At 64.3% G+C, this 113,537-nt stretch carries 100 protein-coding genes (2 of these 100 cut by a window edge); 51 read left to right on the top strand and 49 right to left on the bottom strand.

Annotation, left to right across the window (positions count from 1 at the left end; genetic code table 11):
* From C5L14_RS20145 to C5L14_RS20115, 7 genes are all read left to right on the top strand, one after another.
* On the top strand, positions 1–357 hold the end of the coding sequence (locus tag C5L14_RS20145) for a carbohydrate ABC transporter permease (protein ID WP_105863854.1). 564 nt of this gene lie to the left of the window's left edge; the window shows 357 of its 921 coding nt (coding positions 565–921); its start codon lies off the left edge, out of view; it ends in the stop codon at positions 355–357.
* Positions 358–575: 218 nt separating this feature from the next.
* A complete protein-coding gene (locus C5L14_RS20140) occupies positions 576–1,742 on the top strand; it encodes a phosphoserine transaminase (RefSeq protein WP_105863853.1) in 1,167 nt (388 codons plus the stop codon).
* 157 nt (positions 1,743–1,899) lie between these two features.
* A complete protein-coding gene (gene serA / locus C5L14_RS20135) occupies positions 1,900–3,489 on the top strand; it encodes a phosphoglycerate dehydrogenase (RefSeq protein ID WP_105863852.1) in 1,590 nt (529 codons plus the stop codon).
* Between the two features lie 68 nt (positions 3,490–3,557).
* A complete protein-coding gene (locus C5L14_RS20130; protein WP_105863851.1) occupies positions 3,558–3,899 on the top strand; it encodes an ADP-ribosylation/crystallin J1 in 342 nt (113 codons plus the stop codon).
* 146 nt (positions 3,900–4,045) lie between these two features.
* Positions 4,046–4,735, top strand: a complete 690-nt coding sequence (locus C5L14_RS20125) for a hypothetical protein (RefSeq protein WP_105863850.1) — start codon at positions 4,046–4,048, stop codon at positions 4,733–4,735.
* Positions 4,736–4,898: 163 nt separating this feature from the next.
* Positions 4,899–5,756, top strand: coding sequence for a type 1 glutamine amidotransferase (locus C5L14_RS20120; RefSeq protein ID WP_105863849.1), 858 nt, complete (start codon positions 4,899–4,901; stop codon positions 5,754–5,756).
* Between the two features lie 252 nt (positions 5,757–6,008).
* Positions 6,009–7,640 (top strand): mucoidy inhibitor MuiA family protein, encoded by a 1,632-nt coding sequence (locus C5L14_RS20115; RefSeq protein WP_181161258.1) that lies wholly within the window; start codon positions 6,009–6,011, stop codon positions 7,638–7,640.
* A gap of 61 nt (positions 7,641–7,701) precedes the next feature.
* Here C5L14_RS20115 and C5L14_RS20110 read toward each other — a convergent pair whose 3' ends face one another.
* Positions 7,702–9,186 carry a mannitol dehydrogenase family protein gene (locus C5L14_RS20110; RefSeq protein WP_209432332.1) on the bottom strand — a complete coding sequence of 495 codons (1,485 nt, stop codon included), beginning with the start codon at positions 9,184–9,186 and terminating at the stop codon, positions 7,702–7,704.
* Between the two features lie 631 nt (positions 9,187–9,817).
* Between C5L14_RS20110 and C5L14_RS20105 the strand changes: the two genes are divergently transcribed.
* From C5L14_RS20105 to C5L14_RS20070, 8 genes are all read left to right on the top strand, one after another.
* Positions 9,818–10,591: a ferredoxin--NADP reductase gene (locus C5L14_RS20105; RefSeq protein WP_105863847.1), complete on the top strand. Its 774-nt coding sequence runs from the start codon at positions 9,818–9,820 to the stop codon at positions 10,589–10,591.
* A 154-nt stretch (positions 10,592–10,745) separates the two neighbouring features.
* Positions 10,746–11,159 (top strand): MarR family winged helix-turn-helix transcriptional regulator, encoded by a 414-nt coding sequence (locus C5L14_RS20100; RefSeq protein WP_105863846.1) that lies wholly within the window; start codon positions 10,746–10,748, stop codon positions 11,157–11,159.
* 176 nt (positions 11,160–11,335) lie between these two features.
* Positions 11,336–12,292, top strand: a complete 957-nt coding sequence (locus tag C5L14_RS20095; protein ID WP_105863845.1) for a sugar-binding transcriptional regulator — start codon at positions 11,336–11,338, stop codon at positions 12,290–12,292.
* A 272-nt stretch (positions 12,293–12,564) separates the two neighbouring features.
* Entirely contained in the window at positions 12,565–13,821 is a 1,257-nt protein-coding gene (locus C5L14_RS20090) for an ABC transporter substrate-binding protein (protein ID WP_105863951.1), read from the top strand.
* Between the two features lie 252 nt (positions 13,822–14,073).
* On the top strand, positions 14,074–14,940 hold the full coding sequence (locus C5L14_RS20085) for a carbohydrate ABC transporter permease (RefSeq protein ID WP_105863844.1): 867 nt from the start codon (positions 14,074–14,076) through the stop codon (positions 14,938–14,940).
* 3 nt (positions 14,941–14,943) lie between these two features.
* Positions 14,944–15,774 carry a carbohydrate ABC transporter permease gene (locus C5L14_RS20080; RefSeq protein WP_105863843.1) on the top strand — a complete coding sequence of 277 codons (831 nt, stop codon included), beginning with the start codon at positions 14,944–14,946 and terminating at the stop codon, positions 15,772–15,774.
* A gap of 35 nt (positions 15,775–15,809) precedes the next feature.
* Positions 15,810–16,811, top strand: coding sequence for an ABC transporter ATP-binding protein (locus C5L14_RS20075; protein WP_105863842.1), 1,002 nt, complete (start codon positions 15,810–15,812; stop codon positions 16,809–16,811).
* 336 nt (positions 16,812–17,147) lie between these two features.
* Positions 17,148–17,930 carry an SDR family NAD(P)-dependent oxidoreductase gene (locus C5L14_RS20070; protein ID WP_105863841.1) on the top strand — a complete coding sequence of 261 codons (783 nt, stop codon included), beginning with the start codon at positions 17,148–17,150 and terminating at the stop codon, positions 17,928–17,930.
* Positions 17,931–18,139: 209 nt separating this feature from the next.
* On the opposite strand, the gene C5L14_RS20065 is transcribed toward C5L14_RS20070, so the two are convergent.
* Positions 18,140–19,561: a mannose-1-phosphate guanylyltransferase/mannose-6-phosphate isomerase gene (locus tag C5L14_RS20065; RefSeq protein ID WP_105863840.1), complete on the bottom strand. Its 1,422-nt coding sequence runs from the start codon at positions 19,559–19,561 to the stop codon at positions 18,140–18,142.
* A 186-nt stretch (positions 19,562–19,747) separates the two neighbouring features.
* A complete protein-coding gene (locus tag C5L14_RS20060) occupies positions 19,748–21,265 on the bottom strand; it encodes a helicase HerA domain-containing protein (RefSeq protein ID WP_105863839.1) in 1,518 nt (505 codons plus the stop codon).
* 231 nt (positions 21,266–21,496) lie between these two features.
* Here C5L14_RS20060 and C5L14_RS30410 point away from each other — a divergent pair, with 231 nt between their 5' ends.
* A complete protein-coding gene (locus tag C5L14_RS30410) occupies positions 21,497–21,979 on the top strand; it encodes a hypothetical protein (protein ID WP_181161257.1) in 483 nt (160 codons plus the stop codon).
* 15 nt (positions 21,980–21,994) lie between these two features.
* Here the strand turns inward: C5L14_RS30410 and C5L14_RS20055 are convergent, their stop codons facing one another.
* The 5 genes from C5L14_RS20055 to C5L14_RS20035 are packed head-to-tail and all read right to left on the bottom strand — an operon-like array spanning position 21,995 to position 26,364.
* A complete protein-coding gene (locus C5L14_RS20055) occupies positions 21,995–22,888 on the bottom strand; it encodes an SIS domain-containing protein (RefSeq protein ID WP_105863838.1) in 894 nt (297 codons plus the stop codon).
* Between the two features lie 41 nt (positions 22,889–22,929).
* Complete coding sequence (locus C5L14_RS20050) at positions 22,930–23,802, bottom strand: MBL fold metallo-hydrolase (RefSeq protein ID WP_105863837.1); 873 nt, start codon at positions 23,800–23,802, stop codon at positions 22,930–22,932.
* A gap of 4 nt (positions 23,803–23,806) precedes the next feature.
* Positions 23,807–24,739, bottom strand: a complete 933-nt coding sequence (locus C5L14_RS20045; protein WP_105863836.1) for an NAD(P)-dependent oxidoreductase — start codon at positions 24,737–24,739, stop codon at positions 23,807–23,809.
* Between the two features lie 18 nt (positions 24,740–24,757).
* Entirely contained in the window at positions 24,758–25,711 is a 954-nt protein-coding gene (locus C5L14_RS20040) for a shikimate dehydrogenase family protein (RefSeq protein WP_105863835.1), read from the bottom strand.
* Positions 25,708–26,364, bottom strand: coding sequence for a bifunctional 4-hydroxy-2-oxoglutarate aldolase/2-dehydro-3-deoxy-phosphogluconate aldolase (locus tag C5L14_RS20035; protein ID WP_105863834.1), 657 nt, complete (start codon positions 26,362–26,364; stop codon positions 25,708–25,710). Before C5L14_RS20035 ends, C5L14_RS20040 begins: the two co-directional genes overlap by 4 nt.
* A gap of 243 nt (positions 26,365–26,607) precedes the next feature.
* On the opposite strand from C5L14_RS20035, the gene C5L14_RS20030 reads away from it, so the two are divergent.
* Positions 26,608–28,116 (top strand): xylulokinase, encoded by a 1,509-nt coding sequence (locus C5L14_RS20030; RefSeq protein WP_105863833.1) that lies wholly within the window; start codon positions 26,608–26,610, stop codon positions 28,114–28,116.
* Positions 28,117–28,156: 40 nt separating this feature from the next.
* Positions 28,157–28,915 carry an SDR family NAD(P)-dependent oxidoreductase gene (locus C5L14_RS20025; protein WP_105863832.1) on the top strand — a complete coding sequence of 253 codons (759 nt, stop codon included), beginning with the start codon at positions 28,157–28,159 and terminating at the stop codon, positions 28,913–28,915.
* Positions 28,916–28,984: 69 nt separating this feature from the next.
* On the opposite strand, the gene C5L14_RS20020 is transcribed toward C5L14_RS20025, so the two are convergent.
* Together C5L14_RS20020 and C5L14_RS20015 are read right to left on the bottom strand one after the other, a co-directional pair.
* The gene (locus C5L14_RS20020) at positions 28,985–31,765 is read right to left on the bottom strand and encodes a caspase family protein (RefSeq protein WP_105863831.1); all 2,781 of its coding nucleotides are present in this window, start codon (positions 31,763–31,765) and stop codon (positions 28,985–28,987) included.
* 177 nt (positions 31,766–31,942) lie between these two features.
* A complete protein-coding gene (locus C5L14_RS20015) occupies positions 31,943–32,305 on the bottom strand; it encodes a hypothetical protein (protein WP_105863830.1) in 363 nt (120 codons plus the stop codon).
* Positions 32,306–32,406: 101 nt separating this feature from the next.
* Here C5L14_RS20015 and C5L14_RS20010 point away from each other — a divergent pair, with 101 nt between their 5' ends.
* From C5L14_RS20010 to C5L14_RS20000, 3 genes are all read left to right on the top strand, one after another.
* Positions 32,407–32,871 (top strand): MarR family winged helix-turn-helix transcriptional regulator, encoded by a 465-nt coding sequence (locus tag C5L14_RS20010; protein WP_105863829.1) that lies wholly within the window; start codon positions 32,407–32,409, stop codon positions 32,869–32,871.
* Positions 32,864–34,048 (top strand): HlyD family secretion protein, encoded by a 1,185-nt coding sequence (locus C5L14_RS20005; protein WP_105863828.1) that lies wholly within the window; start codon positions 32,864–32,866, stop codon positions 34,046–34,048. The genes C5L14_RS20010 and C5L14_RS20005 overlap by 8 nt, the downstream gene beginning before the upstream one ends.
* 98 nt (positions 34,049–34,146) lie before the next feature.
* Positions 34,147–35,721 (top strand): DHA2 family efflux MFS transporter permease subunit, encoded by a 1,575-nt coding sequence (locus tag C5L14_RS20000; protein ID WP_105863827.1) that lies wholly within the window; start codon positions 34,147–34,149, stop codon positions 35,719–35,721.
* Between the two features lie 3 nt (positions 35,722–35,724).
* Here C5L14_RS20000 and C5L14_RS19995 read toward each other — a convergent pair whose 3' ends face one another.
* On the bottom strand, positions 35,725–37,050 hold the full coding sequence (locus C5L14_RS19995; RefSeq protein WP_105863826.1) for a glycoside hydrolase family 15 protein: 1,326 nt from the start codon (positions 37,048–37,050) through the stop codon (positions 35,725–35,727).
* 242 nt (positions 37,051–37,292) lie between these two features.
* Here C5L14_RS19995 and C5L14_RS19990 point away from each other — a divergent pair, with 242 nt between their 5' ends.
* On the top strand, positions 37,293–39,422 hold the full coding sequence (locus tag C5L14_RS19990; RefSeq protein ID WP_105863825.1) for a glycoside hydrolase family 3 N-terminal domain-containing protein: 2,130 nt from the start codon (positions 37,293–37,295) through the stop codon (positions 39,420–39,422).
* A gap of 364 nt (positions 39,423–39,786) precedes the next feature.
* The gene (locus C5L14_RS19985; protein ID WP_105863950.1) at positions 39,787–40,188 is read left to right on the top strand and encodes a DoxX family protein; all 402 of its coding nucleotides are present in this window, start codon (positions 39,787–39,789) and stop codon (positions 40,186–40,188) included.
* 11 nt (positions 40,189–40,199) lie between these two features.
* Here C5L14_RS19985 and opgC read toward each other — a convergent pair whose 3' ends face one another.
* Entirely contained in the window at positions 40,200–41,696 is a 1,497-nt protein-coding gene (opgC, locus tag C5L14_RS19980) for an OpgC domain-containing protein (protein WP_105863824.1), read from the bottom strand.
* 413 nt (positions 41,697–42,109) lie between these two features.
* Here opgC and C5L14_RS19975 point away from each other — a divergent pair, with 413 nt between their 5' ends.
* Positions 42,110–43,189: an alpha/beta hydrolase gene (locus tag C5L14_RS19975; RefSeq protein ID WP_245443444.1), complete on the top strand. Its 1,080-nt coding sequence runs from the start codon at positions 42,110–42,112 to the stop codon at positions 43,187–43,189.
* A 76-nt stretch (positions 43,190–43,265) separates the two neighbouring features.
* Here C5L14_RS19975 and C5L14_RS19970 read toward each other — a convergent pair whose 3' ends face one another.
* Positions 43,266–44,051, bottom strand: a complete 786-nt coding sequence (locus C5L14_RS19970; protein WP_105863823.1) for an SDR family NAD(P)-dependent oxidoreductase — start codon at positions 44,049–44,051, stop codon at positions 43,266–43,268.
* A gap of 452 nt (positions 44,052–44,503) precedes the next feature.
* Between C5L14_RS19970 and C5L14_RS19965 the strand changes: the two genes are divergently transcribed.
* The 5 genes from C5L14_RS19965 (at position 44,504) to C5L14_RS19945 (ending at position 52,121) form a co-directional block, all read left to right on the top strand.
* Positions 44,504–45,628, top strand: coding sequence for an efflux RND transporter periplasmic adaptor subunit (locus C5L14_RS19965; protein ID WP_245443443.1), 1,125 nt, complete (start codon positions 44,504–44,506; stop codon positions 45,626–45,628).
* A 1-nt stretch (position 45,629) separates the two neighbouring features.
* Positions 45,630–48,821 (top strand): efflux RND transporter permease subunit, encoded by a 3,192-nt coding sequence (locus C5L14_RS19960; protein ID WP_105863821.1) that lies wholly within the window; start codon positions 45,630–45,632, stop codon positions 48,819–48,821.
* 297 nt (positions 48,822–49,118) lie between these two features.
* Positions 49,119–50,072: a GNAT family N-acetyltransferase gene (locus tag C5L14_RS19955; protein ID WP_245443442.1), complete on the top strand. Its 954-nt coding sequence runs from the start codon at positions 49,119–49,121 to the stop codon at positions 50,070–50,072.
* A 687-nt stretch (positions 50,073–50,759) separates the two neighbouring features.
* Entirely contained in the window at positions 50,760–51,809 is a 1,050-nt protein-coding gene (locus C5L14_RS19950) for a sulfotransferase family 2 domain-containing protein (RefSeq protein ID WP_181161256.1), read from the top strand.
* Between the two features lie 102 nt (positions 51,810–51,911).
* On the top strand, positions 51,912–52,121 hold the full coding sequence (locus tag C5L14_RS19945) for a hypothetical protein (protein ID WP_105863819.1): 210 nt from the start codon (positions 51,912–51,914) through the stop codon (positions 52,119–52,121).
* A 107-nt stretch (positions 52,122–52,228) separates the two neighbouring features.
* Here C5L14_RS19945 and C5L14_RS19940 read toward each other — a convergent pair whose 3' ends face one another.
* A complete protein-coding gene (locus C5L14_RS19940; RefSeq protein ID WP_105863818.1) occupies positions 52,229–53,056 on the bottom strand; it encodes an AraC family transcriptional regulator in 828 nt (275 codons plus the stop codon).
* Between the two features lie 196 nt (positions 53,057–53,252).
* Between C5L14_RS19940 and C5L14_RS19935 the strand changes: the two genes are divergently transcribed.
* Both C5L14_RS19935 and C5L14_RS19930 read left to right on the top strand, forming a co-directional pair.
* Entirely contained in the window at positions 53,253–54,446 is a 1,194-nt protein-coding gene (locus C5L14_RS19935) for an FAD-dependent oxidoreductase (protein ID WP_105863947.1), read from the top strand.
* Between the two features lie 20 nt (positions 54,447–54,466).
* Positions 54,467–54,901: a hypothetical protein gene (locus C5L14_RS19930; RefSeq protein ID WP_105863817.1), complete on the top strand. Its 435-nt coding sequence runs from the start codon at positions 54,467–54,469 to the stop codon at positions 54,899–54,901.
* Positions 54,902–54,983: 82 nt separating this feature from the next.
* Here the strand turns inward: C5L14_RS19930 and C5L14_RS19925 are convergent, their stop codons facing one another.
* The gene (locus C5L14_RS19925; protein WP_210203266.1) at positions 54,984–55,532 is read right to left on the bottom strand and encodes a chorismate mutase; all 549 of its coding nucleotides are present in this window, start codon (positions 55,530–55,532) and stop codon (positions 54,984–54,986) included.
* Between the two features lie 202 nt (positions 55,533–55,734).
* On the opposite strand from C5L14_RS19925, the gene C5L14_RS19920 reads away from it, so the two are divergent.
* Positions 55,735–57,138, top strand: coding sequence for an amidase family protein (locus tag C5L14_RS19920; protein WP_105863816.1), 1,404 nt, complete (start codon positions 55,735–55,737; stop codon positions 57,136–57,138).
* A gap of 171 nt (positions 57,139–57,309) precedes the next feature.
* Here the strand turns inward: C5L14_RS19920 and C5L14_RS30840 are convergent, their stop codons facing one another.
* The 7 genes from C5L14_RS30840 to C5L14_RS19890 form a co-directional block, all read right to left on the bottom strand.
* Positions 57,310–57,444, bottom strand: a complete 135-nt coding sequence (locus tag C5L14_RS30840) for a hypothetical protein (protein ID WP_280870591.1) — start codon at positions 57,442–57,444, stop codon at positions 57,310–57,312.
* A gap of 111 nt (positions 57,445–57,555) precedes the next feature.
* Positions 57,556–58,200, bottom strand: coding sequence for a LuxR C-terminal-related transcriptional regulator (locus C5L14_RS19915; RefSeq protein ID WP_105863945.1), 645 nt, complete (start codon positions 58,198–58,200; stop codon positions 57,556–57,558).
* Between the two features lie 560 nt (positions 58,201–58,760).
* Positions 58,761–59,729, bottom strand: coding sequence for a 2-hydroxyacid dehydrogenase (locus tag C5L14_RS19910; protein WP_105863815.1), 969 nt, complete (start codon positions 59,727–59,729; stop codon positions 58,761–58,763).
* Positions 59,730–59,922: 193 nt separating this feature from the next.
* Positions 59,923–60,819, bottom strand: a complete 897-nt coding sequence (sucD, locus tag C5L14_RS19905) for a succinate--CoA ligase subunit alpha (RefSeq protein ID WP_105863814.1) — start codon at positions 60,817–60,819, stop codon at positions 59,923–59,925.
* Positions 60,820–60,831: 12 nt separating this feature from the next.
* Positions 60,832–62,016 carry a malate--CoA ligase subunit beta gene (locus C5L14_RS19900; RefSeq protein WP_105863813.1) on the bottom strand — a complete coding sequence of 395 codons (1,185 nt, stop codon included), beginning with the start codon at positions 62,014–62,016 and terminating at the stop codon, positions 60,832–60,834.
* Between the two features lie 13 nt (positions 62,017–62,029).
* Complete coding sequence (locus C5L14_RS19895; RefSeq protein ID WP_105863812.1) at positions 62,030–62,995, bottom strand: HpcH/HpaI aldolase/citrate lyase family protein; 966 nt, start codon at positions 62,993–62,995, stop codon at positions 62,030–62,032.
* Positions 62,996–63,142: 147 nt separating this feature from the next.
* A complete protein-coding gene (locus C5L14_RS19890) occupies positions 63,143–64,333 on the bottom strand; it encodes an aminotransferase class V-fold PLP-dependent enzyme (RefSeq protein ID WP_105863811.1) in 1,191 nt (396 codons plus the stop codon).
* A gap of 733 nt (positions 64,334–65,066) precedes the next feature.
* Here C5L14_RS19890 and C5L14_RS19885 point away from each other — a divergent pair.
* From C5L14_RS19885 to C5L14_RS19875, 3 genes are all read left to right on the top strand, one after another.
* A complete protein-coding gene (locus C5L14_RS19885; protein WP_105863810.1) occupies positions 65,067–65,900 on the top strand; it encodes a response regulator transcription factor in 834 nt (277 codons plus the stop codon).
* Between the two features lie 133 nt (positions 65,901–66,033).
* The gene (locus C5L14_RS19880; protein ID WP_105863809.1) at positions 66,034–66,297 is read left to right on the top strand and encodes a hypothetical protein; all 264 of its coding nucleotides are present in this window, start codon (positions 66,034–66,036) and stop codon (positions 66,295–66,297) included.
* Between the two features lie 607 nt (positions 66,298–66,904).
* On the top strand, positions 66,905–68,263 hold the full coding sequence (locus tag C5L14_RS19875) for a porin (protein WP_105863808.1): 1,359 nt from the start codon (positions 66,905–66,907) through the stop codon (positions 68,261–68,263).
* Positions 68,264–68,436: 173 nt separating this feature from the next.
* Here C5L14_RS19875 and C5L14_RS19870 read toward each other — a convergent pair whose 3' ends face one another.
* The gene (locus C5L14_RS19870) at positions 68,437–69,045 is read right to left on the bottom strand and encodes a CGNR zinc finger domain-containing protein (protein WP_105863807.1); all 609 of its coding nucleotides are present in this window, start codon (positions 69,043–69,045) and stop codon (positions 68,437–68,439) included.
* Between the two features lie 82 nt (positions 69,046–69,127).
* Between C5L14_RS19870 and C5L14_RS19865 the strand changes: the two genes are divergently transcribed.
* From C5L14_RS19865 to C5L14_RS19845, 5 genes are all read left to right on the top strand, one after another.
* The gene (locus tag C5L14_RS19865; RefSeq protein ID WP_105863806.1) at positions 69,128–69,937 is read left to right on the top strand and encodes an alpha/beta fold hydrolase; all 810 of its coding nucleotides are present in this window, start codon (positions 69,128–69,130) and stop codon (positions 69,935–69,937) included.
* A gap of 879 nt (positions 69,938–70,816) precedes the next feature.
* Positions 70,817–72,028 (top strand): plasmid partitioning protein RepA, encoded by a 1,212-nt coding sequence (gene repA, locus C5L14_RS19860; protein ID WP_105863805.1) that lies wholly within the window; start codon positions 70,817–70,819, stop codon positions 72,026–72,028.
* Between the two features lie 79 nt (positions 72,029–72,107).
* Complete coding sequence (gene repB / locus C5L14_RS19855) at positions 72,108–73,100, top strand: plasmid partitioning protein RepB (RefSeq protein ID WP_105863804.1); 993 nt, start codon at positions 72,108–72,110, stop codon at positions 73,098–73,100.
* A 154-nt stretch (positions 73,101–73,254) separates the two neighbouring features.
* A complete protein-coding gene (gene repC / locus C5L14_RS19850) occupies positions 73,255–74,466 on the top strand; it encodes a plasmid replication protein RepC (protein WP_105863803.1) in 1,212 nt (403 codons plus the stop codon).
* Positions 74,467–74,831: 365 nt separating this feature from the next.
* Entirely contained in the window at positions 74,832–75,941 is a 1,110-nt protein-coding gene (locus C5L14_RS19845; protein WP_342588421.1) for an RHE_PE00001 family protein, read from the top strand.
* A 24-nt stretch (positions 75,942–75,965) separates the two neighbouring features.
* On the opposite strand, the gene C5L14_RS19840 is transcribed toward C5L14_RS19845, so the two are convergent.
* The 8 genes from C5L14_RS19840 to C5L14_RS19805 form a co-directional block, all read right to left on the bottom strand.
* Positions 75,966–76,403: an acyl-CoA thioesterase gene (locus tag C5L14_RS19840; RefSeq protein WP_105863802.1), complete on the bottom strand. Its 438-nt coding sequence runs from the start codon at positions 76,401–76,403 to the stop codon at positions 75,966–75,968.
* Positions 76,396–77,121 (bottom strand): glutathione S-transferase family protein, encoded by a 726-nt coding sequence (locus C5L14_RS19835; protein WP_105863801.1) that lies wholly within the window; start codon positions 77,119–77,121, stop codon positions 76,396–76,398. Before C5L14_RS19835 ends, C5L14_RS19840 begins: the two co-directional genes overlap by 8 nt.
* 47 nt (positions 77,122–77,168) lie before the next feature.
* Positions 77,169–78,128, bottom strand: coding sequence for a LysR family transcriptional regulator (locus C5L14_RS19830; protein WP_105863800.1), 960 nt, complete (start codon positions 78,126–78,128; stop codon positions 77,169–77,171).
* Between the two features lie 136 nt (positions 78,129–78,264).
* Complete coding sequence (gene argE, locus C5L14_RS19825; RefSeq protein WP_105863799.1) at positions 78,265–79,434, bottom strand: acetylornithine deacetylase; 1,170 nt, start codon at positions 79,432–79,434, stop codon at positions 78,265–78,267.
* A gap of 61 nt (positions 79,435–79,495) precedes the next feature.
* Positions 79,496–80,173: a DUF1028 domain-containing protein gene (locus C5L14_RS19820; RefSeq protein WP_105863798.1), complete on the bottom strand. Its 678-nt coding sequence runs from the start codon at positions 80,171–80,173 to the stop codon at positions 79,496–79,498.
* 11 nt (positions 80,174–80,184) lie between these two features.
* Positions 80,185–80,604, bottom strand: a complete 420-nt coding sequence (locus C5L14_RS19815) for a RidA family protein (protein ID WP_210203265.1) — start codon at positions 80,602–80,604, stop codon at positions 80,185–80,187.
* A gap of 22 nt (positions 80,605–80,626) precedes the next feature.
* Complete coding sequence (locus C5L14_RS19810) at positions 80,627–82,081, bottom strand: 4-hydroxyphenylacetate 3-hydroxylase family protein (protein ID WP_105863797.1); 1,455 nt, start codon at positions 82,079–82,081, stop codon at positions 80,627–80,629.
* Positions 82,082–82,396: 315 nt separating this feature from the next.
* A complete protein-coding gene (locus tag C5L14_RS19805) occupies positions 82,397–83,530 on the bottom strand; it encodes a branched-chain amino acid ABC transporter substrate-binding protein (protein WP_105863796.1) in 1,134 nt (377 codons plus the stop codon).
* 253 nt (positions 83,531–83,783) lie between these two features.
* On the opposite strand from C5L14_RS19805, the gene C5L14_RS19800 reads away from it, so the two are divergent.
* The 5 genes from C5L14_RS19800 to C5L14_RS19780 all read left to right on the top strand — a co-directional run bounded on the left by C5L14_RS19800 (position 83,784) and on the right by C5L14_RS19780 (position 88,866).
* The gene (locus C5L14_RS19800) at positions 83,784–84,701 is read left to right on the top strand and encodes a branched-chain amino acid ABC transporter permease (RefSeq protein WP_105863795.1); all 918 of its coding nucleotides are present in this window, start codon (positions 83,784–83,786) and stop codon (positions 84,699–84,701) included.
* Between the two features lie 3 nt (positions 84,702–84,704).
* Entirely contained in the window at positions 84,705–85,892 is a 1,188-nt protein-coding gene (locus tag C5L14_RS19795; RefSeq protein ID WP_105863794.1) for a branched-chain amino acid ABC transporter permease, read from the top strand.
* A gap of 11 nt (positions 85,893–85,903) precedes the next feature.
* Entirely contained in the window at positions 85,904–86,692 is a 789-nt protein-coding gene (locus C5L14_RS19790) for an ABC transporter ATP-binding protein (RefSeq protein WP_105863793.1), read from the top strand.
* Positions 86,685–87,383 carry an ABC transporter ATP-binding protein gene (locus C5L14_RS19785; RefSeq protein ID WP_105863792.1) on the top strand — a complete coding sequence of 233 codons (699 nt, stop codon included), beginning with the start codon at positions 86,685–86,687 and terminating at the stop codon, positions 87,381–87,383. Before C5L14_RS19790 ends, C5L14_RS19785 begins: the two co-directional genes overlap by 8 nt.
* A gap of 322 nt (positions 87,384–87,705) precedes the next feature.
* Positions 87,706–88,866 carry a LysR substrate-binding domain-containing protein gene (locus C5L14_RS19780; protein ID WP_105863791.1) on the top strand — a complete coding sequence of 387 codons (1,161 nt, stop codon included), beginning with the start codon at positions 87,706–87,708 and terminating at the stop codon, positions 88,864–88,866.
* A 157-nt stretch (positions 88,867–89,023) separates the two neighbouring features.
* Here the strand turns inward: C5L14_RS19780 and C5L14_RS19775 are convergent, their stop codons facing one another.
* Positions 89,024–90,004 (bottom strand): quinone oxidoreductase family protein, encoded by a 981-nt coding sequence (locus tag C5L14_RS19775; protein WP_105863790.1) that lies wholly within the window; start codon positions 90,002–90,004, stop codon positions 89,024–89,026.
* Between the two features lie 133 nt (positions 90,005–90,137).
* Here C5L14_RS19775 and C5L14_RS19770 point away from each other — a divergent pair, with 133 nt between their 5' ends.
* On the top strand, positions 90,138–91,001 hold the full coding sequence (locus tag C5L14_RS19770) for a LysR family transcriptional regulator (RefSeq protein WP_342588420.1): 864 nt from the start codon (positions 90,138–90,140) through the stop codon (positions 90,999–91,001).
* Between the two features lie 257 nt (positions 91,002–91,258).
* Here C5L14_RS19770 and C5L14_RS19765 read toward each other — a convergent pair whose 3' ends face one another.
* The 7 genes from C5L14_RS19765 to C5L14_RS19735 are packed head-to-tail and all read right to left on the bottom strand — an operon-like array spanning position 91,259 to position 99,325.
* On the bottom strand, positions 91,259–92,248 hold the full coding sequence (locus C5L14_RS19765; protein WP_105863788.1) for an ABC transporter ATP-binding protein: 990 nt from the start codon (positions 92,246–92,248) through the stop codon (positions 91,259–91,261).
* An 8-nt stretch (positions 92,249–92,256) separates the two neighbouring features.
* A complete protein-coding gene (locus tag C5L14_RS19760) occupies positions 92,257–93,216 on the bottom strand; it encodes an ABC transporter ATP-binding protein (RefSeq protein WP_105863787.1) in 960 nt (319 codons plus the stop codon).
* The gene (locus tag C5L14_RS19755) at positions 93,213–94,184 is read right to left on the bottom strand and encodes an ABC transporter permease (protein WP_105863786.1); all 972 of its coding nucleotides are present in this window, start codon (positions 94,182–94,184) and stop codon (positions 93,213–93,215) included. Before C5L14_RS19755 ends, C5L14_RS19760 begins: the two co-directional genes overlap by 4 nt.
* Entirely contained in the window at positions 94,184–95,200 is a 1,017-nt protein-coding gene (locus tag C5L14_RS19750; RefSeq protein ID WP_105863785.1) for an ABC transporter permease, read from the bottom strand. The genes C5L14_RS19755 and C5L14_RS19750 overlap by 1 nt, the downstream gene beginning before the upstream one ends.
* Positions 95,201–95,220: 20 nt before the next feature.
* A complete protein-coding gene (locus C5L14_RS19745) occupies positions 95,221–96,882 on the bottom strand; it encodes an ABC transporter substrate-binding protein (RefSeq protein WP_105863784.1) in 1,662 nt (553 codons plus the stop codon).
* A gap of 24 nt (positions 96,883–96,906) precedes the next feature.
* Positions 96,907–97,812 carry a proline iminopeptidase-family hydrolase gene (locus C5L14_RS19740; protein WP_105863783.1) on the bottom strand — a complete coding sequence of 302 codons (906 nt, stop codon included), beginning with the start codon at positions 97,810–97,812 and terminating at the stop codon, positions 96,907–96,909.
* Positions 97,802–99,325 (bottom strand): leucyl aminopeptidase, encoded by a 1,524-nt coding sequence (locus C5L14_RS19735; protein ID WP_105863782.1) that lies wholly within the window; start codon positions 99,323–99,325, stop codon positions 97,802–97,804. Before C5L14_RS19735 ends, C5L14_RS19740 begins: the two co-directional genes overlap by 11 nt.
* Positions 99,326–99,600: 275 nt before the next feature.
* On the opposite strand from C5L14_RS19735, the gene C5L14_RS19730 reads away from it, so the two are divergent.
* Positions 99,601–100,503 carry a LysR substrate-binding domain-containing protein gene (locus tag C5L14_RS19730; protein ID WP_105863781.1) on the top strand — a complete coding sequence of 301 codons (903 nt, stop codon included), beginning with the start codon at positions 99,601–99,603 and terminating at the stop codon, positions 100,501–100,503.
* Between the two features lie 132 nt (positions 100,504–100,635).
* Here C5L14_RS19730 and C5L14_RS19725 read toward each other — a convergent pair whose 3' ends face one another.
* Both C5L14_RS19725 and C5L14_RS19720 read right to left on the bottom strand, forming a co-directional pair.
* Complete coding sequence (locus C5L14_RS19725; RefSeq protein ID WP_105863780.1) at positions 100,636–101,265, bottom strand: HutD/Ves family protein; 630 nt, start codon at positions 101,263–101,265, stop codon at positions 100,636–100,638.
* A 45-nt stretch (positions 101,266–101,310) separates the two neighbouring features.
* Entirely contained in the window at positions 101,311–102,123 is an 813-nt protein-coding gene (locus C5L14_RS19720) for a hypothetical protein (protein ID WP_105863779.1), read from the bottom strand.
* A gap of 212 nt (positions 102,124–102,335) precedes the next feature.
* Between C5L14_RS19720 and C5L14_RS19715 the strand changes: the two genes are divergently transcribed.
* The gene (locus C5L14_RS19715) at positions 102,336–103,022 is read left to right on the top strand and encodes a DUF2384 domain-containing protein (RefSeq protein WP_105863778.1); all 687 of its coding nucleotides are present in this window, start codon (positions 102,336–102,338) and stop codon (positions 103,020–103,022) included.
* Entirely contained in the window at positions 103,015–103,695 is a 681-nt protein-coding gene (locus tag C5L14_RS19710; RefSeq protein WP_105863777.1) for an RES family NAD+ phosphorylase, read from the top strand. Before C5L14_RS19715 ends, C5L14_RS19710 begins: the two co-directional genes overlap by 8 nt.
* Before the next feature lie 187 nt (positions 103,696–103,882).
* Here the strand turns inward: C5L14_RS19710 and C5L14_RS19705 are convergent, their stop codons facing one another.
* The 4 genes from C5L14_RS19705 to C5L14_RS19690 form a co-directional block, all read right to left on the bottom strand.
* Positions 103,883–104,656 carry an SDR family NAD(P)-dependent oxidoreductase gene (locus C5L14_RS19705; RefSeq protein WP_105863776.1) on the bottom strand — a complete coding sequence of 258 codons (774 nt, stop codon included), beginning with the start codon at positions 104,654–104,656 and terminating at the stop codon, positions 103,883–103,885.
* A gap of 34 nt (positions 104,657–104,690) precedes the next feature.
* On the bottom strand, positions 104,691–105,512 hold the full coding sequence (locus tag C5L14_RS19700) for a carbohydrate ABC transporter permease (protein WP_105863775.1): 822 nt from the start codon (positions 105,510–105,512) through the stop codon (positions 104,691–104,693).
* A gap of 3 nt (positions 105,513–105,515) precedes the next feature.
* Entirely contained in the window at positions 105,516–106,406 is an 891-nt protein-coding gene (locus C5L14_RS19695; protein ID WP_105863774.1) for a carbohydrate ABC transporter permease, read from the bottom strand.
* 427 nt (positions 106,407–106,833) lie between these two features.
* Positions 106,834–108,153, bottom strand: coding sequence for an ABC transporter substrate-binding protein (locus C5L14_RS19690; protein WP_105863943.1), 1,320 nt, complete (start codon positions 108,151–108,153; stop codon positions 106,834–106,836).
* On the opposite strand from C5L14_RS19690, the gene C5L14_RS30020 reads away from it, so the two are divergent.
* The gene (locus C5L14_RS30020) at positions 108,152–108,430 is read left to right on the top strand and encodes a hypothetical protein (protein ID WP_146126966.1); all 279 of its coding nucleotides are present in this window, start codon (positions 108,152–108,154) and stop codon (positions 108,428–108,430) included. The genes C5L14_RS19690 and C5L14_RS30020 overlap by 2 nt on opposite strands.
* A gap of 300 nt (positions 108,431–108,730) precedes the next feature.
* A complete protein-coding gene (locus C5L14_RS19685) occupies positions 108,731–110,068 on the top strand; it encodes a hemolysin family protein (protein ID WP_105863942.1) in 1,338 nt (445 codons plus the stop codon).
* Positions 110,069–110,214: 146 nt separating this feature from the next.
* Here C5L14_RS19685 and C5L14_RS19680 read toward each other — a convergent pair whose 3' ends face one another.
* The 4 genes from C5L14_RS19680 to hisD all read right to left on the bottom strand — a co-directional run.
* Positions 110,215–111,369 carry an alpha-hydroxy acid oxidase gene (locus C5L14_RS19680; RefSeq protein WP_105863773.1) on the bottom strand — a complete coding sequence of 385 codons (1,155 nt, stop codon included), beginning with the start codon at positions 111,367–111,369 and terminating at the stop codon, positions 110,215–110,217.
* 136 nt (positions 111,370–111,505) lie between these two features.
* Entirely contained in the window at positions 111,506–112,243 is a 738-nt protein-coding gene (gene hutC / locus C5L14_RS19675; protein WP_105863772.1) for a histidine utilization repressor, read from the bottom strand.
* A 59-nt stretch (positions 112,244–112,302) separates the two neighbouring features.
* Positions 112,303–113,346 carry a zinc-dependent alcohol dehydrogenase gene (locus C5L14_RS19670; protein ID WP_105863771.1) on the bottom strand — a complete coding sequence of 348 codons (1,044 nt, stop codon included), beginning with the start codon at positions 113,344–113,346 and terminating at the stop codon, positions 112,303–112,305.
* A gap of 3 nt (positions 113,347–113,349) precedes the next feature.
* Positions 113,350–113,537 carry the end of a histidinol dehydrogenase gene (gene hisD / locus C5L14_RS19665; protein WP_105863770.1) on the bottom strand. Its footprint extends 1,141 nt past the window's final position, so only the last 188 of its 1,329 coding nucleotides appear in the window; its start codon lies off the right edge, out of view; it ends in the stop codon at positions 113,350–113,352.

Raw genomic sequence — 113,537 nt, 5'->3', positions numbered from 1 at the left:
ATGCGCGACCAGTTCGACACCATCCCCACCGAACTCGATGAGGCCGCTCTGGTCGACGGCCTGTCGCTGTGGGGCGCGTTCTGGCACATCATCCTGCCGATCGCCCTGCCCGGCATGGTGGCGGCTTTCATCCTGGCGCTGGTGCTGACCTGGAACGAATATTTCTTCGCCGCTTTGCTGACCTCCTCGGACGCCAAGACCCTGCCGGTGATGGTGGCGAGCCAGACCGGCTCGCAGGGCATCAACTGGTGGTCGATGGCCGCGCTCGCCACCACGGCGATCGCCCCGCTCGCACTGATCGGCATCTTCCTGGAACGCTATATCGTCAAGGGCCTGACGGCCGGCTCGGTGAAATGACGGATAAGCCCGTCCGGGGCCTGTCGCTTTGCTGCCGGGACGTGCCAAGCCCGGTCGTGGCGTTTCTGCCACAGTCGCGCTCTCGAAAGGCTTACGTCAAAGTTTCCTCTATCCGACCATCAAAAGTCTCTTGACGCCATCCTCGCCGCAGCGCATACGGGCTGCGGGACATTCCTCCCCAACGAGGAACGCCCATCTGCGAGGATGGAGACATCGCGATGACACTGCCAGTGCCAGCGGCAAAGCCCGCTGTCGTCAACTTCTCGTCCGGCCCTTGCGCCAAGCGCCCCGGATGGACCCCCGAAGCCCTCAAATCCGCCGCTCTCGGCCGTTCGCATCGTGCGAAGCTTGGCAAGACCAAGCTCGAGCAGGCGATCGAACTGACCCGTGACGTGCTCGGCGTGCCGGCGGACTACCGCATCGGCATCGTGCCGGCTTCCGACACGGGCGCCGTCGAGATGGCGCTGTGGTCGCTGCTCGGCGCCCGCGGCGTCGACGTGCTGGCCTGGGAATCCTTCGGCTCCGAATGGGTCACCGACGTCGTCAAGCAGCTCAAGCTCGATGATGCCCGCATCTTCAAGGCCGGCTATGGCGACATCGTCGATATCAGCGAGATCGACGCCAAGCATCGCGACATCGTCTTCACCTGGAACGGCACCACCTCCGGCGTGCGCGTGCCGAACGGCGACTGGATCCCGGCCGATCGTGAAGGCCTCACCATCTGCGACGCCACCTCGGCCGCTTTCGCCCAGCGCCTCGACTGGGCCAAGCTCGACGTCGTCACCTTCTCCTGGCAGAAGGCCCTCGGCGGCGAAGCGGCCCATGGCATGCTCGTCCTCTCGCCGCGCGCCGTCGCCCGGTTGGAGAGCTATACGCCGGCCTGGCCGCTGCCCAAGATCTTCCGCCTGACCAAGGACGGCAAGCTGATCGAGGGCATCTTCAAGGGCGAGACCATCAACACACCCTCGATGCTCTGCGTGGAGGACTATCTCGACGCGCTCAACTGGGCGAAGGCCACGGGCGGCCTCGACGGGCTGATCGCCCGCGCCGACGCCAACCTCGCTGCCATCGAGCGCTTCGTCGAGAAGACGCCCTGGATCGACTTCCTGGCCAAGGACCCCGCGACCCGCTCCAACACCTCGGTCTGCCTGAAGGTGGTGGATGAGAGGGTGGCGGCACTCCCGCCCGAAGGACAGGCCGCCTTCGCCAAGGCGCTCTCCTCCGCCATCGAGGCGGAGAAGGCCGGGCTCGACATCGGCTCCTATCGCGACGCGCCTCCGGGCCTGCGCATCTGGTGCGGCGCCACGGTGGAGACCGCCGATGTCGAAGCGCTGATGCCCTGGCTCGACTGGTCGTTCCACAAGGCGATCGCCACGATCGGCTGAGTTCTTCCCTGGGACCGCCGGCATCCTGCCGGCTCTTCGGAAACACGAGGTTTCCGGAATGAGGCCGACAAGAGATCGGCGGCCCCAGCAGCATCATCTTCTGCAAAGAATCCCGTTTCCATAAGCGGGCAGATGCCCGCGCTCCAGGAGAGCTTCCATGACTGCTCCCAAAGTCCTGATTTCCGACGCCCTGTCCCCCGCCGCCGTTCAGATCTTCAAGGATCGCGGCATCGAGGTGGATTTCCAACCCGCTCTCGGCAAGGACAAGGAAAAGCTCGCCGAGATCATCGGCAATTATGACGGCCTCGCCATCCGCTCGGCCACCAAGGTCACCTCTGCCATCCTCGCCAAGGCCACCAATCTCAAGGTGATCGGCCGCGCCGGCATCGGCGTCGACAATGTCGACATCCCGGCCGCCACCGCCCGCGGCGTGATCGTGATGAACACGCCCTTCGGCAATTCCATCACCACCGCCGAGCACGCCATCGCCATGATGTTCGCGCTGGCCCGCGAGATCCCCGCCGCCGACGCTTCCACCCAGGCCGGCAAGTGGGAGAAGAACCGCTTCATGGGCGTCGAGATTACCGGCAAGGTGCTCGGCATCATCGGCTGCGGCAATATCGGCTCGATCGTCGCCGACCGCGCGGTGGGCCTGAAAATGCGCGTCATCGCCTTCGACCCGTTCCTGAGCGCCGAACGGGCCCTGGAGCTGGGCGTGGAAAAGGTCGAACTCGACGACCTGCTCGCCCGGGCGGAGATCATCACGTTGCACACCCCGATGACGCCGCAGACCCGCAATATCCTGTCGCGCGAGGCGCTGGCCAAGACCCGCCCGGGCGTGCGCATCATCAACTGCGCCCGCGGCGGCCTGGTCGACGAGGAGGCTCTCGCCGAGCTCCTGAAATCGGGCCATGTCGCCGGCGCCGCCCTCGATGTCTTCGTCGAGGAGCCCGCCACGGCGAACCCGCTGTTCGGCCTGCCCAACGTCGTCTGCACGCCGCATCTGGGTGCTTCGACGACGGAAGCCCAGGAAAACGTCGCCCTGCAGGTCGCCGAGCAGATGTCGGACTACCTCCTGCGCGGCGCCATTTCCAACGCCGTCAACTTCCCCTCGATCACAGCGGAAGAGGCCCCGCGCCTCAAGCCCTACATCTCGCTTGCCGAAAAGCTCGGCTCCTTCGCCGGCCAGCTCACCGAAACCGACATCAAGACCATCCGCATCGTCTATGAGGGCGATGTCGCCCACATGAAGATCAAGGCGCTGACGTCAGCCGCGGTGGCGGGCCTGCTGCGTCCGGCTCTGGCCGACATCAACATCGTGGCCGCGCCGAGCGTGGCGCGCGAGCGGGGCATCGTCATCGAGGAGACCACGCGCGAGAAGACGGGCGACCATGACAGCCTGATCACGCTCGAAGTCGAGACCGAAAACTTGACCCGGGCCGTTGCCGGCACCATCATCGCCGGCACCAAGCCGCGCATCGTGCAGATCAAGGGCATCAATGTCGAGGCGGACCTTCTGCCGCGCATGCTCTACATCACCAACCACGACCGCCCCGGCTTCATCGGCCGCATCGGTACCCTGCTCGGCGAGAACGGCATCAACATCGCCCATATGCAGTTCGGGCGCGATTTCGAAGGCGGCAATGCCATTGCCCTGGTCGGCATCGACCAGGTGGTGGGCGAGACCCTGCTCAAGGAGATCAACACCATCCCGAACGTGGTGCAGGTGAAGGCGCTGACGTTCTGAGCGAACGAGAGCCATTGGCAAGCGCCGGTGCCCGTTCTCATAGTGGCACCGGCAAAGAAGGATGTGATATGGCCGGCATAAACCTGTGGCGCCCTGTCGGTCCGGAGGAACTGGCACTGATCCGTGCGAGCGGGATGAAGACGTTTCCTCCGCGCCTTCCCGACCAGCCGATATTCTACCCCGTCACGACGCACGCCTATGCCGTAAAGATCGCCCGGGACTGGAATGTACCGGCCAGCGGATCCGGTTTCGTGACCCGCTTTGAAGTCGACCAGGCTTTCCTCGAACGCTATGCCGTCCAGGAAGCCGGCGGCAAGGATCACCAGGAATACTGGATACCGGCGGAAGATCTTCCCGCCTTCAATGCTGCCATCATCGGCGAGATAAAGATCGTCGATTCATTTCCCTGAAAAAAGGCGGGCCCAAGAAACAATTTCGTATGCAATCCAGTGTGGACAAGGCCTTGATTTTCCGAGGGGAACCGCGCCGCACCTCCACGTATTGACATTCCATTGCGGAAAGCCATCCTCGATCCGTTTCATGGGACTCATAGTGGATGCGCTCGATCGAAGCGTTTTGTTTTGTGGTTGCCCTGGCCCTGTCCCCTGCCATCTGCCATGGACAGATCCTCAGCGCGATCAGCGCTGACATCGAAGCGGCGCAGACCTCCTTGCTTGAGCGGCTCACGACGTCGGGCCGCGAACTGCCGCGGGCCGGCCCGACAGAGGACGGCAAGCTGCTGAGCAAGGCTCTCGACTTTGAAGCTCTGCGCTCGGCTGACTCCGCCCTGTCCGTAGAGGAGGGGTCGATTGACCCGATATGCCACTTTCCTGACAGGGTCCTTAGCTTCTATCTGAATGGCGACGATGAAGGTCGCAGGAAATATGCACGGGAAATTGCGCTAATTCGCGTCTTTGAACTCACCTGCGCGGGCAAGAAAGCCGAAATCGATGCTTCGAGACTATTCTTCATTCTAGGCAAGGTGCCAAAAAAGGATGTGATCTCTCTCCATGCCAAAGCACAGAATGAGCAAGCTGCTATAGTCAGATTTTCGACGGCGGTACTTCGTGACGCCAACTTCACCGATACAGACAAGCTCGCAATTGTCGATGCCCTGATTTTTGCGTTGCAACGCTTTCGCCATCCCATGAATAACCCCGCCGTCGACCTTGCTATGAAGGAGGTCCTGGCCTTGGACTTGCCGGGAGATAGCAATTCGCGCCTTCGCAAAGCCCTTGAGGATTAATCCGCTCTCCTGGCAATCTTCGTCCCGAAAAATGTCTGCGGCGCAAATTTCCAAACGCTTCATTTTGCCGCTGCAATCCCCATCTTGTAAGGATCATTACTCTTTCCCGCCGGCTCTTGGGCTGCTAAACCGGGCCACGGAAAAATGTGATCACAGGTGAGCGATGCGTCTCCTCGTCGTCGAAGGCAATGTCCGTGCAGCGCGTGAACGTCACCGCGCGACCTATGGCCTCACGCCGTCGGAATCCTATGCGTCGGTGCTGAAGAGCCTGGCGCCGGATGCGATCTGCGACATCGCCCTGCCCGCCGACGAAGGTGCCAACCTGCCGGATGCCGCCGGCCTCGAAAGCTATGACGGCGTCGTCATCACCGGCTCCGGCCTCAACCTCTGGAAGGCTGAGCCGGAATCGATGCGCCAGGTCGAGCTGGCCCGCGAGGTCTACAGGTCCGGCACGCCCTTCTTCGGCTCCTGCTGGGGCCTGCAGGTCGCCACCGTCGCCGCCGGCGGCTCGGTGCGGGCCAATCCGAGGGGCCGCGAGGTCGGCATCGCGCGCGACATCGCGCTGACGGCTGAGGGGCGCGAGCATCCCCTCTACACCGGCAAGGCGCCCATCTTCGCCAGTCCCTGCGTGCATGGTGACGAAGTCGAAGCCCTGCCCGAAGGCGCCATCGTACTCGCCAGCAATGCGGTGAGCGACGTGCAGGCGGTCGACATCAGCCATGATGGCGGCCGCTTCTGGGGCATCCAGTACCATCCCGAATTTTCGCTGAACGAGTTGACGGTGATCATGCGTCGCTACAAGCCGACCTTGCTGGCCGAGGGTTTCTTCCGCGACGACCGGGCGGCCGATGGCTGGATTGCCGACCTGGAAGCGCTGGTCGCCGACAAGCGCCGCACCGACATTTCCTGGCGCTACGGCATCGGCCCCGACATTCTCGACGCCCGCCGCCGCCTCAAGGAAATCGAGAACTTCATCGAACTGCGCGTGAAGCCGGTGATTTCCGAGCGCGGACGCGGCTGAGACAGGCATTGCCGCATCAGCGGTGCTGACCCTCAGGGTGCAATGCAGAGTTGGTGTACCGATCTCCAGATCGGCATTCTCGAACGCGAAGCGTCTCGCCAAGGGGATGCCGATCTGGAGATCGGCACACCGTGCTTCCGGGGCTTCACTGTAAAGCTACCGACCTGTTCCCGTCGATACAGCTCAAGGTTGCCGTCGCCATCCCGCCGCAATCCTGCTCTCCCATGGCGCCCCCCGCAACGGAGATCCCCCATGTCCGCCGCCCCTCGCCTCGCCCTGACCGCCCTCCTTCTGCTTGGTACTGCACCGGCCTTTGCGGGTGATCTGGGTGTGCAGTCCAAGATCGATGCCGTAGCTGTCTATCCCGACGGTGCGACGGTCACGCGCGTGATCGAGTTCGACATTCCGGCGGGCGAGACGGCGCTGGTGGCCAAGGATCTGCCCCCTGGCCTCGATACCGCATCGATCAGGGTCGACATGCACGAGGCCGCCGGCGTCTCCCTGGCGGGCACCGACATCGCCAGCGCCCTTGACGACGGCGCCGTTCCGGACGCGGCTGCAGGCAAAGCGCTGCGGGATCTCAAGGACCAGCGCGAGGGTCTGGCCGGAATCGGCAAGGCCCTGCTCGCCAAGCGCGGCCTGATCGAGCGCTTTGCCAATGGCGCCACCTTCAACGCCACCAAGGAAGGCAGCAACGTCACCGCCTTGCGCGGCGCCTGGAACGCCGTCGGCGAAGATATGACGGAGGTCAACGAGGCGCTGCGCCAGAACGCCGTCAAGATCCGCGATCTCGACGAGGAGATCGCCAGGCTGGAGAGCCAGCGCGACGGCCGCCCCGAGGGCCGGAAACGCACGCAGCTTCGCCTCTCGGTCACCGCCGAACAGCGGGCCAAGGGCCGGATCGCCATATCCTACCTGATCGGCAATGCCGGCTGGACACCCCTCTATGATGCCCGGCTCGACAGCGACAAGGGCGAACTCGAACTCGTCCGGCGGGCCAAGGTCACGCAGGCGACCGGCGAGGACTGGAGCGACGTCGCCCTCACCATTTCGACCGCTCGTGCCACAACCGGCGCCGCGCCCCCCAGGCTCGCCAGCTATATCCTCAACTTCCAGCCCGACTATGACGTGCTGCCGGCGGAAGCCCTGGCGCGCAGCCGCGCCGAAGAGAGCGATGCGCGCCCTGCACCGCCCGTCGCTCAGGCCGCGCCGGCCCAACCAAGGCCGGGGCGCGAAGCCGAGGCAAAACTGAACACAGCCGGCTATCAGAGTGTCTGGGCCCTTCCAGCTCGTGCGAGCGTGCCCTCGGGACCGGGTTCGAAGGCGCTGCGCCTCGCCTCGGCCACGCTCTCCCCGGAAATCGTGGCACGCGCCGTGCCATCCATGCAGCAGACGGCCTTCCTCGAAGCCAGCTTCAGCAATGGCGAGGACACGCCGCTCTTCCCCGGCTCCGTCTCGATCTATCGTGACGGTCTCTATGCCGGCCAGACCGCCATGCCGCTCGCCACCAAGGGAGAACCCGTGCGCCTCGGCTTCGGCGCCGATGATAGCATCAAGGTGGAGCGGGCGGTGACGCGCAAGGTGGAAAGCAATACCGGCATCGCCCGCCCCACCACCAGCGAAAGGAGGGACTACAAGATCAGCCTGCGCAATGGCCGCCCCAATGCCATCAAGCTTTCGATCGAGGAAGCCCTGCCGGTGGCCGAGAACAAGGACATCAAGGTGGAACCCTCCGCCCAGATGACCCCGCCGACCCAGCGCGATGCCGACAACCGCCGCGGCGTGCTGGTGTGGACGGTGGATCTCGCCCCCAACGCCGTCAAGGACATCAATTTCGGCTACAAGGTCACCTGGCCTAGCACCGAGACGATCAATCTGGATTGAGGCTTTTCAGAATGTATCGCGACTGCCTTCTCCCCTTGCGGGAGAAGGATGCGATACCCCCTCACGCCGTCTCCACCAGCAATGCCTCCAGGGTTTGGCCCGCGGAGGTCGCCTGGATGGATGCGACATAGCCGGCATAGAGCTTGGCGAATTCCAGGTGCTCGGCGAGGCCGAGCTTGGCGAAGGGGCTGGTGCGCAGGAGGTCGAGCGGGTTGCCGCCGCGGACAAGCTCCCAGTCTTGTTCGCTGAGGCGTGGTTCCACCACGTCGAACGCCTCGCCCCTGTCGTCCTTGCCGGTCAGATAGGCGCCGAAACAGGCCAGGAAGAAAGCCTCGCGCCTGAGGTCCCCGCCATCGGCCAGCAGCATTTCCAGGGTCTTGGAGTGGAAGACCGGGATCTTGGCGGTGGTGTCGAAGGCGATGCGCAGCAGCTGATCGTTGATCGCCGGGTTCGAGAAGCGCTCGAGCACGGCGTTCTTGTACGCCTGCAGCGAAACGCCCTTCGGCCCCTCGATACGTGGGATGGCATCGCGGTCGAGAAAAGTTTCCAGAAGCCGATGCAGGCGGGTGTCGCCGAGCGCCTCATGCACGATGCGGTAGCCCATGAGGATGCCGGGCATGGCGAGCAGGATGTGCGAAGCGTTGAGCATGCGCCCCTTCATGAACTCGAAGGCCGGCACATCGTCGCGCATCTCGACACCGACCTCTTCGAAGGGCGGCCGCCCGGCTCGGAAATCGTCCTCCAGCACCCATTGGCTGAAGGTTTCCCCCAGAGCGGGCACGGCATCGTCGATGCCGCTGCGCTTGTTGAGGCGCTCCTTCACCTCGGGCGGAATCTGCGGCGCGATGCGGTCGACCATCGAGTTGGGGAAATCGACCTCGGCCTCGATCCAGGCCGCAAGCCCGGCGTCGCGGGCGCGGGCAAAGGAAACGATGGCCTTGCGCGCCGTGCCGCCATTGTGGCGGAGATTGTCGCAGGACATCACCGTGAACGGCTTCGTCCCCTGTTCGCGCCGGCGCCGCAGCGCCTCGACGATGTAGCCGAAGGCCGTGCGCGGCGGACCGCCGGCCAGATCGAGCGCCACCTCCGGGGTATCGAGCTTGAACACGCCGGTGGTCTCGTCGAGATTATAGCCGCCTTCGGTGATCGTCAGCGAAACGATGCGGGTGTCGGCATGGCTGAGGCGGGCCAGCACGGCTTCGGGATCGTCGGGCGCATGCAGATAATCCACCATGGCGCCGATCACCCGGGTGCTGGCCGCGCCGTCCGGCGCATATTCGGTGACGGTGTAGAGGCAATCCTGGGCGCGATAGGCCTCGGCCTTGGCCCGGGTGGCGGGCACGTCGATCAGCTCGACGCCGCAGATGCCCCAGCCCTCATTGCCGGGCTTGTGCAGGCAGCGATCGACATAGACGGCCTGATGGACCCGATGGAAATTGCCGAGGCCGAAATGCACGATGCCGGGACGCACGGCGGAACGATCATACCCGGGAACGGCGATGGCAGCGCCGAGGCTTCCGAGAGTCTTCGAGGAAAGCTTGTTCAAGATCGTCTCCATGATGGCGGCAGCCGCGACCCGGCGCCGTCTGTCGCGAAAGCGTTTTGCGATTTGATGCGTCATCAAGAATCGCAAAGACGCGTCAAAACAAAGAGTCAGAGCAATTGAGCGTTTACGTTCAAACGCATTTTGCTCCAGCTCGAGCCGGCAGGACGAGCCTGCCCGAGCCTCCATGCTTGGGTGATGGATGCCGGACCGGGAACGGGGCTGCCCCTCCTGTTCCCGTCCGGCTGAAAGCGGCGACGCCCGACCGCAATCCGAAGGCGTGCCCGCAACAACCTATACTTGCCCCTCCTTCCGGCATTTTGGCAAGGACTTGTTGCAGGCGATCATTCCTGAGGCGGAAAATTCGTTTGCACACTAACGAATTTTCCCTAAAATTATGGCGTCCACCGTGGATCGGTTCTAATTCACGCAATTCCTTGTTTATTTATTTGATTGCCAGATTATTTGCGGATATCTCCACGGTGAGAATGAGTGACGACCTGGACGGAGTGTCCTGGCGAGGCCCGTAAGGGGCCTCCCCACGACACTTTGCAAAGTTTGATATCCTGCAGGTTCCTCCTGATCGGGCCGTGGCCCGATCAGGAGGAACCTGCCTAGTGGCGAGGCGGCCAGCATGAGCAATTTCAACGAGGAACGGGTTCTGAGCGTCCATCATTGGACGGACAGGCTGTTCAGTTTCACCACCACGCGCGATCCGGGCTTCCGCTTCGAGAACGGCCAGTTCACCATGATCGGCCTGCCGGTCAATGGCCGTCCCCTGCTGCGCGCCTATAGCCTGGTCAGTGCCAATCACGAAGAAACGCTCGAATTCTTCTCCATCAAGGTTCAGGACGGGCCGCTGACCTCGCGGCTGCAGCATCTGAAGGAAGGCGATGCCATCATCGTCGGCCGCAAGGCCACCGGCACGCTGCTGCTCGACAACCTCAAGCCCGGCCGCTACCTCTATCTGGTCGGCACAGGCACCGGGCTTGCACCCTTCCTCAGCCTGATCAAGGATCCGGAGACCTATGCCCGCTTCGAGAAGATCGTGCTGATCCATGGCTGCCGCCAGGTCCAGGAACTGGCCTATGGCGAGCGCATCACCCACGAGCTTCCCGCCCATGAATTCCTGGGCGAGGCCGTGCGCGAGCAGCTCATCTATTATCCGACGGTGACGCGCGAGGCCTTCCGCAACACCGGCCGCATCACCGACCTGATCAAGTCCGAAAAGCTGTTCGAGGATATCGGCCTGCCGCCGCTCGATGTCGAGCAGGACCGCGTGATGATCTGCGGCAGCCCCGAAATGCTGCGCGACCTCAAGGCCCTTCTGGAGGAACGCGGCGCCGTCGAGGGCAATCATGGCGAGCCGGGCGATTTCGTGATCGAAAAGGCCTTCGTGGACAAGTAGGTTCGACGTCTACGCCTCGATTCGCCGCCGGGCAGGTTCCTTCAGGTCGAACCACGGGCTCTGTCAGAAGGAATCTGCAGAATTTCAAACGCTTGCAGAATTTCTCGATATCGCCCATTCGTGGGCGGTATCGAGAAATTCTGCTTGGAATGCCATGACCGATTACAGACTGGACGATCAGATCGGCTTCATTCTGAGGCAAGTCTACCAGCGGCATGCCGTCCTGTTTTCCGACGGTCTCGGCGAGGACCTGACACCGATGCAATGGGCGGTGCTGGCCAAGCTCGCCGAACTCGGCACCTCCTCCCAAAATCTCCTGGGCCGGCTGACGGCCATGGACGTCGCGACCGTCAAGGGCGTGGTCGAGCGCCTGTCACGCCGGGGCCTGATCGAAACCAGGCCGGATGAAGAGGATCGCCGCCGCCTCGTCCTCTCCCTGTCCGCTTCGGGTGAGGCGCTCTATGCGCAACTGGTGGCGAAGGCCTCCGCCGTCACCGATCTCACGCTGGCGCCGCTGGACGAGGCCGAACGCAGCACGCTGCGCTCGCTATTGGACAAGCTACGCTAACATCCTCCCCCGATGCCGGAATCATCCCTTTCGAGGCCGGGATCGAGCGCCCCGGAATTAAAATCGTACCGCCGCTCGACGCAGAGGCTTGCGCCGCTACCCGATGAATGCATTCTAGGTTATAAATCTGGGCGTTCGCAACCAGCCTGGGCAAATACTCGGAGGGATGGGACATTATGAGCGACCTCGGAGACCTGCAGAACCGCAAGCTCGATCTCGCCACCCGCGCGGCCTGGCTCTACTATATCGACGGGGCGACCCAGGACGAGATCGCCGCCCAATTCGATATTTCACGCCAGAGCGTGCAGCGCCTGGTCGCGCTGGCCGTGTCGGAGCGGGTCATCGAGTTCCGCATCCAGAGTCCCATCGCCGAATGCACGGCCCTGGCCAAGCAGTTGCGTGAAAGCTACGGCCTGACCATCTGCGAGGTGGTGCCGAATGGCTTGCACGACCCGCTGGCGGCCGTGGGGCTCGCCGCCGCGCAGATCCTCGAAACCCAGTTCGGCCAACGCGGTTCGGGCGTTTTCGGCTTTTCCACCGGCCGAACCTTGCTGCGCATGGTCCGCGAGATCTCCGCCAAGCCGCGTCCCGACCTCAAAATGGTGTCGATCGTCGGCAACGCCGCCCGCGACGGCTGCGTCAGTCCGTTCGAAATCGCCATGCGCCTGGCGGACAAGCTCGACGCCAAATGCTACCCGCTGCAAATGCCGGTGCTCGCCGATACGATCGAGCATTGCCAGGCCCTGAGAAGCCAGCCGGTGCACGCCATGCTGCAGGGCCTGGTGGAGACGGCGCGGGCCGTCTATGTCGGCGTCAGCGACGTCAGTTACGGCTCTCCGATCCACCAGGACGGCTTCGTGCTGGAATCGGAAATGCATTATCTGATCGAGAACGGCGCCATCGGCGAGATCGCCGCCTGGCCTTTCGACCGCAACGGCCGCATCCTGCAGAACGACTACACCGAGCGCCTGCCCGGCTTCCGTCCGGACCGGCTGGCGCGCCTCGTGCCGGTGGTCGGCGTCGCCGCCGGCCAGCGCAAGATCGCCCCGATCCGCGCCGCCCTGAAGGGCGACCTGCTTTCCGGCCTGATCACCGACGAACAGACGGCTGCGGCACTGCTCGAACAGACCTGACCCTGCCCAAAAAATCGAAAATCGCCCAACGCGCGGACCCTTTCCGCGCGCGCTGGCGCCTGCCTGCCCCATGGGCGCAATCCCGACGCATGAGACAGCTTGACAATGGGTCACGCTATTGAGAATATGCCCGTGCATTGGGCGTCTGCCCACGCCCAAAAGCCGTGACAAGCGGTGTGCATTTTTAACGGGAGGTTCTGGTGCAAACGGCAAAATCACTGATTTCGCTTGCAGGCGCGCTTGCCTGCGGCGTTTCCCTCGCCTGGTCCTCGATGGCCGGCGCTGCCGAGACGTTGACGATCGCCACGGTGAACAATGGCGACATGGTCCGGATGCAGAAGCTTTCGGAGGATTTCACCAAGGCCAATCCGGATATCACGCTGAACTGGGTCACCCTCGAGGAGAATGCCCTGCGCGAGAAGGTGACGACCGATATCGCCACCAAGGCCGGCCAGTTCGACATCCTCACCATCGGCACCTATGAAGTGCCGATCTGGGCCAAGAAGGGCTGGCTGGTCTCGCTCGACAAGCTCGGCGACAATTATGACGCCAATGACCTGATCAAGCCGATCCGCGACGGCCTGACCTATGAAGGCAAGCTCTACGCCGCTCCCTTCTACGGCGAGTCCTCGATGATCATGTATCGCAAGGACCTGTTCGAGAAGGCCGGGCTGAAGATGCCCGACAGCCCGACCTGGGACTTCGTGGCGGATGCCGCCAAGAAGCTGAAGACCGCCGACACCTACGGCATCTGCCTGCGTGGCAAGGCCGGCTGGGGCGAGAACATGGCCTTCCTCACCGCCATGTCCAATTCCTTCGGCGCCCGCTGGTTCGACGAGAAGTGGGCACCTCAGTTCGACCAGCCCGAATGGAAGGCAACGCTCACCTTCTATGTGAACCTGCTCAAGGAAGCCGGCCCGCCCGACGCTTCCTCCAACGGTTTCAACGAGAACCTCACCCTGTTCAACCAGGGTAAATGCGCCATGTGGATCGACGCCACGGTGGCTGCCGGCTTCGTGACGGATCCCAAGCAGTCGACCGTGTCCGACAAGGTCGGCTTCGCCCTCGCCCCCAATACCGGCCTGGGCAAGAACGCCAACTGGCTGTGGGCCTGGTCGCTGGCCGTGCCGGCCGGTTCCCAGAAGGTGGAAGCTGCCGAGAAGTTCATCGCCTGGGCAACCAGCAAGGACTATTCGGCCCTGGTTGCCAAGACCGAGGGCAATTGGGCCGCGGCACCTCCGGGAACCCGCACCTCGCTCTACAACAATCCCGACTATCAGAAGGCTGCGCCCTTCGCCAAGCTGACGCTGGATTCGATCATGTCGGCCGATCCGACCCATCCGACCGTCAAGCCGGTGCCCTATGTCGGCGTGCAGTTCGTGGCCATTCCCGAGTTCCAGGGCATGGGCACCTCGGTGGGCCAGCAATTCTCCGCGGCGCTGGCCGGTTCTGCCTCGATCGACGATGCCCTGGCGGCATCGCAGAAGCTGGTGACCCGGACCATGACCAAGGCCGGCTACATCAAATGACCCCTTCCTCCCGGGACGGGGCTCACCGCCCCTCCTGAAACTTGGCTGTCCCGGCTCTTCATCACCGGGACAGCCCCCTTTCAAAGACCTGAACGAAAGCGTCTTGCGCTTCGTGGAGATCGCCGGGATCTTGCGCGATCCCCAGAAACGCCAGGACGCATCAAGGCAAAGAACCAGATCAAATAGGCGTTCGAGCCTGAACGCGCTTTGCTCAGGAACATTCAAGATTTGGTCTGTGGGGAGGACCTCAAGATGGCAACGCAGCAGACGCGTGTGCTCGCCAGGGTGGCCGTAGCACCCTCGGTCATCATGCTCTTCATTTGGATGATCGTTCCGCTCGTCCTGACGATCTATTACTCGCTGAACAACTATACGCTCGACGATCCGACGAATTTCTACTGGAACAGCTTCGGGAACTACACCTACTTCCTGACAGACCCCACCTTCTTCAAATCACTGGGCGTTTCGCTGCTGATCGTCGGCTCCGTGCTTGCCATCACCATCGTCGGGGGCATCCTGATCGCCCTCCTGATGGATCAGCCCTTCGCCGGCCAGGGCATCGTGCGCCTGATGGTGCTGGCGCCGTTCTTCGTGATGCCGACCGTGGCCGCGCTGATCTGGAAGAACCTGTTCATGAACGCCGACGGCGGCATGCTGACCTGGGTGTCGCAGGTGCTCCACCTGCCGGTGGTCGTCTGGTTCACCAACTGGCCACTCCTGTCGATCATCATCATCGTGGCCTGGCAATGGCTGCCCTTCGCCACGCTGATCCTGCTCACCGCCATCCAGTCCCTGGACGAGGAGCAGAAGGAAGCCTCCCAGCTCGACGGCGCCAAGCCGCTTTCCTACTTCTTCTACATCGTGCTGCCGCATCTCTCGCGCGCCATCACGGTGGTGATCCTGATCGAAACCATCTTCCTCCTCAACATCTTCGCCGAGATCAAGGTCACCACCAATGGCAGCCTGAACACGGCCAACCTGCCCTTCCTGGTCTATCTCACCGAAGCGGGCGACCACGATATCGGAGCGGCCTCGGCCGGCGCATTGGTCGCCGTGGTGCTGGCCAATATCGTCGCCTTCTTCCTCGTCCGCATGATCGGCAAGAATCTGGAGGCTTGAGCCATGGCACGCGCAGTTTCCACCCGGCGCAAGGTCGCCGTCACGACCGCCGCCTGGATCGTCGGCTTCCTGATCTTCTTCCCGATCCTGTGGATGGTTATCACCAGCTTCAAGACGGAAGGCGAAGCGGGCATCCTGCCGCCCAAATTCGTCTTCTTCGAGTGGACGCTGGAGAATTACCGCAACATCTTCACGCAATCCAACTATGGCCGGGCCGCGCTCAACTCGATCTTCCTGTCGGTCGGCTCGACCCTGCTGGGCCTGATCTTCGCGGTTCCCGCAGCCTGGGCCATGGCCTTCGCGCCCGGCAAGCGCACCAAGGATCTCTTGATGTGGATGCTCTCCACCAAGATGATGCCGGCCGTCGGCGCCTTGATGCCGATCTTCCTGCTCTTCAACCGCTGGGGCCTGCTCGACAGCCGCTGGAGCGTGATGGTCGTCCTCTTCCTGCTCAACCTGCCGATCGTGGTGTGGATGCTCTACACCTATTTCAAGGAAATTCCCGGCGAGATCCTGGAAGCGGCCCGCATGGACGGCGCCTCGCTCTGGCGCGAGATCGTCTATGTGCTGACGCCGATGGCCGTCCCCGGCATCGCCTCCACGCTGTTGCTGAACACGATCCTGGCCTGGAACGAGGCTTTCTGGACGCTGAACCTGACCACCTTCGACGCCGCGCCGCTGCCGCAGTTCATCGCGGGCTATTCGGCCAAGATGGGGCTGTTCTGGGCCACGCTGTCAGCCGCCTCGACCCTCGCCATCCTGCCGATCGTGGTGCTCGGCTGGTTCTCACAAAAGCAACTCGTCCGCGGCCTGACCTTCGGCGCCGTGAAGTGACGAACAACAACATGTCAGAATGGGGAGCTGCGTAAATGGGCCGCTTCAATCTTCGCAATGTGCGCAAGGCCTTCGGTGAAGTCGTGATCATTCCCGATCTCGACCTCGACATCGAGGATGGCGAGTTCGTGGTCTTCGTCGGGCCTTCGGGCTGCGGCAAGTCGACCCTGCTGCGCCTGATCGCCGGCCTGGAGGACACCACCTCGGGCGAGATCAAGATCGACGGGGTCGACATGGCCCAGGCTCCGCCCTCCAAGCGAGGGCTGGCCATGGTGTTTCAGTCCTACGCGCTCTACCCGCATATGAGCGTGCGCAACAACATCGCCTTCGCCCTGAAGATGGCGGGCGAGAGCAAGGACGTCATCGACCAGAAGGTCGCCAAGGCGGCCGCTTCGCTCAATCTCACCAATTATCTCGACCGCAAGCCGCGCCAGCTCTCCGGCGGCCAGCGCCAGCGCGTCGCCATCGGCCGCGCCATCGTGCGCTCGCCCAAGGCCTTCCTGTTCGACGAGCCCCTGTCGAACCTCGACGCGGCGCTGCGCGTCAACATGCGCATCGAGATCTCGCAGCTCCACAAGGACCTGAAGACCACGATGATCTACGTCACCCACGACCAGGTCGAGGCCATGACCATGGCCGACAAGATCGTGGTGCTCAATGCCGGCAATGTGGAGCAGGTCGGCTCGCCGCTCCAGCTCTACAACAAGCCGAGGAACCTGTTCGTCGCCGGCTTCATCGGCTCGCCCAAGATGAACTTCCTGAAGGGCGGCGCGGCGGCGAACTACAACGCCACCACCATCGGCATCCGTCCCGAGCATCTCAACCTGTCCGCCACCGAGGGACAGTGGAAGGGCAAGATCTCGATTTCCGAACATCTGGGCTCGGACACCTTCTTCTATGTCGATCTCGACGAGGGCACCCGTATCACCGCGCGGGCACCCGGCGAGTTCAGCCTGGGCACCGGTGACACCATCTATCTCACCCCCCAGCCCGACCGCCTGCATCGCTTCGACGACAAGGGCCTGTCCCTGGCCTGATTTTTAGGCGCATTTGCTCCGAAACTGGCCGTATGATTGTGGGCACCCCGACCTTTGTCATCACCGGGCTCGTCCCGGTGATCCAGGTGCCAGGATCCCGACGGATTGCGGTATCTGGATGCCCGGGACAGGCCCGGGCATGACAAGGAACTGAGCTCTTCAGGGCCTTGATGCGCATTTGGCAACCTCCTCGCCCGCCGCCTAAATGGTATGGCCACTGCAGGATTGACTTCGTCGAATCACCATGCCGCATTAGATTGAACCCAGCTGCACGGGCTTTTGTCCTGTTTGCAAAATCGATGCAGCAAACGGGAGCGACGCATGAAAGGATCCGCGATGTATAAGAAGAAACTCGATCTCACGGGCCGCCACGCCCTGGTCACGGGCGGCGGGCGCGGCATAGGCCTGGCCTGCGCCGAAGCCCTGGCCGAGTTCGGAGCCGAGGTCGTCATCGCCGATTTCGACATGAAGGTCGCGGCGGAAGGACAGGCAGCCCTGGCTGCCAAGGGCTATAAGACCGAAACGGTGCAGATGGATGTCACCAAATCCGCCGAAGTGACCCGCGTGGCCGACGAACTCGCCGCCAAGGGCCGCGCCGTCGAGATCCTGGTCAACAATGCCGGTATCGCCCGCTCCATGACACCGGCCGAGGACGTCGCCGACGAACATTGGCTCAACGTCCTCGACGTCAATCTCAACGGCGTGTTCTGGTGCTGCCGCGCTTTCGGCAAGCACATGCTGGCAGCCAAGAAAGGCTCGATCGTCAATATCGGTTCGATGTCGGGCATCATCGTCAACAAGCCGCAGGAACAGTCCTACTACAACGCCTCCAAGGCCGGCGTGCACCACCTCACCAAATCGCTGGCGGCCGAATGGGGCTCGCGCGGCGTACGCGTCAATTCCGTCGCGCCCACCTATATCAACACGCCCCTGACCGCCTATGCGGCGGCCGATCCGGCCAATGCGGAGATGTTCAAGACCTGGCTCGAAATGACGCCGCAGGGGCGGATGGGTGAGCCGGAGGAAATCGCCTCCGCCGTGCAGTTCCTGGCATCCGACGCCGCCAGCCTGATGACCGGCTCGATCGTCGTGGTCGATGGCGGCTATACCTGCTGGTAGACGCCAAGAAAAAGGGAGGGGTGAGACCCCTCCCTTATATCGTTGCGACCTTATATCGGGCTTCGAAAAGATCGATCAGTCCGTCATTGCGAGCGCAGCGAAGCAATCCAGGCTTCATGCGGCATCAAGCGAATACCTCCCGGATTGCCGCCTCGCGCCGCTCCCCGCAATGACGCGACTTTGCAGGAACAAATAAACCCAACCGCGCCTCAGGATGCGGCGCGGTTGTAGATGTCCTCGATGCGGATGATGTCGTCCTCGCCGAGATAGGAACCCGTCTGCACTTCGATCAGTTCGAGTTCGATCTTGCCGGGATTCTCCAGCCGATGGGTGGAACCGATCGGGATATAGATCGACTCGTTCTCATGCAGCGTCTTGATCTGGCCGTTGATGCTGACATTGGCGACGCCACGCACCACGATCCAGTGTTCGGAACGATGATGGTGCTTCTGCAGCGAGAGCTGTCCGCCGGGCTTGACCACGATGCGCTTGACCTGGTGGCGCGCACCGAGATCCAGAGACTTGTAGTGCCCCCAGGGCCTGAAGGACTGCAGGTGGTCCTGGGTCAGCCCGTTATGGCTCTGCTTGAGCTTCTCGACCAGCGCCTTGATGCCGGCCGCATCGTCTCGGCGGGCCACAAGCACGGCATCACCCGTGGTGATGACCGCAAGATCGTCCAGGCCGACCACGCAGACGAGCTGGCGCTCCGAGGATACCAGATTGTTGCGGGCATTGACGAACAAGGCTTCGCCCAGCATGGCATTGCCGGCTTCGTCCTGCGGCGAGAGCTCGCGCACCGCACCCCAGGAGCCGACATCCGACCAGTCGAAGCTGGCCGGTACCACGGCGGCAGCCTGGGTCTTTTCCATCACCGCATAGTCGACCGAACGCTTGCCGCAGCGGGCGAAGGCCTCGGCGTCGAGACGCAGGAAGCCGAGGTCGAGCTTGCCCTTGGCCACCGCCTCGTTCACCGCCTCGACGGTCTCCGGCTCGCAGCGGGCATATTCAGCGAGAAAGAAACCGGCCTCGAACAGGAAATTGCCGGAGTTCCACAGATAGCCTTCCCGCACATAGCGCGTGGCCGTCTCGGCATCGGGCTTTTCGACGAAGCGGCGCACCTTCATGACGCCGTCGGTCAAGGGCTCGCCGACTTCGATATAACCATAACCGGTCGCGGGCTGGTTGGGCACCACGCCGAAAGTCACGATGCTTTTCTTGGCAGCGCCGCGCCTGGCTGCCACGCAGGCGGCACGGAAGCCTTCGATATCCCGCACGCGGTGGTCGGCCGCCAGGGTCAGGACCGGCGTCTTGGCGCCGTCCCGCGCAGCGATGAAGGCCGCACCGGCAGCGATCGCCGGACCGGAATCGCGGGCTTCGGGCTCGAGCACGATATCGGCCTCGACCCCGATCGACAGCAATTGGTCGGCCACCAGGAAGCGATGGTCCTGGTTGGTGACGATCACGGGCCGGCCGAAGACGTCGGCACCGCTCACACGCCGCATCGTTTCCTGGAAGGTGGAAAGATCACCGAACAAAGGCAGGAACTGCTTGGGCCGGCTGGCACGCGAGGCCGGCCACAACCGCGTTCCGGAGCCGCCGCAAACGATCAGGGGAACGATCTGGGTAGACATCATCCGCTCATGTTGAATTGGAGGAGCCATCAATGAATAGCTCTATGCCACAATTATAAGAGGAGACGCAGGAGATTTTCAGGCCTGCTTTGGTTTATCGCGCTCCTCTTATGAGCATGCGGACAAGCCTTTTCTAATACTTCGGGATAGTGCCGAGGTCTCCGGCGGCTAAGGGCTCGCCCTTTGTCACTCCGCGGCAGCCAGGCCATCCCGCGCCTGCACCCGACCGTTGGGATCGCCGGGAGCGGTTTCCCAGCCCAGGTCCGGAATCACTGCGATGCGGGCGCCGCGCATGTCGACGCGCGTCATCACGAAATCGGCATTCTGCAGATGGCGGATCTGACTGCGGGCGCGGCCGGCCGAATGGCTGCCGCAGCGCCTGGCGATCTCCGCATCCGGCGGGCATTGCAGCCCCGTCATCGCCGCTGCCGCCAGAATCAGGAACACGGGCTGGAGGTCGGCCGGCACCAGGCGGGCATGATCGAGCGCACGCTGCCATTGCTCCTGGTCGACAGTGTCGGGATCGAGACCGGCCCGGGCTGCGCTGAGCAGGAATTTGAACTCGGCCATGGCCGGCGGCGATCCGCTCAGCCGCTCGATGCGGCAGCGTACGATGAAATCCTGGTAGAGCACGGCATCGGTGCGGAAGCTCGCATCCGGTTCCTGCATGATTGCAAAGGCGATGCGGGCGTGGGCCTGCTGCAGTTCGGCCGGCGGCATGGCCGGCAGGGTTTCCTCGCCCGCGGCCTCCGCCGGCCGCTCGCGCACGAGCTGTTCGAGGATCTCGGTGGTCGACATCGGCGGCGGCGTGACCGCTCGGCGCTCGGGACGGGGGCGCGGCGCCGCCATCGGCACCGGCGCCAGGATGAGATCGCGAGCAGCCTCGCCTCCCTCCGGCAGCGGCGTCAGCTTGGGTGTCGCCACCTTGGGGCGCGTCTCCACCGGCCCAACCTTGATGGGCAGCGGGCGGCGGGACAAGGCCGGGCCGAGCGCGACGAACTGGCCGCGCTGCAGTTCGCGGAACGTCTCGGCCTGGCGCCGGTCGAGGCCGAGCAGATCGGCGGCGCGCGCCATGTCGATGTCGAGGAAGGTCCGGCCCATCAGGAAGTTGGACGCCTCGGCGGCGACGTTCTTGGCGAGCTTGGCCAGGCGCTGGGTGGCGATGATGCCGGCAAGGCCACGCTTGCGGCCGCGGCACATCAGATTGGTCATCGCGCCGAGCGAGACCTTGCGGGCCTCCTCCCCGACATCGCCGGAGGCGGCGGGCGCAAAGAGCTGGGCCTCGTCGACCACCACCAGCATGGGGAACCAGAAGTCGCGCTCGGCATCGAACAGGGCATTGAGGAAGGCAGCAGCGGCCTTCATCTGCATTTCGGCGTCGAGGCTCTCCAGCACCAGCACGGCCGAGACGCGATGCTGGCGCACGCGCTGGGCGATATGTTCGAGCTCGGCCAGGCTGCGTTCGCCGTCGATGACGACATGGCCGTAGCGGTCCGACAGGCTGGCGAACTCGCCTTCGGGGTCGATGATGACCTGCTGGACATGCGGCGCGCTCTGTTCGAGCAGCCGGCGCAGGAGATGCGATTTGCCGGAGCCGGAGTTGCCCTGCACCAGCAGGCGCGTGGCCAGCAATTCCTCGATGTCGAGCATTGCAGGCGCACTGCCGGCGGCAGACGCGACGCCCATCTCGATTTCGATCTTCATCTCAAACAGTGATTCCGGTTTCGTCCCAGCCATAGCGCCCCTGAGGGGCTGCTCACAACCCCCGCCCGCGCATGGGAGGGGATTTCCACATGCGGGCAATAACGCCCGGGTCCGTGCTCTTTCAGCAGCACCGCGCCCACAAAGGGTGGAGGCCGGACGGGGAGACTTGCTTTCGCCTTCCCTCTCGAAGAGGATGCCTTCGGGGGACGCTCCATCTCAATCGTGTGCACAATGAAGAAACTGGTGTTCGGTCTCGGCCTGCTTGTGATCGCGCCGCCACCGGCTCTCGCCGACAGCACCGCACCCAGCTGGAGCCGGCCGCCAGCAACCGTGGCCTCTGCCGAACTCCAGGGACCGTCGGACGGTAAATGGCGCCAGGCATGTGGAACCGCCCTCGTCCCCGTTCCCGCGTCAGGCATACATTTGACTGGGGAAGTGCATGTATCTCTATCCAGGATAGCGGCAACCAGGTTTCTTCACCGGGGAGAGAGATTTCTCGGCGTCCCAGCCAACCCGAAATATTTCGCCTATGACCGGTTCGGTATACTCGTCCATGATGGGGACTCCCTACAACGCTGGAGCGCCGTCGCGTCTCCCGCCATGAAGGTTCGAACAGGCGACTCCGTGACCATTGTCACCCGCCATCAGGACGATCGTCTGCCCTGCCATTTCGTGCCGAACCTTGTGATCGCCGTCCGGCATAAAAAAGCATAGCATCCCATAATCGCACTACTCACCGATGCGGTATTCGGCGAGTTTGCGCTTCATGGCCTGGAAGCGCCGGACATGGGCCTCGTCGCGGCGCAAGGCGATCGCGGTCGACAGCACGTCGATCACCACCAGTGCGGCGATACGCGAAATGGTGGGCGTGTAGATGTTGGTGTTGTCGAGCGTCTCCACCAGCAAGGTCACGTCGCAATGGCTGGCGAGCGAGGTCTCGAACCCGGTCAGGCCGATGACCTTGGCCCCGTTTTCGCGCGCGGTGCGGGCCACTTCGATGATCGAGCGAGTGCGCCCGGTGTGGGAGATCACCACCGCGACATCGCCCGGCTTCATCATCGAGGCCACCATGATCTGCTGGTGGGTGTCGTGCTGGGCACCGCAGGGCACGCCGAACAACGGGAATTTCTGCTGGGCATCGCGGGCCACCACGCCCGAAGCTCCGAGGCCGAAGAATTCGATGGCCCTCGCCTTTTCCAGGATGTCGATCGCCAGGGCGAGGGCAGCCTTGTCGAGATGGTGGCGCGCCCAGTCGAGGCTGGTGATGGTGTAGTCGAAGATCTTTTCGACCACGGTTTCCGGCGTATCGGTGCCGAGCAGCACAGAATGCGTGGCCGGCGTGCCCAGCGCCAGGCTCTGGGCCAGGCGCAGCTTGAAATCCTGGAAGCCGTTGCAGCCGATGGCGGCGCAGAAGCGGATGACCGTGGGCTCGCTCACCCCGGCAGCGAGCGCCGTCTCCGCCACCGTGGCATTCAGGATGCGCTGGGGGTCGGCCAGAATGAGTTCGGCCACCTTGCGGTCGGACTTGCGCAAATCGCCCAAGGTCAGCCGGATCACCTCGAGCACGTTCTGGATCGTGGTGCGAGGCCCGGGCTGAGATGCGGTCTGATCCGGCAAGGTCATCAACGGCTTCCCTTTCTGGCTCCCTCTTCGGATCGGAGGGCTCAGCCCGCCGTTCCAGCCGGGCCTATCAGCCTATACTCGATTCCCGTCCTGGCCCGAAGCAGCCGGGTCGGCCCCGCCATCGCCATGGCCCTTGCATCGATCCGCTCGGGTGCGAGCGTGTTGAAGGCGAAGAGGCCGTAGTGGTGCGCAAGCATGGCCGGGATGCCGCAGGCCGAAGCAAGTTCCACGGCCTCCTCCAGGGTGAAATTGCCGGCAATGCCGGCGGCGGCCAAGGCGGGCGAACGGCCATTGACCGGCAGCAGCGCCAGATCGGCCGCCAGAGCCCGCACCTCTTCGATTTGTCCCACGAAAGGAATGGTATCGCCGGAATGGAAGACGCGGATGCCGTTCACGCCGAGGGCATAGCCGAGAAAGAGATGGCGGCCCTGCTCATCGCGCTGCAATTCCTCGTGGGCAGCCCGCACGGCGCTCACCTCGATCCCCTGGTCGAGCACGAGGGTTTCGCCGGCATCCATGCCGATGAAACGTTCGGGGCCGAGGCCGGTCCTGTCTTGCGCCAGCTTCAGCGAGGCCTTGGGCACCACCAGGCGCAGTTGCGCAAAACGCCGGGCCAGCGGGGCCAATGTCGCCGCGTCGAGGTGATCGGTGTGATGATGCGTGCAAAGGATGAGATCGAGCGGCGGCAGCTCGTCGATCTCGATCGGCGGCGGCATCATGCGCTCATGCGAAGGGCCGCGATCGCGATATTTCTCCGCCAGGGAGTTCGAGAGATAGGGGTCGATCAGCAGCCGGTGCCGGCCGCTGTCGAGGAGGAAGCCGGCCTGCCCGAGCCAATAGAGCGAGAGGCCGGCCTCCGGCCGGTTCGCGAGCCTTCCCACGAGCGGGCCGGCGAAGGGCAGGACCTTCAGCATCACTTCATGCCCTCCCCTGCAGGGCATCCATCAGGTTGGCGATGGCGACCTCGGTGGCCCGGTCGACGCTTTCCTGGGTGAAACCGCCGATATGGCTGGTGGCGATCACCCGGGCGTGGCCGGCGAGAGCGAGATTTGCCGGCGGCTCTTCCTCGAAGACATCGGTGGCATAGCAGCCGATACGCCCCTCCTCGAGCGCTTCGAGCAAGGCCGCTTCGTCCACCAGCGACGACCGGGCTGTGTTGATCAGCACCGCGCCCCGCCGCATGGCCGCGAACTCTCCGGCGCCCAGGAGCGGCCGGCCGTCCGCAGGTGCCGGACAATGCAGCGTGACGACATCGGCCGCCGCCAGCATGTCCGATATCTCGACCCAGCGCAGGCTGTCCGCTTCGACATTCACGAGAGGACGCTGCGGATCATAGGCGAGGATCTCGGCCCCGAGCGCGGCGGCCAGGCGCGCCACCTCGGCGCCGATCGCGCCACAGCCGACCACGCCCACCTTGCGCCCCCGGATCTCGGCGCCGATCCGGCGCGGCCAGTTCCCCTGCTTGATGCCGGCATCGCAGAGGGGGATCTGGCGGAGCGCCGCGAAGATCAGGCCGATGGCCAGTTCGGCCACACCGGCCGCATTGGCGCCGGCGGCGATGCGCACGGCGATCTTGCGCGCGAGCAGCGTGTCGATCGGCAGGTTGTCGGTTCCGGTGCCGTTGCGGCTGATCGCCCGGAGCGAACCCGCCGCGGCGATGACGCGCGGCGAGATCTTCTCCACGCCTGCCAGCCAGCCGGTCACACCCGGCACGAGGGCGAGCAGTTCCTCCTCGTCCGGCAATTTGCCGGGCGCCGGCATGATGATCTCATGGCCCTGTTTCCTGAGGCGCTCGACCAGGGGATGGGCCGTCGCCGTCAGCGAACGCGGCGTGACCAGGATGCGTTCCATGTCTTCAACTCTTCGTCTTCATCCCCTGGAGGCGGCGATGGCGATCTCGCCCAGCCGCTCGAAGGACGGGCCGGAGGTCGGGATCTCGATGTCGAAAACCTCGGCGATCACCTGCGTCCAGCCATGCAGGAAATAGGTCCAGCCATCCTCGATCTGAAGATGGCGCGCTGCCTGCTGGCGCCGGGCCTGGTCGAGGAAGACGAGGTCGCCGCGATAGTTGAGGTCCCACACGATCGCGCGTTCGGGAAAGACCACGGCGTCGGTGAGCGGCGAGCCGGGCGCGTCCTTGCCGAGGCCGGTGGCATTGATCACCACCGAGCCTGGCTTGAGGCCGGCGGTGACGGCATCATTGTCGGCCGCATGGGGCGCGAGCACATAGTCGACCGGCACCGGCATGCCGATTTCCTGGTGGATGCGCCGGATCTCGTCGAGGCGCGGCCGGCTGCGATTGGAAACAACGATGCGCGACGGTCGGTCTGCGCCCCGTGCCTCGCGCACCATGTGCCAGGTCAGGGCAATGGTGGAGCCGCCCGCTCCCATCGAGAAGAGCTCCGCGCCGGTGCGCTCGAAATGTCCCTTGGGAATGAAATTGTCGAGGGCGAGCCCGGAGGAGATCGGGTCCTTGGCGTGACAGATCAGGCGCCCGTTGCGCTTGGACAAGCAGCTCGTTTCCTCCATGCGCAGGGCGAAATCGTCGACCTCGTCGAACAGGTCCCGGCAGGCCTTGTAGAGGTCGATCTTGTGGGTGGTGACCAGCGCCCCCAGCGAATTGGGATCGGCCTTGATGAAGGCGACCGCTTGGCGATAAGCGGCCGGATCGGCATGGAGGGGAAAATCGATGCCCTTGATCACCGCATTCTTCAGGCCTAGATGCTCCGCCCAGGCCGGGAAGACCCGCATGATCGAGCTTTTGGTGGTGGTTACGCCGATGAAATAAAGCGTCGGCTGGGTCGCCGGCTGATAGATGCTCATGCCGCGCCCGCCCGGATCGCCTTGACGCGCTCGACGGCGGCCTTCGCCTTGGCGGTAATCTCCGCAAATTTGCCGCCGCTGATATCTTCGGGTTTGGCGATCCAGGTGCCACCGACGGCCGCGACGAAGCGATGCTTGAGCCAGTCGCTCATCGTCTCCAGCGTGACGCCGCCGGTCGGGATGAAGCGAACGCCCAGATGATTGAAGGGCGCGGCGATGCCTTCCAGTGCCTTCGGCCCGCCGGCGACGCCGGCCGGGAAGAACTTGCACAGGCGCAGGCCGGCGCGTGTGGCCGCGGTGAGATCCGTCGGCGTCATGATGCCGGGGGCGAAGGGCAGGCCGATCGCCTTGGCGGCGGCAACGATCTCCGCATCGAAGCCGGGGGACAGGGCGAAGCTCGCGCCATTGTCCTTGCAGGCCTGGACCGATTCCAGATCCAGCACCGTTCCGGCACCGGCCAGGAAGTCCGGCCTCTGGTCGCGCAGGATGGCCAGGACTTCGGCGGCCGCCTTGGTGCGGAAGGTGATTTCGGCAATCGGCAGGCCACCGGCCGTCAGGGCGTCGGCCAACGCGACCGCGTCGCCGGGATTGTCGATCGCGATGACCGGCACCACGCCGATCGCCTCGATCCGCTCAATGGGGTTGGTGGCCATGTCTGCGCTCTCCTCAAGGCTTGCCGATGGCATCGGCATGGGTGTCAATTTTGTAGCAATGCTACATATTCCCTCCGACATCGGCAAGACGCCTCGGCCATTTTATTGCAATGCAGCATAAATATGCCGGAATTTTCAGTTGACCGGCTGGGAAACGTGTAGCATCACTCCAAAAAACATGGGAGCAGGGCGGCCGCCATACCCGCCCGCTCCCTTTTTGAAGAGCAGGCCGAGGACACACCCATGACGCAGGATCTCATCCTGGCCATCGATGTCGGAACCGGCAGCGCCCGCGCAGCCCTGGTCGAGATCGGCAACGGCGCCATCCTGGAGATCGCCGCCAGCGAATATGACCAGATCGTACCGGCTTTCGGCTGGTCGGAACAGCGCCCCGCCGACTGGTGGGCGGGCACCGTCTCCGCCATCCGCACCGTGCTCGAGCGGCAGGACGGCGCCGCCGCCAGGATCCAGGCCGTCGCCGCCTGCGGCCAGATGCATGGCACCGTGCTGGTCGACAGCCATGGCAATCCGACACGCGATACCGCCCCCTTGTGGAATGACAAGCGCACGGCGGGCCTTGTGGCGTCCTTTGAGCGGGACAACCCGCCCGCCTCCTATCTTTCCGAAAGCGGCAACCCGCCGACGCCGGCCTGGCCCGGCTTCAAGCTCGCCTGGCTGCGCGACAACGATCCGCAAGCCTATCGCGCCGCCGCGACGGTGCTGATGCCGAAGGACTACATCAATCTGCGGCTCACCGGCGAGATCGCCATGGACGAGGGCGACGCCTCCTGCAGCTTCCTGATGAACCCGGCGAGCGGAAGCTGGTCCGCCGCGATGATCGACCGCCTTGGTCTCGACGCCGCCAAGCTGCCGCCGATCCGCTCGCCGCTCGACATTCTCGGCCGCATCACCGCCGGCGCCGCCCTGGAGACCGGCCTTGCCGAGGGTACGCCCGTCCTGGTCGGCGGAGCCGACTACCCCGTTGCGGTGCTCGGCTCGGGCGTCGTCCATCCCGGCACGGCGTCGGATGTGATGGGCACCTCCTCCATCATCACCTTGGTGACGGGCGAACCGCTGCTCGATCCCGAGATCTGCAATGTCCGCACCGTCGAGGGTCATTGGGGTCCCTTCACCCTGCTGGAGACCGGCGGCGATGCCATGCGCTGGGCCCGCCGCGCCTTTCATGAGAAGGCCCTCTCCTATGGCGACATCGTCGCCAAGGCCGCCGAGGCCCCGGCCGGCGCCGAAGGCCTGTTCTTCCTGCCTTTCCTGGCCGGCGAGCGGCTCGGCGCCCACCGCAATGCCCGCGCCCAGTTCTTCGGCATCGGCGCCAAGCATGGCCTCGCCCATCTCCACCGCGCCACGCTGGAAGGCGTGGCCTTCGCGGTCAACCGCCATATCCGCGTGATGGAAGCCTCCACCGGCCAGAAGCTCGAGCGCGTGGTCGCTTCCGGCGGCGGCGCCAAGACAGAACTCTGGCTCAAGATCAAGGCGAGCGCCTACAACGTGCCGATCCTGGTGCCCGAGGAGACCGAATGCGGCCTCGTCGGCTGTGCGGCGATGACCGCAACCGCGCTCGGACGTTTCGGCAAGGTCGAGGACGCGGTCGGCCATTTCGTGCGCTACAGCGCCGAAATCCTGCCCGACCCGGCCTGGGCCGAGACCTATGCCCGGATGCAGCCGGTGTTCGACCGCCTCTACCGCCATTCCCAGGCACTCTACGACGATCTCGACCGGCTGCAGCAGGGCTGAACCGCCGATCATCCCTTTCTCAAAATCGAAGGAAACACGCATGCAGGACGCGCTCTCCGCTTTCCGTCCCGGCCTGTTCGAAGGCAAGACCGTCGTGGTCTCCGGCGGCTCCAGCGGCATCGGCCTTGCCATCGCGCAGGGCTTTGCCAGCCTCGGCGCCGAGGTCATCGCGACGGGCTCCACTGAAGCGCGCCTTGCGGCGGCCAAGGCCGCCAATGGCGACCGCTCCATTCGTTTCGAGCAGCTCGACGTTCGCGACAAGGCGGCGGTCGAGCGCTTCTTTGCGGCGCTGCCGGCCCTCGACGTGCTCGTCAACGCGCAGGGCATCGCCCGCCCCGATGCCGAATGGACCGAGGAAACCTATCTCGAAGTCGTCGACGTCAACATGAACAGTGCCATGCGCCTCGCCATGGCGGCCCACCCCCTGCTGTTGAAATCGCAAGGGTCGATCATCAACTTCGCCTCGATGCTGAGCTATCTTGCCGATGACAGCGTGCCGGCCTATTGCGCCAGCAAGACCGGCATCATGGGGCTTACCCGCGCCCTCGCCCACAAATTCGGCCCCGAAGGAGTCCGCGTCAACGCCATCGCGCCCGGCTATCACCGCACCGACATGACCAAGCCTTTGTGGTCCGACCCGGTGCCGGCGGGCAAGATTGCCAGCAAGGCGGCACTCAAGCGCTGGGGCACGGTCGACGATCTCGTCGGCACCGCCCTGTTCTTCGCTTCGCCCGCCTCGATCTTCGTGACCGCCACCACGCTGCCCGTCGACGGCGGCTACGTCGTCAGCGGCTTCTGACAGGAAAAGTTCCAGCAACCGGCCTGAAGCAACACCGCCCGGCAAGCCGGGCGGTGTTCTCGTTCATTCTCATTCACAAGGCGGTGCGCCCTGGCCGCCACAACGGCGCTGGCGTCCGCCGCCACCCGCGGCCGGACCACCTTCTTCCGGCGCCGGCCGCATCCGCTGCATCGGCCGGGGGGCCCCACCGTCGAGGTCGGGCTGCGCACGCGGCAGCCGATTCTGACGTGGCGCATTCACGGCCGGTTCCATATCCGGCGCTGGGTTCAAGCGCTTCTGGCGCGGCATGGCTGCCCCACCTTCGTCACCGCCGCCTGGCTGGAGGCGCGGCCGGCGGCCGGACGGCTGGGCCGGCTCATCCGGTTGCGCAAACCCGGCATCGGGCTGGCGTGGGCGACGGCGGCCCGGCTGGGGCTGCGGCTGCCCGCTGCCATCCGGCAAGGCCCGTCCGGCTGGTGGCAAGGGCTCGCCAAGGCCCTGTCCTTCCTGGGCCGGGCGACGCTTGCGGCCTGCCGGCTGCGATGGCGCACCGGCATCCGGCGCGGCTTGGTCCTCGGGGGTGACGCCAGGCCGCGGAGCCTGGGCGCCGTCATCCTGGGGCTGCCGGCCCTTTGGCCGTTTACGACCGGGAAGCGGCTGCGACTCGTCGGCTCCCGGCAGGGGCTTGCCGAGTTGCTGGCCGTTCTCGGCCGGAGGCTGGGCGGTACCATCCGGCTGCGGCTGCCCCGGCTTCAGGCGGCCCTGGCCCTTCTGCCCCGGGAGGGGTTTTTGGGGCTGGGTCTGATCCGGCTGCCCCTCGGGCAGGGGTTGGCCGAGCTGCCCGGGCTTGCCGGCTTTGCCGCCGGGCTGCAGACGACCAGGCAATGGCTTTCCGGCGAGCGGCGGCTTGCCATTGTCGAGCGGCAGCGCCTCGCCGTTCATGCCAGGCAGGGCCTTGCCGGGCTGGCGCTGGCCCGGCCTGGTTTCATCCGGCTGGGCGGCCTGGCCCGGCTGGGCTCGTCCCGGCAGCAGCCGACCGGGCTGGCCCGGCTGAGCCTGCCCCGGTTTCAACGTATCAGGCTGTACGGCCTGTCCGGGTTGACCTTCCTGTCCCGGCAGCACTCGGCCGGGCTGGCCTTCCTGGCCAGGAAGCGCTTCGCCTGGACGAACCTGTCCCGGCAGAAGGCGCCCCGGCTTCTGCGGTTCGCCGGGGGCCGGAGCCAGGCCGGGCTCGCCCGGCTGTGGCGCCGCCGTCGGCTGCGTCATGCCCGGCTGGCCACCCCGTCCGCCCCGATTGCGCAGGAAGGGCGGCAGGGCGACACGGGCCGCGGCAGCGCCCGCACCGACGGCGATCGCCGCGCCGGCCGCCTTCTCTCCGGCCGTCAGACCGCCCTCGCCTTCCTGCGGTCGCATGCGCTCCGGAGGAGCCTCCAGCGTCTCGTTGATGACGGTGGCGTTGTGGATGTTGTTGAAGATGAAATTCTGCGGAGGCGGCTCGACATAGCGCGGCGGCCGCACCCATTCCGGCACCGCGACATAGCGCGGCGATGGCAGCACATACGCATCGACCGGCGGCGGAGGCGGCGGCAGCTCCACGAAATCGCGGGGCGGCGGCGGCAGAAAGATCACCGGCGGCCGCGGAGGCGGCGGCAGGTCGAATTCCGGATCGGAGAAGACGATCACCGGACGTTCGACATAGACGATCTCGACTTCCGGCGGCGGCGGCACGTCATATTCGATCACGTCGAAACGCGCCGGCGGCTCGATTTCGGCCGACAGATATCTCAGGCGGCGGCGGGCGTCCCAGGCATGGGGCCCGCGCGGATAGCGCTTGAGATAGGACCAATAGGCATTGGGTGTGTCGCGCTTCCAGGTCTCGTGCCAGGTGATGGCCTCGCGCCGGGCGGCCACGATGGCGCGCACCCGCTTGGCCATGGGATCGCGCGGAAAGGCGGTCAGGAAGTCCTGATAGCCCTGCATGGTGTCCCGGTCCACGGCGGCGACATAGGCATCCCGCGCGTCGAAATCGGCGATGCGCTTGGATTGCATCGCTCTCTCTTCTTCCAGGGAAACCTGCGGGGCGGGCGCATCGGCCGCACGGTCGAAGAAGGCGAAGGGCTCGCCAAGCTTCGAGGCGCTCCAGGGCAGCACGGCACCATTGGTCTTCTCGCTCACCCGCAGCCGGGTGCGGTCGAACACCTCGGCGATCGGCAGCCCGCCTGTGCGCATCATTTCGGCGAGGGCCTGGGCATAGGCGCCATAAGGCCCTTGTTCGGCCGGCGCTACCGTGCCGGGCGCCGCATTGAAGGCGATCAGGCCATTGGGTTCGGCATCGACGAGCGCAAGCCCGCCGGCGAGAGGCTGGTCGCCGCGGGCGAACTGGTTTTCGCGCGCACCATCGATCACCACGATGCTGGCCTTCAGCTGCAAGGCGCCGAGCGGCCGAATGAAATCGGCGAGCCGTACGGCCTCTGCCGGCACGGCAGCGGGTGACTGAATGGCAGCGTCGACGGGCACGAAGTAATTCTGCCCTTCCGACTGCAGGCCATAACCGGCGAGATAGACGAAAGCCACCGTGTCGGGGCCCGATGCGGAGGCTTTGTCGAGGAATTCACGGAACGCCTTGCGCAGCGACTCCTGGTCCAGGTCCCGGGCACCGGTGACGTCGAAACCGGCGGCCTGCAGAGTCTGGGCGATCAGGCCGGCGTCATTGGCGCTGGTCGCCAGGGGCCCGGCCTTGTAATCGGCATTGCCGATGACGAGGGCAATGCGCTTTTCGCCCTGGCTCTGTGCCCGGGCAGGTTGCAGCGGCAAACTCGCCGCCAGCAGGATGAACAGGAGCGCAAAGGCGCTGCGAAACGTCGCGGACATTGATCTGGCCCTCTTGGTTTCCACCCGGCATGGGCCGAGCTCGAACGGCTCTTGGCCTGTGAGTACAACCTAAGCGATAGCCTAGCCAACTTGTATGGCGTGTGAACCAAAAGGGGCTGTTTTGGGGCGGTGTGGGGGCAATAGAGAGGCCGGGGCGCCAGAGACCGCAGATCGAGGTCAATTCTGGTCCTGGCAGAGGATGACCGGCGAAGCCAGCGCGGCGACATAGCCGGCCCCCTGATAGACCTGGGCGTTGTTGGCGCCCGGCGGCAGCAGGAAGGAGCCGCTCACCACCTGCGGGACGTTACCGACCTGCAGGAGGCTCCAACTGAAATTGCACAGCTGCGCCGGCTTGGTCGGCGCGAGGTGGGAGCAATTGAGCAGCGCAGCCCCCAACATGGCAGCGCCGCCGCAGCTGACGAAGCGCGGGGCGGCAGCCGCAGGATGCGTACCGAGCACCAGCGCAAAACAGGCCGCGCCCACCAGGCCAGCCGCGGTCAGCGCCGAACCCCGATCAAATCTCGCGTGATCAGCAGCCATTTTTCGGTTCCGCACCATCTGCGCGATTGCATTCGAGGCATCCTTGTTATAATCATGCCTAAAGATAAGCAAGCTTATAATTAGAACGGCATGTTCTAGAGATGCTCAATCCGCCCACCCTCGGCTTCATCCTGCATGACGTCGCCCGCCTGATGCGCAAGCGCTTCGAGCAGCGGGCCGGCGATATCGGCTTGACGCGCTCGCAATGGCAGACGCTCGCCTTTCTCTCCCGCAGCGAGGGCATCCATCAGAGCGGGCTGGCCGAACTGCTCGAAATCGAGCCGATCACTCTGGTGCGCATTCTCGACAAGCTCGAGGCGCGCGGGCTGATCGAACGGCGCCAGCATGCGAGCGACCGCCGGGTCTGGCTGCTCTTCCTGACGCCGGCCGCCCATCCCATTCTCGCCGAGATGCGCGTTCTCGGCGACCGGACGCGGGCGGAAGCCCTGGCGTCCATCCCAGACGAAGACCGCGTGAAACTACTCGACACCCTGACGCAGATGAAGGCCAACCTTCTCGAAGCCTGCCGCCAGCCGGTCGACGAGAAGGAGGCAAATCATGGCTGACGGCAGCAACCAGACCCAGAAACTCGAAAACCCTATCGAGATCGACGGCCTCTCCGGCGACAAGGCCAGTCGGGACACGGCCACGCCGCAGCCGGCCAAGATGCGCAGGCGCTCGCTGACCCGCCCCCTGCTCTTTGCCCTGCTTCCCGTCGCCCTCGTGGCAGGCGGCTATTTCTACGTCACCGGCGGGCAGGTGATGGAGACGGACAACGCCTATGTGCAGGCGGCGATGGTCGGCATATCCACCGACGTCGCCGGCACGGTGGTGGAGATCGACGTCGTCGAGAACCAGGCCGTCAAGAAGGGAGACGTGCTCTACCGCATCCGTCCCGACAGCTACCGCACTGCCCTGGAAGGAGCGGAGGCGCAGCTCGGCACCGTGCGCAACCAGGTCCTGACCCTGCAGGCGAGTTATGCCCAGGCCGAGGCGCAGATCGAGCAGGCCAAGGCGGATATTCCCTATTATGAGGCGCAGTTCAAGCGCCAGCAGGACCTGCAATCCTCCAGCGCCGCCTCCAAGCAGAGCTTCGACCAGGCCAAGCATGATCTCGATGCGGCGCGCCAGAAGGTCATCGTGGCCCAGGCCAATGCCCAGGCCATGCTGGCCCAGCTCGGCGGCGACGCTTCCCTGCCGGTGGAAAAGAACCCCTTCTACCTCCAGGCCCAATCGGCCGTCGACAACGCCAAGCGCGACCTCGGCGACACCATAGTCCGGGCGCCGTTCGACGGCATCGTCACCAATGTCGATGCCCTGCAGCGCGGCGCCTATCTCAACGCCTCCCAGCGCGCCTTCAACCTGGTCTCCACCACCAATATCTGGGTGGACGCGACCCCGAAAGAAACCGAGCTCACCTATGTCAAGCCCGGCCAGCCGGTCGAGATCTCGGTCGACACCTATCCGGGCGTGACCTGGACCGGCACGGTCGAGACCATCAGCCCTGCCTCCGCCTCGAGCTTTTCCCTGCTACCTGCACAGAACAGCTCCGGCAATTGGGTGAAGGTGGTCCAGCGCATTCCCATGCGCATCAGCATTGATCCCGCGCCCGACAAGCCGGCCCTGCGTGTCGGCATGAGCGTGGTGGTCGGTGTCGATACCGGCCATGCCCGCGGCCTGCCCAGCTTCGTGACGAGCTGGTTCGGCCAAGACAAGCCTCAAGGCAACCACCAGGCCGGCTGACGATAACGCCGTCGCGCCTCGCCGCGCGCCGGCCCGCATTTTGAGCACCTGTTTATTTCATCACCTATAATCCCAGATCTTTGCGAACGAGGCCTGCCATGAGCGCATCCGCCACCGCGAGCGCCGGCCCAATCTCCAGTCCCGCTCTGCCTGCCCCCAAGGTCGCCAATCGCGGCGCCATCACCGCCTGCGTCATCCTGGCGGTGATCATGCAAGCGCTCGACACCACCATCGCCAATATCGCGCTGCCCCATATCCAGGGCAGCGTCGCCGCCAGCCAGGACCAGATCAACTGGGTGCTGACCTCCTATATCGTGGCAGCGGCGATCATGACGCCGCCCTCCGGCTTCCTCGCGGCCCGGTTCGGCCGCAAGCGGCTGCTGCTCGTCTCCATCATCGGCTTCGTGGTCGCCTCCATGCTGTGCGGCATGGCGCAATCCCTGGTGCAGATCGTCGGCTTCCGCCTGATGCAGGGCGTGTTCGGCGCCGCTCTCGTGCCGCTGGCCCAGGCCATCATGCTCGACATCTACACGCCGGAGGAGCGCGGCGGAGCCATGGCCGTATTCGGCGTCGCCGTGATGGTGGGGCCTGTGCTAGGCCCCGTCATCGGCGGCTGGCTCACCGACCACATTTCCTGGCGCTGGATCTTCTATATCAATCTGCCGATCGGCCTCGTCGCCATGCTCGGCGTGATGGCCTTCGTCACCGAGACCCGCAGCAGCACGGCCGTGAAGCTCGACTGGCTCGGCTTCGGCATGCTCTCCATCGCCATCGGCGCGCTGCAGGTGCTGCTCGACCGGGGCGAGCAGCTCGACTGGTTCTCCTCGGGCGAGATCCAGCTCGAGGCCCTGATCTGCGCCGGCGCTTTCTATATCTTCCTGGTCCACACCTTCACGGGCAAGGATACTTTCGTGAAGCCGCGCCTGTTCGTGGACCGCAATTTCGCCGTCGGGGTGGTGCTGATATCCGCCGTGGGCCTCACTTATTACGCCGCCATGGCGCTGATGACGCCCTATCTGCAATCGCTGATGGGCTATCCCGTGGTGACCGCCGGCCTGGTGATGGGGCCGCGCGGCATCGGCACAATGGTCTGCATGTTCATCGTCGGCCGCCTGGTCGGAAAGCTCGACACGCGCCTGCTCCTGCTGATCGGCTTCGGGCTGACCGCCTGGTCGCTCTACGACATGACCGGCTGGACCCCCGATATCTCGCAATGGCAGATCATCGTCACCGGTTTCGTGCAGGGCGCAGGCCTGGGCTTCCTGTTCGTGCCGCTGACCACGGTGACCTTCCAGACCCTCGACGCCAGCCTGCGCGGCGACGGCACCGGCCTCTACAATTTGTCGCGCAATATCGGCTCCAGCGTCGGCATCTCCATGACCTCGGCCCTGCTGATCGAAAGCACCCAGGCCAACCACGCCGATCTCGTCGCCCACATCACGCCCTACAACCAGGCCCTGCAGGACATGACCCGGGCCAGACTGCTCGACCCGCTGAGCGCCGCTGGACAGACCATGCTCGACGGCATGGTCGGCCAGCAGGCGACCATCATCGCCTATATCAACGACTTCAAGCTGATGATGCTGCTGACGTTGGCCGCGATGCCGCTGGTCTTCTTCCTGCGAAAGGCCGCCAAGCCTGCGGAAATGGATCACAGCATGGCGATGGAGTGAGGGTCATGCCCGCTTTCGCGCCTCCACCGCCGTGATGAAACCGGCATAGCTCCAGGCCAGATGCTTGGCGGAGCTATGCTCGCCGGTCACACGGTCGAATTGCTCGGACATTTCGCCATTGTCGGGCGTGAAGGCACGAATGGTTTCCAGATAGGCATCCCCCCGTGCCTTCAGGCGATCGGCAGCGGCGGGATCCGCCCCCCGCAGGGCCGCCGCGCGCAGATAGCAGAATTCGGCCGCCGCCTGGGTCGAGAAATAATAGGCCCCGCCCGAATAATATTCGTCGCCCCGGTAGCGGCCGAGAGCGATGCCGCGTCCCTCCGGCCGGCCCCGATTGATCGCGTAGTCCTCCTCGAAGATCGCGTCGAGACGATCCAGCGTCGCTTCCATCCGTATGTCGTGGGGCGAATGCGTGGGCAGGGCGCCGCCGGCGTGGATGGCAGCGAGGATGACGGCGATGTCGAGATCCTTCGGCGTCGGCTTGCCGTCCTCGGTCAGCCGCGAACGATAGAAGCCGGGTTCGGGCTGCCAGAAATGATGGAGACGGCCCTGGATCTCGGCCGCATCCGCCCGGGCGCGCTGGGCGGTCGCGGCATCGCCCTGCGCCGCCAGCCAGGAGGCCCCCTCCTCCAGCGCGGCCGCCTCGATTCGAAGCGTATAGTAGTGATGCGCCTTCTCCTCCTCCCAGATGTCGTAGCTCGGCTCGCGCCAATGGGCGAGGACGAAGCGGATATCCTCGTCCAGCAGGGTCGCGATGGCATCATCATGCCTGACGCCGAAGGATCGGCCGGAGGCCCAGCGCAGCACCGCCAGCACACGGGCGGCGATACCGTCATATTGCGGACGGTTCCAGCGCGAGATGTCGAGGGAGCCGTCCGGGTTAACCCGCGTTTCGCCGCGGACCACCACGCTGGCCAGATCGGCATCTTCACGCACGAATTGCCGATAGTCCTCGGCGACCTTTGCCCGCCAATCCGGGCCCTCGACCAGATCGGCGCCCCTGAGGGCGTTGAGCTCCAGGCTGAAATCCACGAAATCGCAGAAATGGACCGCTGCGATATCGCTGTCGAGCCACAGGGGGTCGATCTGACGCAGAGCGTCGATCACCACGGCCGAGTCGCGGTACCAGTGGAAGAAATAGTCGGGATCCGGATCGTAGGAGGCCGGCACGGGCGACGCCACCACCGAGCCCCTTTTCGGAGTGATGGTCTGGCCGAAACCCGGCCGCTCCTTCACCGTGGCCGTGGCGGAGATGGCAAGCTGCATGTTCCGGACGGCAACGGGATATTGCCGCTCGATCCAGCGATCCAGATCCGTGATCACGCTCATCTGCTCTCTCCGATTCCCTGAGCAAAACGCGTCGTCTGAAACGTCAATTTGCTCTAACTCTTTGTTCCGACGTGTCTCTGCGCTTCCTGGCGATTCCGCCCAACCCCGAAACGCTCTGACGATGCTAATCAAGGTGGGGGTTGAACAGAAGCGGCGAGGCGTTAAGCAGGGAAGAGAAGCTGATTTGCGCATCGGCCTGCCGGTCCGGCGATCGGCGACAATCTGCCGAACGAGGAGTTGTGATGAGCCGCATCGAGACCCTGCTGTCCAAGATGACGCTGCGAGAAAAACTCGGCCAACTCAATATGGTTGCCTCCGGCTATGCGGTGACCGGTCCCCTGCTCGGCGGGGATTCGCCGGACGCCATTCGTTCAGGCGATATCGGCAATCTGCTCAACATGGTCGGCGTCGATCACGTCAATGAGGTCCAGCGCATCGCCGTGGAGGAATCGCGCCTCGGCATTCCGCTGCTGCTCGGCTTCGACGTCATCCACGGCCACAAGACGGCCTTTCCGGTGCCGCTGGCGGAAGCCGCCATGTTCGACAGGGCCGCCTGGGCGCGCACGGCGCGCATCGCGGCGGTAGAGGCCTGGAACGACGGCCTCGCCTTGACATTCGCCCCGATGATCGATGTCTCCAGGGACCTGCGCTGGGGCCGCATCGTCGAAAGCGCCGGCGAGGATTCCTGGCTCAACGCCGAGATGGCGATCGCCAAGGTCAAGGGCTTCCAGGGCTCGGACCTCTCGGCCATCGGCTCGATCGCCGCCACCGCCAAGCATTTCTGCGCCTATGGCGCGCCGGTCGCCGGCCGCGAATATGCCTCGGTGGACGTTTCGGACCGGGCTCTGCACGAGATCTATCTGCCCCCTTTCGAGGCCGCCGTGAAAGCGGGGGTTGCCGCCATCATGCCCGCCTTCAACAGCCTGGCCGGCATGCCGATGACGGCGCATGAGCCGCTGCTCAAGGGTTGGCTGCGCGACAAGCTCGGCTTCGACGGCGTCATCATCAGCGACTACAATGCCGTGGCCGAGCTGATGAACCATGGCGTGGCCGGCAGCCTGGCCGAGGCCGCCGCCCTCTCCCTGCGGGCGGGCGTCGACATCGACATGGTCTCCAACGCCTATCGCAAGCATCTGCCGGAAGCGCTGTCAGCGGGCCTCATTACCATGGCGGAGATCGACGCCAGCGTGCGGCGTGTCCTCGCCCTCAAGGAACGGCTCGGCCTGTTCGACCAGCCCTATCGGCGCGGCACGGCGCCCCTGGCTGCCATGGCCGGCAACATCGACCATCACGAGGTCGCCCGCGACGCGGCCCGCAAATCCTGCGTCCTGCTCACCAACTACAACGACGCCCTGCCGCTCACGCGCACGGAGCGCATCGCCCTGATCGGCCCGCTGGCCGACGCCCAGGCCGACATGCGCGGCCCGTGGGGCGGCGCCTCGGTCGCCGAGGACAGCATCACCCTGCGCACCAGCCTCGGCAAGGTCGCCACCGTCGTGGCGCAGGCCGAGGGCGTGAAGATCAACTCGGACGACATGTCCGGCATCGCCACCGCGGTGGAAGCGGCGCGGGTTGCCGACACCGTAGTGCTCTGCCTGGGCGAGACGGCACCGATGAGCGGGGAAGCCGCCAGCCGCGCCCATCCGGAACTGCCGGGCAAGCAGCGCGAGCTCGCCGAGGCGATCCTGGCGCTCGGCAAGAAGGTGGTCGTCGTGCTCTTCGCCGGCCGGCCCCTCACCTTGCCCTGGCTCTTTCACAACGCCTCGGCCGTGCTGATGGCCTGGTGGCCCGGCGAACAGGCCGGCCCGGCCATCGGCGATCTCCTGATGGGGCAGGAATCGCCCTCCGGCCGCCTGCCGGTGAGCTGGCCCGACGCGGTCGGGCAGGCCCCGCTCTATTACGAGCAATACCCGACGGGCCGCCCCTTCAACCCGAACGACCATTACACCTCCAAATATATCGACGCCCCCAACGCGCCGGCTTTTCCTTTCGGGCATGGCCTCACCTATGGCGCCTTCGCCCTGTCCGGCCTGACGGTGAGCAAGACTGTGTTCGGCCCTGACGATACCATCGAGGTCAGCGCCACGGTGACCAATACCGGCAAGCGGACTGCCCAGGAGACCGTGTTCCTCTTCACGCATGATCTGGTGGCGAGCCTGTCCCGGCCCCTGCTGGAACTGAGGGGTTTTGCCAAGATCAGCCTCGATCCCGGCCAGAGCGGCACCGTCACCATTGCCTTGGCGGCGAGGGACCTGGCCTTCCCCGGCAGGGACCTGCAGCCAGTGCTGGAAGCGGGCGATTTCGAGATCAAGCTGGGCTCCAGCGCCAGGCGCAGCCAGCTCCTGAACACCCGGGTGACGCTCAAGCTGTGAGCGCCGTCGGTCTGCCGCCACTATCGCTTCGTCGCGGTCCTATACGGGCATGGGAGGCAGGCTGAGGCCTTGCTCGAAACTGAGGGGGCACCGTCAGGGGCGCGATCGAGCGCCGCCTTGGGTGCTCCGCGCGGCTGCCGTCGCGCGCCAGAAGGGGACGCCGGGCCAATCGCCATGACCGGATGCCCGACCCGCTTCCCTCAACGCCTGTCGCAGGTCGGCGCCGGCAGGTAGTCGGGCAGCGGCTCTTAACAACGGAAAAAGCGAGCGATCTTGCCGGAGCCCTGTCGGCTCCGCAGGCAGACGAACGTCCTTGTGGCAACGGGCGGACAGCCCCGCTCCCGCCAATACCGAGGACGAAGCCATGCCGAACGAAACCGCCTCCATCTCCAAGGGTGCCTACTGGACGGGCATCGTGCTCAGCACCCTGGTCGTCGCCTTTCTCATCTTCGACGGCGCCATCAAGCTGGTTCCCCTGCAGGTGGTGATCGACACCATGCAGGGCCTCGGCTATCCGCCCGAACATGCCCGCACAATCGGCGTGATCACCCTCGCCGCCACGGTGCTCTACGCCATTCCGCGCAGCTCGGTCCTGGGAGCGGTGTTGCTCACCGGCCTGCTTGGCGGCGCCATCGCCACCAATCTCAGGGCGGGCACGCCGATCTTCAGCCACCTCCTCTTCGGTGTCTATCTCGGCGTGCTGATGTGGGGCGGCCTCTATCTGCGGGATGGCAGGGTTCGAGCCATCCTGCCCTTGTTCCGCTGAGGGGGGCTGGTTCAGCCCCGCACCATGACCGGGCCGCCGGCTGCCTTCTCCGCCTCGCTGAACTTGGCGGCCGCACACAGGAAGGCGATGCCGCCGCAGACGAGGGCGATCTGGATCCACAGCGCGTCGTGGCCCGTCATCAGCACCACCTGGCCCGCTCCGGCCAGCAGCGAGAGCAGGAAGAACACCAGCAGGCTGTGGCGGCCGAGCATGATCAGAGGCTGCATCACCCGCAGCGAGGCGAGCTTGGGCGAGATGCCCAGCCCGTAGATGAAGCCCGCCATGCCCAGAAAGTGCACGAGGCGGCCGAGGCCAAGATTGGTCTTGTCGAGGTCGAGCCAGCCATAGACCGCCTCACGCACGCCGAAGGACAGGCCGAAGCCATTGGTGACCACGAAAGCACCCGCGAAGACGATCAGGCCGCCAAGGGCGAACAGCGGCTTGGAGATCGCCAGGCGCCCCTGCTGCAGCAGGAGGCCGACCGCGATGCCGATCGCCATCATGAACTGCCAGGTGAAGGGATTGAAGAACCAGCCCCCGGCAACCGGCCAGGACGGCAGGTTCCAGCCATAATAGCGGGCCAGGCCGTAAAGCAGCGCCGAGGCAGCGAGCATCACGCCGATATGCAGCCGCGCCAAATAGAACAGGGCCGGCACCAGGGCGATCAGGGCGATATAGAGCGGCAGGATGTTGAAATAGCCGATCTGATGGCCGAGCGAGAGCGTTCCGAGCAGGAAGGTGCCGGCGTCCTGGACGTAGAGGTCACGCCCATGGATCGCCATGAGATCGGGCATCCGCCAATGCAGCGCACCGGCAGCGAAAATGGCGATGCCGGCCAGCGTCATCAGCACATGGACGCCATAGAGCTTCACTGCCCGCTTGCCGAGCGCCAGGGAGACGTCGGCTTCCTTGCCGGCATTGAACTTGCGGCCATAGGCGAGCGCCATGGCGACGCCGGACATGAACACGAAGGCCTCGGCTGAATCGGACAGGCCGAAATTGCGCGAAGTGATCACCTCGAAGAGGTTACCGGGCATGTGATTGATGAAGATCGTGCACAGCACGAAGCCACGCCACATGTCGACGGAGACGGCGCGCTGATTGGGCTTCACCGCCGGGCTGGCAGCGACGGGCTTCGGCGGGTTCTGCCGGCGATCGGTGACATAGTCGATCAGCAGACGCACCGCTTCGCAGGCGCCGAAGATCAGGATTGCCGTGAGGGCGAACAGGGCCAGCGCCGGAAGCTGGGCGGGCGCCAGCCACAGCGTATAGAAGGGCTGGATGAACAGGAAAGTGACGATCGTGGCCGTCAGCAGGATGGCAAACAGGCCGATGCCAAAGCCGAACAGAACCTCTGCGAGCACGACCGCGGGCAGAAAGACAAAGTATGAATAGCTATGCCAGCCCAGATAGGACTGCAGAAAATAGCATGGCACGAACAAAAGCGCCGTAAGCAGATAGGGGCGCATCGGCCGTGCCAGCCGCAACAAGCTAAATTGATTATCCATAATACGCGCCTTCCACTTCCATCACTGCTGTCGCCGCGGCGCGCTTGGATTGCCACGACAGGATGCCAGCTCTTCGGCATCCCTCCTTCAGCACCTCGCTCGACTAAGTCCAGAAGCGATTCTTGGAGCCTGGCGACATAGTGGCGGCCTCATCCTGTACCGGGGATGAACGAAATTGCGGCCAAAAAGTTGCATGTCCTGTTGCATCATCGCCACGCTGTTCGACAAAACGACGCTCCGGCAGCGCAAAGGCTAGAAATTGTTTTTGTTTTCCTAATTTGCGACACAGCTTGTCGGCATAAGCGGCGGGTCAAACGGCCTCAGCGCGGCAACCATGCGATGGATGCGGGCAGCGATCGCCGGCTTTCGACGAATTCGCTTGTCGCACGGCACAATACGAGCTTGAAATGCGCATGGTCCGCACCGAACCCGCACGAATTTTTGCTGTTGCCCGCAGGACTGCGGCGCTTTGCCTCGGCCTCCTGGCCGGATTGACCATGCTTGCCGGCGCCAGCGCCAGCACGCTGGAAGAAATGTCGTTTCCGAGCAAGGCCTTGGGCCGGCCCTTGACCGTGTCGGTCTATCGTCCGGACCTGCCGGCGCCGGAAACCGGCTGGCCGGTGCTCTATCTCCTGCATGGCCGCGACGCCAATAATCGCGACTGGTCGTCGCTTGCCAGCATCAAGGTCACGCTCGACCGTCTGATCAAGAGCGGGCGCATCAACCCGATGATGGTGGTGATGCCCTCCGCCGGCAACAGCTGGTATGTCGATTCAGCCGATGTGAAGGGGCCGGGCAATTACGAAACCGCGCTCCTCAACGAACTGCCCACGGCCTTCGAGAAGCGCTTTGCTCCGCATTGCACGCGCAAATCCCGCGCCATCGCCGGCATTTCCATGGGCGGTTTCGGGGCGCTGCGCTTTGCCTTCAAGCGGCCGGACCGCTTTGTCGCGGTCGCCAGCCTGTCCGGCGCCATCTGGCAGAACATCCCCACTGCGCAGACCCAGACGGCATGGGAAGGCGCGAGCGGCAGCTATTTCAAGCGCATCGATCAGGCCACCGTGGTCGGAGGCCCCGACCTGCCGCCGGAGGGCGCCCATTTCGGCGGTGCCTTCGGCACGCCCTTCGATGCCCGGCGCTTCAACGACGCCAATGTGTTTACCCTGCTCGCCCGGCAGATCGAAGCCGGCAGCGAATTGCCGGCGATCTATCTCACCGTCGGCGACCATGACGGCCTCAATTTCTGGCGCGGGTCCATGGCCCTCTACGAGACGCTGATGGCCGACAAGATCAACATCGAATTCCGCGTCACCGACGGTGACCACACCTGGTCGCTGTGGCGCAAGACCATCGAGGATGCCCTCGAATTCGTGGATTCGAAATTCGCCCCCGCGACCGCTCCGCCGCTGGTGGCGGTGAGCCCCGCTATGCCGAGCGCCGCCAGCGGCGAACCGGCGCCCAAGATGGCTGGTGGCGAGACCGTGGTGAAATAAACCGGTCCAGGTCCCCGCCTCGCTCCTGCAGGGGACCGGCGCGCCGTTCGGGCGAATCCAGCGCGCCCGGAGAACCTTATTGCGGCAGCACGATGCCGAGCTTGGCCATCACGCCGCCGTCGATCTTGAAATCGCTGCCGGTGATGAAACGCGCCTTGTCGCTGGCCAGGAATGCGACGGCCTCGGCGATCTCCCAGGGCTGGCCGATGCGTCCGATCGGGTGGCCCTTGCCCCAGGCGGCGAGGGTGGCCTCCGCCGTCGAGTCGCCCTTGTAGAGATCGGCCGCCCAGCGCAGCATCGGCGTGTCGACCGAAGCGGGGCAGACGCTGTTGACGGTGATGTTCTCGCCGGCATGGTCGAGCGCCATCGCCCGCACCAGGGCATTGATGCCGCCCTTGCTGGCCGTATAGGCGGCAACGGATGTCTGCGACGCGAAAGCCTGAACCGAGGAAATCGCCACGATCGCGCCGCCGCCGCGCTTGCGCATTTCGGGAATGGCGTATTTGGCTGCCAGATAGATGCCCTTCAGATTGACGTCGAGCACGTCGTCCCACACCTCTTCCGGGGTCTCGACCACCGTGCCATAGCGCTGGATGCCGGCGCAGCACACCAGGATGTCGACGCCGCCGAAGGCACTCGCCGCCTCTGTCGCGGCCGCCTGCATGTCTGCCGCCTTGCGCACGTCACCCACCAGGCCGCGCGCCTGCGGGCCGAGGCCGGCGAGCGCGGTCTCGATGGAAGCCTTGTCGTTGGCCACGATCAGCACATCGGCGCCGCCCTGCGCAAAGCGTGTGGCGCAGGCCAGCCCCATGCCAAGGCTGCCGCCGGTCACGATCACGGCCTTGCCGGCAAAATCACTCATGACGTCCCCCTTGCGCCGGTGGGTCCTCAACGGGCCGACGCCTCATCTTTTCTTGCCGAGGTTCTGTAGAAAGATTCTGCGGCCCTGTCGCGTTTTTTGAAAGCCATGTTCGGGCTGGGGCAATATCGGCCCTGTTGCAAAAATGTCCCATTTGGGGCAGGAGCGACTCTGGCTTGCCGGTTTAAGCCGCCGAAGCCATTGATCTGCCACAATGGAGCTTCCAAAAGAGCAGCTCATTCTACTAAATTGTTTTTGTTTTTTATTTTGATCCAGTTTGTCTCGTGGCGCCGCATCACTGCGATGGGGATGCCAAGTGCCTCAGCGGCTGGCATCTTGCGACAGGGCGCGTGATGATAGCAGCATTTATACGGTCTTTTCTTTCTTCCAACCTCCGCGCCCGGCGTCGCCCGCTGCCGATGGTCGCCCTCGCGGCGTTGCTCGGTTCGACTGCGATGTCGCCCGTCCTCGTCTCGCCGGCAGCCGCCCAGATGCCCAATGCCGGCCCCCCGGCCGTAGGCTTCATCGTCGCCTCCAAGATGCCGATCACCCAGACGCAGCAATTCATCGGCCGCGTCGAGGCGATCAATCGGGTCAACATCGTGGCCCGCGTCACCGCCCAGCTCGAGGAAACCCCCTTTACCGAAGGGCGAGAGGTCAAGAAGGGCGAAGTGCTCTTCCGGCTGGAACAGCCGCCCTACCAGGCCGCCGTTGACGTCAACAAGGCGCTGATCGCCCAGTACGAAGCCCAGCTTCGCAATGCGAAGCTGACGACCGAGCGTGCCCAGGCCCTGCTCAAGACGCCTGCCGGCCAGCAGTCGACGGTCGACACTGCGATTGCCTCGCAACAAGCCCTCGAAGCCCAGATCCTGGGAGCGAATGCCCAGCTGCGCACCTCGCAGATCAACCTCGACTACACCACGATTACCTCGCCGATCGACGGCAAGATCGGACGCTATGCCGTCACGACCGGCAACATCGTCGGGCCGACCTCCGGAACGCTCGCCACCATCGTCAGCCAGGATCCGATGTATGTCACCTTCCCGGTGCCGTCGCCGCAATTCCTGGAGATGTCGAAATATTACGGCAGCCGCGGTGGTTTTGCCGCCGTGCGCATCAAGCTGAAGCTGCCCGATGGTTCGACCTATGAGCAGGATGGCAAGCTCAACTATGTCGATCCGTCGATCGCCAACGGCACCGACACGGTGACCCTGCGCGGTGAAATCGCCAACCCCACCGTCTCCGGCGCCACGCCCGGCGAGATCAACCGCCGGCCGCTGATCGACGGCGAATTCGTCACCGTGCTGCTGGAGGGCGTCGAGCCGATCCAGGTCCTCGGCATTCCGCGCGGTGCCGTGCTGACCGATCAGCAGGGCAGCTATGTCTATGTGATCGGCCAGGACAATGCGGTCGAGCAGCGTCGCGTCCAGCTCGGCCAGACCACACCGGCGACCGCCATGGTCTCGGCCGGCCTCAACGAAGGCGAGAAGGTGATCGTCGACGGGATCCAGAAAGTCCGTCCCGGCATCAAGGTCGCGCCCTCGCCGATCCCCGCCTCCAACAATGGGGCGGCCAAGTAAGATGTTTTCATCCGTCTTCATCGACCGGCCGCGCCTTGCCGTCGTCATCGCCATCGTCATCACGCTGGCGGGCGCCCTGGCGATGGGCTTCCTGCCCGTGGCCCAATATCCCGACCTGGTGCCGCCGCAGGTCCAGGTCAGCGCCAGCTATCCGGGTGCCTCGGCCGCCGTGGTCGAATCCTCCGTGGCCCAGCCGCTGGAAGCCCAGATCATCGGCGTCGACAAGATGCTGTACATGCAGTCGAACAGCGGCAATGACGGCAGCTACGGCCTCACCGTCTCCTTCGCTCTCGGCTCCGACCCCGATATCGACACGGTCAACGTCAACAACCGCGTGCAGGCGGCGCTCGCCAAGCTGCCGGATACGGTCAGAACCCAGGGCGTGACGGTGCAGAAGCGCTCGTCCTCGATCCTGCAATTCGTGCTGTTCTCGTCGGACGATCCCAAGCTCGATCCGCTGTTCATCACCAATTATCTGGCGATCAACGTGCTCGACCGGCTGTCCCGCACGCCCGGCGTCGGCCAGGCCAGCCTGTTCAGCAAGCAGAACTATTCCATGCGGATCTGGTTCGACACCCAGCGCATGACCAATCTCGGGCTCCAGCCCTCCGACATCGCCAGCGCCATCCAGGCCCAGAACGTGCAGGCGCCGGTCGGACGCATCGGCGCCCAGCCGGCCGCGTCGGACCAGCAATTGCAGCTCAACCTGCAGACGCAGGGTCGCCTGGCCACGCCCGAGCAGTTCGGCAATATCGTGGTGCGCGCCAATCCCGACGGCTCCGTGCTGCGCGTGCGCGACGTCGCTCGCGTCGAGATGGGCGCCCAGAATCTCGACCAGACCTCTCGCCTGAATGGCAAGCCCGCCGTCGCGGTCGCCATTTATCTGTCGCCCGGTGCCAACGCCGTCGCGACATCCAAGGAAATCCAGAAAACCCTCGCGGAAGTTCAGAAGAATTTCCCCAAGGGGCTGTCCTCCACCATCGTCTACGACACCTCGACCTTCGTCTCCGACACCATCGGCGAGGTGATCCGGACGCTGATCGAGGCCTTCATCCTGGTGGTGGTCGTCGTCTTCCTGTTCCTGGGCAGCCTGCGGGCCACCATCATCCCGGCCATTGCCGTGCCCGTCAGCCTGGTCGGCACCTTCGCCGTGATGCTGGCGCTCGGCTATTCGGCCAACACGGTGTCGCTGCTGGCGCTGGTGCTCGCCATCGGCATCGTCGTTGACGACGCCATCGTGGTGGTCGAGAACGTCGAACGCGTGATGGAGGAAGAGCCGGAACTGTCGCCGGTCGCCGCCACCAAGAAGGCGATGAGCCAGATTACCGCTCCGATCATCGCGATCACCCTGGTGCTGCTGTCGGTGTTCGTGCCGATCGCCTTCATCCCGGGCCTGACGGGCGAGCTCTTCCGCCAGTTCGCCGTGACCATCTCGGCCGCCATGCTGATCTCCGCCCTCAACGCCCTGACGCTGTCGCCCGCTCTGTGCGCCGTCTTCCTGCGTCACAGCAAGAAGCGCGGCATCATGGCCTGGGTGATGCGGCGGATCGACAATGTCCGCGACGGTTACGCCGCCGTGGTGACGAGGCTGGTGCGCGTCTCCGTGCTCAGCCTGGTTGCCGTCGCAGCCTTTGCCGCCGGTACCTATTATCTTGCCGGAAAGACGCCGACCGGCTTCGTGCCGGAGGAAGACCAGGGTGCCTTCTTCATCGTTCTGCAATTGCCGGACGGCGCCTCGGTCAACCGGACCACGGCCGTGGTGGAACAGGTCGAAGGCATCCTCAAGCAGATGCCGCAGATCCAGGACAATCTGGCGATCGTCGGCTTCTCGTTCCTCGACGGCGGTGCCCAGTCGAACAGCGCCTTCATGGTGGCGCGCCTGAAGCCGTTCGAAGACCGCAAGAAGGCGGCGGACTCGGCCCAGACGCTGATCGGCAGAGTGTTCGGCGCAACGCAGTCGATCAACACCGCGCAGGTGCTCGCGCTCAACGTGCCGCCGATCATCGGCCTGTCCACCACGGGCGGCTTCCAGTACATGCTGGAGAATCTGGAGGGCGCCGAGCCGGCAACCATGGCAGGCGTCGCGCAGGGGCTGATCGCGGCCGCGAACCAGGATCCGAAATTGTCGCGCGTGTTCACCACCTTCAGCGCGAACAATCCCTCGATCTTCCTCGATATCGATCGCGACAAGGCCCAGGCCCTGGGACTGCAGATGTCGGACGTGTTCGCCACCCTGCAGGCGACACTGGGCTCGGCCTACATCAACGACTTCAACCTCTATGGCCGGACTTGGCAGGTCAACATCCAGGGCGAGATCGGCGATCGCAACGATACCGAGGCGTTGTGGAAGATCTATATCCGCAACAACAAGAACGAGATGGTGCCGCTGCGCTCCATCACCTCGATTTCGACCCAGCTCGGGCCGCAGACGATCGCGCGCTACAACAATTATCGCGCGGTGAGCATCAACGGTTCGCCCAAGCCCGGCATCTCCTCGGGCGATGCCATGACTGCGATGGCCGATGTCTCGGCCAAGACCCTGCCGCCTGGCTATGGCTTCGAATGGACCGGCACCTCCTATCAGGAAAGCCAGGCCTCCGGCCAGACGGGCATCATTTTGGGCCTTGCCGTGCTGTTCGCCTTTCTGTTCCTGGTGGCGCTCTATGAGAGCTGGGTGATTCCGATCCCCGTGCTGCTGTCCGTGGTGGTGGCGGTCTTCACCTCCTTCCTCGGCATCCTGTTCGTCCCGCAGTTCCTGGCCTGGGTCGGCTCGATAACGGGCATGCCGATCGCTACGCTCTCCCTCGACGTCTACGCCCAGATCGGTCTGGTGGTGCTGATCGCACTCGCCGCCAAGAACGGCATTCTGATCGTCGAGTTCGCCAAGGAGCAGCGCGAGGCCGGCCTGCCGATCCGGGATGCCGCCATTCTCGGCGCCAAGATGCGGTTCCGCGCGGTGATGATGACATCGATCGCCTTCATCCTCGGCCTGGTGCCGCTGGTGATCGCCACCGGCGCCGCCATGGTCAGCCGCCGCGCCGTCGGCACGGCCGTGTTCGCCGGCATGGTGGGCGCCTCCGTTCTCGGCATCTTCCTGATTCCGATGCTCTATGTCTTCTTCCAGGGCTTGCGCGAATGGGTGAAACAGCGCTTCGGCGGCAAGGCCCATCCGGGAGACACCGCGGCCCATTAAGCCAGCCTCCTTCCGTAGCGTAGAAGTCCCCCGCCGCGGCAACGTGGCGGGGTTTTTTATGTTCGATCCGGCAGTGGAAAGAGGTATATGCTACCTCCTTGCAGGATGGAGTTAGTACTTTTGATTTAATTAAATATTCTTAATGTGCAAAAAGGGATAGCAAGGCCGGAATTATTGTTAGAAAATGCGCCTGACTTCCAAGTCACAGCCTTGACCATCAACTGAAACATTCTGTAAACGATCCGGTGAGACATGATTATTCAATAATTATTTCAATCATACTGGATCATCTGCAGCGTGTTGGAAAAACCGACGTCAGACATCGTTGTCGACCCGTTGATCCCCACCGTCTTCCATGAGGAGTGGTGGCTGGACGCGGCCACGCAAGGGAAAGTCGAGTTCGTGGAGCATGAGGAGGGAGGGCGCACCGTCGGACGCTTGCCCTATGTCCTGGAATCGCGCCTTGGCCTGCAGAGCGCCAACATGCCGCCGATGACGCATTTCCTCGGCCCCGGTATCGTCGAACCCCAGGGATCGAAACCCAACCGCTTCCTGAAGACGCAGGGGATCATCCGCGAGCTCCTGCGCAAGCTGCCGGCAATCGCCTCCTTCCGCCAGAAAATGCATGCGGGCATTTCAGATGCACTCGCTTTCCAAGCCGAGAATTACGAGGTCTCGGTGCAGTTCACCTTCGAGATCCAGCCAGCAGAACAGCAACAGCTCTGGCGCGGCATGCGCGACAAGACGCGCAATGTGATCCGCCGGGCCGAGGAGCATCATCTCGTCTCGCAGGACATGGATCCGGAAGAATTCTTCGGCTTCGCCAGCGCCAATCTGGAAGCGCGAAACGAGAGCGCCAATGTCGATTTTGCGGCTTGCCGAGCGGTCACGGCGGCCAGTCTGGAACGCAAACGCGGCCACTTCCTGGTGGCCCGGCATGGCGGCGTGGCCAAGGCCGCCATCTTCTGCGCCTGGGACAGCCAAGCCTATTATTACCTGATGTCGACCCGCGCGGCCGACAGCGCCAACGGCGCCATTCCTCTCCTGCTCTGGCATGCCATCCAGAAGGCGGTTGCGCGGGGCCTGACCTTCGACTTCGACGGCGTGGTCAATTCAGGCTCGATGCTGCTTTTCTCCGGCTTCGGCGGCGCGGCGAGCCCGCGTTACATCGTCTCCAAATCGACGCCGCTCTATCGCACCCTGCGCGAGATCCGCCGGTTCAACCCCGAAGTCTACAACCCTTTCTGCTGACCGGCGCCTGCAATGCCCACCGCGCCGGTTCCGAAGGCCGCGACATGACAGCCGGCGGGAGCTGATGCGGGACGTGCAGTCGCAAAGACGTCACGGCACCTGGTGAAAAGGCCGACCGCACCGGTATCAGGCAATCGGGTGGCGGGGGCCCGCAAAAGAAAACGGAGGAACGAGCCTGCAACTCCATTCCTCCGGTCCTGAATTCATCAACGTCGAGTTCTCACAGGTGAAATCTACTCTTGGATGCTACGTGAAGCACCGCCCGGCAGAAGAACACCCACAACCTCCGCAACGCATTCGCTAGCCTTGGCGCCCCTGCTAGCTTGGGTAAGATCTTACGGCAGGGCGCCCATAAGTCCACCCGTCAAAAATGCCGGGGTCTTTCAGGGAACATTCGCCTCGGGCATGCTTGGGCCCAAATTTTCGCATGAGTTCAATGGGATAGCCTTTGAGGCAATCCCGTCCCGACGAGACTCAGCTCCATCAGCTGCGCCACCTGTCTTCGTTACCATTAACGGACGGCGGCGGCACGCACAGCCAGATTGCAAGCATAGCATTCCAATTCAACGGGAAAGGCTGCGCGTTTCTTCATTTCTCCTTTGCACAACGTGAACAAACATGTAGGAAATATGTCCAAAATAGGGCTTTCCCAAACTGAGTTGGCCAAACACGATCCAGATGGAAACAATGACGGATAATTCTGCAATTGCGTATATCGATACGGAATTCAAAAACCCGCTGCGCGATAGAATTACCCAAATAGAAGGGTGGGTGTCATCGCACCGGCCCATCGATTCACTTTCGGTTTTCGTCAATCGGCAGAAGCTTGGTTATGTCGAGACCTGCGAGCGGCCCGACGTTCCCGCCGCGACCAATCGGCCGCATGCGCTCGGATGGAATGTCTATTTCGAGCCACGCAAACACCTGATCGGCGAGCTCGGCACCATCCTGATCGAGGTTGCTGTCAACGGCATCGTGGTCCAGCGCCGCTATCACCGTTACGATCCGCGCGCGCGTTCGACGCGGCCCGCCGTCTATTTCATGCACATTCCCAAGACGGCGGGAACCAGCACCCGGCGAGCCCTGCAAAGCGATCCGGATATCAATCTGCTACAGGTCTATCATGAGTATCCCTGCCTGCATGAAGATCAAATCGCGACCTTCAGCAATCAGGCCCTCGACGATGTAGACATCGTATTCGGTCACTATATGTATGGCCTTCATAAGCATTCCGGCAGGGACTACAAATATATCTCCATTGTGAGAGACCCCGTCGACCATGCCATTTCATGTTACCTCTACATGAAATATGTCGTCAAGGATACGAGGATCACTGCCCGTTCATCGATATTCGACGCGTTCGACAATGTGGATGACGTGACATTCGATAATTACAGCACACGATACCTGGCCGGATATGCTGACCAGCAGAAAGTCGGCCCGGCCCAGTTCGAGAAGGCGCTGAAGAACGTCGACAGCGAATTTGCCTATATCGGCACGGTCGAAAACTACAGGCAAAGCCTGGAAGCAATCAGCTTCTATCTCGGCAAGGAACTGCCGCATCGTGTCGACAATGTCACGCCGGTATCGAACGAGATGGCGGCGCTCGACAGAAACGAGGTCGCCGAGCGCCTCCGCCCCCGGCTGAGCTATGATTTGAAGCTCTATGAGGCGATATGCCAGAGGTTTCCGGGCGACTATTTCTTCGCTACGCGCGCGCAATCCCAGGCCGGATAGGCCAATCATGAGCGGCGGCCACGCTGTTGGCGCCGACCGACTTGACGGCCCCGGGCGTCCAGTTCAGGTTCACCGGCACGTCGTGAAAGTGAGGGACTGTCCATGCGCGCGAAACTGATTCTGGCCACGATGGCCGCCAGCCTGGCAATCGGACTGAGTGCCTGCGCGACGGAACGCGGCATTCCCTACAGCGCCACCGATTGCGCCCGCGCCGGTCGCCTGCCCAAGCACTGGACGCCAAGTGCCGGCAATTGGTGTCAGCACTTCAAGCCGAGGTGGCAGTCGGACCGCCATTGGCGCCAGCCGGCCTGAAACCCGGTCGCTTCCGTCGGAGAGCTAAAATCGCCCGGTACGGCTTCCTGAGGCCGTGCCGGCACGTTTTCTCGATCGCACATTCCATCCGCCTTTCTTGAAATGTCCTAGCCGCTCTTCTCGAAATCCCGCGGTCCGCGTCCCGAGAAATAGCGCGCCGGCGATTCGCCGAAGGCACGCCGGAACATCGCAATGAAATTGCTGGGAGAGGCATAGTTCAGCGCGTCAGCGATAGCGGCGACCGGCTCCCCGCCAGCAAGCATTTCGAGGGCATGGGTCAGTCGGACCTGCTGGCGCCACGCTGCGAAACTGAGGCCGGTTTCGGCCTGCATCAGCCGGCGCAGCGTCCGCGCAGAGACCGCCCCCAACGACGCCCATTGCTCCAATGTGCGGGTGCTGCCCGGCTCACTCAGGACAGCCCGAGCGATACGCGCCAGCCGCGGGTCGGATGGCATGGGCAGATGGAGCGGCTCGTGCGGCGCGCGTGCAATCTCATCGAGCAGAACCTGCATGATGCGCTGCTGCTCCGGGAACAGCGATGGCTGCATCGTCCAGGAAACAGCGCGCCGAACCAGCGCTCGCATCAACTCGCTGATGCCGAAGACGCAGGGTAGACCCGGCAATTGCCGGGCCTCCTCAGGGGCCACGACGACGCTCCAACCGCTGGTGGCACCGCTGACACTGGCCCAATGATGCTCCCCCGGCGGTATCCACCCGGCACGATGAGGCGGCAGCAGCCATGACCCGTGCGACGTGCGGACATGGACGAGCCCACTCTCGACGCAAAAGACCTGGCCGCGCACGTGGCTGTGCCAATCATATTCACGGGTACCCAGACGATATCGGCTTTCCGGCTCCTCGCCACCCCATATCGCAACCAGCGGCGGCCCGTCCGACCGCTCTATGAAGTCCATGCCCTGAAGATCAGGCACCATCTTGGCCACTTCTCACTATTGTTTGGCCAGATGTCGTTATCAGGATTTCACGCGCCGCTCTAGCCTTGGTCACCTTCACGCAGGAGCGTCTTCCGGCCGAGCGAAATCGCCATGAACCGCAAAGACGCATCGAAACAGGAATGAGGGCAGGTACGCGGTCATGGTCGCGGGCGCCCTGCCTCGGAACAGGCTTTGCATGACCCGTCAGCCCCTTCATGTCGTTATCATCGGTGCAGGGCTGGGCGGCCTCTGCCTAGCCCAGGGACTGAGACAACAGGGCATCTCGTTTGATGTCTATGAAAGGGACGAGGCGGCGGACAGCAGGACGCAGGGCTACAGGATCAGAATCGACGCGACGGGCCAGCAGGCGCTGGCAGCCTGCCTGACACCCGAATTGAACCAGCTTTTTCGCCAGACCTGTGCCGTCTCCCACTCGGATGGACGTTTTCTCGATACCCAACTCGGGCGGGTCGAAGGTCGACCTTCTGGCAACTGGCGCCCCTCGGCGGTGGGCGCAGACCCATCAGGCGATGGCGATCTCAGCGCCAACCGTCTCACCCTTCGGGAAATTCTCCTGTGCGGCATCGAGGACCGCGTCCACTTCGGCAAGGCCTTTCGCCGCTTCGACGCACGAAATGAGGGCGTGGTTACAATAGGATTCGAAGATGGCACGGCGTGCGAAGCCGACATCCTCGTCGCCGCCGACGGCGTGAATTCCACCGTACGTCGCCAGTGCTTGCCGCTGCTGGCACCGAAGGAGACCGGTGCCGTTTGCATCTACGGCAAATCCCTTCCCCCCTCCGACGGTCAGGTTGCCGACACGCTCTTGGACGGTACGTCGGTGATCTTCGCCGATGACTTCGCGGTGATCGTCGATGCCATGACCTTTCGCTTCCCGCTGGCTGCGGCGGGGCTCACGCCTATCGCGGATTATCTCTACTGGGCCGTCATTGGCCGGCGGACGAGCCTGGGACTGGACGAGGCGGCCTTGCGCGAGGCGGATGGGGAGGCACTGGCGGCTCGGGTCCAGTACCTCGCCCGTTCTTGGACCGGTGGCTTGCGTGCCCTGTTTGCCGAGGCTGACCGATCGACCATCGCTGCGCTCGCGATACGCAGTGCCGACGCCCTGCCTGCGTGGACGCCAAGCTGCGTGACCATGCTGGGAGACGCGATCCACGCGATGAGCCCGGCCGGTGGCGTCGGTGCCAACACGGCGCTCGATGATGCGGCGCATCTCGCCACCTGGCTGAGCATGGCCGCTATCGGCAAGTCGACACTTGCGACAGCGATTGCCGCCTATGAAGACGATCTGCGCCGGCGGGCCAATAGGGCGATCGCGGCCTCCCTGCAGGGTGCACACCGCCTTTTCGGCGAAGGCGCCGCCATCTGACTACGAACCGAGGATCGCCTATGCCATTCGACCACCAAGCCTTCATCGTCCACGACGTTTCCGGCTTTCCGATCATTCGGTCCCGGCCCGAGGCCATCGTCCCGGGCTATGCCGGGCGCTGGATGCGCGAGATGGAGGCACTCCTTGCGCAAGACCAGCCCTTCGTCGTGGTCTTTCCCGCCGGCCATGCGGAAGAAACTCATGAGGATCGCAAGCGCAGGGGTATCTGGCTCAAGGCGAACAAGCAGGTTCTCGGCAGGCTCTGCCTGTCCCTGATCGCCATCGAGCCCGATCGCCTGAAGCGCGTAGCGCTTCGAGCCCAGACCGCGATGGCCACCAAGGCCTTCGGGATCGCCATGGAAATCGCCGCCTCTTCCGAGGAAGCCACGGCCCTCGCCGCGCGGCTGATCGCGACTGGACGGGAAGCCGGGCGAGCCGCCAGCTCCGCGCTATGACGGAGGTAGCAACACCTCCTCTCGGCCGGTGCAACCCATCCTGCCATGATCCGAGGACCCGCTACGCGCAGCCCCTTAGGCCCTACTTCGCCAGCCTTATCGCCAGCAAGGCACTGAACAATTGCTGCTTGTCCGATTCCTTCAGATTGGGCTCGTGAACCACCTTGAAGAAGCTGGAGCGCTCATCCGAGGTGAACCGTCCGCTCTTGAGGTCCCGCGCGAGTTGCTCCAGAATCTCCTTGCTCAACCGCGCGATGTCCTGCCTCACCTTGTCGAGCGGGCGCGGCTGCCACCCTGTCTCCGGCTGCGCAAGCCAATCGGCGAGATAGCGATATTCGACGGCCTTCGCAGCCTTGATCTGGGCGATGATGAAGGGCTCCACCGTGGTGGGGTCCAGCCCCAGTTTCTCGGCCTCTGACTTGGCGCTGTCCAGAACCTTGGCTTCCTGAACCGGATCTTCTATCGGCAGGTGATTCTGCGCCTTATACCCCGCGACATCCTTCATGTAGGACAGACGATGGCTGACCTTTTCCGCCAAGGGAGTAATCCCTGCGGCAAAAGAGCTCGTCTGCGCTGCCAGGATCAGGCTCACAAACAGCAAAGGCAACAGCCACGCCATGGCCTGTTTCAATCCGATACGCGACATGTTCAACCCAAGATCCTCATTGGTGATTGAAACCGATCATCCGAATTATGCTGCGGCCTATTCCACGATCGTGAAAGCGAATTCGCCCTCCATCGAAGCGAGATGCCGTGATCCTTCTTGCTCCAAGGGTATCGAGCCGACACTATTTGTACTTTCATGCCATGATCGAGGGAATCGGAAAACCGCGATGAACGAACTCTGGCGCTTGGACGCGACGAAAATCGCCGCTCTCGTCAAATCCAGGCAGGTATCTGCACATGATGTGGCAACAGCCGCACTCGAGAGGCTATCTGCCGTCAATCCATCGATCAATGCCGTGGTCGACATACGGCCTGAGGACGTCCTGGCGCAGGCGGGCCGGATCGACGCGGCCATTGCCCACGGGGAAGAAGCCGGAACGCTCGCCGGGGTCCCCGTTACCGTCAAGGTCAATGTGGACCAGAGGGGATATGCCACCACCAACGGCGTGACATTGCAGAAGGATCTGCTGGCGGCGGACAATAGCCCCGTCGTCGACAGCTTGCTCGAGGCCGGGGCGATGCTGCTGGGCCGGACCAACACGCCTGCTTTTTCCTATCGCTGGTTCACCAACAATCGCCTGCACGGCCATACGAAGAACCCCCATGACCCCAGGCTGACGCCGGGCGGATCGTCAGGCGGCGCGGCCGCGGCGGTCGCGAGCGGCATCGGTTCTCTCGCGCATGGCACGGATATCGCCGGCTCGATCCGCTATCCCGCCTATGCCTGCGGCATCCACGGACTGCGCCCCTCCCCCGGGCGGGTGGCGGCCTATAACGCCTCGTCTCCCGAGCGGGATATTGTCGGCCAGATCACGGCGGTATCCGGGCCCTTGGCCCGCTCGATCGACGATCTCAGGGTCGCGCTAAAGGCGCTGTCGCGCCGGGACGCGCGCGATCCGTGGTGGACGCCGGCGCCGCTGACGGGGCCGGAAGTTGCAAGGCGGGCCGCTCTTTGCCTCGATCCGGGCAAGATCGGCACCTGCGAGCCGATCCGCGCCAAATTGCGCGATGCCGCCCGGCATCTGGAGGCCGCCGGCTGGATCGTCGAGGAGGTCGGGGATCTGCCGCCGCTACGCGAAGCGGCCGAACTGCAGACCCGGCTCTGGATCGGCGAGGGCTACGAGGCCAAGCTTGCCGCCGCCGAGAAGGAAGGCGATCCGGGCGCGCTCGCCGTTTTACGGGGCCACCAGGCGCTTGGCCGCTCCACCACCCCCGCCTCCTATTCCCAGGCGCTGACCCGGCGTGCCACCCTGATCCGGCAATGGCAGCTCTTCATGGAGACCTATCCGGTGGTATTGCTGCCGGTGTCGGCCGATCTGCCGTTCGAGGACGATCTGGACCTCGAGGGTCAGGCGGCATTCGAACGGGTCTGGGAGGCTCAGATCCCGCAGATCGGGGTGCCGTTCCTCGGTTTGCCCGGGCTCTCGGTCTTTACCGGATTGACCGGGCGAAGCCCGACTGGGGTTCAATTGCTTGCGCCGCGCTTTCGCGAAGACCTGTGCCTTGCGGCAGGCGCAGTCATCGAAGCCGCCTTCGGACCGCCATCGGTGGTGGATCCCGCCGGCAACTGACGCTTGCCGGTCCTGCATCGGGGCTTTGCCCGAATGCACCGCTCCCAAGCGCCTTCAGCAGGTGAAGGAGACCCCGGAAGGGCTTTCGATGATCGCTCCGTGCAGTCGTTTGGCGCCCGCAGTCGAGGCGTTTTCTAAACGAAAAGCCTCTCAGCCTTTCTGGAAACCGCTTTAGCGGCGCTGAAGCTCGCGACACTGGCGCAGGCATTCCATCCAGTCCGGTCCGATGACGAAGCGAACGATGCCCGCCCCCGCCACGAGCCCGGCAAGGGGTAGAACCAGAAAGGGCCAAAGTTCGATGGTCATCGCGTTACTCTCCTCACACGCGCGGCCTTCTGCCCTCTCCTCATGACAGGCCGATGACTGCAGACTTGGCAATCGCAGGCGCGCCTGTGGGCCCAAAACTTCCGCCCCGTGTCAGGAATTGGCCTGAGGGCCCCGGCTCTTTTCGGTAGCGTAGAGGGCAACCGCCATCGCCCGGTTGCGCACCTCCAGCTTGTCGTAGAGATTCTTGAGGTGATATTTGACCGTGTTTTCCGAGATTCCGGTGCGGGCGGCGATCTGCAGATTGGTCCAGCCATCCGCGAGCACGGCAAGCAATTCACGCTCGCGGGTGGTGAGGCGTGACAGCGGCGTGTCGTTGATCTTGGACACGTCCAGATAGGGGATGCAGATCCGGCCATGGGCGACCGCCACCAGCGTGTCGAACAGGATGGCGGGATCGTCGAACTGATAGCAATAGCCTTGAACGCCCAGGCGCACGCATTGCTTGAGAATGGCAATGTCATGATCGTTCGAGAAGATGACGATGCGTGCGTGCAGGCTGCGCTGGCGCAGTTCCTCCAACACTTCGGCGCCGTTCATGTCGGAGAGTTTCCAGCCCAGAACGGCCAGGTCGAAGTTCGGCTCGGCTACCGCCGTCAGGAAAGCCTCGCCGGACTGCACACTGGCGACCAGCTCGAAGCGGGCGTCATTCTTGATCATCTCGCCGAGGGCCGCCACCACCAGCGGGTTGCGCTCGGCGATCAGCACCCTGAACCGGCCTTCCGGAGCTCCCCGCATCCTATCGACCTCGATGCCCTGACGCTGGCTTTTCCCCTCGGCGTTCATATGTCCCCCGATTTGCGGCGCGCGCCACCCCTGATCCGACGTCTTCTGTTTTGGGCCTTCTGTGTTTCGGGGCGTTCCAAGCCGCGACGACAATTCAGTGCCTGCCTCACGCAATATTCATATCGTGAAACATTTTTTCATTCCAGTGCCTATATGCCGCTGACAAGCACGTTTCATTTCTCCCCTGCGCAGTGAATCAATCTTTGTCCGCAAATCGCAACATAGTTTGTCCTTAGGCGACGAAACCCCGCTCCGAACCTCCGCTGCACAGGAACGGCCCTGCCCGGCCAAAGCACGGATATTTGGGGGCCGGTGATCGGATGCGGACCTGGACGGCCGAACGGGCATTAAATGACATATGAAGCGGGGGAACCGCAGACATTGATCTGGTTGCGGCCGCGCCTTGCCGTGGTCGCCGGCATGAGAACGCCCGGCGCTCAGTAGGCTGGGCGGTCACTCTCGGACGTTGTCAGCCGCATCGCAGTTGGCGATCCGGCAGTCCGCCAAACGCTTCATGCCACCTTGTCGGGCACTGCTCGCCCCTCGAAGAAGGCAGTGAGGTTGTCGACAGCCCGCATGCCCATGGCCACGCGGGTTTCTTCCGTGGCGCTGCCGAGATGCGGCAGCAGGACCACATTCTCCAGACGCAGGAGCGCGGCAGGCACAGCCGGTTCCCCATCATAAACATCGAGGCCGGCGCCTGCGATCTGCCCGCTCTCGAGCGCGGCGATCAGCGCTTCCTGGTCGACCACGTCACCACGCGCTGTGTTGATCAGGAAGGCACCCGGTTTCATCGCCCGCAGCCGGGCCGCATTGATCAGGTGCCGGTTCTCCGCGCCGCCCGGACAATGCAGGGAGACGAAATCCGCCTCGGCCAGCATCTCTTCGACGCTTGCCAGCTGCCGTGCCCCCATGGCTCTGACCGTCTCGTCGTCGACTTTCGAGCGGTTGTAGAAGACGACCTTCATATCGAAGCCGAAATGAGCGCGCTTGGCCGTTGCCTTGCCGATCCGGCCCATGCCGATGATACCGATGGTCTTGCCGCTCACCTTGGAGCCGATCATATGGGTAGGGCACCAGCCCGTCCAAGCGCCGGCGCGCAATTGACGCTCTCCCTCCCCTGCCCGGCGCGCCGCCGCGAGCAGCAGTGCGAGGGCGATATCGGCAGTACAGTCGGTGAGCACACCAGGGGTATTGGTCACGGTCATGCCGCGGGCGCGTGCCGCATCGATGTCGATATGGCTGAAGCCGACGCCGAAATTGGCCAGGAGCCTGGTTCGCACATCCTTGTCGGGAAAAACCGAGGCAGGCAGCTTATCGCTGACCGTCGGCAGCACGGCATCGAATTGCCGGAACGCGTCGCTCAACTGTGACGGGGCCAGCGGCGTATCATCCTGGTTGAACGTCGTATCGAACCTGTCGGCCAGGACCCGCTCGACCGAGGCGGGCCACCGCCGCGTTACCAGTATCCGAGGTGTCATCGCACTTCCCCCATCAGGGCTGCTGAAATCCGACGCGGTGGACCGGATCGCACTCGTTATTGAGCCGGCAAAAGCAATGGTCGAAGACCGGCTTCGCCCACCCGCCATGGCCCGAAGGCCGCCATCGAACGATGTCCCGCAGGAGGCGCGCACATGGCCGAGTCGGCGATGGTCGCGCTCCCTGTCGGCCCGCTCAGGCCGCCTTCCTGCTCTCCAGCACGCCGGCGACCGTCGGCCCGAAGGCTGCCGGCGTCGGCACGATGGTCACGCCGGCATCGCGGAGGATCTCGACCTTTTCCTGCGCCGACTCACCGAAGGCGGAGATGATGGCGCCGGCATGGCCCATGCGCTTACCCTTTGGCGCCGACAGGCCGGCGATGTAGGCGATCAGCGGCTTGCGCATGTGATGCTTGGCCCATTCGGCGGCTTCGGCTTCCTGCGGCCCGCCGATCTCGCCGATCATCACCACGGCATCGGTATCCGGATCTTCCTCGAACAGTTTGAGGATATCCTTGAAGGACGAGCCGTTGATCGGGTCGCCGCCGATGCCGACGCTGGTGGAGACGCCGATGCCGAGGGCCTTCATCTGCGAGGCCGCCTCATAGCCGAGCGTACCCGAGCGGCCGACGATGCCGACCCGGCCCGGCAGATAGATGTTGCCGGGCATGATGCCCATCAGCGCCTGGCCGGGCGTGATCACGCCGGCGCAGTTGGGGCCGATCAGGCGCATGCGTTCTTCATAGCGGAAGCGCCGCATATAGCGCTTCACCCGCATCATGTCCTGGGAGGGAATGCCGTCGGTGATGCAGACGCAGAATTTGAGGCCGGCATCGGCGGCTTCCATGATGGAATCGGCCGCAAAGGGCGGCGGTACGAACACGATCGAGGCTTCGGCGCCCGTCTCCCTGACGGCACCCTTCACCGTGTTGAAGACCGGAATGCCATTATGCTCCTGCCCGCCCTTGCCGGGGGTGACGCCGCCGACGACATTGGTGCCGTAGCGCTTCATGTCCTGGGCGTGGAAGGAGCCGATCTTGCCGGTCAGGCCCTGGACGATGACGCGCGTCTTGCGGTTCAACAGAACTGCCATTTCGCTTCCCCCTCAATGCTTCTTGGATTTGGAAAAGGCGCGCATCGCCTCGACCGATTTTTCGGCCGCTTCGGCCAGCGTGTCGGCTACGATCACCTTCTCGCCGGATTCGGCGAGGATACGCCGCCCCTCTTCGACATTGGTGCCGGCCAGGCGCACCACCAGGGGCACGTTCACGCCGACCTCGCGCATCGCCTTGACCACGCCCTCGGCCACCCAGTCGCAGCGATTGATACCGGCGAAGATGTTGACCAGGATGGTCTCGACATTCTTGTCGGCGAGCACGGCGCGGAACGCCTTGGCGACACGCTCGGGCGAGGCACCGCCGCCGATGTCGAGAAAGTTCGCCGGCTCACCGCCGGCGATCTTGATCATGTCCATCGTTGCCATGGCCAGGCCCGCACCGTTGATGATGCAGCCGATATTGCCGTCGAGCCCGACATAGGACAGACCGCGATCGGAGGCGAAGGTCTCGCGCGGGTCTTCCTGCGACTTGTCGCGCAGTTCCGAAATCTCGGCGCGGCGGAACAGCGCATTCTCGTCGAAGGACATTTTGGCGTCGAGGGCGATCAGGTTGCCGTCGCGGGTGACGACCAGCGGGTTGATTTCCAGCATCGAGGCGTCGTAGTCGCGGAAGACGCGGTAGCAGCCGAGCAGCGTGTCGACCGCCTTGCCGATCAGATTGTTTTCGAGCCCCAGGCCGAAGGCGATCTCGCGGGCCTGGAACTGCTGCATGCCCGCGCCGGGATCGACGATGGCGCGAATGATGGAATCGGGCTGCTTTTCGGCGATTTCCTCGATCTCCATGCCGCCGGAGGCCGACGCCACGATCATCACGCGCTCGGATTTGCGATCGAGCACGATGCCGAGATAGAGTTCCTGGCGGATGTCGACGGTTTCCTCGACATAGAGGCGCGAAACCAGCTTGCCCTTGGGCCCGGTCTGGTGCGTCACCAGCTTGCGCCCGAGCATGGCCTCCGCCGCCTCCGACACCTCGCTGTCGGACTTGCAGATGCGGATGCCGCCGGCCTTGCCGCGGGCACCCGAATGGATCTGGGCCTTGACCACCCATTTGTCGCCGCCGATCTCGCTGGCGCGATAGGTCGCCTGCTCGGGGCTGTAGGCAAGTCCGCCGCGCGGAATCTGCACCGAATAGCGCGAGAGCAGTTCCTTGGCCTGGTATTCATGGATATCCATGTCTGTAACCTCGTCAGTTGGGCAGGCCGGGGCGCGGCTGGGTCGACTGTTGGATGGCGTCATGCATGACCAGGACGTTGCGGGCCATGCGTTCGGACGCGGCATCGATCATCTTGCCGTCGAGGGCTGCGGCACCCTTGCCCTGCTCCTCGGCTTCCCGGAGCATCTCGATGATGCGGCGGGCGCGGTTCACTTCCTTTTCAGGCGGCGAGAACACCTCATTGGCGAGCGCGATCTGCGTGGGGTGGATCGCCCATTTGCCTTCGATGCCCAGTGCGGCGGCACGCCTGGCTGCCGCGATATAGGCCTCGGGATCCGAGAAATCGCCGAAGGGACCGTCGATGGCGCGCAGCCCATAGGCCCGGCAGGCCACCGTCATGCGCGACAGGGCCGCATGCCATTGGTCGCCGGGATAATCGGGGTTGAGGCCACCGATCGAGACGGTGCGTGCCTTGCAGCTCGCCGCATAGTCGGCGACCCCGAAATGCAGCGCCTCGAGCCGGCCGCCATAGGCGGCGATCGCCTCGACATTGGCCATGCCGAGCGCGGTCTCGATCAGCCCCTCCAGGCCGACGCGAGTCTTGAAGCCCTTGGCGGTCTCGATCTGGTTGACCATGGCCTCGACCATATAGAGATCCGCGGGCACGCCGACCTTGGGCACCAGGATGGTGTCGAGCCGGTCGCCTGCCTGCTCCATCACGTCGACGACGTCACGGTACATGTAGTGCGTGTCGAGGCCGTTGATGCGTACCGAAATGGTCTTGCCGCGGGCACGCCAGTCGATCTGGTTGAGGGCCTCGATGATGTTCTTGCGAGCCCGCTCCTTGTCGGGCGGCGCCACGGCATCCTCGATATCCAGGAAGATATAGTCGGCCGCACCGTCGGCGGCCTTGCTGATCATGTCCGGATTGGAGCCCGGTACGGCGAGTTCGCTGCGCTGCAGGCGCAGTTTCCGCAGATGATGGATGGTATGGCTCATTCTAGAGTCCCTTGAGATGGCGGCGACCTCTTTGCCCTCCCCTCGATGGAGAGGGTCGGCCTGAAAGTCCGGGGTGGGGTGGACGAACTCAGTCCCTGACAAAAGGAACGACCCCTCCCCATCGAGGGGGAGGGTTAAGGTTGCGCCTCAGGCGGCCTTGGCCAGGCTCGGCTGGGCCGACAGGCGGTAATGCTCGAGGGCCGCGCCGACGCCGGAGCCGGGCTGGATCTTCACGCCGCAATCGCGCAGCGCCATTTCGGCCGCCGAGATCGCACCGCACATCATCACATCGTTGACCCAGCCGAGATGGCCGATACGAAACACTTTGCCGGCAACCTTGTTGAGACCGACACCGAGGGAGGTCTGGTAGCCGTAATGGGCCCGGCGCACGATTTCGGCGCTATCGATGCCTTCCGGCACCAGGACCGCGCTGACCGTGTCGGAGTTCCATTTGGCCTCCTTGGCGCAGAGCTTCAGCCCCCAGGCCTCCACCGCCTTGCGCACGCCTGTGGCCAGGCGGTTATGACGCTCGAAGACAGCCTCGAGGCCTTCTTCAAACAGGAGATCGAGGGCAACCCGAAGCCCGCGCAGGAGCTGTACGGCCGGCGTATAGGGAAAATAGCCGGTGTCGTTGGCGCGGATCTGATCCTCGAAGGAGAAGTAGCAGCGCTTGTGCCCGGCCGCCTTGGCGGCTGCGAGAGCCTTCTGGCTGACCGACAGGAAGCCGAGGCCAGGCGGCAGCATGAAGCCCTTCTGCGAGCCGGAGACGGCGCAATCGACGCCCCAATCCTCCTGGCGGAAATCGATCGAGCCGATCGAGGAGACGCCGTCGGCGAAGAGCAGGGCCGGATGCCTGGCCGCGTCGAGAGCGGCGCGCACGCCGGCGACATCGCTGGTCACGCCGGTGGCCGTTTCGTTATGCGTGACGAAGACGGCCTTGATACGGTGCTCCTTGTCCTGGAGAAGCCGTTCGGCATAGATCTCGACCGGACAGCCCGTGCCCCATTCGACATCGACCACGTCGACGTCGAGGCCGAGGCGTTCGGCCATGTCGACCCATAAATGCGAAAACTGGCCAAAGCGCGCCATCAGCACGCGGTCGCCGGGGCTGAGCGTATTGGTGATCGCCGATTCCCAGGCACCCGTGCCCGAAGAGGGGAAGATGAAGACGCGGCCGGTCTCGTTGCGGAATACTTTCATCAGGTCGGCGAACAAACCGCGCGTGAAGGTCGGATAGTCGGGCGCGCGCATGTCCTCCATCGGCATGTTCATTGCCTGGCGGACGACCTCCGGAACATTGGTCGGTCCTGGAACGAAAAGCTGGGTGAAGCCGGCCATCTAAATCCTCCCGAATGTGCGGCGGGTCCTGAGCCTGCCGGTTGCTTTCGAGGCTGATGATCGGCCGAGGGGCCTTCCGCCCACAACACCTGTCGGGATAGATTCACGAGCCTGAGGGCGTTGGACGCCCCCTACACTTTAAGAGCCTGCTGCGCCCCATCGGATGGGTGAGACCCTACCCGCTCTGCTCCAGAGAGGACCTTGCCGCCCGAAGCCTCGCCCGGAAAATATCCCGATCGCCATTGCGAGAGATCGCCGAACCGATCTGCGGTGCCATTCCTGTTCATCGCGCTCTGCCTCGCTGACTTGTATCGACAGCGACAAGGCCAGCGTCGGATGTCGAAACACGGCGAATTACAAGTGTCGCGGGATATTCGCCGGGCCTCGCCTCATCTTCAGTTGGCATTATGCTACCGATACCTCTGCCGCCGCAGAAAGCCTTCGGCAAGTGCCCCGAGTAAACCAGTTGAATTCGTCCCTGGTGCCGAGGCCATCTGAAACTGCCATGATGGAGACGGCGCAGTTGGCTGCGACTGCAGGCAATCTCAGGTTCCACACGGCGCTATAATACCAACGTATAATACCGGCAGAAACAATCAGTAAAAAAAGCCGATATAGATTTGATGGCACGATAAAGAGGAAACAATCCTCGATCGAGATAGAGGGCTTGGGGGCGAGCCCGACTTTCGGACCGATCTGCCGAAGGAAGCACCAGAATGGTTTCAAGGCCCGCATGACTTTATCGCCGACAGAAATCCTCACCGGGGTTCGCGTGGATGAAGGCCGTTGCCTGCATGCCCTGCAGGCTGAACGGACCTTCAGCACCTATGGTCTCACCGAACGCGGCAGCGCTGGAAGGCGCACCAACATACCTCCGGCCGCCATCGATCTGGTCGGCGGCTGCGGCCTCCACCGCACGGCCTTGATGCGCTGCCTCATGGCCTCGGAGACGGCGCTTGCGGTGGAAGGCTTCAAGGATGTCGAGGCTTGGGCGGCCGCTTCCTTTCGTGCCACCGACGTTCTGCTCATCGTTTCGGAGCATTCCCCCAGCATCGCAGCGATCGGCCGGGACATAGGCGCGATATGCGAGGCAGCACCTGCAGCCCGCATTCTCGTGCTCGCCGACATCACCACCCAGCCCATGCTGATCGCGCTTCTCAAGCAGGGCGCAAGGGGTGTCGTCCCCTTGGAATCGACGATCGACAACGTCATCTTTGCGGCCCGCCTCGTCCGCCGGGGTGGACTGTTCACGCCCCTGCTGGCGGCGGGCCCAGGGAAAACCGACACGCCCGATCCCAAGGAGCACAAACAGCCCCTGCAGGCTCTGCTGACGCCCAGGCAGCTCGAAATCGTCCTCGAATTGCGCAAGGGCTCTTCCAACAAGGACATTGCCCGCGAACTCGGGATGAGCGAGTTCACCGTGAGAGTGCACATCCGCAACATCCTGCGCAGGCTGAAGGCTCGCAGCCGCACGGAAGTCGTGGCGAGAACGAACGCCCTGCAACTTCTGCCCGCTCGGTCGCGCGAGACGCGGGAAGCCTCCGGGGCCGTCCATCAAGCTGGCTAGAGCAAAGTGCGCGCTTTCACCGGATCGCACCTCTCTCCAATTCTTTGTTGACGCGTTTTCTCAATCGAAAACTCCGTCAGCTTGCGCAGCCAGCCCTCACGATCGACCGCCACCGTGCGGACCGGAACCGCCCATGCCCCACAAGCTCTATGCCCTGCTGCGAACACTGGAGCGGCATCACCTCTGGTTCATGATGGATCGCCTGGGTTCGGATTCCGTCACCCTGACGGTCACGGTGGAGGAAAACCGGCTGGAGATCGACATCTTCGAGGACGAACGGGTCGAATATACCTGTTACAAATCCAACCAGAAAATCGCCGCCGGAGGCAAGAACCTCGACGCTCTGATCTCAGGGCTGGCGGCCATAGGGCGGCAATGGCCGCCTGCTCCGCGATAGCGCGAGAAAGCAGCGGCACCGCCCAGGGAAGAGTGGCGGCGGACATCAAGAAAATCGGCCCGACACGATCCGCTCCCTTCGCCCCATGGATGAACGGGGCCACTTGGCATGCGCCATGGCGCCATGAGGCGCTCGGCTCGCTTCACGCGGTTTCCGCAGTCCCCGTGCCCAGTCCTCGAGCCATACCGCTCTCTGCGAACCGATCGCGCCTCCGACCCAAAGCGAAACCCGACCAGGGAGGTCAATTCCTGGCCGGGCTCCAATTGCTCAGGGTCTCGCGAACCCAGGGTGATGATAGGGAATCAGCTGCCTTCGCACCACAAGCGCGAGGTTGCATTGATGGCCGATCGAATAGATATCGCGTGTAATTATCTTTGATTACAATGCAACTACAGCGCGATTCCAATAATATAATTTCAAATAATCGGTTGTATTTTTGAGCTCGTATTTGCATTCTCATTCACGAGAACTATTAAGATTGTGGCCTTTTGGTTACACAGATGCCCAAAAAGACCATATTTCCTGAGACATAGATCGGATTCTTTTTGCGATGACTCGGGAAGTGTCGCAATCTCGCCCCCGGTAACAACCTCAAAGGGGGAGTCGCATGGCGACCAAATCTCTGCTTCTAGGAACCATTGCCGGCATCGCTGTCGTCGGCGTCGCCCAGGCCGCCGATCTGCCCATGACCAAGGGCGAGGCCGTTGAATATGTGAAGGTCTGCTCGGCCTTCGGTCCGGGCTTCTTCTACATCCCCGGCACCGATACCTGCCTGAAGATCGGCGGTGAAATCCGCGCCGATTATCGCGGCTTCGGCGGCAGCGGCAGCGGCCGCGTCGAGACGACCGTCAACGGAGGAACGCCGACGGTCACGCGCTCGAACTTCAAGTGGAGCCGCAACAACGATCGCACGGCCTTCAACACCCAGGCCCGCATCTGGTTCGATGCCCGCACCCAGACCGACTGGGGCCTGCTGCGCTCCTATTTCCAGATCAATGCCGACTCGCATCCGATTAGCCATCAGGGCCGCGGCGGCGTCTATAACGGCAACACCTTTACCATCGACAAGGCCTTCATCCAGTTCGGCGGCCTGACGGCGGGTTATGCCCATTCCTTCTTCGGCTTCTACGACAATGAATATGGCGACACGATCTGGGCGCCCTATTACGCCGAGAGCAACACCGTCAACCTGCTGGCCTATACCGCCCAGTTCGGCGGTGGCTTGAGCGCCACCCTGTCGGTGGAAGACGGCCGCGATCATCGTTCCGACGTCGCGGTGAAACAGGGCGGCCAGCAGGTCCCTGACGTGGTCGGCCAGCTGCGCTGGGATCAGAGCTGGGGCTCGGTCGCCATCCAGGCTGCAGGCCACCAGTTCCGCTCGGCCGAGGCCGTCGACGCCAATGGCGTTCCGCTCCTGGCCACCGATCCCGACTACATCCCCCACAAGCAGAAATATGGCTGGGCCGTGGGCGGCACGGGCCTGTTGAAACTGCCCTTCATCGACGGCGGACATTTCATCGTTGAAGGCCAATATGCTGACGGCGCCCTCGACTATCTCGGTGCCGGCAACAGCATCTTCAACAATTACAGCGACTATTATTTCGGCTCGAACAGCACCTTCCGCGCCGGCAAGGGCTGGTCGGTCGTCGGCGAACTCGGCGGCAATATCACGCCTGTCCTGAACGCCAACCTCGTCGCCAGCTATATCGACGTTCGCTACGATGACCTGCTCGGCTTCGCCGGCAAGAAGTCGTTCGACAAGGAATTCACGGTCGCCGCCAACCTCACCTACACGATCGTGAAGGGCCTCACCATCGGCGCCGAAGTCGCTTACACCCGGGCAGACTTCAACCTGGGTTCGAGCAGCACCACCACGGCCGACGGCGAAACCACCACCACGGTCACCAATACCAAGGCTACGCCCAATATCTGGCAGGCCGGCATTCGCATACGGCGTGTGTTCTAAGTCTCTCAGTACGACATCAAACCATGGGGGCTCGGCTTGCGCCGAGCCCTTTTAATTGGCTCATCCGCCCGGGAAACCGCAGAATCATGACGACGCAGGCCGGCGATGGGAAGCGCCGGAATGTCATTCCTTATCTTGATGACACCATATTAATAGCCGGCTACCAGTAGCGTCTAGCGGCATCGAAAGGCCTCGGCCTTGGCACGATTGCCGCAGGTGCGCATGTCGCACCAGCGGCGGCCCGCGCCCCGCCCGCGATCGATGAAGAACCAGGTGCAGCGGCTGCATTGCCTCAGACGGGAGACATCTTGGCTGCGCAGGAGCTCCTCCAAGGCCAAGGCGAGCGCGTCCAGCCAGCGCCGAGGGCTGCGGGCATCCGGCCGCCAGCGAAAACGTCCTCCCTCCCCCGCAAAGGATCCCCGCCCCATGGCATCGCGGATCGAGCGCTCCAAGCCCGCCATGGTTGGGGAAGCGCCATCGGTCTGGCCTGCAAGGCCGAGGATTGCCTCATAAACCTGTTCCCTGAACCCGTGCAGCCTCGCCAGCTCGCCATCATCGTCGAGCGCAGCATCCTGAAGAAACGAAGCGAGCTCCTGGCCCGTCAGCAGGCCCGCACCGCGAGCCCATCCGCGCATCGCATCCCAGCGGCCGATCTTGTCGTCCAGGCGGGTCTTGCCGGTGTCCGCAACGGTGTTGACGAAATCAAGCACGGGGTGGCCACCGACATAATCGGCCTCGCTCCACCCTTCGGCAAATCGGCTCAGAGACTCGGAAATAACCATTAATTTGAATTTAGAGGTTGCACGCTCAAAAATCCAGCCTAACCTATAATTTCAATAAAGGGGTTATCCCGGGAGAAGCGCCATGCTGGAACTCACCAACCGTTTCACCTTTGAAGGCAGCCGCATCGCATGGGGCGTGCTGGGCGACGGCCCTGCCCTGGTGCTGGTGCATGGCACCCCCTTCTCGTCACAGATCTGGCGCCGCATCGCGCCCTGGCTTGCCCGCAGGCGGCGGGTGTTTTTCTACGATCTGCTCGGTTATGGCCAATCCGACATGCCGGACAGCGATGTTTCGCTCGGCATGCAGAACCGGCTTCTCGGGGCCATGCTGCGCGAATGGGGCCTCGAGCGACCGCAAATCCTCGCTCATGATTTTGGCGGCGCGACCGCCTTGCGGGCTCATTTCCTCGACGATGTCGCCTTTTCCCGTCTGACCCTGGTCGATCCCGTCGCGATCGCTCCGCAGGGATCTCCCTTTGTCAGGCATGTCGGCCATCATGAAGCCGCCTTTGCGGAACTGCCAGCCTATGCCCACCGCGCCCTCGTCTCGGCCTATATCGGCAACGCCGCCGCGCAGCCTCTCAGCGAAGAGGCGCTGTCGATCTATCGGGATCCCTGGCTGGGCGACATCGGCCAGAGGGCCTTCTATCGCCAGATCGCGCAGATGAGCCAGCGCTATATCGAGGAAGTCGAGGCTCGCTATCGGCGCCCGGACTTTCCCACGCGCATCGTCTGGGGAGAGGACGACGCCTGGATCCCCATCGCCCAGGGCCGCAAGCTCGCCGACCGCCTCACCGATGGCGCCCTCATCCGCGTGCCCCGGGCTGGCCACCTGGTTCAGGAGGACGCACCGGAGGCCATCGTCGCCGCCGTCCTGGACGACCCTGCCTGAGCCGAGCCGGTTCTCATGATGGTGCAGGGTTCGCAAGCAGGCGAAGCCTGCCGCTCCTGCGGGAACACGTGACGACAGCGGGAGCGGCCGTCAGGAGAGGCATCCGCCCTCGACGCCGTTCCGTTCAACCGCCGGTCCCCTCCCCTGCGCACCCATCCAGAATCCCGGGTGGTCGGAATGCGAGTCCGGCGCGTTGACCTAGGCCCTCCTGGCGGGGCTGGCAGACATCCCACCATGACAGCAGCGATTCGCCTTGGGTGGATTTGCGTGTCGACTGCGGATGGCAATGCTGCAGAAAGGCCTTTGCCGGCGAGAAAGAAAGATGTCGACCGGAGGTCGACACTCCGTCTCTCCCCTTCCCCGGGGGGTCGCGTTGCAGCGGCCGGCCCGCGCCGCTCTTGGCGCCTTGGAAAGAACCGCTTGCCGGTATAGTGACCGTCGCCGAGCACTCCCAGTCGGTTGTCATCCGCGCCGGCTGCGAGAGAGGCCGGATCACCCTTCCCGCCATTGCCAGCCGGTGTCCGAAACGTCTTCGGTCACCGCAAGCACTGCGCGATCCCCTGGTTTCGAGATACTGCTCGGCGAGGATAGAATCTGCGGGAATCAGACTTCGATTCCCGTCAATAGACAACGACGCAAATCTTTTATTTTTCTTCCCTGCTTTCGCTACCGTTTTGACAGCCGTGCAAACCGCGAAAAACGGGCGATAATACAAAAAGATAGAATCGAAACGGGCCGCCCTGAAAGTGATTCGAGACACTATTTCGGCGTTAACCTTTCATTAACCTAAAATTCATTGCCGCTCCGCGAGAATCGGGCATAATTCCCGCTTGAAATGTTGTTTCATGCGAAAAAGCGTTATTCCGAGAATCGTCGTCGATGAACATGTCGATCTCCAACCAGGACCTGGAGGCATTCAGCTTTCACGAGACCATCCTCCAGCAGGGGGAATTGATCTCGGACAAGCTCAACATGCTCAGGGTCGAACATTATCCGCCGAACGCGATGAAGAGCCTGCGCTCCTTCTCGCTGGCGGAAGTCGCCTATTTCCTCGGCGTCACCCAGTCCAACGTCAAGAAACTCCATCTGGAAGGCAAGGGCCCGATCCCGACGACCTCCAGTTCGGGGCGGCGCAGCTATACGGCAGAGCAGATGCTGGAACTTCGGCAATATCTCGACCGGCATGGCCGCGCGGACTTCAAGAAATATGTTCCGCATCGCCGCGCGGGCGAAAAGCTCCAGATCCTCTCGGTGGTGAACTTCAAGGGCGGCAGCGGCAAGACCACGACCGCCGCCCATCTTGCCCAGCACCTCGCCCTCACCGGCCACCGGGTGCTGGCCATCGATCTCGATCCACAGGCCTCGCTTTCGGCATTGCACGGCATCCAGCCCGAGCTCGACAAGAACCTCTCGCTCTATGAAGCCCTGCGCTATGACGACCAGAGGAAGCCGATCAGTGAGGTGATCCGGCCGACCAATTTTCCCGGCCTCGACATCGTGCCGGCCAATCTGGAATTGCAGGAATACGAGTACGACACGCCGCTGGCTGCCTCCAACCGGGCTTCGCCGGACGGGCGGCTATTCTTCACGCGCATCACCAACGCGCTGAAGGAGGTCGAGGATCGTTATGACGTCGTGGTGATCGATTGCCCCCCGCAGCTCGGCTATCTCACCCTGACCGCGCTGACGGCGTCGACCTCGGTCCTGATCACCATTCACCCCCAGATGCTCGACGTCATGTCGATGAGCCAGTTTCTGCTCATGCTGGGCGGTGTCCTGCGCTCGATCAGCAAGGCCGGGGCGGAAGTGCGCCTGCAATGGTTCCGATATCTGGTTACCCGCTTCGAACCGATCGACGGGCCCCAGACCCAGATGGTCGGCTTCATGCAGGCGCTGTTCCCTCACCAGATGCTCAAAAATCCGATGCTGAAATCCACTGCGATTTCGGACGCCGGCATCACCAACCAGACCCTGTACGAAGTCGATCGCTCCCAGTTCATCCGATCGACCTATGACCGTGCGATCGAGGCCCTCAATGCCGTGAACGAGGAGATCACCGCTTTGGTCCACAAGGCGTGGGGGCGGCGATGAGACCGATTTTTGACAGCCGTGCAGATCGGCAAAAAAACGCATTCTTTCAATATGTTGAACGAGAGCAGGGGAGGGCGCTTTGGCACGCAAGAATCTTCTAGCGAGCATTACCGGCCCCGCTGCGGACCGGACGCTGCATGAAACGCGCTCGGACTATGCCACGCGTGGTGCATCGCGCTCGATGATGCTGTCGATCGAGGAATTGGCCGAGAGCGCCAAGCGCCTCACCGAGGGCGAGACCATTGTCGCGCTCGATCCGGAGCTTCTCGACGCCTCCTTCGTCTCCGACCGCATCGAGGACGACGAGGAGGAATTTGCCCTGTTCCGCCAGGGGATCGAGAAAGACGGGCAGCTTCAGCCCATTCTCGTCCGCCCTCATCCGGAGGGTAACGGGCGCTATATGATCGTCTTCGGTCACCGGCGGGCGCGCGCGGCCCGTGAGCTCGGCATCCGGGTGCGTGCCGTGGTGAAGAATGTCGAGGAAATCGCCCATATCATCGCGCAAGGCCAGGAAAACACCCGCAGGGCGGATCTGTCCTTCATCGAGAAATCGCTGTTTGCCGCCAAACTGCTCGCGATGGGACAGAGCAAAGAGACGATCAAATCGGCCCTCACGGTCGATGACACGCTGCTGTCGCGCATGCTGTCGGTCGTCGAAATTGTGCCCGCCTCGGTCATCGAGGCGATCGGTGCTGCCAAGACGATTGGCCGCGACCGCTGGGAGGAACTCAAAAAACTCCTTCTACGGCCCGGCGCAGCCAGCCAGGCGGAGGAGCTTCTCGCCACGGAAGACTTTCGCCGTCTGGACACGCCAGCCCGCTTCAACCAGTTGCTGACGCATCTCCAGCGCGCGCGCAAGCCGGTCCGAACGGCCTCGGCGCCGCAATCGGCCGGCAACTGGGCTGCGCAGGACAAGCGCGTGGCCGCCAGCTACCGAAACACCGGAAAGTCCTTCAGCCTGTCGCTCAAATCGAAGGATGCGGGCGAATTCGGCCACTACCTTTCGTCCAACCTGGGGGCACTTTACGAAGCCTTCAGGGAAGCGAAACAACGCAACCAAACAGGAGATTAACCCCGCAAAAGAAAAAAGCCCCCGAGCGTCGCCGCGCGGAAGCCTTTTCTGTCGTAAGCAAACAGAGAATCTCATTTCCGCGAATCACTGTCAAGCGTTTCAGGCGTCGTATTTCGACGAGCGGATTTCTTTTGCCTGGATAAGGTGAAAGAGAGTGCAAATTCATCATGCAACGTCGCCCTTTGGGCGGCGAACGCTGACGCTTGCCCAGATAGCAAGCCAGGCGATCGCCAAGACGCGCCCAACCACGCGCGCGCTTCCGAAATGGGAGATCTATCAGGCTCTATGCACGGCACGGATGCGGCTCGGTATTTCCGAGCGCGCCTTGGCCGTACTCAATGCGCTGCTGACCTTCCATCCGGAGACCACGCTCTCGGGCGAAGCCATCATCGTCTTTCCGTCCAACGAGCAGCTCAGCCGCCGCGCCCACGGCATGCCAGCCTCCACGCTGCGGCGCCATCTCGCCGTGCTTGTCGACGCGGGCCTGATCATCCGGCGCGACAGCCCCAACGGCAAGCGCTATGCCCGCCGCGGCCGTAGCGGCGGCATCGAACTCGCCTATGGGTTCGATCTGGCACCATTGCTTGCCCGCGCCGACGAGTTTCTGCGTCTCGCCGCCGAAGTCGAGGAAGCCGCCCGCTCGCTCAAGCTCGCCCGCGAGCGCATTACCATCTGCCGGCGCGACATCTCCAAAATGATTGCCGCCGCGCAACGCGAACTGATGGACGAAAGTCCCGACGAAGGCCAGATCTGGCTCGACCTGCAGACCCTCTATCGCAATCTCATCGAAACCATGCCACGCCGCGGCACCCTCGAACAGCTCGAGACCTTGGCGGACCAGCTCTCGACGCTCGCCGACGACATTCTCAACCGATTGGAATTACAGGTCAAAACTGCAAAACTGAGCACCATTGAGTCCAGCAATGAGCGCCACATACAGAAATCAGATCCAGAATCCCTTCTTGATTCTGTACCGGTAACCCAGGCTGAGCATGCGGCAAAACCAGCACCGGCAAGCCGAACAGCGCTAATCCAGGGCAGCTACACGCTCGGCATGGTCCTGCGGGCCTGCCCCGATATTCTCGATTATACCCGCAACGGCATCGGCAATTGGCGTGATTTCCTCGGCGCCACGAGCCTTGCCCGCTCCATCCTGCGTATCAGTCCGAGCGCCTGGGAGGAGGCGCAGACCGTGATGGGCGAAACACAGGCCGCCGTGGCTGTCGCCTGCATCGTGCAGAGAGCCGCCAACATCAATTCCGCCGGCGGTTATCTGCGCAGCCTCACCCGCAAGGCCGAGGCAGGGCAATTGTCGCTCGGCCCCATTTTGATGGCGCAAATCCATGCCCGCGAGCCTCAACTCTAACGAAACTGACGGCCGCCATGGCCAGGACGAAACGATGATGATGTCTTTTGCAAAAAAAAACGGCCGGAAAACCGGCCGCTGCTTGGATAGGCATCCAAGAAGTTTCTCTTGGGAGGAAACCCCGGGAACCCATCGACCCACCGGGGAAGAATGGGGACGTGCTCCCGACGAGAGGGATATGGCGAGAGACAGCTTCCGGTTCAAGGTCGTGCGGCGTTAAATATCGGCAAGGTTCGAACTGGCAGCCCATTTGCGAGAGACTGATGCCGAAAAGTGCCCTTCTCGATGTGGCGGAAGCTAAATCTATGTTAGGTTCCGTTATTTGATTTTTCATTAGGGTTATCAGGCCTTTGAAAATAGCCGGTTTGGAGCTCGAAAAGCTGCCCTGGAGCGAAATCGCGGTCCCGCTCGCTACCGCGGAAGATGGACTTGCGCGGCTCGACGAGAGATTGCGTACGAGCCCGATCCGGGAAGGCTGGATCGCGCGCACCCATTTCTACGATGCCGCCGGCAGCCTCTGGCTCGACGGCGAACTGGTTCATCTGGAGGATCTCGTGCTCCACGATGCAGCCATGGATGCACGCACACCGACCCACGAGCTCACCCGCGCCCATGCCGTCCTGCGAGCGCGGCGACGCATCGCCGCTGCTCCGCCGGATTGGGCTCTCTCCCAGGACGGATTGGCGGGACTGCTCGGCAGGGAACCTCCCGTGCAGAGCGGATCGCTTCCTATCTCTCGGGAAGCCGATGACTTCAAAAGCCACGGAAAGGACAGGGCGTCCGCCCAACGCGATGAGACGGAGGACGACCAAGCCTGGGCCGCCGAACTCGCCGCAATCGATGCCGTCGTCTCGCGCTCATCCGCCGTGCTGGCCGGAGAAGTCGCCTCTTCGCCCAATCGCAAGCCGGACATTTATGATGCCGACTGGGACGAGGAGGCACGACTCGAGGAATGGCGCGAAGACGTCAAGCGTCTGGACGGCTTGCCGCCGGTGCTGGCTGCGGCGGCGGCGATCCTGGCCTGGGAAACCATCGAGCCCCTTCAATATACCGCCTGGCTTGGGCGCGTACTGGGAGCGGCCGTCCTGCGGGCACGCGACAAGGCACGCTTTCATCTGCCCTGTCTATGCGTGGGCCTGCGAGCTTTGCCGCGGGAGACACGATTTGCCCGTGGTGACGGACCTCGGCTGCTGGCCTTCATCCAGGCCATCGCGGCCGCAGCAGAGCAGGGCCTGAAAGATCACGACCGCTGGATACTGGCTCGGCACCAGCTCGAACGCCATTTGGCCGGCCGCCGCTCCACCTCCAAATTGCCGGCCCTGATCGAGCTGATGCTGACGACCCCTCTCGCCTCGGCTCAGCTCATCGCCAAGCGGCTCGACATCACACCGCGGGCGGCGCAGGATCTCGTAACGGAACTGGGGGTGAGGGAGATTACCGGGCGGGGCCGCTACCGGGCCTGGGCGATCATCTGAGCGGACAGGTGACGTCTGCCGTCCTTACACCGGTTGAGGGCGGCGGGCGCTCAGCTCCTGCAGGCGTTTGACGGCCCTTTCGGAAAGGGCACGGGAGCGGCGCGTGCTGTTGTCGACGAGCACCACGACACTCTGTCCCTGCGCAACACAGGCCCCATTCTGGAACACGGCCTGATCGAGCGTGATCGAACTGCGGCCGAAGGCGTTGACCCTCGTGCCGATCTCCACCGTTCCGGGCCAAAGCACCTCGGCGCGAAAATCGATGACGACACGCGCAAGCACGAAGGAACTGCCGGCCTCCGCGATGGGGGAGGCGAGATCGTGGAGGAGCTCGACCCGGCCGGTCTCCAGGAAAGTCGCAAAGACCGCATTGTTCACATGGCCTTGCCGGTCCGTATCGCCATAGCGCAGCTTGTCGGTGGTCACGAATTCGTAGTCCGCCGGCACGGGCAGGTCAGGCATCGGGCAACTCCGGAACGGCCTTGTGGTGGGGAGCCTGGCGCGCAAGGCCGTCGAAGAGGTCGAGCAGGCGCTCGCGCCAGGCATGGACGGTATCGTCGGTCGCCAGGAGCGCGACATTGCTGGTGCAGCGGGCCCACATGAACATGCCGAAGACGCAGTAATCGGCGTAATTGGGCTGCTGGCCCCCGAGGAAGGCCTGCCCGCCCAGCAGATGGCGCAGCGGCGTGAGCGTGTGACGCAGCCTGTCGAGATGGACCTGCTGGTCCTGCACGACCTGTTCCAACGTGTTGCCATAGCGCTGTTCGCGGGTCGCGCGGAAATAGTCCCGATCCTTCTCGTCGAGGATATTGTGGATGTCGAGCAGGATCAGGCGGGCAATGGCGGGCAGCAGGGTCGTATCGGCCCAGCTGTTGACGAAACGCGCCACGGCTGCGGCTTGCGGCGCGCCGAAGAGGGGAGGGCGGTCAGCAAAGCGTTCTTCCAGGTGAAGCGCGATGCGCCAGGAGTCGGAAACGACGTGGGCTCCGTCGATGAGGACGGGCACCAGTCCCTGGCCCGAGAAGGCGATGGCCTCCTTGTCGGTGAAACGCCATGGCCTGCGGTCGGCCTGAAGTCCCTTGTGGGCCAGAGCCATCCGGATCTTCCAGCAATGCGGGCTGAAGCGAAGCTGCGGGTCGGATCCGGCGAGTTCGTAAAGAATAAGTCTTGGCTCGTTCATGCCGCCTCCCATGCACAAGTGGCATCCGGGTGGAGAATCAGAGTCGATCACACCTCATCGGCTATAACATGACGGGGACTTGAATCAGTTCCCCGCATGCCCGGAATATGATCGATCGTGATGACCTCGCGGCAATGAGCCTCGAAGGCGTCGACGATGCGGGGGCGTCGTATGTCCTTCAGGCAGGCCAGCCCCATCACCATCGGGGAGATATTGCCTTCGAGTTCGACATAGGCGAGGGGGCGGCCGTTTTCCGCTATCATATTCACCGGCCTCACTGTGAGCATGGAAAAGCCGAGCCCCGCACCGACATAGGAACGCAAGGTCGAGGGGCTGGCCGTTTCGGCGACGATTCGCGGCGTGATGCTGCGCTGCTCGAACATGGACAGGAAATATTGGCGGCTGAGCGGCAGGTCGAGCAGGATGAAGGGTTCGTCCGCCAATTCCTCCAGGCGGACGCTCGATCTGGCGGCAAAAGGATGGCTCGCCGCCAGCAGCACATAGGACGGCATCTCCACCAGCGGCTGGAAGCTCATGTCCGGCGTGAGATTGAGCTGATAGGTCAGGGCGATGTCGATCCGCGCCGAGCGCAGGCCTTCCAGGAGTTCGGCTTCGCTGCCTTCGGTCACCACCATCTGGGCGTCAGGATATTTGGAGACGAAACCGCGCCAGAGCTCCGGCATGATCACGGAGGAGAAGGTCGTGAACGAGCCGACATTGATCGGACCCGAGACGATGGAGCCAGCGGCATTGGCGACATCATAGAGTTCATAGGCGGCGCGCAGGGATTCCTTGGCAGCCCTCAGCAGGCGCTTGCCCGCCGTGGTCAGCGACAGGCCCTGGGCGTGCTGGCGCACGAAAATCTGCACGCCCAGCTCGGTTTCCAGATGCGAGATCGCCGCTGAGACCGAGGGCTGGGAGATGTTCACGAGCTCGGCCGCCCGGGTGACGCTGCCGGTCTCGCCGGCGGCGACGAAATAGCTCAATTGTCGCAAGGTAAAACGCATGGGTTGCTCCTCACGCGGCCGGGCACGGATTGTGGGATCAACGCTGCGGCCCTGGATGGCGGATGTTACCGTCGGACAAAATTCCCTGTTCGATGCTGTACGTCAAAGCGGCAACTGGCCGCTCGGCGGGAAGCCGTCAGAGCCCGACGGCAAGGCGGTCGACCAGCGCGGCAAGCATGGCGTCGCAGCGCCCGAGCTGGCCGGCGTCGATATATTCGTCGGGCTTGTGGCCCTGCGCCATGAAGCCGGGACCGCAGACCGCCGTCGCCAGGCCGAGCCTGTCCTGGAACAGGCCGCCCTCCGTACCGAAAGCCACCTTGAAGGTCGGCTCCCGGCTCTGCGTGATCAGGCGCAGCAGCGCCACCACCGGCGAATCGGCAGGCGTTTCCAGGCCCGGATAGGCATTGACCTCATCGATCGCGATGGCCGCCTCCGGAAAGGCCGGACGCAGGGGCGCGACGATCGCCTCGGCATCCTCCTTCAGGCCGGCGACGATGGCCTCGGGATCATCGCCGACGATGTTGCGGATCTCGAATTCGATCTCGCAGCATTCCGGCACGATGTTGAGGGCCTGGCCGCCGCTCATCCGCCCGGCATGGAGGGTGGTATAGGGAATCTCGTATTGGTCGTCACGCCGGCCGGTTTCAGCGAGGAGGCGCTGGCGCTCGCGCAGCCTGCCGAGGAAATCCGCCCCCAGATGCAGAGCGTTGAGCGCGAGCGGCGCCAGCGCGGAATGGCCGGAACGGCCCGTACAGCAGGCCCGCAGCGCCACCTTGCCCTTGTGCCCGGTGGCGATCCGCATGCCGGTCGGCTCGCCGACGATGCACAAGGCGGGGCGGACCTTGCCGGTCTCCAGCCGGTCGATCAGGCTGCGCACGCCGACGCAGCCGATTTCCTCGTCATAGGACAAGGCGAGATGAAGCGGGGTCTTCAGCTCCTGCCTTGCCGCCCGCAAGGCCGTCGCCAGGGCCGATGCCAAGAAACCCTTCATGTCGGTGGTGCCGCGGCCGTAATAGCGGCCATCCCGTTCGCTAAGGGCGAACGGATCCCTGCTCCAGGCCTGGCCCTCGACCGGAACGACATCGGTATGGCCGGAGAGCACGACACCGCCATCCGTGGCGGGCCCGACGGTCGCGAACAGATTGGCGCGCGTGCCATCCGGGCTCTCGGCCAGATCCCAGCCGATGCCGGCGCCGTCGAGCAGGCCGGTGACATAGCCGATCAGCTCGCGGTTCGATTGCCGGCTGATGGTCGCAAAACCGATCAGGCGCTCGAGAATGTCCAGGGTCGTCGGTTCGGTTGCCATGCTGTCATCGCCACATGAAGGAGCCCGATCCTTTGGACCGGGCCCCGATTGTCATGACCGATTAGAGATCGCCCGGTACGCCATAGCTCGGCGCCTTGCTCGGGTCGAGGGCTCGCGAGACATAGGCTTCCATCTCGCCCTTCCAGCGCTGCCAGAGCCGGTCGAGGTCCTCGATCGGGTCGCCTTCGCTCCAGTCGACCCTGAGGTCCGCGACCGGCCAGGCGACGTCCCGCACCAGCAGCATGCCGATGGAATGGACGGGGCCTTCCTCGCCCCCGGCCTTCACCGCGGCGCGCATGGCGCCGATCAGGCGGTCGCCCAGCGATTGTGCCGCCGCTGCCTCGAAGGCCGCGACCATGGCGACCGGGACCTCCGGCGACGACAGGAGGTTGCCGGCCGCGACCACGCCGGCGCCCTCGACCACCCGATGGGTGCCGAGCGTCCGGCTGCCCGAGAAGGAGGCGGTGCGGCCTTCACTGTCGACCAGGGCGAGCTGGCGGAATTCGAGATGCGGCGCCTCGGCCTTGAGCCGTTCGAGGGCCTCCGGCGCCGACAGTCCCCCCGCCATCAGATCGAGGCCCTTCGGCCCGAGCCGGGGATCGGTGATGTTCTGCGTGGCGACGACGCCGACACCGGCCCGCGCATGGGCGCAGCGGGCGGCCACGCAGGGCGAGGAGGAGGACACGGCGATGCCGAACATGCCGGTCCGGGCGCAGCGCGCCGAGATCGAGAAGGTCATCGGGCTCTCCCTCAGGCCGCGTCGGGGATGACGGCCGTCACCTCGATCTCGACCACCCATTCAGGCCGGGCCAAGGCCGGCACCACCAGGCCGGTAGAGCAGGGATGGACACCCTTGAACCACTCGCCCATCTCCAGATAGACCGCCTCGCGGTAGCGGATATCGGTCAGATACACCACGATGCGGCAGATATGGGCCATTTCGCTGCCGGCTTCCTCCAGCAGCATCTTGATGTTCTCCAGGGCCTTGCGGGCCTGGGCGCGGGGATCGCCGACATGCAGGCTCTCGCGGGTGTCGAGGTCCTGGGAGACCTGGCCGCGCAGGAACACCATGGTGCCGCGGGCGACCACGCCCTGGCTGAGATCGGTGTTGAGCTTCTGCTCGGGATAGGTGTCCTTGGTATTGAAGGGGCGAAGACGCTTGTGGATCATGATTGGTACTCCGGGTGCCGAATTAGCGCTGGGCGGTGAGGATGCGGTCCGACAGGCCGGCGGATTTCTTGGTGAAGCGCAGGGCGTCATTCCAGTCGAAATTGCGGTAGACGGCGCCGAGATGGGCGAAGGGCGGCGACTGGGCGAAGAGCTGGAAGGTCAGCCGGTGGCCGGCATAGTCGGAATTGAGCAGGTCACGGGCAAAGGCGAGCAGCTTGCGCCGGTCGTTGCTGTCCCAGTTCTCGTTGAGCGTGTAGTATTTCTTCAGCCAGATGCCGGCTTCCTCGTCGGCGAAGCTGGCGGCGTCGGGCGTGACGCAGATCTGGCCGCCGCAGAGTTCGCGGGCGATATGCATCATGTGATGGAGCTGCGAGCAGGCATGCACGCGCCCCGTCATCAGCAGGGACTGGTTGGGCATCAGGAGGCCGCCCGGGCTCTTTTCGGCATTGGTGATCGAAGCAGTCAGATGCGCATTGATCCCCTCGCGGTAGCAGGCGAGCGTCGCCAGTTTCTCCTGCACGGCCTGCTGGTTTTCCAGACCCGTCTGGCGCACATTCCATAGCGCCGCGCCGATCAGCATGTCGGCGAGCTTGAGATTGCGCTGCACGAAGGCGAAGGCCGAATAGCGGTGCAGCGTGGCACGGATGAAGGCGGCGGCCTTGGTGTGCTGATAGAACAGCACATTCTCCCAGGGGATCAGCACGTCGTCATAGATGACCAGGCAGTCGACTTCGTCGAAGCGATTGGCGAGCGGATAGTCCTCGGCCGGGGCGCGGCCGGCAAAGCCGGTGCGGGCGATGAAGCGCAGATTCGGCGAGGAGAAGTCGCACACGAAGCCGACGGCATAGTCGGACAGTTCCGAATTGCCCCAATTGGCGATGGTCGGCTTGGTGAAGGCCTGGTTGGCATAGGCCGCGGCGGTCTCGTATTTGGCCCCGCGCACCACGATGCCGGCATCGGTCTCCTTGACGACGTGCAAGAGCATGTCGGGATCCTGGTCCTGCGGCCGCTTGGAGCGATCGCCCTTCGGGTCGGTGTTGGCCGAAACATGGAAGGGATCGCGGTCGACGACACGCTGGATGTGGTTGCGGATGTTGACGGAGAAGCGTGGGTCGACCTCGTTGAGGATGTCCTGCCCGTCATAAAGCGACCACATCTCGCCGGCCGTCTCGTCGCCAACGCGGGTAACGACGCCGCCGACATCCTCCAGGATGGTGTCGGTGGCCAGGCGCTTGGCGTGCCAGTCGTCCCGGCTGTGGGGCAGCTTGAGTCCGACGGAATAGCGCTCGCCATTTTCCTCATAGCTGAGGATGTCGCGGGTGGCGTCCTCATGCGCGAGGTCGTAGATGCGCGCGCGGATGTCGACCAGCGGCTTGAATTGGGGGTGGACGGTGACGTCCTTGACGCGCTCGCCATTGATCCAGATGCGCCGGCCGTCCCGGATCGAATCCCTGTATTGCTGCCCCGTTCTGAGCATCGTCTTTCCTTCGAAGTTTTCAGCGACATGAAGGCATGTCGCGAGCTGTGCGGCGGGTGAGGCCCGCTTTGTGTGTGCGCTAGATCTCGGGCGCCTGGTTGAAGGCGCAGACCGTTGGCAAATAAGCGCTGTTGTCATCCCCGGCTGAGCCGCTCTTGAGCGAAGCGGGAGAGGGCGAAGGCATCGTCACAAGCTTCGCTTGTGACTGGGGATCCAGGAGTTAAGGCCTCAATCTTTGGCCCTGGATCCCCTTCCCTCGCTGTGCTCGCCGGGGATGACAGCCTCGGAGTGATTCACTTATTCGTCGTCATTCGGTCAGTTCGTCTTGGTGGTCCAGGCACCGTCCTTGACGACCTTGATCTCGATCTCGACCGGGATCTGGGTCTGGCCGTGATCGTCGAAGGTCGTCGTACCCAGCACGCCATCATGCTTGATCGAGCGGATGGCCTGGGCGAGCTTGGCCTTGTCCTCGATGCCGTTGTCGGCGATCACCTTCAAAAGGATCTGCGTCGCCTCATAGGCATATTTGGTGTAGGGGCTGGGCGCCTCGGCATAGTTCTGGGCCTTGTAGTCGGCCTCCATCTTGGTCAGAGCCGGGTTGGACTGGGAGGCCGGATAGCTCACCATGGTGCCCTCGGCGGCCTTGCCCGCCACCGAGATGAATTCCGGATCGTAGAAGCCGGAGATGCCGATCATCGGCATGGTCAGACCGAGCTCGGCCATCTGCTTGCGCAGGATGCCGGCCTCGGTGATGACGCCGCCGAAATAGATCGCGTCGGGCGCTTCGCCCTTGATGCGGGTCAGGATGGTGCGAAAATCGGTGGTGCCCACGGGGAGCAGGTCGGTCGAGGAGGTCTGGCCGCCGGCCTCGCCGAAGAATTTCTTGAAGACGTCGGCGTTGGAGACGCCGTAGTCCGAGGTGTCGGCGACGATGGCGATCTTCTTGGCGCCCAGCGTCTTGAAGGCCCAGCCGGCCAGAGGCTGGTTCTCGGCCACCAGGGTCGGCGTGACGCGGGTGATCTCGGGCAGGTTCTGCTCGGTGATCTTCGGGCCGATGGCGCCCCAGACGATCATCGGCATCTCGAAGCGATGAAAGACGGGAATGGTGGCGAGCGCCACCGGGCTGTTCCAATGACCCGTCGCGGCCACCACGGCTGAATCATTAGCCAGCTTCATGGCTGCGGAGACGCCGGTCTGCGGGTCGGAGGCGTCATCGAGCGCCACGCCCTCGATCGTATAGGGATAATTGCCCTCATTGGCCTGCTTGATCGCGAGCAGGAAGCCGTTGCGGGCGCCCAGGCCCTGGGGGGCGTTGCCGCCGCTGAGCGGGCCGAGGAAGCCGAGCTTGATGGTGTCCTTGGCCAAGGCCAGAGTCGGCAGCGAGGCCATGGCGGTCGCCAGCAGCACACTGCCGAGGAGGCGGCGCCGGCGTGCGTTGAAGATGGTCATGTCTATTCCCTTGCTCGATGGTGCGCCGGACCACGGCAGGATGTCTGGACTTGTCTTCTTGTTTGGGAGCCCGTGGCCGGTCGGCTTGTCCGAAGACGAGAGCAAGGGTGCGAAGTTTTTGTGGAGGCGAGAAGTCGCAATTTTTGAAGCACTGCCTCAGAAATGCCTAAGCAGCGCCGGCTTTCATCGCTGCCCCGCCTATGCCTAGAAAAGAAGACCGGACACTCGGCAAACGAGGCGGGAGGGGAATTCTATGGATGCGCTGCTCGCGCAATATCTGCTCAACTGGCTGGTGCTGGCCAGCATCTATGCCTTGGTGGCGTTGGGGTTCAGCCTGCTGTTCGGCGTTCTCAATGTCATCCATTTCTCGCATGGCGACGTGTCGATCACGGCGCCCTTCGTCGCCCTGGCGCTGATCCAGATCCTGACCGGCGGCGTGCTGGGCTTCGATACCGTGCCGGCCGTCGTAATCGCCTGCCTGATCGCCATCGCCTTTGTCGGCCTGCTCGGCGTGCTGCTCGACTGGCTGGTGATCCGCCGCTTCCGCAATGCCCCGGCCATGATGGCCCTGGTCGCCACCGTGGCGCTGGGCACCGTGGTGCGCGAGCTGATCCGCAGCTTCTATCCGCAGGGCAGCAATCCCAAGCCCTTCCCGGCCCTGGTGACCGGCGAGGTCTCCCTGTTTGGCCTGATCGTGCCGGGCTTCAGCCTTACTGTGATCGTCCTGTGCATCGCGATGGTGGCGGCCCTGTTTGCCCTGATGCGGCATACGCCGCTCGGCATGCGCATCCGGGCCGTCGCCGAAGACCGCAACACGGCGCGGCTGATGGCGATCAATCCCAGCCGGATGTTCGCCGCCACCTTCCTGCTCGCCTCGGCGGTCGGTGCCATCGGCGGCCTGTTCTATGCCAGCCATGCCGGCGTGGTGCGTTTCGATTTCGGCATCCAGCTCGGCCTGATCGGCTTTTCGGCCGCCGTGATCGGGGGCCTCGGTTCGATGCAGGGGGCCATCCTCGGCAGCCTCCTGATCGCCGGCATCGAGATGCTGGCCCAGGCTTTGTTGGCGGACGGTGCCTCCTATCGCCTGGTCTGCATCTTCGTGCTGGTGATCTGCGTCCTGGTCTTCAAACCCTCGGGCCTGCTCGGCAAGCCTGTCTTCGAGAAGGTGTGAGCCATGGCCGCCACCACGCATAATCTGTCGCAGGCGCGGGCCGGAGCCTCGCTCGGCGCCCTCGCCACCGTGCTCGGCGTCGAGCTCGTCGGAGCGGTGCTGCTCGGCACCCTGCTCCTGGCCGAACGGACCCTGATCATCGTCGCGTTGCTGGCCCTGCTCGGGGCGGGCTTTGCCGCCCTGCAGCTCCGCCCCCAGCTCGAGGAGCTGATCGTCGCCGCCTTCCGCCAGCACCGCGGCGTTGCCATTATCCTGGGCATCGCCATCGTCCTGGCGTTTCCCTTCTTCATGCAGGGCAGCAGCTATGCGCTGCATCTGCTCATCGTGGCCCAGCTCTATTCGGTGCTGGCGCTCGCCCTCAATTTCCAGCTCGGGAGCGCCAATATTCCCAATTTCGCGACGGGCGCCTCCTATGGCATCGGCGCCTATACCTCGGCGCTGCTGGCGATCAATTTCGGCATTTCCTTCTGGCTGACCCTGCCGATCTCGGCGGTGGTGGCGACCCTGTTCGGCTTCGCGCTCGGTTTTCCGTCCATGCGCACCAAGGAGAGCTATCTTGCCCTGGTGACGATCGCCTTCGGCATCGTCATCCAGCAATTGCTCAACAATTTGTCCTGGACGGGCGGGCCCAACGGCCTGGTCGGCATTCCCGCGCCGACCTTCTTCGGGCATTCCTTCATCAAACCGCTCTACGTCTTCGGCTACAAGCTGCCGAGCCAGGCCAATTTCTACTATCTTTCGGCGGCGCTGGTCGGCCTTGCCATCCTCTCGGCCGGACGCCTGCACCACAGCCGCGTGGGCCTGGCCTGGAATGCGCTGAGGGCCGATGCACTGGCGGCGCGCTGCCAGGGCATAAACGTGGTCTGGTACAAGATCCTGGCCTTCGGCGTGGATGCCTTCCTCGCCGCCTTCGCCGGCACCATCTACGCCTTCTATGTCAGCTACATCTCGCCCGACAATTTCACCTTCGTGGTGTCGGTCACCATCATGACCATGGTGATCGTGGGCGGCATGGACAACACGCTCGGCGTCATCATCGGGGCCTTCCTGCTGACGCTGCTGCCGGAAAAGCTCCGGGTGTTCTCCGACTACCGCCTCCTCTTCGTCAGCATCATCGTGATCGCCTTCCTGATCCTGCGGCCCCAGGGGCTCTTCCCGCAGCGCCCGCGCAACTATGGGGGCCAGCCATGAGGGAGCAGGGCATGAGCGAGGCGCTTCTGGAAACCCGCGACCTGACCATCCGCTTCGGCGGGCTGACGGCGGTCGACGGCGTCGATCTCCGGCTCGCTCGCTCGGAGATCCTGTGCATCATCGGGCCGAACGGGGCGGGGAAATCCACGCTGTTCAATGTCATCACCGGCATTTACCGTCCTTCCAAGGGCACGGTGGCGCTGGAGGGGCGGGACATCACCGGCAGCCCCGCCCACCGCATCGCGGCCGCCGGCATCACCCGCACCTTCCAATCGAGCCGGCTGTTCAACGATCTGACGCTGGTCGACAATGTGGTGATCGGCATGCATTGCCGGACCCGCACCGGGGTGCTCACGGCGCTGCTGCGCCCGGGCAAGGCACGGGCCGAGCTCGATGAGGCGGCGGAGCGGGCGGGCGACCTGATCCGCTCCATTTCGCCCGACCTCTATGAGCGGCGCCATGCGCTGGCCGGCACGCTGCCCCAGGCCGACCGGCGCCGCCTGGAGATCGCCCGGGCGCTGGCTTCCGATCCGAAGGTGATCCTGCTCGACGAACCGTCCTCGGGCATGGACGACCGCGACACCGACGCCCTGATGGCGAGCATCCGCTCCGTCATGGCCCGGCGCGCCGGCCTGTCCTTCCTGATCATCGAACACGACATGCGCCTGGTCAGGGCCCTGCCGGACCGGGTCGCCGTCATCGATTACGGCCGGAAGATCGCCGACGGCGATTTCCAGGAGGTGCGGCAGCTGCCGCGCGTCCAGCAGGCTTATCTCGGACACAAGGCCGGCCATGCTTGAACTCAAATCCGTCTCGACCAGCTATGGGCCGGTGCCCATGCTGCGCAATGTCTCGCTTGCCGTGAACAAGGGCGAGCTCGTCTGCCTGCTCGGGCCGAACGGGGCCGGCAAGAGCACGACCTTCAACGCCATTTGCGGCCTGATCAGGCTCGACGCCGGTTCGATCCGCATAGCGGGCAAGGATGTGGCGGCGGTGGGAACCGAACGCCTGTCCGCCCTCGGCGTCGGCTTCGTCCCCGAGGGGCGCCGGCTCTTTCCGACCCTGAATGTGCGGGAGAATCTCAAGCTCGCCTTCGATGCCTCCCGATGCCGGGTGCCGTTCGAGGACAGGCTGGAGGCAATGGCCAGCCTGTTTCCGCGCATTCGCGAGAGGCTGTGGCAGGGCGCGGGGACGATGTCGGGCGGCGAGCAGGCCATGGTTGCCTTGGCTCGCGCCCTGATCGGCGATCCGCAGCTTGTGGTGATGGATGAGCCCTCGCTCGGCCTCTCCCCCAAGCTGATCGACGAATATTTCGACATCGTCGGGCGCATCCGCGACGAGGGCAAGACCGTGCTCCTGATCGAGCAGAACGCCGAAACGGCGCTTTCGATCGCCGATCGCGGCTATCTCTTGGTGCGCGGCCAGATCGCGGCGGGCGGCACCAGCAAGGACCTGCTCGCCAACGACACGGTGCACCACCTCTATCTCTGAGGCGGCCCCCGCGGATGTCGGTTGGGCTGCGGCTTTTCTGAACCCGTGCAGCGGAAATCCATATTTTCCAGTGCCGACGATTTCCGGAAGGATCGTTGGCCTGAACGGCCGGGGTGACAGCGTTAAGACGCCGGCCAAAAAGTTACGGAAACCAGGACTTCTTGTCATCACCGGGCTTGTCCCGGTGATCCAGCTGGCCGCAATCGCAACGGGGTGCGGTGTCTGGATGCCCGGGTCAAGCCCGGGCATGACAAAAGTGGAGCCTATCTCGTCCTCGTTGTGAATTTTGAATCAGATTCTTGAGACCAGTGGGAGAGAGCGGATGGGCGCGGGAATCGATCCGAAGGTGCGGGAGAAGTTTCTCGGCGGCATGAGCCAGGCCGCCTGCACCGTGAACGTGGTCTCCACCGACGGGCCGGCCGGCCGGGCAGGGGTGACCGTCTCCGCCATGGCCTCGGTTTCGGCCGATACGGAGCTGCCGACCATGCTGGTCTGCGTCCACCATCTCAGCCCGGCCGCGGCCAAGATCGTCGAGAACGGCGTGCTCTGCGTCAATGTCCTGCGCGACGACCAGTCCTACATCTCGGATGTCTTCGCCGGGCGTTTCCGCGACGAGATCGGCGACAAGTTCGAATGCACCGAATGGGTGACGGCATCGACCGGCGCGCCGCGCATCGCCGACCCTCTGGTGGCGTTCGACTGCAGACTGCTGTCGAGCGAAAAGGTCGGCACGCATCATATCTTCCTGTGCGAGGTGCGCGACATCCACCTCTCCCGCCATGGTTCGCCGCTGATCTATGCCAATCGGTCCTATGGCTCGTCGAACCGGATCGAGGGAGCGAGTTCGCTGCGAGCGGCCCTGGCGGGCGAGACCGCGAGGCTGGTGATCGGCTGCTTCCACACCTTCGGCCCCTATCTCATGCCCTCGCTCATCCGCGAAATGGGCGGCATCGGCGTCAAGCTGATCGAGGGCGATCATCGCCGCCTGCGCGAAAGCCTGCTGGCGGGCGAAAGCGAGTTGGCGCTTCTCTATGATTTCGACCTCGGCGAGGAGTTCGAAAAACTCTCCCTGGGCGAGCTGACGCCTTATGTCCTGCTCGCCGCCGACCATCCGCTCTGCCATCAGAGCGAGGTGGCGCCCGAGGACCTCGCCGCCGAGCCGATGATCCTGCTCGATGCCCCGCCCAGCCGCGACTACTTCACCGGCATTCTCGAGGATGCCGGCATCAAGCCCTTGATCGCCTATCGCTCGATCTCCTTCGAGATGGTGCGCGGCATGGTGGCCCATGGCCTCGGCTATTCGATTTTGGCGACCAAGCCGGCCTCGGACATGAGCTATGACGGCCTCAACCTGGCAACCCGTCCGCTGACCGGCAGGCATCGAGAGAACCGCATCGTGCTGGCCCATCGCGCTGGGCGCGAACTCTCGCCCGCGGCCCGGCATTTCGCCGATCTGTGCGCCAAGCGCTTTGCAAGGCGATGAGGTGGTCTGGGAGTACGGGAAAGCACGACCGCGCGGAAGGACGTCGCGTTTCGTTCGGCGCGGTCTGAGAATATGTGCATCCCGGCCCGTATGGGGAGAGGTTGGCGCCTTTTTGGCAAGTGCCAGAGGTGAGAGCTGGCGCCGCGGCAGCATCTCCCTAAGGCGTGATCAGGATGGCGCCGACGACCTGGCGGGCCTCGGCGGCCTCATGCGCCCTGGCGATCTCGTCGAGCGAGAAGCGCTGCCCGATGTCGACGCTCACATGCCCCTTGGTGACCGCGTCGAAGAAATCGGCGGCATTGGCGCGGAAGCTGGCGCTGTCGGCATTGTGGGCGAACACCGAGGGGCGCGTGATGAACAGGCCGCCCTTCTTGTTGAGCAGGTCGAGGTCGATGGCGGGCGCCGGGCCGGAGGCCGCGCCATAGGAGACCACCAGCCCAAAAGGGGCGGCGCAGTCGAGCGACTTGATCAGCGTATCCTTGCCGATGGCGTCATAGACCACGCGGGCCTTGCGGCCGCCGGTTGCCGCCAGGAAGGCTTCCGGCCAGGCGGGATCGTTGAGATCGATCACGGCCTTGCAGCCGGCGGCGAGGGCGGCATCGCGCTTCTGCGGCGAGCCCGTGGTGCCGATCACGGTGGCGCCGAGAGCGGTGGCCCAGCGGGTGAGGATCTGGCCGACGCCTCCGGCCGCCGAGTGGACCAGCAGGAGATCGCCCGGCTGGACGGCATGGGTCTTGCGCAGCAGGTATTGCGCCGTCATGCCCTTGAAGAACAAGGTGGCTGCCGCCTCGTCGCTGACCGAGGCGGGCAAGACGGCAAGCTTGTCGGCTGCGACATTGCGTCGATCGGCATAGGCGCCCAGGCCCGCATTGATATAAGCAACCCTGTCACCGACCTTGACGTCACCGACTCCGGGGCCGACCGCTTCGACCACGCCGGCGGCCTCGAAGCCGAGCCCGCTCGGCAATTGCAGCGGATAGAAACCCTTGCGCTGGTAGACGTCGATGAAATTGAACCCGATCGCCGTGTGCCTGACCTGGACTTCGCCGGCACCAGGCGCGGGGAGGTCCCGCGTCTCGAGCTTCATCACGGCGGGGGCGCCATACTCGGCGACGACGACTCTGCGTTGGACGGACATGAACGGTATCTCCTGAGTGGACCGTATTGCGGTGTCATCGTCTGTTATGATCTTAGAGCATTTCGTGATAAATGGAGAGTTGATCGCTACACTTGAAACAGGTGGTTTCAAATTAATGGACCGCTTCACCAGCATGGCTGTATTCGCCAAGGCCGTAGAGGCAGGCTCCTTTTCGGCGGCCGGCAACGCGCTGTCGATGTCCTCGCAGATGGTGGGCAAGCATGTGCGCCTGCTGGAGGATCACCTCGGCGTGCAGCTGATCAACCGCACGACCCGGCGCCAGAGCGTCACCGAGATCGGGCGAAGCTATTATGAGCGGGTCCGCACCATCCTGGCCGAGGTCGAGGCGGCCGAGGTGCTGGCTGCCGAAACCCGGGCGACCCCCCGCGGCCGGATCCGGGTCAACGCCCCGGTGACCTTCGGAGCACATGAGCTGGCCAATGTCTTGCCGGACTATCTGGCCGCCCACCCCGAGGTCGATGTCGAGCTCAGCCTGTCCGATCGCGTCGTCGACCTCGTCGACGAAGGCTATGACGCCGTCTTCCGTGTCGGCCCGCTGGCCGATTCCAGCCTGATCGCCCGCCCGCTGCGGCCCATGACGTTCACCGTCTGCGCCGCGCCGGCCTATCTTGCGGTGCACGGCCATCCCGCAAGGCCGGCCGACCTCCAGAATCACGAAAGCCTCGGCTTCATGCATGGCAACACGCGCGACCAGTGGCGCTTTGCCGGCCCCGACGGCCTGGAAACGGTCGAGCTCTCCTATCGCTTCCTGGCCAATAACGGCCAGGCCCTGCTCACGGCGGCCCTGGCCGGCCTCGGCATCATGCTCCAGCCGTCGTCGCTGGTGCTGAGCGAGATCGAAGCCGGGCGCCTGGTCCGGCTGCTGCCGGACTACGAGCCGCCGCCGCGGGTCATGCATATCCTCTATGCGCCCGATCGCCGCATCACCCCGAAGCTGCGCTCCTTCGTCGACTTTGCCCTCGCCCGTTTCGGGTGAGGGACAGCACAAACCCTTTTGTAGTTTGCCGTAAGAGGCAGTCCTTTTTTTAGGACGACGAGGCCTGAAGTGCTGCAACCCCTCATCCGCCTGCCGGCACCTTCTCCCGCAAGGGGAGAAGGGAATCAGTTTGGAAGGTGCGACGCCAGCCGGTCCCTTCTCCCCTTGCGGGAGAAGGTGCCCCATAGGGGCGGATGAGGGGTCGCGATGCCCTATCTGACCTTGCTCCCGGTTTTTGAGGACCCTGAAAGGAGGACCTAGGATGCGACCGGGAAGTGGCAGGCGACCTTGCGACCGGGCCTGAAATCCCGCACCTGCGGGCGCTCCGTGCGGCAGCGATCCTGGGCGACCGGACAGCGGGGGTGGAAGCGGCAGCCGGGCGGCGGCTTGAGCGGGCTCGGCACGTCACCGGTGAGAATGATGCGCTTGCGCATGCCGCCCGGCGTGGTCTCCACGATGGGAACCGCCGAGATCAGGGCCTGGCTGTAGGGATGGGCCGGCGTGGCGAACACCTCTTCGGCCGGGCCTTCCTCGACGATCGAGCCGAGATACATCACCGCGATCCGGGTCGAGACCTGGCGCACGACCGAGAGGTCATGGGCGATGAAGACATAGGTGAGGTTCAGCTTCTCCTGGAGATCGGCCAGAAGGTTGACGATCTGGGCCTGCACCGAGACGTCGAGCGCCGAAACCGGTTCGTCCAGAACCACCAGATCCGGATTGAGCGCGATGGCGCGGGCGATGCCGACGCGCTGGCGCTGGCCGCCGGAGAATTCGTGCGGATAGCGCATGACGTGATCCGGCAGCAGCCCGACGAGATCGAACAACTCCGCCACCCGCCTGGCGATCTCGGCCGATGACAGTTTGGTGTGGATGCGCAGCGGCTCCGCCACCAGGTCTCCGACGCGCCGGCGCGGGTTGAGCGAGGCCGACGGGTCCTGGAACACCATCTGAAGCCGGCGACGCAGCGGGCGGAGCTCGGCCAGCGACTTGCCGGTGATGTCGTCGCCCTCGAAGATAAGCTGGCCGTCGGAAATGTCGTAGAGCCGGACCAGGCAACGAGCCAAAGTGGACTTGCCGCAGCCCGATTCCCCGACCAGCCCGACGGTCTCGCCACGCCGCACCGTGAGGGAGACGTTGTCGACCGCATGGACGGTGCGCCTGCCCTCGGCGGAAAAGCGGGTGCCGATCGAGAAGCGCTTGCCGAGCGCGCGCGTTTCGAGGATCGGCTGGTTCCTGTCTGTCATCTCACCGCTCATGCTTGCGCCACCCGGAAGCAGGCGGCGGCATGCGTGCCGCTGCCGAGGCTGGGCTTGTCCGCCTGGCAGGGCTCGTAGCGCACCGGACAGCGCGGGCCGAAGGCGCAGCCTTGCGGCAGCCGCAGCAGCGAAGGCGGCGAGCCGGGAATGGCCGGCAGGCGGCGCGGCTTCTCGCCGGTCAAGGGCGGGATCGAGCCCAGCAGGGCCCGCGTATAGGGGTGCCTGGGATCGGAGAACAGCTCCACCCGGCTGCCGCGCTCCACCACGCGGCCCGCATACATGACCATGACCCGGTCGGCGAGCTCGGACACCACCCCCATGTCGTGGGTGATGAAGACGACAGCCGAATTATGGGTCGAACGCAGCTTGCGCACGAGGTCGAGGATGCCGGCCTGCACTGTGACGTCGAGCGCCGTGGTGGGTTCGTCCGCCACCAGCAAGGCCGGGTCGCAGGACAGGGCCATGGCGATCACGGCGCGCTGGCGCATGCCGCCGGAGAGCTGGTGGGGATAGCGCGACATCGCCTCGCGCGGATTGGGGAAGTTCACCTCCGCCAGCAACTCCTCCACCCGTTCCAGAGCCTTGGCCTTGCCGATCTTGCGATGGGCCTGGATCTGCTCGGCGATCTGCCAGCCGATGGTGTAGACCGGCGTCAGGGCCGTCATCGGATCCTGGAAGATCATGGCGATCTCGTTGCCGCGCAGGCGCCGCAACTCCCGGGCGGGCAGGCCGACCAGTTCCCGGCCCTTGTAGCGGATCGAGCCTTCGATTTTCGCATTCGGGTCGGTGATCAGGCCCATCACCGCGAGCAGCGACACGGTCTTGCCGGAGCCGGATTCGCCGACGACGCCGAGGATCTCGCCTTCGGCGAGGTCGAAGGAAACGCCGTCGATGGCACGGACCAGGCCGTCATCGGTGCGGAAGGAGACCCGAAGGTCGCGGACGGACAGCATCATGACGTCCTCACGCGCGGATCGAGGAGAATATAGATGAAATCGACGACGGCATTGGCGAGGACCACGAACATGGAGGCATACATCACGGTTGCCATGATCATCGGCAGATCGAGGTTCTGCAGCGCGTCATAGGTGAGCTTGCCGATGCCGTGGAGGCCGAACACCACCTCAGTCAGCAGGGCGGAACCGCCCACCAGCGCGCCGAAATCGAGGCCGAACAAGGTGACGAAGGCAATCAGCGAGGTCCGGAGGGCATGGCGCAGCAGGATGCGCGTTTCCGAGAGGCCCTTGGCACGGGCGGTGCGGATATAGTCCTCCTGCAGGGATTCGATGATCGCCGCCCGCAGCACGCGCCCATAAATGCCGATATAGAGCACGGCGAGCGTGACCCAGGGGATGACCAGAGTGAGGAACCAGCCCTTGGGATCGTCGAGGAGGTTCTTGTAGCCGAGCGGCGGTACCCAGCCGAACAGCCAGGTATCGTGATAGCGGCTCTGGGTGATCAGGTTCATCACCTCGCCCAGCCAGTAAACCGGCATGGAAATGCCGATGAGCCCCGCCGCCATCAAGAGCCTGTCGATCCAGCTGTCGCGCGTGGCGGCGGCGATCATGCCGATGATCACGGAGACCACCACCCACAGGACCGCCGCGCCGAACACCAGCGAGAGCGTGACCGGAATGGAATCCAGCACCGCCGGCACGACCTTCCAGCCGCGATTGACGAAGGAGGTCAGGTCGCCGGTGACGAAGATCTTCTGCATCATCAGGCCGTATTGGACATAAAGCGGCTGGTCGAAGCCGAAATTGTGGCGCACCGCCGCCAGCACCTCGGGCGAGGCGTTGCGGCCGGCGATGCGCGCCGCCGGATCGGCGCCGGGCGTGGCGAAGAAGATCAGGAAGACGATCACCGAGATGCCGAACATCACGAACAGCATCTGGCCGAAGCGGCGCAGGATGGCATAGATCATCAGTCGCGCCCCAATTGGACCTTGGAACGCGGATCGAGCGCGTCGCGCAGGCCGTCGCCGAAGACGTTGAGCGCCATCACCGAAAGGGCGATGACGATGCCCGGCGCCAGGGCGACCGCAGGGCGGGTGTAGAGCAGCGCCTGCCCGTCCTGGATGATGGTGCCCCAGCTCGCCGCCGGCGGCTGCACGCCGATCGACAGGAAGGAGAGCGCCGATTCCGTCAGCATGTTCAGCGCCATCATCAGCGGCACGAAGACGATCAGGGTGGTGGTAATGTTGGGCAGGATGTCGCGCCAGAGGATGCGCCGCCCCGGCACGCCCAGATTGATGGCGGCGAGCACGAATTCGGATCTGCGCAGCGACAGCACCTGCCCGCGGATGGGCCGCGCCACATAGGGCACGTAGACGATGCCGATGATGATGATCGGCAGCCACAGGCTCCCGGATTCGATCACGATCGGCCCGATCGAAATGCCCTGCGCGATGGTGACGATGGAAAGCGATATCGCCAGCAGATAGATCGGGAAGGCCCACAACACGTCGAGGAAACGCGACAGCACGGTATCGACGAGGCCGCCGAAATAGCCGGCGATCAGGCCCGCCGCCGTGCCGAAGATCAGCGTGAAGATGGTGGCGGCGGCCGCGATCATCAGCGAGTTGAGGCCGCCATAGAGAAGGCGGGCCATCACGTCGCGGCCCTGGCTGTCGGCGCCGAGGAAATAAGTGCCGAGCCGCCAGGTCGGGCCGATCGGCGTGTAGCCGAGCCCGAGCCCTTCCGTCGACTGTTCCATCACCGGGACCTCGGCGCCGTCGATCTGGATGACGGCGTCGAGCGTCGAGGCGAATGGATCCACGCCCGCCCAGCGCGCATAGAGCGGCGCGCTGAGGCAGGAGGCCACGATCAGGAGGAAGAGCACGAGGGAGGCCATCGCGCCCCGGTTGCGCCTGAGTTTCACGAAAGCGAGGGCCCAGGGCCCTCGCGTCTTGTACGGTATGGCAACGGCTTCGTTCGCCATGGGCGTGCCCTCGCAGCGCGTCACTGGACCCAGGCCTGGGTGACCATCCAGTTGAACTGCGGGTTGAACTTGAAGTTGCCGATGCGCTTGCTGACGAAATCCAGGCGCTTGGGCGTGAACAGGCCGACGGCCGGCGCCTTGTCGGTGATCTGCCTGTCGATCTCGGCCCACATCTTGTCGGCGGCCTTCTGGTCGGTGACGCCGAGGTCCAGCGCCTTCTGCATCTTGGCGTCGATCTCCTTGTCGCAGAAACCGGAGATGTTGATCGAGGCGTCCGAGCCCTCACGGAAGGAAGCGCAACCGAACAGGATGTTCAGGAAGTCCGAAGCCGCCGGATAGTCCTTGTACCACTGGCTGACCGACATCTGCACCTTGTTGTTGGTGTTCTGGATGTAGGTGAACTGGATGTTGGTCGAGATCGGCTTGACGTCGGCGACATAGCCGATGCTGGTCAGCACGCTCTGCAGATAGACGCCGATGGAGCGCGAGACGGCGGTGTCCTCGACGATGATCGTGACCTTCTGGCCCTTGGTGCCGGATTCCTCCACGAGCTGCTTGGCCTTGTCGAGATCCGGGGCCGACCATTTGGCGCCCGGGTTCTTGGTGAAGGGGCAATAGTCCTCATGGCCGGGGAAGTCGGGCGGCAGCACCTGGCAGACCGGCGAGGCCAGCACCTTGCCGCCGAACAGCTTGACCAGCGTGTTGCGGTCGATGGCAAAGGCGACGGCCTGGCGGGCCTTCTCGTTGTCGAAGGGGGCGAGGCGCGTGTTCAGCGGGGCATACCACCAGGCCGACAACGGCGAGATGTGGAGCTGGTCCTTGAACTTGGTGCCGAGTTCGGCGAGCCGGTCGCTCGGCAGCGGGTCGAACATCCAGTCGGCTTCCCCGTTCTGGATCGCGGTCACGGCCGCTTCCTCCGACAGGCCGAAATCATACTGGACGGCATCCGGATAGCCGTCGGGCTGGGCCTCTTCGCTCCACTGCTTGAAGTTGGGATTGCGCGAGAGCGTCATGCCCTTGTTGGGATCGAAGGCGGAGATCATGTAGGGGCCGGTGCTGGGAATGGGGCGGGAGCCCATGTCCTCGGCCGGCGTATCGGCGGGCAGGATGACCGCATGCGGCAGAGCGAGCTTATAGAGGAGCTCGGCATCCGGCTTGGTCAGGTTGATGGTGATGGTGCCGGCCGCCTCGTCGGCGACGACGCCGCCTTCCAGCGTGCAGCTCTTGGTGTCGGCCAGGCATTTGTCTGCCCCGACGATGCCGGCATAGAAGGTGCCGGAGGTCGGGCCGGAAATCTTGAAGATGCGCTGGAAGGAGGCGACGACGTCCTTCACGCCGAGATCCTGTCCGTTCGAGAACTTGATGCCCTTGCGCAGCTTGAAGGTGAAGGTCTTGCCGTCATTGCTGACGGTGGGCAGCGCCTCGGCGAGATCGGGCACGACGGAAAAGCCGTCCTTGCCTTCCGCCTTGCGGAAGATCACCAGCCCGTCATAGACCGGCTGGTACATCTGCCAGCCCTGGTCGGTGTAGTTGATGTGCGGATCAAGCGTCCCCGCCGCCGAGCGCGCCAGCAGGCGGATGGTGCCGCCGCGATGCTCCTTGAGATATTCGGCGTGGGCCGGTGCAAGCCAGGAGCCGGCCAGCAGGGCCGAGGCCATGGCGGCCAAAAGCAGTTTCTTCATCGTCGATCCCCTCTTCTGATTTGTTTACCGGTCGTGCTGGTTGAGGAAGTCCCCGACCACCCGCATGCATTTTTCTTGCTCTTCCACATGCGGCATGTGGCTGGAATGTTCGAATATCTCCCAGCGCGAGCCCTCGATGCCGTCCTTATAGGGCTGCACGGTCGCGGGGGTGGCTTCGTCGTGGCGCCCGGAAAGGATCAGCGTCGGAACCTCGACGGCTGACAGGCGGTCGATGACGCTCCAGCTCCTCAGCGTGCCGATGACGTGGAACTCGTTGGGGCCGTTCATCACATTGTAGACGGTGGGATTGCGCGCCACCTGGGCAAAGCTCGCCGCCACCTCGGGCGGGAAGGGCACGATCCGGCAGACATGGCGCTCATAGAACACCATGGTCGCCTCGTGATACTCGGCATCGTCCGTGGTGCCGGCCTGTTCGTGCCGGGTCAGCGTGTCCTGGATGTCGGCCGGCAGGTCGGCCCGCAGACGATTGGCTTCCTCCACCCACAATTTCATCGAGGCCGGGGAGTTGGCGATGGTCAGCGACTTCAGGCCATCGGGCCTGGTCACGGCATATTCGGCGCCCAGCATGCCGCCCCAGCTCTGGCCGAGCACATGGAAGCCGGCGCGGATGCCGAGATGGTCGACGAGGTTCTCGAGCTCTTCGATGAAGAGAGCGGGTGTCCAGAAATCGGCGCCCTTCTCCGGCAGCAGGGTGGAGTTGCCGCAGCCGAGCTGGTCGTAATGGATCACGGCACGTCCGTCGCGGGCGAGCAGCTTGTAGGCGTCGACATAGTTATGGGCGACGCCGGGGCCGCCATGCAGGATCACCACCGGCGCCTTGTCGCCGCCCAGCTCACCGCTGATACGGTACCAGGTCTCGTAGTCCCGGAAGGCAGCCCGGCCTTCCCGGCTGATGATCTCAAGCGACATTGTGCTTTCCATTGCGGTTATGGACCCATTCTTCCAGCATCTGCACGCCGAAGGCCGTGGCGCCCTGCCGGCCGAGGGGGCGGTCGCCGTCGGCCAGTTCCTTGCCGGCGATGTCGAGATGGACCCAGGGGCGGCCTTGCGTGAAGTGGCGCAGGAAGGCGGCGGCATAGGGCGCATCGCCGTCTTCCATGTCCTTGGCGTGGTGCCTGAGATCGGCGAAGGGCGAGTAGAGGCCCTCGTCATAGGCACGGTCGAGCGGCAACTGCCAGAAGCGTTCGCCGACCGTTTCGCCGGCTGCGATCATCTGCGCGGCGATGGCATTGTCCGTGCTGAACAGGCCGGCGAAGACCGATCCGAGGCCCCGCATCACCGAATAGGTCAGGGTGGCCAGATCGACGATCACCGAGGGTTCGAAGCGCGAGGCCGCGTAATGCAGGCAGTCGGCCAGGAGCAGGCGCCCCTCGGCGTCCGTGTCGAAGATCTCCACGGTCTGGCCCGAGGCGGTGGTGATGATCTCGCGCGGCTTGAGCGCGGTGCCCGAAGGCAGGTTCTCGGCGATGCCGAGCACGCCCACGGCGTGCACCGGGCTGCCCTGCCGGGCCAGAGCCAGCAGGAGGCCGACCACCGCGGCCGCGCCGGCCATGTCGGCCTTCATGTCGAACATCTGGGCACCGCCCTTGATGCACAGGCCGCCTGAATCGAAGCAGACGCCCTTGCCGACGAAGGCGAGCGGCTGCTCGCCCGAGCCCTTGCCGCGATAGCGCAGCACCGCCACCCGCGGGGGGCGGGCCGAGCCGGAGCCGACGGCGAGCAGCGCGTTCATGCCGAGTTCCCTCAGCCGTGCCGCATCGAGGATCTCGACCTCGATGCCGGCCTCGCGCAGGGTTTCCAGATGATCGGCGAAATTGTCGGGATGGATGTGGTTGGGCGGCAGATTGACCAGGGTGCGGGCATAGTCGACGCCGTCGCCGATGGCGTTGATCCGCGCGAGCGCCGCGGTGAGTTCGGCCTTGCCGGCGCCGACCAGCTCGAGCCGCCAGGCTCGATCCGTCTCAGCCACCGGCCGCTTGCTGCGCAGGTCGAAGCGGTAGCGGCGCAGCCGCAGGCCGAGCGCGACGCGCGCCAGGATCTCCGCCGGGGACAGGCCGGCGCCGGCGATGGGATCGAGGACGAGGATCGCTTCGCCGGTGCCCCGGCCTTCCAGATGCGCGGCGAGCGCGCCGCCGGCACGGGCCAGTGACAAGGCGTCGAGCGACTCGGCCGTGCCCAGGGCCAGCACGATCACCCGCCGGTCGGAGACGGTCGGCGGCGCGATGATGTCCGTGCAGGTGCCGGCTTTGGCGAGGCAGGCCGGGTCGGCGCATATCCGGGATAGGAGGCCGCCCATTTCGGCATCCAGGGCTGCGGCCCGGGGGCCGAGGTCCTGCCCGGCGGGCTTCAGGACCACGACGGTGGCGGCGGTGGAGGAGATCCCGTCTGCCGGCTCGAACACGGGCACTGGAGATTGCGGCATCGGACGAAGGGCTCCTTCATTGCAGCGGCACGCGCGGGAGGAACCATCCGGCGCATATCCCCGCTTCAGCGCCCGGCCCTGCCGTTCGATCCGAAGTTCCGGCGCATGCGCAGAGCCGCGACCGCCTTTGGCGGCGGTACGGTGCCGTTGTCCCCTGTGGCCGCTTTCGTGACGACTTGATCCTTTTTGGGTATCCTCGAAGGAGGCGGACGATCAAACGCCAATTTCGTCCACGTCGATTGACAAAAACTCATCCGACAATTCATCATCGGTCCATGGCTCTCCCCTCGCTCAATGGCATGCGCGCTTTCGAGGCCGCCGCACGCCTTGGCAGCATCAAGGAGGCGGCAGAAGAACTGCACCTGACGCCGTCGGCGATCAGCCGGCACATCCGCACCCTCGAGACCATTCTCGGCCTGGAGCTGTTCGAGCGGGGCTTTCGCCAGATCACCCTGACGACGAGGGGGTCCTATTACGCACGCTGCCTGTCGGAGGCTTTCGAGGCGATCTGGCGTGCGACGGACGATGTCAGCGTTCATGACGTCCCGCGGCAGGGCAAGGCGCATCGCGTCCGGGTGCTGTGCGTGCCGGCGGTGCTCAATCTGTGGCTGGCCGACCGGCTGCCAAGCTTTCGCCGCCAGCATCCCTCCGTCGACCTGGAGGTGATGACCTCTGGCAAGCGCGCCAATTTCGATTTGGCCATCGTCGACGAGTTCGACTACAAGGCCGGCCCGGCCCTGACGCTGCTGATACCGCTGGTGCTGACGCCGGTCTGCACGCCCGCCCTTTTGAACGGTCCCCTGCCGCTGCGCTCGCCGGCCGACCTTCTCCACCATCACCTGATCCATGAATGCGAGACCACGCGGTGGAAGCGCTGGCTCGAGCAGGAAGGCATCGTGGACAGCCCGTCGAAGTCGGGCACCATCATGGATGATTGCACGGCGATCATGCGGGAAACCATCAACGGCGTCGGCATAGCGCTGGCCGATACCATGATGGCGCAGGATCTGCTGGAGCAGGGGCGGCTGGTCGCCCCGTTCCGCGCCCGCCATGCCTATCCCGCCGGCATCTATCTCTATCAGCGCCGCAGCGTCGGCAACAAACAGGGTGCCAGCCTGTTCCAGGACTGGCTGCTCGGTGAAGTCGCCGAGCACAAGCGGGCGATGGCGATCGGCTGAGATCATGCCGACGGGTTTGATGCTCGACCGATCAAACATCGTCATTGCGAGCGCAGCGAAGCAATCCAGGAGCCATGGCCACCACGTGTTCCAGCTCTGGATTGCTTCGCTGCGCTCGCAATGACGCGCAGATCAAACATCGATGCCGTCGGTATTACAGGCCTCCTCAAAGGCCACTGCCGATCGTAGGCGCAGGACGAGGGCGCGTGCCTGCTTGCTGCCATCCGATGCGAGGAGCGCTGCCGCCTCTTTCCTCAGCACCGCCGTGTCGCGCTCTGCCAGGCAAAGGGCGCCCTGGGCGGTGAAGGCGTCAAGGCTCCAGCTGCCGCTGATGGCGAAGACGACGACGAGATCGTCGGGCGGGATTTCGTGGCTGCCGGGGCCGGCCAGCACCTGCTGCGCGACATGGAGCCAGCGCCGGCGGTTCGCCATGACATTGAAGACGCGCACGGCCCCCTTGACCGGCCTGCCTGTTGGAGCCAGGCCGGTGTCGAAACGGAACGGCGCGAAAGGCAGGAGCCGGTGGCGGAAGCGCCCGAAGTCGAGCTCCAGTTCCTCGCCCTCGATCAGGGTGATCACCCGCTCCGCGCCGGGAAAGCTGGAGAAGGCGCCGTCTTCGATGATCGGGGCGCTGCTGATCCTCACTTCGAAATCCTCGCGTGAGGCGCCTTGCGGCGAAAGATGGATCTCGTCGGTCTTCCCGCGCCCGTTCTTCCAAGGCAGCGTGGCATAGGTGGTGCGGGCGAGATGTTCGATGGCCATGATGGTCCGGTTTTCAGGGATGAGCGGGGCTCGGCAGCGGGCTGGTCAGGCCAGCCGGTCGAGAAAGCGAAGGAGACCCGCTGCCGGCGATGCTCCTTGATCCGCGGTGACCACGCCGTCGGCGCTCAGATGAAGCTGCCGCGCGGCGCTGCCGGTCCAGCATAGATAGAGGCCGGCGGGTGGGCGGCAGAGCGTCGGCGAAAGGGCGAGTTGGCCGCCGGAAGCGACGGCCTCGACCAGCCAGGGCGTGCCGAGCAAGCCATTGGCGGCCCTGATGTCGCCGGCCCGCAGAAAGGCGCGAACCTGGCTGGAGGAGCAGCGCCGGGCATTGGCCGAGATTTCCGGAACGCGGGTCACGCCGAAGCCGAGGGACCTGCCGAGCCGCGCCAGCAGGTCGGCGTCGCCCGCCCGCGAGCGGCCGAAACGGAAGTCGTCGCCGATGACGGCATGGCTGACACCGAGGCCCTGCTTGAGGACCCCATGGGCAAATTCCGCCGGTGTCAGCGAGGCGAAAGCGGCATCGAAGATCGGGGAGAACACGTAGTCGAACCCCAGGGCGGCGAAACGATGGGCCTTGGTGGTAGGCGTGGTCAGGCGGAAGGGACAATCCGCCCTGCGGAAGAAGCTGCGCGGGTGTGGTTCGCAGGACATCACGCCCAGAGGCAGGTCCTCGCCCGCAATCCGCTCGGCGGCATCGAGCAAGGCGTGGTGGCCGCGATGGAAGCCGTCGAAATTGCCGAGCAGCAGGACGGCGCCGCGATCGGGGTCGCTGGCCGGCAGGCGATCCGCGACATGGCGCAGGCGGCCGTGGCCGGCAGGCTGCCGGGGCTCATGCTGGATAGGCTGTGTCCATGCCATTGGGCGACTTCCCGGAAGCGGTTCTGCTTCGACGTTCCAAGGCTAGCGGTCCGCCGCCGCCGCGGGAATTCGCATTTTCCGAAACGCTGCTTTGGGAAAACCGTGGCTGCCGCCCCTCGGCATGATCTGTCATCCTGCGTAGGCAGTCTTGATGAGATGGATTATCGTGCTATATAGATAACCACGATCATTTCGAATTTGGAGCTGATGACATGACGACCGCCCAGGCCCTCAAGGCATTGTCGGGGGTCACCACCATCACCGGCACCCCGGAAGAGGTGCGCGACGGCCTCGGCCATCTCGGCGCGAAGGGGACGCAGGTCATCGCCGTGACGCTGGACCAGGTCAGTTCTCCGGCGGTGAAGGCGCTCGCCCACACCTTCGAGGCGATTGCCCCGCTCGTCGGGGCGATCGTGGCGCGGCGCGAGAAGGCCGCGCTTCAATCGATCATCGAGGCCCTGGTGCCCCAGGTTCCCTTGCCTCAGCATATGCTGGCAGAGGCGAGGATGACGGCCGAGGCGCGCAAGGCCGTGCTGGAGGAGGGCGAATGGCTCACCGCCGCCCAGATTGCCGAGGTGGCGGGGTTCAGCGCGACCAATCCCAGCGCCCAGCCCAACAAATGGAAGAAGGACGGGCAGATCTTCGCCATCCGCCATCAGGGTGTCGACTATTTCCCCGGCTACGGCCTGGACCCTGCGACGGGTTATCGTCCGGCCAAGCCGCTGGCCGAAGTGCTGAAGATCTTCGGCCAGTCTAAGGATGGCTGGGGCGCGGCCTATTGGTTCGCCTCCGACAACAGCTATCTGGGCGGGGAGCGCCCCCTGGACCTGCTGCTGCGGGAGCCCGACCGGGTGATCGCCGCGGCCCGCGACGAGATGGAGGGCGTGCTGCATGGCTAGGGCGAGGCTCGCCAAGGCACGCCCTGCGACACCCGCCCCGCCATCCCAGCTCGCCGCCAAGACGGCCATGATGACCTGGCCCAAGGGCCGGGTCATCCACCGCATCCACCTCGACAGATATGGACCGGCCCAGTTCAATCCGGGCCTTGCCGGCAATGCCCGCTTCAGCCCGATCAAGAACGGGGAGGGCGCGGCGATCCCCACCCTCTATGGCGGCACCTCCTTCGAATGCGCCGCCATGGAGACGGTTTTTCACGACGTTCCCTTCACCGCACGGCTGAAGACCCTCGACAAGGCCAGGCTGGCCGGCCAAGTGCATTCCCGGCTCGAGCCGCAACAGAATCTGCTGCTTGTCGATCTGAGCGCCACGGCCTTGCGCCGCCTCGGTGTGCGCCGGACCCAGCTCATCGATACGGAAAAGGACCGGTATCCCGGCACGCGCGCCTGGGCCGAAGCCTGGCATCGGGCGCTTCCCGAGGTGCAGGGGCTGTGCTGGGTTTCCCGGCAGGACGACCGGGCGCTCGCCATCGTCCTGTTCGGCGACCGCCTTCCCGGCGATGTCCTGGCCCCGGTGGGGGAACCGCGCGCCGTTCTGGGCTCGGCCGAGGCGCTCGCCGAGCTGGTCCTGCTGGCCGACCGCATCGGCGTGAAGCTGGTCGCGGGCAAGGCCTGACGGCCGAGCGCTTGTGAGGATACCGGGGCTACGGTCTTAACATTTGCCCCTGGATTCCCTTCCCGCCGCATCAGCGGCGCCGGAAATGACGGCTTCAGGGCGCGCGTTTTATACTCCGAAGGTTTCAAGGGGGCACCGCGTCCATCGGGGTCGGGGGAACGAAGCTCCCGATGGACGCGAGATCGGGCTACCAGATGGTGTAGCCGCAATCGACGACGACGACCGCGCCCGTCATGGCGCTTGCGGCATCGCTGGCCAGGAACAGGATGGCCGAGGCGATCTCGTCGGCACGCGCCACGCGCTTCATCGGCGTCATTTCCATCCACACCGGGAACAGCTCCGGCTTGTCGAAGCCGCCGCGCGACATCGGCGTGTCGACATAGGTCGGCGCCACCGCATTGACGCGCACGCCATGAGGCGCCCATTCGCCGGCCAGCGACTTGGTCATGTGATGCACGCCGGCCTTGGCGGCATTGTAATGGACCTGGCGCTGGGGCTTGTTGGAGATGAGCCCGGACATCGAGCCCAGCGTGACGATTGAGCCCTTGCCACGCTGCAGCATGGCCCGGCCGAATTCGCGGCAGCTCCAGTAGCAGCCATTGAGGTCGACATCGATCACCTTGCGCCAGACCTCGTCGCTCATGTCCTCGCCGCCGGTGTCGGGCCAGGCGATGCCGGCATTGGCGATCAGGATGTCGACGCCGCCATGGCGTTCATTGGCCTCGCGTGCGGCACGGCCCACGGCATCCGCATCGGTGACGTCGAGCGCAACGGCATCGACGGTCCAGCCCTTGGCGGCGAGGGCTTCCCGGCCGCTGGCGAGCACGGCCGGGTCGAGATCGGAGATCACCACCTTGGCGCCGGCCTCCAGCAGGGCCTCGGCGCTGGCGAGCCCGATGCCACGGCCGCCGCCGGTGATGAAGGCCGTCTGGCCGGACAAGTCGAATTTCTTCAAATACATCGTTGCAATATCCTCCGCGCGAACGATAGCGTCGTCACTTGACGGCGCCGAAGGTGAGACCTCGGACGAGCTGGCGCTGCGTCAGCCAGCCGAAGATCAGAATGGGGCCGATCGCCATCAGCGATGCGGCGGAAAGCTTGGCCCAGAACAGGCCCTCGGGGCTCGAAAAGCGGGCGATAAAGGCCGTCAGCGGCGTCGCCTGCGTCACCGTGAGGTTGATGCTCCAGAACGCTTCGTTCCAGGACAGGATGATGGCGAGCAGGGCGGTGGAGGCGATACCGGGCATGGTCATCGGCAGCAGCATCCATACGAACTGCTTGAGGGGCCCGGCGCCGTCCATGCGCGCCGCCTCCAGGATCTCCTTGGGCACGTCGCGGAAGAAGGTGAACAGCATCCACACGATGATCGGCAGGTTGACCAGCATGTAGAGGCAGGTCAGGCCCAACAGCGAATCCAGGAGCCCCGCCCATTGGAACAGGAGGTAGATCGGCACGAGCACGCCCACGGCCGGCATCATCTTGGTCGAGAGCATCCACATCATCAGGTCCTTGGCTCGTGGCCCGGGAAAGAAGGCGAGTGCATAGGCCGCCGGCAGGCCGACGAGGATGCCCAGAACCGTCGAGCCCACCGAGACGATCACGCTGTTGGCGAAGAAGTGGATGTAGTCGGCACTCTCCAGGATCTCCTCGAAATTGTGCAGGCTGGGCTGGAAAAACAGGACCGGCGGCGTGGCGATCGCCTGCTGCTCGGTCTTGAAGGCAGTGATCATCATCCACAGGATGGGGAAGAACAGCACCAGCGTCATGAGCCAGCATAGCAGGCTGACGACGATGCGGCGGGTGAGCGAGACGGCCATCGGTCAGTCCTCCAGCGTGTGGGAAATCGTGCGCATGAGGAAGACGGCGACGAGATTGGCGAGAACCACGGCGAGCATGCCGCCGGCCGAGGCGCCGCCGATGTCGGAATCGAGCAAGGCGGTCTTGTAGATGAGATAGGGCAGGGTGGTGGAAGCGTCGCCCGGGCCGCCGGCGGTGGTGACCAGAATCTCCGCGAAGATCGAGAGCAGGAAGATCGTCTCGATCATCACCACGATGGTGATGGCCCTGTAGAGATGCGGCAGCATGATATGCGCGAACAGGCGCAGGCCGTTGGCGCCATCCATGCGGGCGGCCTCTATCTGCTCGCGGTCGAGCGATTGCAGCGAGGTCAGCAGGATCAGGAGCGCAAAGGGGATCCATTGCCAGGCCACGATGATCACCACCGACATCAGCGGATAGTCGGAGAACCAATCGATGACGGGCAGGCCCAGGGAGCGCGAGATCCAGGCGAACAGGCCGTTCACCGGATGCATCAGGAGGTTCTTCCACACCAGCGCGCTGACCGTGGGCATGATGAAGAAGGGCGCGATGCACAAGAGCCGGGCGAGCCCGCGGCCGAACACCGGCTGGTCGAGCAGGATGGCGCCGACAATGCCGACCACGACGGTGATCGCCAGCACGCTCACCACCAGGATGATGGTGTTGAGGATGGCGTTGGTGAGGCCCGGATCCTCGATGAGATAGCGGTAATTGTCGAGGCCGGCGAAACCGGTGTTGTCGAGATAGTTCAGGTTGTAGCGCTGGAACGACAGGTAGATCGTGAGTGCCAGCGGCACGATCATCCAGACGAACAGCAACAGGACCGACGGCGCCAGCAGGGGACGCGTGTCAACTCCGACGCCGCGATGGCGGGCGAACAAGGCGACGGCCATGGAGCTCCTTTCGGATCGATCTCACGGCGTACTGCGATTTGCCGGCATCGGCGGCAGCGCGAGGACGCATTGAAACAGGGGGCAAGCGGGCGAGCGTTTCCGCCCGCACACGCCGCTTTGCGGGGCAGGCGGCGCGATCCCGGTCAAGGCAGGATCGGGATCGCGCCGCCGAAGATGCGTTCCGGGAGAGAAAACGCATCTTGGCGCGGAGCGGGGCGGATCGCCCCGGCAAGCCTGTGTCTTGCGCCAATGCAGTTCACTCGAGGAGGAAACACTCCGGGTTGTCATAGCCGGGCTTGACCCGGCTATCCAAAAGGCGCCCGCGCGACGGATCCGGACTGGATTGCCGGGGTCAAGCCCGGCAATGACAAGCGTCGTGCAACCTCGAAGATATTCAAGTGAACCGTATCACCGCCTGGCGGCTGCCCTATTTCTTCGGGTAGCCGGCCTGGCGCATGGCGCGCTGGGTCAGCGACTGGGCCGCGGCCAGCCCCTGGTCGACCGTCTTCTTGCCGGCGATGACGGCAGCGAATTCCTGGCCGACGGCGGTGCCGATGCTCTGGAACTCGGGAATGCCGACGAAGGAGATGCCGCGATAGGGCACCTTTTCCTGGGTGGCGTCCGTCATGTTGGCGGTCTGGATGGTATCCAGCGTCAGCTTGGCGAAGGGCGCAGCCTTGATGTAGTCGGCGTTGTCATAGGTCGACTGGCGGGTGCCCGGCGGCACGGTGACGATGCCGGAATAATCGGCGACCAGCTTGATGTAGTCGGTCGACGTGGCCCAGTAGATGAACTTCTTGGCCGCGTCCGGTGCCTTGGAGGAAGCCGGCACCGCCAGCGCCCAGGACCACAGATAGTGGTTGCCCTTGTTGAACTTGCCATAGGGCGGATGGGCGTAGCCGAGCTTGCCGACGACGCTGCTCTGCTTGGGATCGTTGAGGAAGCCGGCCGAGACGGTGGCATCCACCCACATGCCGCATTTGCCGCTGGCGAACAGGGCGAGATTCTCGTTGTAGCCGTTGGAAGCCGCACCCGGCGGGCCGTATTTCTTCAGGAGATCGACATAGACGGTCAGGCCTTCCTTCCAGGCCGGCGTGTCGAATTGCGGCTTCCATTCCATGTCGAACCAGCGCGCGCCATAGGAATTGGCGACCGGCGTGATCTGGCCGATATTCTCGCCCCAGCCGGGCTTGCCGCGCAGGCAGATGCCGTAGACGCCGTGGTCGGGATCGTGGATCTTGGCGGCAAAGCCGTCGATGTCCTTCCAGGTCGGCTGCTCGGGCATGGTCAGGCCGGCCTTGTCGAACAGATCCTTGCGATAGAAGGTCATCTGGCTTTCGGCATAGAAGGGCAGGGCATAGAGCTTGCCGTTATAGGAAAGTCCGTCCCGTACCGATTTGAGCACGTCGTCGAGCTTGTAGTCGGCCGGCACGTTGTCGAACGCCGTCAGCCAGTTGCGCTCGCCCCACATCGGCGCTTCGAACAGGCCGATGGTCATGATGTCGTACTGGCCGCCCTTGGTGGCGATGTCGGTGGTCAGGCGTTGGCGCAGCGTATTTTCCTCGAGCACCACCCAGTTCAGCTTGATGTCGGGGTTCTTGGTCTCGAAATCCTTCGATAATTTCTGCATCACCACCATGTCGTTGTTGTTGACGGTGGCGATGGTGAGCTTGGTTTCGGCCTGGGCCGGCAGGCCGGCGATGAACGCCGCCGCCGCGCCGAGGCACAGTGTTTTGAGAAATCGCATGGTTTCCTCCTCCTTATGTGGTGTCGTGTTCGACATCTCGATGCGCTGCAAAAGCCGATGGCCGGGCATTGCGCGAGGACAAGCATCCTCCCGCTGCGGCATTGAAGAAAATGCGCAAGCTTCATCCAAATTCGGGCAAGGCAAGGGAGCTTTGGCAGCGATTGCTAGCGGATCAGGCTATTTTCCTCCGGGTGTCAGTATTTTTCTTTCATATATTTTCATAACATTCCAAAAGTTATCATGGGGATTGTTTAAGTCAACAACGAACCTGTCCTGAACGGGCACGATCTGCCGGGGCCATGAAAGATGGGCCCGTCGCCCTCGACGCCATCTGCGGTGGGCGGGGCCGGGGCCCCCTGGAAACGCGGGGTTTGCAGGCGGGTCTGGGGACCCGCCCACCGAATGCCGCCTGTGGCATTGACGCCGCATGAGTCAGCTTTATCGGGACTTGGTATTTGCCCCGGCGGGAGGTTTCGCACAGCCTTGATGAGGAGCGGTTTGCCTCCCGGCTTCAGAGCGGCGATGCTAGGAGGGATGGTTTTGTGAAAGGACCGCGCCCGGCGCGGAAGGGGAGATGATGTCCGGTTCCGACGACGGTGCTCTCGTCATGGACTTGTTGAGGGTGCTAGCCGTCTTTGCTCTCGTGGCCGCCAACGGCTTTTTCGTGGCCGCCGAGTTCTCGCTCGTCGCCGTCCGTCGCAGCAGGGTCGCCGAACTCGCTGCGGCCGGGCGGATGAATGCCCGCCCGCTGCTGCGCGCCATCGACAATCTCGACGCCAATCTGGCGGCGACGCAGCTCGGCATCACCATCTCGTCCCTGGCTCTCGGCTGGATCGGCGAGCCGGCGCTCGCCCATCTGATCGAACCGCTGCTCGGCTGGCTGCCCGGGGGAATGGCCACCGCCGGCTCGCATGCCATTGCCGTTGCGGTTGCCTTCGTGATCATCACGGCCCTGCATATCGTGCTGGGCGAGTTGGCGCCCAAGAGCCTGGCCCTGCAACGCAGCGAGGGCACGGCGCTGTGGATCGTCCGGCCGCTGGGGCTGTTCCTGTTCCTGCTGCGCCCGGCCATCCTGATGCTGAACGGCCTCGGCAACCTGGTGCTGCGGGCGTTCGGCCTGCGGCCGGGTTCCGGGGAGGAATCGCTGCATTCGCCCGAGGAACTCAAATTGCTGGTCCGGGCCAGCCAGGACGCCGGGATCCTGCAGGATGCGCAGGAAGAGGTGATGGTGCGCGTGCTCAGCATCGGCGGGCGGCGCATCAGCGATATCATGACGCCCCGGCGCGAGATCGATTGGGTCGATATCGATGACGATCCCAAGGAGACGCTGCGCATCATCCGCGAATGCCGTCACGACCATCTCCTGGTCGGGCGCGGCAATATCGACGAGCCGCTCGGCATGATCGTCAAGCAGGACCTGCTCGATCGGGTGCTGGATGGCGAGAGGCTCGATCCGCTCGCCGTCATCCGCCAGCCGCTCATCGTGCACGAGGCCATGCCGATCTTCCGGGTGCTCGATCAATTCAAGCGGACGCCCATCAGGCTAGCCCTGATCGTCGACGAATATGGCGGCCTCGAAGGCATCGTCACCCAGACGGACCTGCTCGAGGCCATGGCGGGCGACCTGCCCGAGGTCGAGGGCGAAGAGCCCGATATCGTCGAGCGCCAGGACGGTTCGCTGCTGATCGACGGCATGATGCCGGCCTATGCGGCCTTCGACCGGCTCCAGCTGCATACGCGGCCGCAGGATCGCGACTTCCACACCATCGCCGGCTTCGCGCTCTCGCAGCTCGGCCACCTTCCCGAAGTCGGCGAGCAGTTCGATTATGGCGGCTGGGTGTTCGAGATCGTCGACATGGACGATCGCCGCATCGACAAGCTACTGGCGCGCCGGGTGAACGGGGCAGAGTCCTGAGGGCAATCAGAAGGCAGGCGCTGGCCATGCCACCGCGCATGGTGTGCCGATCTCCAGATCGGCATTGCTCCTGGTAAGGTGTATCGTTTCCAAGATTGCCGATCTGGAGATCGGCACACCGAAACGCCGGCCCGTCGCAAGGCGCTTCAGCCTCGATCGGCCGAAATGACGGCCTTGGTGCCGAGCGACTTCAGCTCGTCGATCGAGGCCACGCCCATCAGCGTCAGGGTGATGGCGATCTCGCGGGTGAGGATGTCGATCACGCCGGCAACCCCGGCCTCTCCAGCGGCGGCCAGGCCATAGGTGTAGGCGCGGCCCAGCATGACGCCGTCGGCGCCGAGGCCGATGGCCTTGACGATGTCGGTGCCGCGGCGGATGCCGCCGTCGAGCATCAGGCAGAAATCGGGGCCGACCGCCCGGCGGATGGCGGGCAGGGCCGCGATGGTGCTCGAGGCCCCGTCGAGCTGGCGTCCGCCATGGTTGGAGATCACCACGCCATCCAGGCCCATCGACCTGGCCTTCAGCGCATCCTCGGGGGCGAGAACGCCTTTGACGACCAGCCGGCCCTGCCAGCGTTCGCGCAGCCAGGCCATGTCTTTCCACGACACCGTCTTGTCGATATGGCGCGAGAGATTGGCGGCCTGTTCGAGCGCGCCGCGCCCGAAGTCGCGCCGGTGCTCGATCGCCCGCACGCTCGGCATGCCGCGTGCCGCCACGTCGAGCAGCCAGCCCGGCTTGCGGGCGAGGCCGAGGAACAGGCCCGGCGTCACCCGTGTCAGCGAGCGGAAGCCATTGCGGACGTCGCGTTCACGGATTCCGGTGATCGCGGTGTCGACGGTCACGAACAGCGTGTCCGCTCCGGCCAGCCGGGCGCCCTCCAGGAACTCGTCGCAAAGCGAACGATCATCGAGCACGTAGAGCTGGAAATGCAGCGGGCCCTCGGTCGCCTGCCGCACATCCGCCAGCGAGGCGATGGAGAAGTTGGACAGGCAGAGCGCGATCCCCGCCGCATGCGCCGCCCTGGCGGCCTTCTCCTCGCCCCTGCCGGCATAGAGACCGAGAAAGCCGACCGGGCCCAGCATGAAGGGCAGGGGATGGCGCGTGCCGAGATAATGCGTGGAAAGGTCCTGCCCGCGCGGCTCCACCAGCACGTTCTGGCGCAGGGTCAGCCTGGCGTAATCGCGGCGATTGGCGCGGAGGGTCTCCTCCTCGAAGGACCCGCCATCGATATAGTCGAAGAAGATCTTCGGCAGGCGGCGCCGCGCCGCCTCGCGATAATCGTGAATATTCACCAATTGCATGAAGGAAAGCCCAGCCTCAATAGCGTTTTGCGATTGGCGGTTACGCCCAGAATCGCAAACACGCGTCGAACCAAAGAGTGAGAGCAAACAAGCATTTCCGTCCAAACGCGCTTTGCTCTTGGGAGGATGACGGCCGTTATGCCGACCTGTTGGTGGTCAGATAGCGGCTGCCCAGCGAATAGCGGCTGCCGACATAGGTGAAGGTGTTCACCGTCGCGACGAGCGGCCCCGTGAAGGTCTTGCGGTGCAGGACGAGGCAGCTGTCGCCGGGGCGGATATGGAGCAGGCGCGCGGTTTCCTCTCCCGCCGGCAAGGCGCTGATCAGCTGTTCGACCTCGGTCAGGGGCGTGGATTGCTGCAGATATTCATAGGTCGCCGCATTGGTGTAGTCCTGGTCGAGATAGCCGCTGACCAGATCGGTGTTGACGTAGCGCTCCTCGAGCTGCACCGGCACGTCGTTTTCGAAATGGATGACGATGGAATGGTCCACCGGCTTGATCGCCTCGAATTCGAAGGCGATCATCAATTCCGGCGCGGGATGATGCACGCGTTCGAGCAGGACAACCTCGGCACGATGGCGGCTGCCGCGAGCCTTGATTTCGGTGGCGATGTTGCTGATCTCGATGAGCGTCGATTGCGGCTTGGGCGGCGCGACGAAGGTGCCGACTCCCGGTATGCGGCGCAGATGCCCCTGGGCCGTCAGTTCGCGCAGGGCCCGGTGCACGGTCATGCGCGAGACGCCGAGCGCGGCGACGAGTTCATGCTCGGAAGGAAGACGCGCCTGGCGCCCCCATTTGCCGCTGGCGATGTTGCCGAGGACGAAGTCCTTGACCTTCTCATAGAGGGGAGAGGCGGCGTCGGAAAGAACGTCCATGGTCCTGTCTCCTGCGTGGCGTTGTCGAGAAGGCCTGATATCGGGAAAGTCTGGTTCAATCATGCGATCGGGAAAAGAGGAGCCGGTGCGTCCATGAGCTGGACGATGGTTTTCAGCTTCGTGCCCTGGCCGGCCAGCAAGCGCTCATAGGCCGCGGGGACGTCGTCCAGGCCGGGCAGGATGTCACAGAGCTGCTCGAGGCTGCCTTGCAGCGCCACCAGCAGAGACGTGGCCTGCACGAGTTCGTCATCGGCGAAGGCATGGCAGCCGATCAGGGCGATCTCGCGCTCGACCAGCTCGGTGGGGTCGATGTCGAGCTTGCCATGCCCGATGCCGACCAGGCAGAGCGCACCGGCGCCGGCGAGGAGGCCGAGCGTCGTTGCGATGGCCCCGGCATGGCCCGTCGCATCGATGGCATGGCGCAGGCGCCGCCCTCCAAGCGCGGCATCAATCTCCTGGGCCGCCAAGCCGACCCGCCTGCCGCCGCTCAAGGCCGACACCAAATCGGCCCGCCCGGTATTGGGGTCGCTGAGCAGGATGGGACCGTCATGCAGATGGGCGAGCAGGAGGGCGCACAGGCCTCCGATCGTGCCGCAGCCGACCACGAGCACCGGCTCTCCGTGCGCGGCGGCAAGGCGTCGTACCGCATGCAGCGCGACCGCCAGCGGCTCGGCCATGGCGGCGATCCGAGGCGGCAGCGAAGGCGCGTGCGGCACGAGCAGCCGGGCGGGCAATTGCACGGCTTCGGCAAAGCCTCCGTCGCAGGCCTCACCCACAAAGCCGAGATTCTCGCAGACATTATGGCGCCCGCCGACACAGGCGGGGCAGCTGCCGCACCAGAACCGGGAATCGGCGACGACGACATCGCCGATCGCAAAGCCGCTCACTCCCTCGCCGATCGCCGTCACGCGGCCGCAGAATTCGTGGCCCGCTACCGAGGGACGGCGCGTGATCCACTGGCCGGTCCGGTAATTGTGCAGGTCCGAGCCGCAGATGCCGGCGGCCCTGACCGCGAGGTTCACGTGGCCGGGCGGGGGGGAAGAGGGCGGGTCGACCGCCTCCACCCGCAGGTCCCTGACATCATGCAGCCGGACAGCCTTCATCGCTCAACCGCCCTTCTTGAGATAGGCCTCGCGGATCGGCGAGACGGCATTGGCATGGGAGGAAAAGCCCTCATAGAGGGCCAGCTTGTGGGAATGACGGGCGAATTCGGCATAGGCCGGCGCGGTGACATAGCCGATCGACGAACGCTTGACGAAATCGCTCACCGAAAGCGGGCCGAAGGTCCGGGCCC

This window comes from Labrys okinawensis, from assembly GCF_002982075.1.
Lineage (GTDB): Bacteria > Pseudomonadota > Alphaproteobacteria > Rhizobiales > Labraceae > Labrys > Labrys okinawensis_A.
Note: the sequence above shows the minus strand (reverse complement) of the source record. Positions and strands in the feature narration are given on the sequence as shown.

Excerpts from the sequence above, each read along its gene's own strand:
- C5L14_RS19830 (WP_105863800.1), bottom strand. The coding sequence starts at position 78,128 with ATGCGTTTTACCTTGCGACAATTGAGCTATTTCGTCGCCGCCGGCGAG.
- C5L14_RS20030 (WP_105863833.1), top strand. The coding sequence starts at position 26,608 with ATGACGCAGGATCTCATCCTGGCCATCGATGTCGGAACCGGCAGCGCC.
- argE (WP_105863799.1), bottom strand. The coding sequence starts at position 79,434 with ATGGCAACCGAACCGACGACCCTGGACATTCTCGAGCGCCTGATCGGT.
- C5L14_RS20140 (WP_105863853.1), top strand. The coding sequence starts at position 576 with ATGACACTGCCAGTGCCAGCGGCAAAGCCCGCTGTCGTCAACTTCTCG.
- C5L14_RS19870 (WP_105863807.1), bottom strand. The coding sequence starts at position 69,045 with ATGGTTATTTCCGAGTCTCTGAGCCGATTTGCCGAAGGGTGGAGCGAG.
- C5L14_RS19950 (WP_181161256.1), top strand. The coding sequence starts at position 50,760 with ATGACGGATAATTCTGCAATTGCGTATATCGATACGGAATTCAAAAAC.
- C5L14_RS19745 (WP_105863784.1), bottom strand. The coding sequence starts at position 96,882 with ATGAAGAAACTGCTTTTGGCCGCCATGGCCTCGGCCCTGCTGGCCGGC.
- C5L14_RS19780 (WP_105863791.1), top strand. The coding sequence starts at position 87,706 with ATGGGCGCGGGAATCGATCCGAAGGTGCGGGAGAAGTTTCTCGGCGGC.
- C5L14_RS20090 (WP_105863951.1), top strand. The coding sequence starts at position 12,565 with ATGGCCGGCGCTGCCGAGACGTTGACGATCGCCACGGTGAACAATGGC.
- C5L14_RS19945 (WP_105863819.1), top strand. The coding sequence starts at position 51,912 with ATGCGCGCGAAACTGATTCTGGCCACGATGGCCGCCAGCCTGGCAATC.
- C5L14_RS19785 (WP_105863792.1), top strand. The coding sequence starts at position 86,685 with ATGCTTGAACTCAAATCCGTCTCGACCAGCTATGGGCCGGTGCCCATG.
- C5L14_RS20065 (WP_105863840.1), bottom strand. The coding sequence starts at position 19,561 with ATGTCTACCCAGATCGTTCCCCTGATCGTTTGCGGCGGCTCCGGAACG.
- C5L14_RS19880 (WP_105863809.1), top strand. The coding sequence starts at position 66,034 with ATGCCCCACAAGCTCTATGCCCTGCTGCGAACACTGGAGCGGCATCAC.
- C5L14_RS30410 (WP_181161257.1), top strand. The coding sequence starts at position 21,497 with ATGAAGAAACTGGTGTTCGGTCTCGGCCTGCTTGTGATCGCGCCGCCA.
- C5L14_RS20040 (WP_105863835.1), bottom strand. The coding sequence starts at position 25,711 with ATGAGCATCTATCAGCCGGCGACCCAGCCGACGCTTTATTTCATCGGC.
- C5L14_RS19680 (WP_105863773.1), bottom strand. The coding sequence starts at position 111,369 with ATGCAATTGGTGAATATTCACGATTATCGCGAGGCGGCGCGGCGCCGC.
- C5L14_RS19995 (WP_105863826.1), bottom strand. The coding sequence starts at position 37,050 with ATGAGCGTGATCACGGATCTGGATCGCTGGATCGAGCGGCAATATCCC.
- C5L14_RS19940 (WP_105863818.1), bottom strand. The coding sequence starts at position 53,056 with ATGGTGCCTGATCTTCAGGGCATGGACTTCATAGAGCGGTCGGACGGG.
- C5L14_RS20005 (WP_105863828.1), top strand. The coding sequence starts at position 32,864 with ATGGCTGACGGCAGCAACCAGACCCAGAAACTCGAAAACCCTATCGAG.
- C5L14_RS20115 (WP_181161258.1), top strand. The coding sequence starts at position 6,009 with ATGTCCGCCGCCCCTCGCCTCGCCCTGACCGCCCTCCTTCTGCTTGGT.
- C5L14_RS19770 (WP_342588420.1), top strand. The coding sequence starts at position 90,138 with ATGGCTGTATTCGCCAAGGCCGTAGAGGCAGGCTCCTTTTCGGCGGCC.
- C5L14_RS19725 (WP_105863780.1), bottom strand. The coding sequence starts at position 101,265 with ATGGCCATCGAACATCTCGCCCGCACCACCTATGCCACGCTGCCTTGG.
- C5L14_RS19835 (WP_105863801.1), bottom strand. The coding sequence starts at position 77,121 with ATGAACGAGCCAAGACTTATTCTTTACGAACTCGCCGGATCCGACCCG.
- C5L14_RS19965 (WP_245443443.1), top strand. The coding sequence starts at position 44,504 with ATGTCGCCCGTCCTCGTCTCGCCGGCAGCCGCCCAGATGCCCAATGCC.
- C5L14_RS19865 (WP_105863806.1), top strand. The coding sequence starts at position 69,128 with ATGCTGGAACTCACCAACCGTTTCACCTTTGAAGGCAGCCGCATCGCA.
- C5L14_RS20080 (WP_105863843.1), top strand. The coding sequence starts at position 14,944 with ATGGCACGCGCAGTTTCCACCCGGCGCAAGGTCGCCGTCACGACCGCC.
- C5L14_RS19840 (WP_105863802.1), bottom strand. The coding sequence starts at position 76,403 with ATGCCTGACCTGCCCGTGCCGGCGGACTACGAATTCGTGACCACCGAC.
- hutC (WP_105863772.1), bottom strand. The coding sequence starts at position 112,243 with ATGGACGTTCTTTCCGACGCCGCCTCTCCCCTCTATGAGAAGGTCAAG.
- C5L14_RS19935 (WP_105863947.1), top strand. The coding sequence starts at position 53,253 with ATGACCCGTCAGCCCCTTCATGTCGTTATCATCGGTGCAGGGCTGGGC.
- C5L14_RS20045 (WP_105863836.1), bottom strand. The coding sequence starts at position 24,739 with ATGGAACGCATCCTGGTCACGCCGCGTTCGCTGACGGCGACGGCCCAT.
- C5L14_RS20070 (WP_105863841.1), top strand. The coding sequence starts at position 17,148 with ATGTATAAGAAGAAACTCGATCTCACGGGCCGCCACGCCCTGGTCACG.
- C5L14_RS19990 (WP_105863825.1), top strand. The coding sequence starts at position 37,293 with ATGAGCCGCATCGAGACCCTGCTGTCCAAGATGACGCTGCGAGAAAAA.
- C5L14_RS19875 (WP_105863808.1), top strand. The coding sequence starts at position 66,905 with ATGGCGACCAAATCTCTGCTTCTAGGAACCATTGCCGGCATCGCTGTC.
- C5L14_RS30840 (WP_280870591.1), bottom strand. The coding sequence starts at position 57,444 with ATGACCATCGAACTTTGGCCCTTTCTGGTTCTACCCCTTGCCGGGCTC.
- sucD (WP_105863814.1), bottom strand. The coding sequence starts at position 60,819 with ATGGCAGTTCTGTTGAACCGCAAGACGCGCGTCATCGTCCAGGGCCTG.
- repA (WP_105863805.1), top strand. The coding sequence starts at position 70,817 with ATGAACATGTCGATCTCCAACCAGGACCTGGAGGCATTCAGCTTTCAC.
- C5L14_RS19800 (WP_105863795.1), top strand. The coding sequence starts at position 83,784 with ATGGATGCGCTGCTCGCGCAATATCTGCTCAACTGGCTGGTGCTGGCC.
- C5L14_RS20100 (WP_105863846.1), top strand. The coding sequence starts at position 10,746 with ATGACCGATTACAGACTGGACGATCAGATCGGCTTCATTCTGAGGCAA.
- C5L14_RS19735 (WP_105863782.1), bottom strand. The coding sequence starts at position 99,325 with ATGCCGCAATCTCCAGTGCCCGTGTTCGAGCCGGCAGACGGGATCTCC.
- C5L14_RS20130 (WP_105863851.1), top strand. The coding sequence starts at position 3,558 with ATGGCCGGCATAAACCTGTGGCGCCCTGTCGGTCCGGAGGAACTGGCA.
- C5L14_RS19765 (WP_105863788.1), bottom strand. The coding sequence starts at position 92,248 with ATGACAGACAGGAACCAGCCGATCCTCGAAACGCGCGCGCTCGGCAAG.
- C5L14_RS20000 (WP_105863827.1), top strand. The coding sequence starts at position 34,147 with ATGAGCGCATCCGCCACCGCGAGCGCCGGCCCAATCTCCAGTCCCGCT.
- C5L14_RS19900 (WP_105863813.1), bottom strand. The coding sequence starts at position 62,016 with ATGGATATCCATGAATACCAGGCCAAGGAACTGCTCTCGCGCTATTCG.
- serA (WP_105863852.1), top strand. The coding sequence starts at position 1,900 with ATGACTGCTCCCAAAGTCCTGATTTCCGACGCCCTGTCCCCCGCCGCC.
- C5L14_RS20050 (WP_105863837.1), bottom strand. The coding sequence starts at position 23,802 with ATGCTGAAGGTCCTGCCCTTCGCCGGCCCGCTCGTGGGAAGGCTCGCG.
- C5L14_RS20120 (WP_105863849.1), top strand. The coding sequence starts at position 4,899 with ATGCGTCTCCTCGTCGTCGAAGGCAATGTCCGTGCAGCGCGTGAACGT.
- C5L14_RS20095 (WP_105863845.1), top strand. The coding sequence starts at position 11,336 with ATGAGCGACCTCGGAGACCTGCAGAACCGCAAGCTCGATCTCGCCACC.
- C5L14_RS19715 (WP_105863778.1), top strand. The coding sequence starts at position 102,336 with ATGACGACCGCCCAGGCCCTCAAGGCATTGTCGGGGGTCACCACCATC.
- C5L14_RS20060 (WP_105863839.1), bottom strand. The coding sequence starts at position 21,265 with ATGAAGATCGAAATCGAGATGGGCGTCGCGTCTGCCGCCGGCAGTGCG.
- C5L14_RS19805 (WP_105863796.1), bottom strand. The coding sequence starts at position 83,530 with ATGACCATCTTCAACGCACGCCGGCGCCGCCTCCTCGGCAGTGTGCTG.
- C5L14_RS19755 (WP_105863786.1), bottom strand. The coding sequence starts at position 94,184 with ATGATCTATGCCATCCTGCGCCGCTTCGGCCAGATGCTGTTCGTGATG.
- C5L14_RS20010 (WP_105863829.1), top strand. The coding sequence starts at position 32,407 with ATGCTCAATCCGCCCACCCTCGGCTTCATCCTGCATGACGTCGCCCGC.
- C5L14_RS19720 (WP_105863779.1), bottom strand. The coding sequence starts at position 102,123 with ATGGCATGGACACAGCCTATCCAGCATGAGCCCCGGCAGCCTGCCGGC.
- C5L14_RS19700 (WP_105863775.1), bottom strand. The coding sequence starts at position 105,512 with ATGGCCGTCTCGCTCACCCGCCGCATCGTCGTCAGCCTGCTATGCTGG.
- C5L14_RS19790 (WP_105863793.1), top strand. The coding sequence starts at position 85,904 with ATGAGCGAGGCGCTTCTGGAAACCCGCGACCTGACCATCCGCTTCGGC.
- C5L14_RS19705 (WP_105863776.1), bottom strand. The coding sequence starts at position 104,656 with ATGTATTTGAAGAAATTCGACTTGTCCGGCCAGACGGCCTTCATCACC.
- C5L14_RS19730 (WP_105863781.1), top strand. The coding sequence starts at position 99,601 with ATGGCTCTCCCCTCGCTCAATGGCATGCGCGCTTTCGAGGCCGCCGCA.
- C5L14_RS19960 (WP_105863821.1), top strand. The coding sequence starts at position 45,630 with ATGTTTTCATCCGTCTTCATCGACCGGCCGCGCCTTGCCGTCGTCATC.
- C5L14_RS20020 (WP_105863831.1), bottom strand. The coding sequence starts at position 31,765 with ATGTCCGCGACGTTTCGCAGCGCCTTTGCGCTCCTGTTCATCCTGCTG.
- C5L14_RS19685 (WP_105863942.1), top strand. The coding sequence starts at position 108,731 with ATGTCCGGTTCCGACGACGGTGCTCTCGTCATGGACTTGTTGAGGGTG.
- C5L14_RS30020 (WP_146126966.1), top strand. The coding sequence starts at position 108,152 with ATGGTTTCCTCCTCCTTATGTGGTGTCGTGTTCGACATCTCGATGCGC.
- C5L14_RS20025 (WP_105863832.1), top strand. The coding sequence starts at position 28,157 with ATGCAGGACGCGCTCTCCGCTTTCCGTCCCGGCCTGTTCGAAGGCAAG.
- C5L14_RS19740 (WP_105863783.1), bottom strand. The coding sequence starts at position 97,812 with ATGTCGCTTGAGATCATCAGCCGGGAAGGCCGGGCTGCCTTCCGGGAC.
- opgC (WP_105863824.1), bottom strand. The coding sequence starts at position 41,696 with ATGGATAATCAATTTAGCTTGTTGCGGCTGGCACGGCCGATGCGCCCC.
- C5L14_RS19795 (WP_105863794.1), top strand. The coding sequence starts at position 84,705 with ATGGCCGCCACCACGCATAATCTGTCGCAGGCGCGGGCCGGAGCCTCG.
- C5L14_RS20035 (WP_105863834.1), bottom strand. The coding sequence starts at position 26,364 with ATGGCCACCAACCCCATTGAGCGGATCGAGGCGATCGGCGTGGTGCCG.
- C5L14_RS19890 (WP_105863811.1), bottom strand. The coding sequence starts at position 64,333 with ATGGCCGGCTTCACCCAGCTTTTCGTTCCAGGACCGACCAATGTTCCG.
- C5L14_RS19885 (WP_105863810.1), top strand. The coding sequence starts at position 65,067 with ATGACTTTATCGCCGACAGAAATCCTCACCGGGGTTCGCGTGGATGAA.
- C5L14_RS19810 (WP_105863797.1), bottom strand. The coding sequence starts at position 82,081 with ATGCTCAGAACGGGGCAGCAATACAGGGATTCGATCCGGGACGGCCGG.
- C5L14_RS19910 (WP_105863815.1), bottom strand. The coding sequence starts at position 59,729 with ATGACACCTCGGATACTGGTAACGCGGCGGTGGCCCGCCTCGGTCGAG.
- C5L14_RS19930 (WP_105863817.1), top strand. The coding sequence starts at position 54,467 with ATGCCATTCGACCACCAAGCCTTCATCGTCCACGACGTTTCCGGCTTT.
- C5L14_RS19920 (WP_105863816.1), top strand. The coding sequence starts at position 55,735 with ATGAACGAACTCTGGCGCTTGGACGCGACGAAAATCGCCGCTCTCGTC.
- C5L14_RS19775 (WP_105863790.1), bottom strand. The coding sequence starts at position 90,004 with ATGTCCGTCCAACGCAGAGTCGTCGTCGCCGAGTATGGCGCCCCCGCC.
- C5L14_RS19760 (WP_105863787.1), bottom strand. The coding sequence starts at position 93,216 with ATGATGCTGTCCGTCCGCGACCTTCGGGTCTCCTTCCGCACCGATGAC.
- C5L14_RS19670 (WP_105863771.1), bottom strand. The coding sequence starts at position 113,346 with ATGAAGGCTGTCCGGCTGCATGATGTCAGGGACCTGCGGGTGGAGGCG.
- C5L14_RS20085 (WP_105863844.1), top strand. The coding sequence starts at position 14,074 with ATGGCAACGCAGCAGACGCGTGTGCTCGCCAGGGTGGCCGTAGCACCC.
- C5L14_RS20055 (WP_105863838.1), bottom strand. The coding sequence starts at position 22,888 with ATGACCTTGCCGGATCAGACCGCATCTCAGCCCGGGCCTCGCACCACG.
- C5L14_RS19985 (WP_105863950.1), top strand. The coding sequence starts at position 39,787 with ATGCCGAACGAAACCGCCTCCATCTCCAAGGGTGCCTACTGGACGGGC.
- C5L14_RS19695 (WP_105863774.1), bottom strand. The coding sequence starts at position 106,406 with ATGGCCGTCGCCTTGTTCGCCCGCCATCGCGGCGTCGGAGTTGACACG.
- C5L14_RS19975 (WP_245443444.1), top strand. The coding sequence starts at position 42,110 with ATGGTCCGCACCGAACCCGCACGAATTTTTGCTGTTGCCCGCAGGACT.
- C5L14_RS19915 (WP_105863945.1), bottom strand. The coding sequence starts at position 58,200 with ATGCGGGGAGCTCCGGAAGGCCGGTTCAGGGTGCTGATCGCCGAGCGC.
- C5L14_RS20125 (WP_105863850.1), top strand. The coding sequence starts at position 4,046 with ATGCGCTCGATCGAAGCGTTTTGTTTTGTGGTTGCCCTGGCCCTGTCC.
- C5L14_RS19710 (WP_105863777.1), top strand. The coding sequence starts at position 103,015 with ATGGCTAGGGCGAGGCTCGCCAAGGCACGCCCTGCGACACCCGCCCCG.
- C5L14_RS19750 (WP_105863785.1), bottom strand. The coding sequence starts at position 95,200 with ATGGCGAACGAAGCCGTTGCCATACCGTACAAGACGCGAGGGCCCTGG.
- C5L14_RS20015 (WP_105863830.1), bottom strand. The coding sequence starts at position 32,305 with ATGGCTGCTGATCACGCGAGATTTGATCGGGGTTCGGCGCTGACCGCG.
- C5L14_RS19815 (WP_210203265.1), bottom strand. The coding sequence starts at position 80,604 with ATGATCCACAAGCGTCTTCGCCCCTTCAATACCAAGGACACCTATCCC.
- C5L14_RS20075 (WP_105863842.1), top strand. The coding sequence starts at position 15,810 with ATGGGCCGCTTCAATCTTCGCAATGTGCGCAAGGCCTTCGGTGAAGTC.
- C5L14_RS19690 (WP_105863943.1), bottom strand. The coding sequence starts at position 108,153 with ATGCGATTTCTCAAAACACTGTGCCTCGGCGCGGCGGCGGCGTTCATC.
- C5L14_RS20105 (WP_105863847.1), top strand. The coding sequence starts at position 9,818 with ATGAGCAATTTCAACGAGGAACGGGTTCTGAGCGTCCATCATTGGACG.
- C5L14_RS19820 (WP_105863798.1), bottom strand. The coding sequence starts at position 80,173 with ATGACCTTCTCGATCTCGGCGCGCTGCGCCCGGACCGGCATGTTCGGC.
- C5L14_RS19970 (WP_105863823.1), bottom strand. The coding sequence starts at position 44,051 with ATGAGTGATTTTGCCGGCAAGGCCGTGATCGTGACCGGCGGCAGCCTT.
- C5L14_RS19895 (WP_105863812.1), bottom strand. The coding sequence starts at position 62,995 with ATGAGCCATACCATCCATCATCTGCGGAAACTGCGCCTGCAGCGCAGC.